Origin of the sequence: Psychrobacter sp. WY6 (assembly GCF_018448495.1) — a bacterium.
Lineage (GTDB): Bacteria > Pseudomonadota > Gammaproteobacteria > Pseudomonadales > Moraxellaceae > Psychrobacter.
Window position 1 is genome coordinate 1211102 of sequence record NZ_CP049902.1, and the last position, 115343, is coordinate 1326444.

Genomic DNA, 115343 nt, shown 5'->3' on the forward strand with positions numbered 1-115343 from the left:
AAATTGACACAGCGCTAGTAAAAAATTAAACATCAAAATACAAGGAATGGCTATGAGTTTACCTGGATTGAATTTTCAGCTTGGCGAAGATATCGATGCCTTACGTGACATGGTACAACAGTTTGCGACTAATGAAATTGCCCCACGTGCTGCCGAGATTGACAGTAGCGACGAGTTCCCCATGGATTTGTGGCAAAAAATGGGCGACATTGGTCTACATGGTATTACCGTTCCTGAAGAGTACGGCGGCTCTAACATGGGCTACGTCGCACATATGGTCGCGATGGAAGAGATTAGCCGCGCTTCGGCATCGGTAGCGCTGAGCTATGGTGCGCACTCAAACCTATGTATCAACCAAATAAAACGTAACGGCAGTGAAGCACAAAAACAAAAGTATTTGCCAAAATTAGTCAGCGGTGAGTTCATCGGTGCATTGGCTATGAGTGAGACAGGCGCTGGCTCAGACGTCGTCAGCATGAAGCTCAGAGCTGAAGAAAAAGACGGTAGCTATGTGTTGAATGGTAGCAAAATGTGGATTACCAATGGTCCCGATGCTGACGTGATGGTGGTTTATGCTAAGACCAATCCAGAGCTAGGCGCGAAAGGCATGACGGCCTTTATCGTTGAAAAAGGTATGGAAGGTTTTGGCACGGCACAAAAGCTGGATAAGCTCGGCATGCGTGGTAGTCATACGGGCGAGATGACCTTTAATAATGTTGAAGTACCTAAAGAGAACATCTTAGGCGGCCTCAATGAAGGCGTTAAGGTATTGATGAGCGGGCTAGATTACGAGCGTGCAGTATTAGCTGCAGGTCCTATCGGCATCATGCAAGCGGTGATGGATAATGTCGTGCCTTATATCCATGATCGTAAGCAGTTTGGTCAAGCCATCGGTGAGTTCCAGCTTATTCAAGGCAAAGTCGCAGACATGTATACGATATTGCAAGCAGGTCGCAGCTTGTACACTGTCGGCAAAAATCTCGATATGTTGGACGCGCGCGGTGCCGGTCATAGCCGAGAAGTACGTAAAGATTGCGCTAGTGTGATTTTATGGTGTGCCGAAAAAGCCACCTGGATGGCAGGCGAGGGCATTCAAATCTTTGGTGGTAATGGCTACACCAATGAGTATCCACTTGGTCGCTACTGGCGCGATGCCAAGTTGTATGAGATTGGCGCGGGTACCAGTGAAATCCGCCGTATGCTAGTTGGTCGTGAGCTATTTAATGAGACTAAATAGTATAAAAATATAATACTATCATCAGCGACTTTCTAAATTTGGCATAACCAGACTAGCTTAGGACAATGGCTGGTTAATAACGAACAATTGTGCTAAGGTATATTTTATTTTTTGATTGACAATAATCGATTAATAGAGTTGCTTCTTAGCCTTTTTTATTCGCCATATTTATAAGATATCGTCTATGCTGCTGACTATTACCACACCTAAAACACGCTTCAAGATAAATCTGCGATTAACTATTATTTCTGTGCTGACAAAAGCGCTATTTCTACTGAGTGTATTTGCGGTACACTCAGCAAATGCTGAGTTAGCAGACATGTCACCATCGCAACCCGTCATTCAGTTTTCAACTTCTGATGCGAAGTGGGTACATCAACCAAGGTTCGATAGTCGTCACATTCGCAACTTAGAGGGTAATTGTGATCCGGAAGAACCTTGCAAACTCAAACGTGCGGAAATGAAATTTTTATTAATTGTAAATCAGGAAGGTAAAGTTGCAAATATTACCGTATTGAAGAGTAGTGGCTCCGATAAAATTGATAGTGAGTTTATGAGAGAGTTACGCCGCAGTCTTTTGAAACCATTTAGAAAAGATAGTAAGACAGTAGTAGGCAAAGTAACCGTTCCAATAATATTTGAGTATTACTAAAGCTTAAACAATACTAAAAAGCAGTACGCCTTACACGTACTGCTTTTTTTATTTTCAATGTAAAAGTATCTATTGAGTATTACGACTGTTTGGTATGATCAAAATATCGTGCCAGACCGTTCAACAATAAATCATCACGCAAGCGTACTGGACGGTTGACGTGCTGCGAGATAATAGATGCATCACCCGTCATGATAACTTCAAAGTTGGGATGGCGATGGCTAATCTCATTGATGGCACCGACGATTGATAATAGTATGCCGCGATGTACCGCATCTTGTGTGGTCATGCCTTGACCCACACTATCAAAGGTGCCATTGGATATGGTGATTTGCTTAGTGCCTGAAAATAGTGATTCACGTTGCAGATAAATACTGGGGAAAATATAACCGCCCAAATGCTCAGCATGATCAATCAAGTCAATGGTCACTGCTGTGCCACAGCCAATCACGCATTGACGTTTTTTCTTATCTACGGCGCCCAGCATCTGTAGCCAACGATCACAGCCGAGCTGTTCGTCATTATAAGCACTCTTCATCAAAGCATGCGCTGCATCGACATGGACAAACTCAAACGGAATATTCAGACGACCTAACGTCTCTGACACTTTAACATTTAAATCGTCGCCCAGCACCGATGAGATACCAATGAAATCAGGCGCATAACGCTCGAAGCGATCGGTCAAACCCATCAGTAGTTCGGCAGGCGCTTGCAAATGTTGCTTGGCATCATGCGCGACTATTTGTCCGATATCATCGGTGAGCCAGTATTTTAGACGGGTGTTGCCAAGATCTAACCAGAGCATAAAAATCCCTTTATATCGTGCCCATTGGGTCTTTGATTTAAGCCTTATCAATAACGTCGATGCGTCCGGTAAAAAGCGCAGAAATCTTACCGCTATCTTGACGCAATTGCAAACATCCATGTGTATCAAGACCACAAGCATAACCTGTGATACTATCTGTTTTACCGTTATGCTCTTGAGTAACGTGCAAGCGTAATCCTGCCAGTGCATCCATCGACTCAAACTGTTTTAAAAAGCTGTCCAAATTATAGCTTTGACCAGTGGGCTTCTCTAATCCTAAGTGCTCAAAGCGTGTCATCGCGGCTAGCAGGGCTTTACTCATTTGTTGGTAAAGTATTTTTAGGCTTGGCAGACTCACAATATCTGTCTCTGGTTTTAGCTTCTCATAAATATCCTGTAGGCTAATCGCTTGATAACTCATGCCTTCGCAGGTTTTTGCAGTGAGATTGGGCGTTGCCTGTACATTAAGTCCTACGCCCATCACCACGCCGACCAATTTGCCCGTTTGGGTAACAGGTTCTATCAAAATACCCGCAAGTTTATTAAAAGGTAGGGTCTGTGCTGCCAGTTTAGGCTCATTTGACACTGAGTCAGATGGCGGTTGATAAAAGCCCAAATCATTCGCCCACTTCACGCCGATGGGCGTCAACCCTTGCGCGCGCAATTGCTCATTTAATATTTGAATAACGGGCATTTTTGCCAGTTCAACGCCGATGATTAGTGACAGTAAACCGCTAATCGGCAGATGAACAGGATGATATAACGACAGATAGACATTGCCGCGCGGTGATTGCCACGAGCGCCCGTGCTGCCCACGACCTGCGCTTTGGGTTTCAGCGGTCAGTAGATGCATCTGCGCAGCATTTAACGTGCCATGTTGTACATCTGTTATCAGCTCGCTATTGGTAGAGGCACTGCTGACAAGGTGGCGATGGTTCAGCTGTGGTAAATGATGAAGCTCTAATGAGTCGTCAGAAAAATTGGAAAATGGCGGCATAAGTTTCGTCGATGTGGTTAATATAGCGTGGATAATCTTTGTTATACTGGGCGGTTGTCACGATTAGACAATACCAAATAAACAGCATAAAGGTCGGATTATGATTTAGCAAATGCGATAGGCAAGTGATTATAAAACTAAAGAATTTTTATAAAAATAAGTGTGATAAAAGGCTAATTCGATGATGTTATATGTGTGGTTTGTGATTGCAGGCGCGTTTGCGGGTGTCAGTGCCGGTCTATTTGGCGTTGGCGGCGGCATGATTATCGTACCAGCATTGGTATGGATTTTTACCGCTTATGATTTTTCGCCAGAAGTGGTGACCCATTTGGCGATTGGTACATCACTGGCGACCATCGTTGTGACTTCGATTAGCTCAATGACTGCGCACAATAAGCGTGGCGGCGTACGTTGGGAGGTCTGGCGCAAAATGGCACTCGGCTTGGTCATCGGTAGTTTGGTCGGTGCTGGTATTGCCGATATGATTGACGGTAAAGTATTGCAAGCCATCATCGGTGTCGGCGCGTTATTGGTCGCTTTAAAAATGCTGTTTTTGTCCAATAAAGAGCAGCTGGGCAAACCGCTACCGTCAGCTGGCGTACAGTTTGGCGCGGGTACAGGGATTGGCATGGCGTCGTCTATTTTTGGGATTGGCGGTGGCAGCTTGACCGTACCCTTTTTAAATTGGGCGGGGTTACCGATGAAGCAGTCGGTTGGCACGTCTGCCGCTTGTGGATTGCCGATTGCATTGGCTGGTGCGGCAGGGTTTGCATGGTTCGGGCAAGATGTGGTCAATCTGCCTGAGGGTACGATAGGTTTTGTCCATATCACGGGATTTTTATGTATTTCTGTCGCTAGCTTTGCGATGGCAAAAGTCGGTGCCAAGCTTGCCCACCAATTGCCTGCGCTAACGCTTAAGCGTGCCTTTGGGGTGTTGTTATTGTTTGCAGGCGGGCAGCTGTTGTTAAGTGGGATTGGGGTGATTTAGAATACTAATCGTTCGACTACTTCGGATGATATTACTTTAGGGAATATGAGTGGACGCATTAATAGCTGGTGTTATCGGTGTGATAACTGGAGGAGGAGTTTCATTCGTAGCAAATTATTTTTTGAATGTTCAAAGGTATAAGCAGGATACTAAAAAACAGAACTCTGACCACGATCATGATCTTGTAAAACAAGACTCCGAACATAAACATGACCGTCAAGTTTTTCGAAGACAAAAGTACGAAGAGCTGACCTTCCGACTTATTGATTTTACCAATATTCTGAAGAATATTAGTTTACAACTATCTCAACTAGAAAGTGGAGCTCTTATAGATACTGCTGAGTTCGATGAAAAAGGTGCAAAAATTGAAATTCTTACTATTCTGTATTTTCCGGAATTGAGTACTGATTGTGAATATTTTTTGGCGATTTCACGTCAGTTTCTCTTGTCTCATAGCCCTAACAATAACTCTAGTAGTATAAACAATCGAGAATCAATGAAGATAAGGTTTGATAAAAGTTTTGATCAACTTTACGATAAGATTAAAGAACATATATCAGACTATACTTAATAATATATAAACTCTAAAACTGACCAAGATTTCAGATAAAACAGTTACCTGCTTTTATTTACCAATCATTTATGTATTTAAATTATTCGGAACTGACAAGCCAAATACTTTCACTGTTAATAGAATGCTATTTCCTATCAATCGAATCCAGCCCCAAACGCATCCATTTTCTTGCTAGCTCATCATGGTCGCTGAGCATACTCCACAGCGCATCTTCACTAAAGATAGAGTATTCATCACCTGAATGCTCAATTGGCAGATCCGCTTCACGATCTGCCATCCATTGCGGGTCTAGGTAGTAATTTTTCAACTCATTTTGCAATGCTTCAGCTTTTAAGAACTGCTGCTGCGCTTCGAGTTGCTGGCGATGCAGTTTGCACCATTCTTCATATTTTTGCTGTAGTTCTTGCGGATTATAGTTAGGCATTTTTATACTCTTATTTTTTGATAGTTATATGAATGATTATTATTTTAAGCCATATTATAGCATTCCTGACAAACCCTAAAAAATTAGCACAATTTGAGGTAGAATAGCCGCCTGTTTTCGCCATATTTACTGATCCTTCATGCGCCTAAAATCTCTCAAGCTGGCAGGCTTTAAATCCTTTGCCAATCCAACGACTTTTACTTTTCGTCATGGTATCACCGCCATTGTCGGGCCGAACGGCTGTGGCAAATCTAACGTCATTGATGCCATTCGTTGGGTGCTGGGTGAAACCTCTGCCAAGCAGTTACGTGGCGGCGCGATGAGTGATGTTATCTTTGCCGGTACGCAAGATAAATCCGCCAAAAGTGTCGCTAGCGTTGAGCTCACCTTCGAGCATACGCAAGATGAGCAAAACGGTATTCGCCATGAATTTAATCTGTATCAAGAACTGTCCGTTCGTCGTCAGGTAAATAAAGAGGGGCGCTCGGATTATTTTATCAATGGTACGCGCTGTCGTCGCCGTGATGTCGTCGATGTATTCTTGGGTACGGGACTTGGCGCACGTAGTTATGCGGTGATTGAACAAGGTATGATTGGGCGTATTGTTGAGTCTAGCCCCATGCAGCTGCGTGAGTTCATCGAAGAGGCAGCAGGAGTCTCACGCTATCAAGCTCGCCGTGAAGAAACCCAAAAGAAGCTCGAGAAAACGAAAGATAATTTGGCACGCCTGCATGATATGCAAAGCGAGCTGGTCAGCCAACAAAAGCGTCTGTCTAAACAAGCCGCTAGTGCTGAGCGTTACGAAGCGTTAGCGTTGTCGCTTGCTGATATCAAACAGCAACTTGCCATTCAGCAGCTCTATCAAGCCAAGCATACTCAGCAGCAGCAAAAAATAGCCCATGAGCGCAGCGCCACTGAAGTATCAACTTTACAAGCCAACTATGACACCCTAAAAGCCAAGCAAGATAAACTTGCTGCTCATATCAATCAAGAACAGTGGTTAAAAGATGACGCTCAAAGCAACCATTATCAACAGCAGCTAAGCTATCAACAAGCAGAGCATCAATTAGGTGATGCTAAATCACAATTAAACGTTATCGCACAGCAACTAGCCAGCTTGGATCAACAGCGTCAGCAAGCAGTCGATGAGATAAATCGCTTAAAGGCTGAGCAAGCCGAGCAGCACACTGTGCTAGAAGGATTGCGTCCTAAGCTCAATGAATTAACGAATAAACGTGAAGCGCATAAACGCAACGAGCAGCCATTACAGCGCGCCTACCATGACGCGCAAAATCAGCTATCACGCTTGCAAGATAATGCACGCATGCTTGAACAACAGCAAGCCATTAATAACCAAGCACAAAAACGTTATCAGCAAAATCATGATAAGTGGCAGCGTCGTCATACAAACTGGCAGCATTTATGGCAGCAACTCCAACAGTCGCTATCACCAGTTGAAAGTGCTGGTTTGCAAGATAATTCTAATGCAAATAATTTACAGCAGACGTTATCGGCGCAAGTTGCTGAGCTAAACAAAAAATTGCAGCAGATTGAACGCCAACAAGACAGTGTGGATGAGCGCTTGTCTGAGCTACAACCGCAAGCGCAGGATTTACAACAGCAATTGCACACGCAGCAGCGCGAGTTGAGCGAGAATGAGAAGCGCCACGCCGTATTGGCAGGTGAGTACGATACCCTGCATCAAATATTGCATCCTAAGCCGGCATCAAAATCGCAACAGTCTGCTGATGCAAAAACTGCTGATGTTAAAAGTGATTTAGAAAGCAAAATAGTCAGCGACTATAGCCAATTGACCATTACCACCTTGCGTGATCAGATTGAGTTAAGCGCGAAAGGTCAGCAGCATGCCAAGCTACTCGATAGTGTGTTGGCATTGTGGTTAGACAGCCATGTGCTAGTTTCTAACCAAACCTATCAACCAAATGTTAATAATGTGAGCGCTGACTCCGAGCAAACGCATAGCTTATGGCAAGTACTTGAGCATGAGTTAAAAGATTTATTTGTTTATCAAAATGCGCAAACCAATACAGTGGACAAGTCATCAATCAAAATAGAAACGGGCCATAGCTTGTGGCTATCTGCTAAACAAAACGGTGTAAACGCAAAGCCACTGGTTAGCGAATTGCCTGAGAGTTTGATTGATAAAGTATTGCCTTTATCACAGCTGATTAGCGCACCGAACTTAGCGCTTTGGCAGCACTGTTATTTATATATTGCACAGCCTGAGACAGATAATAAGCAAACGTTAGAAGCGCTTGCTGAGATTTTAAAAGTATTGCCATCGTCAGCTATTTTACTAACGACTGACGGCTGGCTTATCAGTCGTCAGGGTACGATGAATCTAAGTAAATTTGTTGGTGCGCAAGATGGACAAAATGGTAGCAATAACAGCAACAGTCAATTTTTAACCCAGCGTTTACAGCAGCGCAGCCGTTTACAAGCGTTAGAAGACTTGCTCGATGAGTTTGAGAACAAAATAGAAGCGCAGAAAAAAGCGATTACAAAAGACCAGCGTAACTATGATGCAATGACGGTCAGCTTAGAAGAAACACGCGCGCAAGCTGAGCAATTAACCCGCGATAAGCATCAGTATCAGCAAAAGCTCACTACTCAGCGTGCCAACGCTGAACGTTTGCAAGCGGACAGCCAACGCCTTAATGCTGACAAAGTTACCCTTGAGCAAGAGCAACAGGAGTTGGTGCAAGAACAACAATCGCTCAATCATGAGCAGCAGGATCTCCAAAGCAAAATCGCAGCGCTAACGCCACAAATCGCCGATGCTCGCGCGGCAACTCAGCAATTACAAGCGGAGCGCAGTGAGCTAAGTCGTACCCGTCAAGCAGATGATGACGCTTGGCAAGCTTTGCAGCTTCGTATTCAACAAAGTGAGATGCGTTTAGAACACAGTGTCAGCAGTCTTGCTCGGGCAAATGCGCAATTTGATAAGTCGCTACAAAGCGAGCAAAATCTAAAGACGCGTCATGAGCAGCAGCAAAATATGCTGCCAGCACTGCAAGCAGCATTACAAACAGTACAGACCGCGCGCGATGAGCAGCAGGCTGTATTAACAGGGCGAGAAACTGCATTAACGGTGCTCAAGCAAGAATACAATCAGCAGCAGGTTGAGCTAGATAGCTTACAAAACACACTGCAAACTCAGCAAAATGCGCTTGCCAATCACTCGACCGAGCTGGCACTAAGCGCTGCAAAATTACAGGATGCTAGTAGCCATACGCAAGAAGCGCTAGATGCTTATTATAAGGTGAGTCATAAATATAAAGCGCATTTGGATATAGCGCAGCACCCACAGCATCAGCAACAAGTGATGAGCGTTTCAAACTTATTGGCAGATTTTATTGCGCATGATCGCCGTGTGCGCCCAGATAAAATCGCTGAGCTTGAGGCTGAGCGCGTGCAGCTTGAGCAGCAGCTAGGCAAAATTGGCGCGGTCAATCTCGCTGCCGTGGCAGAGTTGGCAGAGGTTAATGAACGCTTAGAGCCACTCGCGCAGCAGACAACCGATATTGCTGCGAGTATGCAGACGTTAACGGAGGCGATTGCTTCGATTGATGAAACGACCAAGACGCTATTTATGCAGACGCTCGATGCCGTCAATATTGAGCTTGCCAATTTATTTGCCAAAGTGTTTGGTGGCGGGCAAGCCAGTTTAACGCTCAATACGGATGATATGCCCATTAATGCACCAAAATCAGAACAGTGGCGGGCAGGGCTAACCTTGATGGCACAGCCAAAAGGCAAACGTAACAGCCGTCTCGCTGTGCTTTCAGGCGGCGAAAAGACGCTTACTGCATTGAGCTTGATTTTTGCGATATTTAAGCAGCATCCCGCGCCATTTTGTGTGTTGGATGAAGTCGATGCACCACTTGATGACGCCAACGTCGCTCGCTTTACCAGTCTTATTCATGAATTAGCAGACGATTTGCAGTTTATCTTTATCAGCCATAATAAATTAACGATGCAGATTGCCGATGAGTTAAAAGGCGTGACCATGCCAAGCGCAGGGATTTCTACCTTGGTCAGTGTGTCACTCGATGAGGCAGCGCGTTACCTTTCTGATTAAGAGCAGCGTTGAATAGCAAAAATAATTGATAACTGGCAGCAGTTGTCGGTGGTATAGTTAGAAATGATGTGACAATATTACAACGTCACGCAAGTGTGTCAGCCTCACGGTAAACGATGACTATATGGTGACGATATTCATTAGCCATGCTAGACTATTGCCATTTATTCCCTCTTATGTATTCCCTTTTGTCATATATTAGGATGTATCTCTTATGACCGCTATTCAGTTTATATTGATTGCCATTGCCGCATTTATCATGCTTGCAGGGCTATTTATGGTCATTCGTAGCTTTAAGCGCCGCAATAATGCTGAAGCGGTAGCGGTCAATTATGATAAAAACGGTATTCCTATCATACCGCGTCATGAACGCAATATCGTCGATCAGCCAGACTTGGATGATACAGTCGCTGGCGAAACAAGTATCGGCCCTGATCGCAGTTATCTAAATGCGGTGGTCGAAGACGAACCTTTGACCCAACCTCATACCCATGTTGATACGCAGCTGACAGCTGGGCATGCGGATGTTAATGACAGCGATACTGGCACAATAGATGATGCTGACTATGTGCGCTGGCAAGCAGAGCAGCAGCGTGCTGACAATAGCGAGTTTGCAGAAGCCGCTGAGCAGATGCATATCGAGCAAGAGCCTGATGCATTTTCTAGCTTGATGTCGGCAACTGACAGCTTGATGCCCTCTATTGATACCGCAGACGAGCCAAGCTTCGATAATAACAGTCCGATACTCGATCAGCATCTCTCAGAGCCAGTGGATGAAGCGCAAAACGGTCCACTCATCAATGCCAAAGACAACATTAATATCACTATCTTGCCGCATCAATATCGCGACCGTCCAGCCGCAATTATCCGTGGTCGTGACTTATTGGCATTAATTGATAAGTATGGTCTGCGCTATGGCGCGATGAATATGTTCCATCGCTATGAGCAAAAAGACGGCACCGGTATGCTCTGGTTTAGCATGATGGGCATCACCGATAGTGGTATCGCGCCTTTTGATCCGCATAGCGTGGCGACCAATACTTATAATGGCGTGGTAGTATTCTTATCTTTGCCGCATCCACAAGCGCTGCGTAGCTTCGATAGTATGATGAGCATCGCTTATATGATGGCAAGTGATTTGGACGCCATTATGCTCGATGAAGAGAACGAACCAATCACCCCTGAATACAAGCAGCAATTGCGTAATCAAGTCCGCGATTATGAAGGTTAGTTTTAATGTATGAATACAGGTTGATCAATAAAAGCTGATTCATATTAGCAGTATTAAAAAAGGCAAATAGCGATTGACGTTATTTGCCTTTTTTAATGGGCTTTAGTTTCTGCAAAATGCTAGAGTCGGTTCAAGATAATTTAGATACAAGGAAGGTGAGTGAAAGTACTACACATAGTAGACTGAGCGAGCCTGACACAGTATCTAATTTATATAGGAACGACTATATCCGAGCATCCTACAAACTTGTTATCATATCGGCATCTTGAATTGCAAATAAAAGACGCCGACTATGACTGACCCTATCTCACCACTTACCTCTAAAGACATTAATAAAGACATCAATACTACTAACCCTATAAAAAATGATGATGCTATCGTCACCCAGATGCGCACGTTTATCGATGCGCTTAAGCAGCACAATTATGCCTACTATGTGCTTGATAATCCTATTTTAGAAGACAGCGAATACGATCAGTTGCGTCGCTCTTTATTGGCGCTTGAAGAACAATATCCGGATTTGGTGCAGCCAGATAGCCCGATTAACCAAGTTGGCGACATGCCGCTATCGGCTTTTACCCAAGTCACTCATGATATTCCCATGCTCTCGCTTGGCAATGTCTTTGATTATGATTACATGGCTTTATGCGCCGCGTGAATGATCGCCTCAACGATGCACAGCAAAACCCTGAATACGAGATGGAGCTAAAGCTCGATGGCTTGGCGGTGTCACTCAAATACGCTCATGGCAAGTTTGTCCAAGCGGTGACACGCGGTGATGGGCAAACGGGCGAGGACATCACTCAAAATGCCAAAACCATTCGCAATTTGCCACTTTGGCTCGCGGCTGCAAGCGAGATTCCATTATTGGAAGTGCGCGGTGAGGTGCTGATGCCGAAAGCGGGTTTTGAGCGTTTGAATCGCCTTGCTGAAGAAAAGGGCGACAAAACTTTTGCCAATCCACGCAATGCCGCTGCTGGAAGTTTGCGTCAGCTAGATCCCGCCATTGCTGCTAGCCGTCCGCTCGCATTTTACTGTTATTCAGTCAATCAAGGTTTACCTGAGCATATCAAAACCCAATCAGCAGCGCTTGCATGGCTAAAGACCATTGGCTTTACCATCAGTGCAGTCGAGGTGGTACAAAATCCACGCGAGGCTCAAGCCTATTATGAATCGGTAAAGGAAACACGCGGCGAGCTACCGTTTGAGATTGATGGCATGGTCATCAAGGTCAATAGCTTGGCATTGCAGCAGCAGCTTGGGTTTTTATCGCGTGAGCCGCGCTGGGCAACCGCTTATAAATTCCCTGCCGAAACTGTCATGACCCGCTTGCATGCTATCGAGTGGCAAGTCGGACGCACTGGCGCCATTACGCCCGTTGGTAAATTAGAACCCGTGAAAGTCGGCGGCGTCACGGTCAGCAATGTCACCTTGCATAACTTTGGCGAGATTCAGCGTCTAGATGTGCGCGCAGGTGATATGGTCAGCGTCCATCGTGCAGGTGATGTGATTCCTAAAGTGACTCGTGTTTGGACAGATCAGCGTCCAGAAAATTCTGAACCGGTACAGCTGCCATCGACCTGCCCAGTGTGTGACTCGCCTGTGGTATTGCCCAAAGATGAAGCGTTAGCGCGTTGCACTGGTGGGCTATTTTGTCCCGCGCAGCAGGTCGAGGCGCTCATCCACTTTGTCTCGCGTCGGGCAATGGATATCGATGGCTTAGGCGCAAGTTGGCTGATTAACTTTTTTGAGCATGGCTTGGTGAAGACAGTCGCTGATATCTATCAATTGCACAATCATCAAGACGAGCTGATTACGCTTGAGAAACTGGGCGAAAAATCAGTACAGAACATCCTCAGCGCTATCGAAGCCAGTAAGCATACAACACTCGCGCGCTTTATTTATGCGCTGGGTATTCGCGGCGTTGGTGAGACCACGGCGCAGAATTTGGCACAGCAATTTGGCGACCTTGATAGCCTAATGGCTGCTGATATCGATAAGCTCCTACAAACGCCTGATGTTGGCGCTATTACTGCCGAGCTTGCTTATAAATTTTTCCGCGCACCGCACAATATCGAAGTCATTACTGCATTACGTGAAGCAGGTGTGCATTGGGATAAAGTCGAGCAAGTAGCATCAGAAGGATTGCCGCTCGATGGGCAAACGTGGGTCATCACTGGCGCGCTCGATAGCATGGCGCGTGATGAAGCCAAAGCCAAGCTGCAAGCACTAGGGGCAAAAGTCTCAGGCAGTATCTCTGCAAAAACCACTGCGCTACTGGCAGGGGATAAAGCTGGCTCGAAGCTCACCAAAGCGGAAAAATTGGGCGTTAAGATAGTGGGTGAGGAAGAGTTTTTGGCGATGGTTGGGGAGTAGGGTATGGATGCTGATATAAGTAAATATAAGAAACTATATGCTAATTATGCCGAGGTTTCTTATCCAATAACTTATAGTGAGAGTAAGCACAAAGTTAGTGATAGACTGAGCCATAAAAGACTTTCTAAAAAAATTGCAGAAAATATGGAAGAGTATGTTTCCATATTTGACAATAGGGATTATCTTAGCCTAGATAGAGATACTTATATTTATCCTTTTGAAGGAAGTGTTAAAAAATGTGCATTTTGCTTAAAAAGTGAACCTGATGTCAGTTTTAAAAATAAACCACATGTAATCCCAGAGTTTTTAGGGAATAAGTATTTATTACATTACGATGAGTGTGATCAGTGCAACTCAGAATTTGGCAACACTATAGAGAGAGAGCTTAGTGAATATTTAAGACCTCGCAGAGTATTTAGTAAAATAAAAGGCAAAACGAGAAAGTATATTAGTTCTTACTCCAAGAATGGAAAAAAGGGGTTTGAGTTTTCAGAAGAAAAAGGTAGTTATATTATACCAATTAATGATAATTTAGATTTAAACTTTAAGAATAAAGAGTTTACTTACGTTTGTGAAATAGCAAAACATACTCCTATAAATGTTTATAAAGGGCTTATGAAGGTTTTATATGGCTTACTACCTAGAGAGCATAGAATGTACTTTGAGGTTGTTAGAAATTTTTAATAGATGATAAGTTGGATAAGATTTCAGATCAAATAACTATAAAAGTAGTTTCTACATTTATGCCTTACAATAACTTAAGCTCTCCTTATGTAAGTATTTTACATAGAAGTAAAGATACATCTGAAAATGAAAGTGTTAGAAGAAGATTTTTTGAATATGTAGGAACCATCTGTTTTGGAAATACTATTTTTGAAATACCTATGTATTGTGATAAGGATATTAAAAAAGCGATAAATAAAAAGGAGATATCTTTGAAGTTAACTCCTAAACCTTATGGGAGCTTTTGGAGGGAGATAGAAGACTTGAATGGAAGAGAGAAGGTTGTATCAGAGTATCCGTTAAATTTTGGATATCATTCAATTACTGTTTTTGATTAGTTAGCGTAGGGTGCGCCCAGCGCACCTAGAAAAAAACTACTCTAATTTATCTGAAAAACTCTCTGAAAAACCAATTGACTCATTACCCCAGTCTTCCGCATAAACACCTTGCTTCACATAACGATGAAAGCTCGAATATGGCCAGTCTACTACATTTTTAACTAACCCATGCTTAACAGGATTATAGTGCAAATAATCCATATGCCTTATGAAGTCTGCTTCGTCTTTTATTTCATGTTCATAAAATCGACGTTGCCAAATCCTCTTTCGCTTCTTTTAATTTTTGAACGGCTTAACACATCTATTGGTAAATGATATTGCGGACAGGCTTGGGTGGTTAATCGTTTTATCTGCGACCAACGCATACTATAATTAGCATCGTCAGTAGGCATTTTCCAAATACAGTGTAGATGGTTGACCCCTGCCGTCAATCCCGTAGACTTAAACTTGGGAGATTTTAGTTACGCAGCCTGACGATAATAATCAAACACACCTGTCTTGGCGATTTATAGGCCAAACCCTTTTGAATCCTCGTTTGGTTGTAGTACAGCTCAATATAGCCAATGATATCGCTGATGGCTGTAAACCTTGTTTTATAGTCTTCGTGATATACCAGCTCGTTCTTTAAAGTGCCCCAGAAGCTTTCTATGGGTGCATTGTCGAAGCAATTACCTTTAGCGCTCATTGAGCCTGTAAACTGATGCTGTTTGATAATCTTGTGGTAGGCATGGCTACAGTACTGACTGCCTCTGTCAGAGTGAACTATTAGCTCTTTGCTGGGCCGTTTGTTCTTGATGGCCATGTTCAATGCTTTGCATATTAGATCAGCGGTCATACGTTTGTTAATGGCATAGCCAACCAGCTCTTTAGTGTATAAGTCTTTAACCCCTGCTAAGTACAGCCAACCCTCATTCGTCCAGATATAGGTGATGTCACTGACCCAAGACTCATTAGGACGCTTAGCATCAAACTGCTGATCCAACACGTTTGGATAAACCATTTTATTATGGTTTGAGTCTGTAGTGACTTTAAAGCGTTTATGGCGACGGCATTTTATGCCATGTTCTTCTTTGATACGTCTGACCATGTACAAGCTAATATCATGGCCTTGCTCTATGAGCTTTGCATGCAGTCGCTCAACACCATAGCGCTCACGAGTTTCACTGTGAGCAGCCCTAACCAGTAGCTCAGACTGATTACGATGTATCTGTTGGTCACTGATATCACGACTCAGCCAGTCGTAATAACTTGATGGCTTAACACTTAGCACACGGCACATAGTGGTGATGCTAAAGAAGTGCTGATTATCTTTGATAAAGGCGTACCTGACTAACTGTGCTTTGCAAAGTACGCCGTGGCCTTTTTTAGGATCTCTCGCTCCTCTTCGGCAACTTTAAGTTGTCGCTTGAGCTGCTTTATTTCTTGAAGAGCCGTCATAAGATCAGGATCGTATTGAGCTGTTCCTACAAGCTTGCCTTGATTAGCTTTGTTGTTCCAGTTCGATAAGGTTTGCATGGCGATACCAAGCTGCTTTGCGGTCGTTGAAATATTGCCGTTGTTGTCTGCTATCTTTTTAACAGCTTCGGCTTTAAATTCGTTACTGTAGGTTCTTACTTTCTTGGTCATGATAAACTCCGATTAATACGCTTAGTTTACCAAGTTTACTTGTACGGTTTCTTCAGCATAGCTCAGGTCGGGTAGTTGTACCCATGCAATGATTTTAAAAGGATATTGTTGTTGAACTTGTTTGATGCTTTTTTTAAAGGCTTTTAAGAAGTCATCTTCACACAGTATTTTCTTCGATCGTATGACACCAAAGTAAAAAAGTAGGTAGCACCTTTCGTGTATGAACGAATGTATTGTGACATTTATATTTACCGTATGAATTTTAATACTCTATAGGTGCGCAGGGCGCACCCTACAAATTAAATTACTCCACTACCTCTCCATGTGCCTTCGCTTCACCTTTTTTACCATCTGGCTGTATCACGATAGGCAATACCAACCCTTTCGCAAAGTCATCAGACAGCACATAATCATAGCTACTGGCAGCGATATCAGGCGTGGTATGAATGACAAGTTTCATCTCATTGCCATCGGTTAGCTCATGCGAGACATAGCTTTCACTGAGCTGATCCAAGGCTTTGGATAGTGCCTCATTACTTGCCATACTGATAGTGAGGTTGTGTTGAGCAGTGGCATTATCTACCTTGAAATACTCTGCGTAGTCGAGCACATTTTGGCTATCAAGCGCAAACGGATATTGATAATTGGCAGGGTCAGCGGGCTTCTCACCGCTCGCCATGACAGCCCAGTCGATAGTCTTAGTGGCTGTCGTTGAGGAGTCTGCGGTCGCCACTGCTGGCTCAGAAGCTTGAGCGGCCGTTTCAGCATTGTTGTCGCAGCCAGCCAGTGCCCACATGCTGGCAGTAGCGATGATTATCATATTCATTAAGCGCTTAGCCATCGACGTATCCTTAGTATTATTAATCATAGACAATGTCCTATCAGTGCTATTTTGACAGGTTTCTTGATGCTTCTCTAGACAAAAGCAGCAAACCGTTCATTCTCACCAATGCTTGACCTGAATCTGTGGTTTTGATGTCAGTTTTTATACAGATATTCAATGCAATATTGTTCAATCAATACGCAAAAAAAACAGCCATCCTATGATGACTGTCTTGTATATGTCGCTGGTTTTTTAAAACTGGCAGGCTGTTTATAGCTAGCTAACTAGATTTGGCAGTTTACTTGATATTCTTTACCGTTTGCCCATTTGATGGCAAAAATACCTTTATCGCCTTTCATGTGCCATGCATAGACAGCTTCTGGATTTGACTCATTAACGTAGCTTGCAGTATCACCTTGTACATCACCATTTAAGATGATTGGTTGCTCAGCCCATTTTACTTTAGGCAAGGTCGCATTGAGCATCACTTGTTTTTTATTGATAGATTGTTTAGCCATGATGGTGCTGTCGTCAGTACAGGTATAAGGTGCTGGTGCCATACGATCATAAGCGGCATCGGTGACGCTTTCTGATGCAGGCGTGTTTGATGCATTTGGCGTAGTAGGAGCCGTGGTCGCACAAGCACTTAATAAGGCAAGGGTAGGTAGCGCAACAGCAAATTTAGTTAGGGTGTTCATGGCATTCTCCAAAGATATAAAAATCATAATGTATTTATTTTTAATAATGCGTTAAGCATATAGCGCATATGGTAACGAAAACAGCGCTCGAAGAATGTTAGAAATTGTTTGTTACGTGTTCATTAAGTTACTTAATCACTGACTAATGTAACGCATCATTTGGCGCGTTTTGATTGGTATTTAAACTTTGATTATGCATTTATTAAAAATAAGCTGCTTCAAATAAAAAAGCGCCTATCGATCTTTTGACCGATAGACGCTTGTTTGATGAGCTTAAATAAGTGTTCGTCACTCATTTAAGCATCTGCATTTAGCACTGAGATACAGAGCTTTAACTACTTGGTTTTACGCGGTGGCAGACCCGTATGCTGGGTTTGGAAATTGCCTTTGCTTACGCGCTTTTTGGTGTTTTTGCTGACCGTGTTTTGACCCGCAGTGCCTTTAGCCGATGCGCCATTGATTGACGAATTATTATTACGCTTCACCGAATCATTCCCGAGGCGGCTGTTCTTTTTACGCGCCGATTGATAGCTGTCTTGTGCCGCATCGCGCCCTTCTAAACTGGCGTTGAACGGCGGGATTAAGCAGCCACGGTTTTTACCAATCAAATCGCCACGACCCATATCTTGTAGCGCTTTACGCAGCAGTACCCAGTTTTTTGGATCATGATAGCGCAAGAACGCTTTATGCAATTTGCGCTGTTTACCAGATTTGACGATATCCATGTCACCTTCATCACGGCTGATCTTATGCAGTGGATCTTTATGCGTATGATACATGGTGGTCGCTGTCGCCATCGGGCTAGGATAAAACGCTTGTACTTGGTCAGCGCGGTAGCCATGGCTTTTTAGCCACAGCGCAAGGTTCATCATATCCTCATCTTTCGTGCCCGGATGCGCGGCGATAAAGTAAGGAATCAGATATTGCTCTTTACCGGCCTCGAAGCTGTACTGCTCAAACATGGCTTTGAATTTATCATAGCTGCCCATGCCCGGCTTCATCATTTTCGATAAGACGTTTTCTTCTGAATGTTCAGGTGCAATTTTTAGATAACCACCGACATGATGGCTGACCAATTCTTTGACGTATTCAGGGTCTTTCACCGCCAAGTCATAGCGCAAGCCAGAGGCGATAAGAATCTTTTTCACACCTTTGATATCACGGGCTTTGCGATACAGCTTGGTTAAATTACTATGATCGGTAATCAAGTTTTCGCAGACGTCAGGATAGACGCAAGACGGCTTACGGCAATTCTTTTCAATGGTCTCGTCTTTACAGCTCAGACGATACATATTGGCCGTTGGCCCGCCAAGGTCAGAGATAACGCCAGTGTAGTTAGGTGCGGTATCACGAATCGCTTCGACTTCTCGTAGGATAGATTCTTCCGAGCGGTTTTGGATAATGCGTCCTTCGTGCTCAGTGATCGAGCAGAAAGTACAACCACCAAAACAGCCGCGCATGATATTGACTGAGAATTTATGTCATAAGCAGGGATGCGTGCATCGCCATAGCTTGGATGCGGCAAACGTGCGTACGGCAAGTCAAACACATAATCCATCTCTTCGGTCGAGAGCGGAATCGGTGGCGGATTGAGCCAGACATCGATGGAGGTGTGTGAGTTACCAGCACCGCTACTATGACGTTGCACGAGGGCACGGGCATTACCCGGATTGGTCTCAAGATGTAAGATACGGCTGGCATGAGCGTACAACACAGGGTCAGATTTGACGTGCTCATAATCAGGCAGACGAATGACTGTCTTTTCACGTGGCGGCATTTTTATTTTATGCTTACGCGCCGTCATTGGCTTGTCAAAACCACGCATTTGCACCACTTGCGTTTCTTCGTCAACTTGCTCAGCATTTAGAATTTTATTGGCAACTGGTTCAGAAACAAAGCCCGGATACTGTGAAGCCATTCCTGAGAGCGCTTGCCCAACTGGTGAATCGCTGGGTTTGTCTTGCTCGATTGAGCATTGATCCACGTCTTCGGTCATCACATATGGATTGATAATCGGGTCAACACGGCCCACGGTATCGACGTCATTACTAGCAACTTCGGTCATATCGTCTTGCCAATGGCGGCGCGTTGGCGTCAATAGATATGAGGTACCGCGCAATTTGCTCATTTGCTCAAAGCTGTAGCCTTTTGACAGACCATGTACCACATCGACGATGGCGCGCTCAGCATTACCGTACAATAAAACATCGGCACGGGCATCCATCAAGATACTACGGCGGACTTTGTCCGACCAGTAATCATAATGAGCGATACGGCGTAGGCTGCCTTCGATACCACCCAAGATGATTGGCACATCAGGATAAGCTTCGCGGCAGCGCTGGCTATAGACGATAGCGGCGCGGTCAGGGCGTTTATTTGCCACGTTGCCCGGCGAGTACGCATCATCGCTACGAATCTTGCGATCGGCGGTATAGCGGTTGATCATGCTGTCCATGTTGCCTGCGGTCACGCCATAAGCATAGACAGGTTTGCCCAGTTCCATAAAGGCATCTTTGCTCTTCCAGTCTGGCTGGGCAATGATACCGACGCGGAAGCCTTGTGCTTCTAATAAGCGGCCGATAATCGCCATGCCAAAGCTTGGATGGTCGACATAGGCATCGCCTGAGATGATGATGACGTCACAAGCGTCCCAGCCCAAATCATCCATTTCTTTACGGCTCATCGGCAGATAAGGCGCAGGCTCGTAGCAGCTCGCCCAGTGTTTGTCGTAGTCGTAAAGTGGCTTGGTGCCTTGTTTAAAGGCGGTGCGGGCGATGGTATCGGCAGACATGAGCGGACCTGTTAATTAGAAAAATGGCACTAAAAAAAGCCGTTATTCATTAAAAATATTAACGGCTCATTTAAAAGCGCTCATTTTAACATGAATTGTCTTCATGATGTCATAAACGATGACAAAGGATTGACGATAAGTTATTGATAGTTTAAGTAATCTATGAATAAAAAGGCTTCTAGGAACTAAGCGCATCTTTATTTCAAATCATCGTTTATAGTAAGGATTTACTACTCTAATAACTGAAATGGGAAAGTGACAACGTCAAAAGCTAAGGCAAAAGGCAATAAAACCAGCTTCTGAGCTGTATTTGCGCCACTACGAGACACTTGATTTTGCTGACTTTGGGTATAAAAGCTCACCGTATAAGGCTTAGTTAAAGGGCGATAATTGGATTGGATTAAGCTGAGATTACTCACTTGCGGATAAATAGCGCCTTTGACAGGAACGCTAAAGCAAAAGCGCTGAGCATTGATACGCTGGTCACTGGCTGAGGTACATTCTTTGCCGTTGTTTTGCAAAAAGAACTGATAGTCAGAACGTTTAAATTCATCTCTTAGTTTGGCATAAGACAGCTTCATTTCACCCTGAAAGTAGCCATCGTTATTGGGCACATAAAAGTTCATCTCATTATCGACTTGGATATTTTTTGGTGTCAAATTGGTCAGTAAATTCACCATCTCTGTCCCACCTTGGGTCAGCACATAGCTGTTTTTTTCGCCAACGATAACCATCGTCGCATTTGGCATTTTTGGTAATGCTTGTGCAGGGCGACCAAAAGCCACGATTTGATCTTCAGACAAAACATGTTTAGTTGTCGTTGTGTTGACTCGATTGTCACTGTCTAATAATGAACTGGTTGCACAGCCAGAGCTGGCGAGCAATGCCGCAAGCGATGCACTGGCCATCACTGTTTTAAAGCTTAATCCTTTTAGTACTGGATTATTACTTTCTTCTTTTCTAATGGTACGGGTGTTTTTAGTCATGGTAAGGCTTCCTTGTCTACTAGGCGATGGACTACTGGTGCGGCATCTATTATTTACTGCCAAACTTTCGTTGATATCGTACCTTGTTTGACCGCGACTTATCTACTTTTAATTAAACAGCCAAGCAGTTTTCATAATCAAATTAATCGAGCAAAATCTTTGTCCCACTTTTAGTAAAGTTCATCACAAATTGGCTTTTAAAGTTGCGCACATTATTCTCATAGGTGAGCAAACCAGTCGTGAATCGATGGTAGTCGCTCATATTTTTGGCATTGACCATCAACATAAAATCCGCATCGCCTGATACCTCATAACAGCTCATCACCTGTGGCTGCGCATTCATCAAGCGCTCAAACCGATGTTGCATCGAGGTATTTGAGCGCGCCATCTCTATCATCACCACCGCGGTCAGTCCGTAACCAACCTTGTTTGGGTCAACGATAGCAACTTGCTTGGTAATGACGCCATTGCTGATTAATGCTTGGATACGGCGCTGAGCAGTAGCGATAGACACATGCACTTGTTCTGCCACGGTTTTTAATGGCAAGGTCGCATCGTCCTGTAGCAAGTTTAAAATCGCTTTATCGATATCATCTAAAACTTGGCTCATGGTGTTCTCTCTTTTAGAAAGCATTTCATTCACTGGATTTTTTATAATTATTATCACTATAAGTCAAAATTTAAGAAAATATTTATTTTTAAAGGTCATAAAAGCTAAATTTGTTCATAAATAGATTTTTATAGAAATAATATCTCACCGACACTCAGTAAAATGGACGCTATTAATCAAGGTTTAACAATCAAAACTTAGCAATTAAAGCCTAGCAACCAAAGCTTAACCATAACAAGTAAAAGCTCACAGCTGGTTTTCTAATATCTATTTAAACTTATGGTGCTTTTATGTCTACTTCAATGCTATCTAACGTCTTTGCAAATACGCTCGCAAGCTTGCCATTGCCAGCGATTTGGACGGCGGGTAGCGCACAGCAACGCACATTAATATTGGGCGTCATACTAGCCATCTTGTCGAATTTGTTATTTGGCGTACTTTATGCTTACAGCAGCTTTTTGGCGCCGCTATCAGGTACGCAAGTTTTTATCTGGCGGATGCTAGCGATGTGGGCGGCATTGGTGGGATATTTGCTGATCAGTGGGCGCTTAGGTTTTCACATCGATAAACTCAAAGCGCTAGGCACAGTTAAGCAGTGGGCGTGGTTGCTATTGCCCACACCGATATTCTTAAGCCAGTTTTGGTTATTTATGTGGGCACCCGTGAATGGGCAAGGTGTACAAACCGCGATGGGGTATTTCTTATTCCCACTGATGATGGTTATATTTGGCTGCGTCTTTTTTGGCGAAAAGTTAAGCCGTCTGCAATGGTTGGCGGTTGGCTTTGCCGCATTAGGGGTCGGCAGTGAAATTATCCGTACGCAAAGTGTCTCTTGGGCAACGCTTTGGGTCTGCGGCACGTACCCGCTATATTATATTTTACGCCGCATGCAAGGGATTGGCGCGGTGACTGGACTCTTGGTTGATTTGACGATATTCGCACCATTTTCTGTGGCTTACTTATTGCTGTTTGCGCCAAGTAGCTTAAGCTTAGTGAGTGGTTCTGGCTTTTTTATTCTGATGCTGGCGGGACTAGGCGTCATGAGCGTATTAGCCATGAAAACCAATGTCGATGCCAGTCAGATGCTACCAGTCAACGTCTATGGCATGATGAGCTATTTGGAGCCAGCATTATTGTTTATCTTAGCCGTGACAGTGCTAGGCAATCCTTTCGAGTCAGCGATGATTTATAGTTATGGCTTAATTTGGTTAGGCATCGCATTTTTAGTGGCTCATGGGGTGCGCAAATTACGTAGCGCTCATAAACAATCGCAAACAACAAAGATTGCGCCAGCTATTTGAAAATTAATAAGTAAGCTTGATTGAACAAATAAAAACGGACGATTCAACACTATGCTGAATCGTCCGTTTTTTTTAAGATTAAAACCAATCTGTTGAAAGATAGCTTTAATCTAAATCCTTCTTGAAACCACGCTGCTTATCACGTTCCCAGTCACGGTCTTTAAGCGTTTTACGTTTGTCGTGTTGTTTTTTACCCAGTGCCAAGCCAATTTGACATTTCACCAACGAGTTTTTCCAATAGCAGGATAACGGTACGCAGGCATAGCCTTTTTGGTTGACTGCACCCATTAACTTTTCGATTTCGCGGCGATTAAGCAGCAGTTTACGGGTACGGATACTATCAGGACTGACATGCGTCGAGCTTGACAGCGGTTGAATATGCGCGCCAAATAAGAATGCCTCATTATTACGAAAGATAATATAAGCTTCGTAATGTCATTTTGGCTGCGCGAATGGCTTTTACTTCCCAACCTTGTAACGACAGACCTGCTTCAAACGTTTCTTCAATAAAATACTCGTGTCGAGCTTTTTTATTGGCACAAATTTGATTCTCTGGTTTTTTTTTTGATTTTTTTGACATAATTTTCCATAAGGACTGCTACAATACAAAGTCCTTATCTGGACTAGTCCTACTGATTCCTCATCCTAACTCAATAAATGGTATTGTCCTTTATTTGGTTTATAAAACGGATGAGTCGAACCGCCTATTGTAGCAAAGCCTCTAATAAAAATGTAAGTCGGCTATTAGGACAAATGTAGCCAATATAGTCGAAGTCATTTAAGGTGGTCACACAGCAATCGAGCGCAAACAGAAGACTGAGTACATTAAGTGAGGTTAAGGCGGTAACTATTTACAAATGCATCGACGATAAGTATTAAGTTTGAGAAAAATTTGCTAGCATATAGCCTACTATTACTGACCCTATTAGCCACGCTATGAGCCACTCTACTTCTGCTAACCCCTCAAAGCTGCACACCAGAATTTTATATCCTGGTACCTTTGATCCTATTACCAATGGTCATGTAGACTTGGTCACACGCGCCACCAAACTGTTTGATGAGGTCTTTATTGCGGTGGCCTCAGGACATCACAAAAAGCCTTTATTTAACTTTGAGGAGCGCGTCGCCTTAGTCGAGACAGTATTTGCTGACTTACCACAAGTATCGGTGGTGGGTTTTGAAGGTCTACTCGTTGACTTTATGCGTGAAAAAAACGCCACCGCTGTCTTACGAGGTCTGCGTGCGATGTCAGATTTCGAATATGAGTTTCAGCTGGCCAATATGAACCGTGAGCTTGATGAAAACTTTGAAGCGGTGTTTTTGACGCCATCGCAGAATTACTCATTCATCTCTTCGACGATGATTCGAGAAATCGCCAAACTCGGTGGTGAAGTGACTAAATTTGTCCCGCCATGTGTCTCACAAGCTTTTGCTGAAAAACTCAATCTTAGATAGCAAAATACCTGCTGACAATGAAGATGTGTCGAACATTTAAACGCATCGAAATCGTCAAAGCCAACGATACAAGTGCTATAAGTAAATATAAGGAGCAGTCTATGGCGTTATTAATTACTGATGAATGCATCAACTGTGATGTGTGTGAGCCTGCCTGCCCAAACGAAGCCATCTCAGAAGGCGATGACATTTATGTGATTGACCCTGATTTATGCACCGAATGTGTCGGGCACTTCGACGAGCCGCAATGCGTAGTCATTTGCCCTGTGGATTGCATCCCTTATGATCCCAATCATGTCGAGACCGAAAGTGATTTGTTGTCAAAATATAAACGCATTACTGGTCAATAAAATATGACAACATCACTCTTATCTACGAAATCACGAACGACTTTGACCAGCAACATCTCTGGCATCCTTATGCTAGTCTACCGCCGACTTATCCTAATATTGTGATTGATCACGCTGATGGTATTTATATCGTCACGCAAGATGGTACGCGTCTGATCGATGGTATGTCATCGTGGTGGGCGAGCGTCCATGGCTATAATCATCCCAAGCTGAATGCAGCGATGATTGAACAATTGGGTAAAATGGCGCATGTCATGTTTGGTGGTTTGACCCATCAACCCGCAATAGATTTGGGCAAAAAACTGCTGTCAATTGTGCCTGCTGGACTGGATGCCATATTTTATGCCGATAGCGGCAGCATTGCGGTAGAGGTGGCTTTAAAAATGGCATTGCAATATCAAATTGCCGCTAAGCGTCCGCAAAAGTGCCAATTTGCCTCGACCCATTCTGGCTATTATGGTGATACGTGGCATGCGATGAGTGTCTGCGACCCTATCAATGGCATGCACAGCTTGTATGGTAAACAGTTACCTATGCAGCATTTTGTGCCAGCTCCGCCACTAGGCTTTGAGCGTGATATTAGCCAGTCTGAATATGATGAATTAACGGATTTCTTTGATAAAAATAGCGATAAGTTGGCTGGATTTATTATCGAGCCGATTATTCAAGGCGCAGGCGGCATGCGCTTTTATAGTCCTCAATATTTACAATTGCTTCGCAAATTGTGTGATAAATACAAAGTGGTACTAATTACCGATGAAATTGCGACTGGTTTTGGGCGTAGTGGCAAGCTATTCGCTTGTGAGCATGCAGGTATCAGCCCTGATATCATGACGATTGGTAAAGCATTAACTGGCGGTTATATGACTTTTGCGGCGACTTTGTGCACTCGCAAAATTGCCGATACCATTAGCCAAAGTGATTATCCATCCCTTATGCATGGTCCGACCTTTATGGGCAATCCGCTAGCTTGTGCCGTCGCTTGTGCCTCAATTGATTTAATACTCTCCTATGATATTGAAGCACGTACAGCAAATATCCAAACAATAATGAAACAACAACTTGCGCCAGTTGCGAGTTTAAATGGCGTTGCAGAAGTACGTTGTTTGGGTGCAGTCGCCGTCATTGAGCTAAATGAAGCGGTTGATATGTCGACCTTTCAGTCTTTATTGATTGAAAACGGTATTTGGGTCAGACCCTTTGGCAAATTGGTGTATATCATGCCGCCATATGTGATTAGCGAATACGAACTTGTCACTCTTTGCGAAGCGTTATTAAAAGTGGTGAGCACGTATTTAAGCCAAGCTTATTTAACGTAAAAAGGTCAAGAATGAGCGTTCTCTTTATCTCCGGTATCGATACCGACATTGGCAAAACCTACGCCACTGGTATGATTGCAAAGGCACTCATGCAGCAAGGCGTCAACGTCATCACTCAAAAGCTGGTGCAAACGGGCGTGGCGATTAATCCACTCAATGGCGAGATGGGCATTGCTGACGATATCATAGCGCATCGTCAACTCATGGCTATTCCTCTACAGCCATGTGATCTTGATTTTACCACTTGCGTTCATCGCTATGAAAAGCCTGCATCACCGCACTTAGCGACTCGATTATCAGGAGAAGTGCTAGATCCTAAACTGATCACTAGTGCCACCAAACGATTGCAAGCTACGTATGACTTGGTATTACTAGAAGGTGCTGGTGGATTGCTCGTACCAATAACGGAGCAATTATTAATTTTAGATTATATTGCTGCTCAAGGTTATCCGATTGTTTTGGTCACTTCTGGTCGTTTAGGCAGTATCAATCACACATTACTGAGTTTGGAAGCAATAAAAGCCCGTGGATTATCTGTACATAGCGTTATTTATAATCATATCCATGACGATGCTGCTCAGACAGATGCTGAGATTGCAAATAGTACCATGGATTTTTTACAAAATTATTTAGCTGCAAATTACCCCAAAGCGCATTGGTTACAGATACCGTATATAGATGGCAGTCATCAAGCCAATTATGAGGCGTTATCAAAAAGCTATTCATTGTCTTTACCAGTCGATTTCGTCTAAAAGCTTTATGAGTGTGGTTTCTTTTCTATCGCAAAATAGGCTTTTATCTCAAGTCTGCAAATAAATAGAAAACTCATTCCCAATTAGTCGATATGTTTGCTATACTAGCGCGCTTGGTAGACTAGGCAATCGCCGCTGCACACTGGCAACAGACATGCAGGGGAGGAAAGTCCGGGCTACATAGGGCAGCGTGCCAGCTAACGGCTGGGCAGGGTAACTTGACGACCAGTGCAGCAGAGAGTAGACCGCCTTTGGCTTATATGAGTATCGCAAGATGTTCATGTCATCGGTAAGGGTGAAAGGGTGCGGTAAGAGCGCACCGCGTGGCTGGCAACAGTTCACGGCATGGTAAACTCCACGCGTAGCAAGACCAAATAGGCATCGGCATGGCGCGGCCCGCGTTCGATGCGGGTAGGTTGCTTGAGCGTACGAGCGATTGTGCGCCTAGAGGAATGATTGTCCACGACAGAACCCGGCTTATCGGTTTACCAAACCTTTTTTATTGTTCGTGATAAAAATGCAGAAAATATGAATAAATTTCATATTTTCTGCAAAAAATGCCCTTATAGGGGTTGACGACAGTCAACAGCTTGGGTAAAATGTGCATCCTAAAATGGCGATGTAGCTCAGCTGGTTAGAGCGCATGACTCATAATCGTGAGGTCAAGAGTTCAAGTCTCTTCATCGCCACCATTTTTAGTAATACCTGCAATATTAAAAATGCCAATCATTATTTGATTGGTTTTTTTTTGCCTGAAATAAATTATTCCAGAATATGGTGAATGGCTCAAGCCGCCCCATAAAACATAATAATTACCTACTGATTTCTTGCTAAATCATAGCTTTATCTGTTTAGGTACAGATTAATTGTTGTAACTTATGTCCCGCTTACTTATCATAGGGGCTGTTTTCGGTAAAGTCCTGTAACGCCATGTCTGTACAACTACCTCCTTATCGTCCTATTAAGCACCGCAGTGGTCTAAAAGTCATGGGTGCCGCATTTCATGCTTTGCTGATGCGTGAGCTGCAAACGCGCTTTGGTGGTTATCGCTTGGGCTATCTATGGGCGCCATTAGAGATAATGTTTCAAGTTGCTATTTATTTGATAGTATTTGGCGCTATTATGACCCGTGTGCTGCCAGGAATGGACTACATGTTATTTCTGGTGGCAGGCCTAGTGCCTTTTCGTATGATGAGTACCATAGCAACACGAGCGTTAGGAGCAGTTGAGGCCAATCAAGGGCTTTTAATGTATCGATCAGTACGTCACATTGACGTCATTATTGCCCGCTCATTTTTAGAACTAGTGATTTACTTTTTTACCTTTGTACTGCTGTTAGTCATACTTGCTTTTATTGGTATTCCTATCAGTCTTGCACATTTGAATGTGGTTTTGTTTTGCTGGTTAACTTTATTCTTATTTGGCTTTGGATTAGCTATGATAATGATGGTTGTTGGCTATTATGGGGGTGAAATCAGCAAAATTATTGGTTTGATTTTTACTATTTTATATTTGTATCTGGAATTATGTATTCTATTCATATATTCCTGAACCATATCTGAGTTATTTATTATATATTCCATTTGTCCATAATATTGAACTAATGAGAAATGCACTATCTCCTACTTATCCTGCATATCATATTGACATAACGTATTTTTTAAAATGGATGGTCGCAGTCAATTTCTTAGGTTTATTGATGTATAAAGCGGTCGAAAAAGACCTTATCCGTTCAAAGTAGTGACAGGTAAATGAATGATTGAGATTAAAAATGTTTCTAAGTCATTTATGACCAAGCAAGGTCGGCATTATCTATTTAAAGATCTAAATCTGACTATTGGTGATAAAAAAAGTGTGGGTTTACTCGGTCGTAACGGGGCGGGTAAATCGACTTTGCTGCGTATTATTTGCGGACTAGATAAGCCTGATCACGGAGAGATTATTACCGACTCGACGATTTCTTGGCCAGTAGGGGTAGCCGGCGGTTTCCAAGGTAGTTTGACGGGTCGTCAAAACGTCCGCTTTGTTTGCCGTCTTTATTCAAGCGGTCCCTATATTGACGAAAAAATTCGTTTTGTGGAAGAGTTTGCAGATATCGGAAACTATTTCGATATGCCGGTAAAAAGCTACTCTTCAGGGATGAAAGCACGCTTAACGTTTGGCTTAAGCTTGGCCTTCGATTTTGATTATTATATGCTTGATGAAGCAGGCGCTGTGGGTGATGCGGCTTTTCGTAAGCGTAGTGAAGAGATATTGGCCGCGCGCCGTGAACAAGCAGGGTTTTTGATCGTATCGCATAACATCGGTGATATTAAGCGTAATTGTGATATTGGTATTGTGCTAATGGATCAAACAGCACACGTCTTTGAAGACACAACAGAAGCGATTGAGGTATATGAAGAGCATGTCCACAAAGCGAAAAAATAAGATAATTGACTTCTCGCTGTTTATTGGCTTGGTGGTCCTCCCTTGGGTATTGGTGATATTTTATGTCATGACCATTGCTCATCCGCGGTTTATTTCGACGGCTGATGTGGTGGTCAAACAAGTCAGTGATACCAGTGTGCCTTCTGGCGGTGGACTGTCGGCCTTGTTGGGTGTGAACAGTACCAGTAAAGAAGATGCGACTTATCTGACCGAGTATATTCTATCCAATGATATGGTGAAGCGCCTTGATAATAAGTTCAAGTTCCGCGAAGCGTATCATGTCGATGGCTCAGATCCGCTTAATGAGATTGAGCCTGATGCCACACAAGAAGAGTTACTTGAGTACTTCAAAAGCGTGTACACATCAATCTGGACGAGCAAAGCTATGTGCTGTCAGTATCGACGGAAGCCTTTGATCCAAAGTATGCTTTTGAGCTGAATAAAACGATCCTCAATGAGTCTGAGCAGTTCGTCAACCGTATTTCACAAGAGGTGGCTCGTGATCAGCTGGTATTTGCTGAGACACAGTTAGATGAATCACAAGATCGCCTAAATGATGCCAAAGAGCAGCTATTAAAGTATCAAAACGAAAATGAGATTTACGATCCACAATCCAATGCTCAAATTGTGAATCAGCTGATTGGTAGTTTGCAAGCGCAATTAAGTTCATTACGTACCGAAGAGCGTCAATTACTCAGCTATCTGAACCCAGACGCACCGCAAGTAGTGTCATTAAGAAGTCAGATTAAAGCAGTCGAAGAGCAAATCAACCAAGAGCAAACCAAGCTGACATCACCGAATACCACCAAGTTAAACCGTCAAGCGGTACAGTTTGAGACTATCAAGGCAGATGTTGATTTCGCTACTGAGCTCTATAAATTGTCGTTATCTTCACTTGAGAAGGCACGTTTAGAAGCCTTTAAAAAGATGAAAAATTTGATTGTCATCTCAACACCATATCAAGCTGAAGAAGCAACTTATCCACGCCGTGCTTATATTATTTGGACGTCGCTAGCATTACTTTTGATGCTTTATGGATTTGTGCGCCTAGTGATGGCGGTTGTCCGTGATCATCGTAGCTAGTTTTAACACACCAGATATCAGTAATGATCGATAGATCAGCAAAGGAATACCACTCATGAATATGAAACCACGTCCTCTTGTGACCGTGATAAAAGTGTTAAGTTTGGCCATGGCAGCCAGTAGTGTGCCCGCGCTAGCAGCAGGCAGTTATGCGGATCAAATCTCAGGATCTAGCTTGGCCCAGCAATAACAGCATGAGTCAAGACCAAAACCGCAATAACATCAATGTCTCAACACAGGCATTTGCAGGTGGTGTATCAGGACAAGCGACCCCGCAAGAAGCGGTTAATGCCTCAAGTTTGCCAAGTCAGTCAGTCATCAATACCACGCGCCCCTATCAAGAAATCAACACGCAAGACATGATGTTTGGTGAGCAGCTCTTCCGTGGAGCATTTTCGACCACCTCTGGCTCTACCTTTAATGACAGTTACGTGATCAACCCGGGTGATAACGTCCAAGTACGGATGTGGGGCGCTTATCAATATGCTGCTACCATGACCGTCGACCCACAAGGCAATATTTTCTTGCCAAATATCGGTCCAGTACGTGTCTCAGGTGTGCAAAATGGCAGTCTGCAAAATGTGGTAAAAAGTGCTGTCAGTCGTATTTATCGCTCGAACGTTGGCGTTTATGCCTCATTAGAGCAAGCACAGCCAGTAAAAGTATTTGTAACAGGTTTCGTTAAACAACCTGGTTATTACGGCGGTTTAGCAGCAGATTCCGTATTGTCTTATTTGGATAGAGCGGGCGGTGTTGATCCGACTCGTGGTAGTTATATTGATATTCAAATCAAACGTAATGGGCAAATGCTACAGCAAGTCAACCTGTATGATTTTTTACTGGCGGGTAAATTACAAGCATTCTCTTTTCGTGATGGTGATGTGATTACGGTCGCGCCGCAGAAAAAAACCTTTGAAGTAGGCGGTCAAGTCCAAAACGAATATACTTTTGAATTTGACGTGAACGATCTGACCATTGGTGATGTATTGCAAGTGGCCAATCCAGCAGCAAATGCGACCAACGTTAGTATCACTCGTAGTGCAGGACGCGCGCAGACGGCAGAATATTACTCGTTAGCAGAAGCTCAAAACGTGCCTGTTTATAATGGTGATCAGATGGTAGTTACTTCCGATCGCTATGCGGGCACAATTGCGGTGCAAGTAAAAGGTGCGCATACGGGTAATGGTGCCATGGTTGTACCATATGGTGCTCGCTTAAAGGACATCGTGCCACAGCTACAGCCAAGCCCACTCGCTAAACTGACTCATCTGACCATTTATCGTGAGTCTGTTGCTGAGCAACAAAAAGCATGATTAATGAGTCGCTCGATCGTTTAGAAGAGCTGACGCTTGCCACGCAGTCAACCACTCGTGAAGAAGCAGCACTGCGTCAAGACGATGCAGCGTTGGTTAAGCAGTTTGTTGCCAAAGCGCGTAATGTTAAAACGACGGGTCAAATTGTTGTCGTCCCGAATTCGTGGCAGGATATTATCTTACAGCAAGGTGATATCATTGAGATACCTGCGCAAACGTCTGTCATTACCGTTAATGGTCAAGTACGAGCACAAGGCGCGCTGACCTTCAACCCAGATTATACCGTTGGTGATTATGTTGCCAATTCAGGCGGTTTCTCTGACAATGCTGATGTTAAAGAAATCTTGATTATCCATCAAAATGGCGCCAGTGAGGTGGTCAATACCGCTTACCGTATCCAGCAAGGCGATGAGATTATGGTATTACCAAAAGTCAAAACCAAGCGCGTAGAAATTGCTCGTGGCTTATCGCAAATTGTTTATCAGTTGGCCATTGCTGCTAAAGTGGTTCTCGATTTATAACCATTATTGAAAAGTTGTATAACAAGAGAAAAAGTCATCTGCATAGATAGATGCAAAAGTAATGAATAAGGGTGTTAAAAATGGCAAAAAGTGCGGCAGATGATGTCAATGTGGCAGTGACCTCTCACTCTGATAATGCCCTGCTTTTGCCATCATCCCAATACCAATTGCCACAGCATTTGGCAGTCATTGGTAAGGGTATGCGTCAAAACAATGTACTTTTGTCCCAGGTATTGCAAGCAGATATTCAGCGCTGGTATCCGTGGTCAGGTATACCGCAACGTATCAATGCAGGTAAAACGCTTTTACTGTCTGCATTACCATTACCAAATATGATAAAAAATCAGATAACTCATTTGTCCAGTTCCTCTCTCTCTTTTCAGCAACCCGATGCCTTTATCGGTTGGGGTCGTAAAAAAAGTTATCAACGAGCTAATAAAGTGGCTAAGCGGCAAAAGCTTGAGACATTGAGTGTTGAAGATGGCTTTTTGCGCTCATTAGATTCTGGTATTGGTAGCCGTCATGGCCTGAGTGTCGTCGTTGATGACCTTGTATTTATTTTGATATGACGCATGACTCACGCCTTGAGCGGCTGATTATTGAGCGTACTAAAAATGCTACTACGCCTAATAATCACGAAATAGATGACGCGCACGCGAGGCAATTGATTGCACGTATTTGTAATGAGCAGCTCAGTAAATATAACACAGTGATCGATTGTCCGTCCTTGAATAAATTGATAAATGAAGACGGCGTTAATACAACAGCAGATCCATTGAAATCGCATGTTTTATTGATTGACCAAGTGGTTGGTGATGCTTCTATCACCGGTGCGGGCGCGGATAAACGTCAGTTTAAGAAGATGTTAACATCTGCGTGTCGTAATCATCCTCATGCCCATATTTGGATAAAGGCACATCCTGCATCAAAATCGGGATACCTGACTCGTTTAAAACTACCTAAGCAGGTTCGGTTATTAACTCAAGCGCTCAATCCTATCGAGCTATTAGAGCAAGTTGACCATGTTTATACGGTCAGCTCCCATATGGGCTTTGAAGGGTTGATGTTAGGTAAAACAGTACATTGCTTCGGGGTCAACTGGTATAGTGGCTGGGGTCTAACTGATGACAGCGGCGCACCCAAAAATCTGCTTAAAGCGGTCGAAAAACGTCGTCAAAAACTTGTCAGCAAACAGCTAGAGTCTAGGGGACACTCAAATCCTGCGTTGTTTCCTACATCATTTGCTAAAAAAACATCTGCAACGTTAGAAACGTTATTTTATAGCGCCTATATAGATTATAGTCGTTATGTAGATCCAGCCACCAAGCAAGCCTGTGATATTGATACAGCGATAGAATGGCTAGTGACTAATCGATATTGGCAAGCGCGCCTTGAAGGGGATCTCACGATATATGAATTTAGTCGCTGGAAATTACCATTTGTAAAAGCTTTTACGAATCTACCGCGTACGACATTATTTATCAAACCCAAGCCACGTCTCAAGAATTTATTGCATCCTGATCATTTTCGTGTTGATTATCAGCAGCCTCTACTAGCGTGGGGTTTGGCTAAACGCCAGCAAGTACAAAATAAATTACAGCGTAAGCTTGAGAGACAGCCACATTTGTCCATACCGTCTATATACTGTATGGAAGATGGATTTATCCGCTCAAATGGTTTGGGCGCGACGTTGTTAGCACCGTTGTCGGTCGTCATAGACAAGCAAGGTATTTATTATGATGCGACCCAGCCTTCAGATTTAGAGACGTTGCTACGCCATTGTCAAGCACTGAACCCACAGCAAAGTGTCCGTGTACAACAGCTGCAAGATAAATTGCTGAATCAGCGGGTGAGTAAATACAATGTTGGAGCTGATGTCGCCAGTGCCAATAACCAGCATACTTCTTGGATGCATGAGGCTAGAGTATCTGGCAAGCGCCGTCTGCTTATCATCGGTCAAGTCGAAGATGATTTATCGGTGCAGTACTGCGGCTCGACGATCAAAACCAACAGCGGCTTGATTGAGCGTGTATGCCAAGATAATCCTGAGGCTTATCTTATTTATAAGCCGCATCCTGACGTTGAAGCAGGACTAAGGGCTGGTAAGGTTAGCGCAGAGTTTTTACAGCAGGTCAGTGCCGTCGCCTATGATACCGCGATGCCTGATTGCTTAGAGTGTGTTGATGAAGTACATACGATTAGCTCATTGACTGGCTTTGAGGCGTTGCTGCGCGGTTTAGACGTTACTTGCTACGGCTTACCGTTTTATGCTGGTTGGGGGTTAACGGCAGATATTGATGCCCAGTTTTCACCGAAAGCTGACTATTTAGAGAGACGAAAACGCGACACTGCATTAACGCTTGAGCAATTATTATATTGTGCGCTTATTCACTATCCCTTATATCGTTTACCTAATGGCTATGGGCTTGCACAAGTAGAGCAAGTGATTGACTATTTATACCCTCCTAAAAGCGCTCCTTTGCTTAAAGATATTCATAATGCAGAATCTCAAGCTCAAATATCCAGCCCTATAAATAGCTCGATTAACCATGCGACTTCAGTTTTATCAACGCTACCTGAAAATTTTAAACGCCAAATGACTACTCGTTTTATGCAGCAGCGTCATCAATGGCAGCAGCGCCTGCGTAAATTATCTCGTTAGTTTATTCTAAACTTGTGACGCAAATCCATTGCGACAAGTAGGGGCTTTTTCGGTATAATCAGTGATGATTAGTGTGTATTTACACGGCTTAATATTCAAGTTATTTAATAAATACTCTCGATTTTATTCTTCATCTTCTCATTAATGGTAATTCAATACTATGGCAGCTTCGATGTCTCACTTGCTTACTCATCGACACGTCTTGCTGTTACAAGGAAAGATGGGCGGATTCTTCAACCGTTTTTCGACATTTCTGCAAACTCAAAATATTAAGGTTAGTAAGATTAACTTTAATGCAGGTGATGCATTTTTTTATCATCATGATAATACCTATGAATATACCGATACGTTAGCGCAGTTCTCTTCTTGGTTGCAGGCTTTCATTGAAGAAAATAGCATTGATGCGATTGTCTGTTTTGGTGATTGTCGTCCGCATCACACCCAAGCTGCTTATATCAGTGAGCAGTTGGGCACCTCTTTTTTGTATTTGAAGAAGGCTACTTGCGTCCCGATTACATTACATTGCAAGAATATGGCATTAATGGCTATTCGCGCTTAAATACGGCAGATATTAAAGCGCTCAAAAAAGCCAATGATAAACCACTGTATACTCATAATCGTTTTTATCGTTTGAGTATCGCTGCGATTGTCTACTATATTATCGTTTGGGTGTACAAAAGTCGCTATCCGCATTATTCGCACTATCGCGGTATGACAGCGTGGCAAGAAGCAATCGCTTGGCTCAAAGCACCATGGCGTAAATTGCGAGGGTATTTACCTGATAAGCAATTGCAAAATAAGCTGACCAAAGAACAAAGTGATAATTATTTTTTGATTAGTTTACAAGTGCATAATGACTCGCAGATTACCCATCATAGTGACTATCATGATGTGGTGCAGTTTATTGATGAGTCTATTGCCAGCTTTGCAGAGTATGCTGATAAGCCGCAATTACTGGTATTTAAGCATCATCCGTTAGATCGTGGTCATCGAGATTATCGCGAGCTGGTATCTAGCTTGGCTAGACGCTATCAAGTGGCGGATCGTGTGTTTTATGGTTGCGACATGCACCTGCCAACCTTGATGAAACACAGTATTGGGATGGTGACCATCAATAGCACGACAGGGTTGCAATCGGTATATCATAAAAAACCTACCAAGATCATGGGTCGCGCGATTTATGATACGCCGAAACTGATAGACCAAAAACCACTGAATGAGTTTTGGCAACGACCTAACCGCCCAGATAATGAGTTTTATCTTAGATTCCGTGAATACTTGATAGAGCAAACTCAAATCAACGGGGCTTTTTACGGTAAGTCACCATGGATGCATAAATATCTGCATAGCGCAGGATGTGAACCCATAGAGAGGGATCTGTCCAAAACCAATACCCCTCAGTAGATTATTGATTGTTCATATCCAGTTAGCATGAGTCTTGTTGAAGTAAGTAAGGTGCTATCAAGCGGCTCGCTTTCTATCTGTACAGTTATCCGCTCGTAACTTCACTTGTAAATCCTCCCTCTGCTAATAAAATCGCCTTACTTTATGGTAGAAAACTGCTAGAATACTCTTTCATGCCTGCGCGTAAGAGTTGACGTCCTGAGCGGTTGATTGGAGATGATAATATTGGCAAATAAGCTGATTCTAATTATTTTCTCTTGTTATTGCTCCCTTAATGATGGACAGCTATTTTAGCGGTTGCGCCTGACAGCATTTATTTCTTAATTTTATTATTCTATCACCCTTAATTTAGTAGGCGCTTTGTGACTGCATTAGCAAATATTCGTAACTTTTCAATCATTGCCCACATTGATCATGGCAAGTCGACGCTTGCTGATCGTTTTATTCAAATGTGCGGTGCCTTGCAAGATCGCGAGATGCAGGCGCAAGTACTTGACTCCATGGATATTGAGCGTGAGCGCGGTATCACCATTAAAGCGCAGTCGGTAACCTTATTCTACGATCATCCTAATGGTGAGCGCTATCAGCTCAACTTTATCGATACTCCAGGACACGTTGACTTCTCATATGAGGTGTCGCGTTCACTAGCCGCTTGTGAAGCGCGCTATTGGTTGTTGATGCCGCGCAAGGGGTGGAAGCTCAGTCAGTGGCCAACTGCTATACTGCCGTTGATCAGGGTCTAGAAGTCATGGCGGTATTAAATAAAATTGATTTGCCACAAGTCGAGCCAGAACGCGTTATTCAAGAGATTGAAGACATCATTGGTATTGACGCAGTTGATGCGCCACGAGTTTCTGCTAAATCGGGTTTGGGCGTTGATAAATTACTAGAAGCATTGGTTGAATTTATCCCTGCACCGACTGGTGATCGTGAGGCGCCACTACAAGCATTGATTATTGACTCTTGGTTTGATAACTATCTAGGCGTTGTGTCTTTAGTTCGGGTACGTGAAGGTACTATCCGAAAAGGTGATAAACTTTATATCAAATCAACCAAAGAGTCGCATTTAGTCGGCTCGATCGGTGTCTTTACGCCCAAGCCTGTCGATACGGGTATCTTGGAGGCGGGTGAAGTCGGTTTTTTATTGCTGGTATCAAAGATATCGCTGGCGCGCCAGTGGGTGATACGATTACCCACGCCAAAACGCCAGACGTTGAGCGTATTCCAGGTTTTAAACAGATTACTCCGCAAGTCTATGCCGGTATGTTCCCTGTTGATTCTACTGATTTTGAAAAATTCCGTGAAGCGCTGCAAAAGCTACAAATCAACGATGCGTCATTGTTCTTCGAGCCTGATACCTCAGATGCACTAGGCTTTGGTTTCCGTTGTGGTTTCCTTGGTATGCTGCACATGGAGATTATCCAAGAGCGTTTAGAGCGTGAATATGACTTGGATTTGATTACTACTGCGCCATCCGTTATCTACGAGATCGTCAAGAAAAATGGCGATATCATGTATGTTGATAATCCATCAAGACTCCCTGAGCCGAATAATATTGAAGAGTTCCGTGAGCCCATTGCCCGCTGTCAGATTTTAGTACCGCAAGATTACTTAGGTAATGTCATGACGCTTTGTATCGAGCGCCGCGGCGTACAGGTAGATATGCGTTTTATGGGTCGTCAAGTACAGCTGATCTTTGATATTCCGATGGGAGAGGTGGTCATGGACTTCTTTGACCGTCTAAAATCCGTTTCGCGCGGTTTTGCCTCACTTGACTATAATTTTGAGCGTTATCAAGTCGATAAATTGGTTAATAGATGTATTAATCAATGGCGAAAAAGTCGATGCGCTGGCCATGATTGTGCATGAAACCCAATCGCGCTATCGTGGTAATGCGTTGGTGACTAAGATGAAAGAGTTGATTCCGCGTCAGATGTTTGATGTGGCAATTCAGGCCGCGATTGGTAGCCAAATTATTGGGCGTAGTACGGTGAAAGCCATGCGTAAAGACGTCTTGGCTAAGTGTTATGGCGGTGATGTGTCGCGTAAGAAAAAGCTATTGTCTAAGCAAAAAGCGGGTAAGAAACGTATGAAGCAAGTCGGTAATGTGGAGATTCCACAAGAAGCCTTCTTAGCGGTATTGCAGGTTGAGTAAGTCATTACTAATTGACTGGTCAACGATAGTTTTGTTGGTGTAATTAGTGGCGCAGTTGATAGTATAGATAGCCAGATAAGTCGCTCGTTAATAGGCAATTGAGTATGGATTTTGATTTTAATTTAATTTTAGTACCATTAACCATTGGTTTGGGTATTATTTGGCTATTAGATAAGCTGACCCTGAAACAGCGTAAAACTCGCGGGCGTGGTCAAGAAAGTCTCTTGGTACGCTGGGCTTACGATTTTTTCCCCGTATTGGCAGTGGTGTTAATAGTACGCTCGTTTTTGATTGAGCCTTTTAATATCCCTTCATCTTCTATGGTGCCGACATTATATACGGGCGATTTTATTGCGGTTAATAAGTATGCCTACGGGGTGCGCCTACCGCTGACGTATAACAAAGTGCTGGATACGGGCGCGCCTGAGCATGGTGATGTGGCGGTATTCCGCTATCCTGAAAACCCAAGTATTTATTATATTAAGCGTGTCATTGGTTTGCCTGGTGATACTGTTAGTTATGATCAAGGGACACTTTCTATCAATGAGTCCCAGTTGACACTAAGCCTATCGATTTTGCGGCGAACCCTGAGTTGACCTCACAGCTTTATTTACCAGGACAAATCGGTCCAGGGCAAGTACTGACCGAAGACAGTGCGGCAGTGATGGGTGAGCAAGAAGAGGGTGAGGCGCAATACTTTCAGGAAACACAAGGTGAAAACAAGCATCTTGTTCGTTACTTGAATGGTATGAATAGCTCTCAATATGCACCATTTTTGCAGCAGCAATCGCCAGAAGTGGTTAGCTCAGCAGGTACTAAATGGCGTATTAGCGTTCCAGAAGGTCAGTATTTTGTGATGGGCGATAACCGCGATCGTAGTGCTGATGGTCGGTTCTGGGGTTTTGTTCCTGATGAGAATTTAGCGGGTAAAGCGGTTTATATCTGGATGCATAAGCCACCCGGACTTAATTTACCAACCTTTGAACGCAATGGTACTATTGATTAAGATTATGTAATTAAGATTATGAGACGCTCTATTGGTTGATTTATCGATAATAGTTTTATGCTAATATTGTTGCTATCTAATAAACGGCTACCTAGTATTTCGGTAGCTCCTAAAAATAGTTGTTTACCAGTAGAGGGATATCATAGTGCAGCAATTATCTGGAATCGCCACACAGCGTGGTGCTAGCGTAACGAGTATCGTTTTAATTATTCTTGTGTTAGGAGTTGCTGCCAAATTGATGGTTGCTATCGTACCTGCTCAGATCGGTGATTATCAATTGACCAAGACCTTAAGCGCACAGCTTAAGGAAGCAAATAATAATGAGACGGCCAAGCAGTTTGTCGAGCGTGTTAATAGACAGCTATCTATTAATGCTGATTATGATACTCAGGCGGAAGACGTATTTACTTTTATTGATAAAAACGGGACAATTGGCTATTCGTAAAGAATATGCAGTCACCAACAATTTCTTTGGTAATGTTGATATCGTCAATCGCTTCGAAGGTGATATCGATATGACAACAGCAGAGTAACTAAAAAGAATGTTAGATCACTCTTAAACTTTTAATCTCTGAATGTCTTTATAATATTCATTAATCCATACTATTACTAACCAAATCAGTAAAACAGAAGGGATAACCACAAGCCACGCATGAAACCAACTTTGCAGCATTCCCAAGCGATTACTACTCCTCAACAAAATAGCACGTCTGTCGACACGCTGATTGTTAGCTCAGAATTTATTCAGCAGTTAGCCGTATTAACACGCAAGTTAGGCTATGTGTTTAAGGACTTGAGTCTCCCCAAACTTGCGTTGACACACCGCTCATTTGATAGCAAAAAAAATTATGAGCGTTTAGAGTTTTTAGGAGACGCTCTGTTAGGAATGATTGTGGGTGAGGCTTTATATCATCGCTATCCTAGCCAAAATGAGGGTCGCTTGACTCGTATGCGTGCCACCTTGGTACGTCAAGAATCATTGGTCATTATTGCGCAAAACTTAGAGCTCTCTAACCATCTGATATTAGGGATAGGTGAGCGTAAAGGTGGTGGGCGCAATCGCGCTTCTATATTGGCTGATGCCGTGGAGTCTTTGATTGGTGCTATTTATTTAGACAGCCAAGATTTGGATATTACTCGCGATTGTGTTCTCTCATGGTATGGTGATTTGATTGACAACGTTAATGACCAAAAAGCCTTAAAAGATGCCAAGAGTCGATTGCAAGAGTGGCTACAATCTAAGCAATTTGATCTGCCACATTATGAGCTAATGGAAACACGTGGTAACGCGCCGCATCAAATTTTTGTTGTACGTTGCCATGTTAATATCAATAACTGTGCTGATATTACTGAATCTGGTGAGAGCCGCCGTATCGCTGAACAAAAAGCAGCAGAACTAATGATTAACCAATTGCATAAGCTGCCGAGCTCAGCTAAAAAGCGATCCTAACTAGGATTAACCTATGGATCGCACATACCACTTTTTTTGACAATATATGTTAAGTGACGTTTTAAGAATCGTTTATTTGAATTAGCGTAAACGTCACACATTTCAAAACCTTAAATACTTCCCAGCCGATGATGGTTTTGCTTTTTTAGTGCTGATACAGCCAATACATCATTAACCATTTGACTGGATATAAATTCTATAGGATTAACCTATGAGCAATCGTACTGACTTGCCATCCAATGATGAAGATAATGCCAAAAATATGACCGAAAACACAGAATTGAATCAAAACCAATAATATCGATACTACTAACGATGGCATCAATCAAGCAGAAGATACTACTGTAGACAACGATATGGCAATTGAAGAATTCTTTGCCCCTACTAGTAGTCATGCAGGTATTGCTGATGATTTTAAAGCGGGTTATGTCGCGATCGTTGGACGTCCAAACGTTGGTAAATCGACTTTGATGAATCACTTATTGGGTCAAAAGCTGTCTATTACATCACGTAAGCCGCAAACGACTCGTCACCGTATCCACGGTATTTTGTCAAATCATGAGATGCAGGCAGTATTCGTTGACACGCCGGGTATTCATCGCAATGAAGTACGTGCTATTAATGAGCGTATGAATAAAGCCGCGGTATCTGCATTAGTAGATGTTGATTTAGTGTTATTCGTTGTTGATTCAGATCAATGGCGTGATGATGATTTGTTGGTTTTACAAAAGCTTGGCGATACCAATTTAAATGTAGTATTAGTTATTAATAAATCTGATACCTTAAAAGATAAAGGCAGCGTGTTGCCGCTGATTGAGACGTTTAATGACAGTTTTGATTTTGCCGATATCGTACCAGTATCTGCCTTAAAAAACAAAAACCTAGATCGTCTACAAGAAGTGATTGCTTCGCATCTTCCTATTGCTGCCCCTATCTATGATACCGAGCAAATTACTGACCGCTCAGAACGTTTCTTAGCCAGTGAAATCATCCGCGAAAAAATCATGCGTAGCGCTGGTGACGAAGTGCCATATGACCTAACTGTACAGATTGATGGGTTCAAAGATGAGCCTGCGCACACTGATCCAAAAACAGGGCGTCCACGTAAGGCTTGTACTTTCATCGATGCGACTATTTATGTTGAACGTAGTGGTCAAAAAGCCATTGTGATTGGTGATAAAGGTCAGCGTATTAAGCAAGTGGGTATGGATGCTCGTGAAGATATGGAGCAGCTGTTTGATAAAAAGATTATGCTGACACTGTGGGTGAAAGTGAAACGTGGCTGGTCTGATGACGAACGTGCATTGACTAGCTTAGGATATTGATTGAAGAATAGCGCTTTAATCACTTTTCTATATGCTCGATGCTGAGGTGATAAAAAATGCGTAACGAAGCGTTAATCGGTTATTTATTGCATCAGCGTCCTTATCAAGAAAAGCGCGCCTTATATTATCTGTTTTCTCAGCAACATGGCGTGATTCATGGTATTGGGAAAAAAGGCGCGCCATTGTTCATGCCATTGCAGCTCTTTTCCACTGGTAAACGGGATTTAAAAACGTTTAGTCAGATCAATATTGCATCGCAACACGCAACTCAAACAGGCATAGCAAAAGATGATGGCATTGCCACTGTTTTAGAAGCACTGCCCTACGAAAATATTACAGGTCAACATCATATGCGGCGTTGTATTTAACGAAATACTATGGCGGTTGTTGTCGACTGAAGATCCAATGCCAGTATTATGGCTACATTATCAGGACAGTCTGTCTCAGCTTAGGCGACCTCTGAGCGCCAACGAATTACGGTTGTGCTTGCGCCAATTTGAGCAGCATTTATTCAATGAGTTGGGTTTTAGCTTAATGTTGACTCACGATAGTGTTGAAAACATCATTCAGCTGACGATTCTTATCGTTTTTTACCTGATGTTGGTTTAGTGCCTGTCTTGCAGAATGATATACAGACTGAGCATTTAGATAATACTATGGGGCAAATTTTTTTCAAAGGTACTGATATCATTGCGATGACGCAGTTAGGTATTACTGACAAAACCTTAAATAATTGGTCAAAAATGCATCGACAGCTTATTGACCATTTACTGGATTATCAACCATTGCAAAGCCGCCTACTGTGGCAGCAGCAACAGCGTTACCAATAAATAATAGTACCATCCTCAAAGTGCTATAACCAATCCGATTGCTACTGAGACTGTCTAAAGTTTCATATTCTTATACCGTTTATCAGTCAATTGGTTTTCGTTATCAAAAAAATTCTTATGACCACTGCTTCGCTACCTTTATCCAGCAACCCTTTGCAAAAACTTTTATTAAGTGTAAACATTGATTACGTAGCAACTTTACGTCAAGCGCGTGGGGTTAGTTATCCAAGCCCTTTAGCCGAAGCTCTTTGATGTGAGAAGGCGGGAGCAAATGGTATTACTATCCATCTACGCGAAGATCGTTGTCATATTAAAGACGCAGATGTTTATGAGATAGCAGGGTAGTTGATGACTAGAATGAATTTAGAGATCGCCGCTACCAATGAGATGCTGGCGATTGCTTGTGAACGTCAGACAATTTTGGGTATGTTTAGTATCTGAAAAACGAGCAGAGTTGACAATAGAAGGCAGTCTTGATGTCGGAGGGCAGATCACTTGGTTGACAGACTATATTCGCAAGTTACAAGCGGTAGGTATAAAGGTTTCTTTATTCATTGACCCAGAAGAAAAGCAAATCGCTGCTGCTATAGAATGTGGCGCTGATGCTGTTGAGTTACATCAGGCGCTTATGCTGAGGCAAGCTTGGTAGCCGATATGAACATGCAAAATGCTGAGCTGAAACGAATTAAGCAAGCTGTTGCTACTGCTCGACGCAGTGATAATAAGCTCTTAATTAACGCAGATCATGGTCTGACATGTGATAATGTGAATGCTATCGCAAAAATTGAGGGTATTTATAAGTTGAATATTAACCATGCATTCATTGCAGGCGCTGTATTTGTAGGACTCGAGCAAGCCGTCATTATGATGAAAGAAGCAATATATACAGATCTACAAAGCTATTAAAAAATATCATTGGTAATTTATGTGAGTGGTAACTTATGCCATTAGTAATTTCTTATTCGTCACATTCGGTGGGATGATCTTCATTAAATTTTTGTTTAATAATACCTCCTTGGTTAATGATATTAGATACATTGCTTCATTATAAGCAACGATGGGACAGTATTTTATATGGCCAAAATGTCCTCGTGGTTTGCCACTATCACCCCAAAATTTGGTGTAGTGGCGTCGACTTCCAACTCGTAAACTTAGCTTACTGTATTTAGGATTTAAAGACTGCTGAACGACTAATGAATCTACATGAGCATCAAAGTGATTATTGTCATTTTTATCTATGAATAACAAAAGCGTCTTATCGCTGTCTCTATGGCAGCGGCCTCCAGTATCAGACAAGCAAACAATGATATTCTGTCTTCTGATATAACTCTCAGCCTTGGCTAAGGCAAGAGAATTCTCTAACTGACTTTGAATCCGTTTGGCTTCCATACGTGCTAATTGCGTTCGTATGACTGGGGCTGCGATCGTCACTATAATTGCTAATACACATACAGTGACGATAAGTTCAACCAGCGTAAAACCCTTGTTATGTCTATTAACAGTGCTTGAGTCTGTTATATTGTTTGTATTAGGTGCTCTTTTATAGAGAGATACTATATATCTTTGATACACATAAAGAATCAATCGGCTTTGAGCTAGCCTGTGCTTATTTGAAGTAAAAACCCATAACATAAATGCTGAGAGCTTTTTATAACTTGATAATGTTTTATGCAGCAATGCCATGAGGCTTGTTACCTATAATAAGTAGTTTAGTTCAATAAAACAGTCTCGCTTCTTTAAATGTTATTCAATCCAATCATTGCCTAAAATCGAGCCAATATGCTCGTGAAATTTTGCAGTAATGATCGGATTTATGATGTATGAAATAATGTTGAGTGATATAATATAAACAGAATATGTGTCTACTGTCAAAAATGTTTCAATTAGTGAATGACTGGTTTTAATAATAGAGAAAAAATACTAACTGTACTAAAATACGCCCAGACAATAGATACTGTTAGGTTTACTATCTATTGTGAACTGACATACAAAAGATAAAAAGCGTAAGGTGTGTTAGTTCTAGGTAACTTAAGCTGGTTATTGTGTTTTAGTTACGACATTATCGTGTAATAATGTGTAGCTCGTTAACGAAAAAAGTTGTAAACTGAATTGATAATCGCTAAGCTACTCCTTAATTGGTTTTGCTTTGTCACTTAAAATTCGTAAAAGATGTCTATTTTAGAGCATCTTGAGAAGCGGTTTTGCTTAATGCATCACTCAAATTATCCTTTGGAGGAAGTCCATGAAATTGAATAAAATTGCTCTAGCTCTGGTTGCTGTAGCAGCTGCACCTTTAGCAGCTAATGCTGGTGTAACTATTAGCCCATTGTTACTAGGTTATCATTACACTGGCGAAGCTCATGACGAGCAACGCGAAGTCCTTAAGACTGGTAAAGACCTTTATATGAATGGTCAGAATCCATCACAACCAATTGATGGTCGTAACGGAAATCTAAACGGTGGCGTAGCTAAAGAAAGCAGTCTATATACTGGTGCTGCACTAGGTATTGAACTAACTCCTTCTACTCAGTTCCAGGTAGAGTATGGTGTATCAAATGCAAACGGCGAAGCTTCAGAAAGATCAGCAGACGCTGGTGTTAACCGTTTTGACGTAGAACAAACCATGCTTTCTGGTAACTTCTTAATCGGTACTGAAGAATTTACTGGTTATACTGATAGCGCATTCAAACCATATGTATTGGTTGGTGCTGGTCAATCTAAGATTAAAGTAGAGAACCAAGAGCAATATGTTGCGACGGGTAATGCGCAAGGTACTACAGCAGGTCAACCTGTATCAGCTGGTACTGAAGTTGCAGAGTCTAAAGATACCATTGGTAACCTAGGTCTAGGTGCTATGTATCGTATCAACGACGCTTTAAGCCTACGTGGTGAAGCTCGTGCGATTCATAACTTTGATAACAACTGGTGGGAAGGCATGGCTTTGGCCGGTCTAGAAGTTGTACTTGGTGGCCATTTAGCACCTACAGTAGCAGTACCACCAATGCAAGAGCCAGTTATCGATACTACTCCAGTAGTCGTAGTTGAATCTGATCTTGATTCTGATGGCGATGGCGTACCTGATAGCATCGATGCATGCCCAGGCACTCCTATGAATGTAGTAGATGAGCGCGGTTGCCCAGTACCAGTAGATATTACTGATGAGCTGAAAATGGAACTACGTGTATTCTTTGATAACGATAAATCAACGATCAAATCACAGTATCAACCTGAAATCGCTAAAGTAGCAGAGAAGATGCGCGAGTATCCTAACTCTACAGCACGTATCGAAGGTCATGCTTCTAAAACTGGTCCTTCAGCACGTTATAACCAACGTTTATCTGAAGCCCGTGCCGTTGCTGTTAAATCTATGTTGACTAACGAATTCGGTATTGCTCCAAACCGTATATCAACAGTTGGCTATGGTTATGACCAACCAATCGCTCCAAACGACACTGAAGAAGGACGTGCTATGAACCGTCGTGTTTATGCCATCATCACTGGTGACAAAACAATGACTGTTGAACAAACTAAAGATATGGTTGTTCAGTAAATATTATTGGACCGATTGTTTTACTAAATATATAGTTACAAAAAAGTCACCTAATGGGTGGCTTTTTTTATTTATGGATTGAGAAAAGCAAGTTATTACATAAATTTGTGAAGCAATAATGTTATACTAGCTGCCCAAACATTCTGTAAATTGACAGAATGTACATTAGCATAGCTATCTGTATGATGAATTTATCAGTGTAGATACTTGATTATATTGAAATTATTTGATTAACCGCATCTATTGTGCAGTCTTCTAAAAGTAAGTACTCAATATCTATCTGGTTGATGATAAAAGTTTATCCAGCGGCGCTTATTGCTACTGCATTTTTTTAAGACGAAACGAGCATTTTATATGGCGAACGATATCAAACACCTGCGTAACATTGCAATTATTGCCCACGTTGACCACGGTAAAACAACTTTGGTTGATAAGTTATTACATCAGTCTGGTACTTTTGGCGACCGTGCAAACATTGCTGAACGTGCAATGGATTCAGGCGATATTGAGCAAGAACGTGGTATTACCATTTTGGCTAAAAATACAGCCATCCGCTGGACAGATAAGACTGATGATACTGAATATCGTATCAACATTGTTGACACCCCAGGTCACGCCGACTTTGGTGGTGAAGTTGAGCGTGTAATGTCTATGGTTGACTGCGTGCTTCTAGTCGTTGATGCGGTCGATGGCCCAATGCCACAGACCCGTTTTGTGACGCAAAAAGCGTTCGAGCAAGGTCTAAAACCTATCGTTGTCATCAATAAAATTGACCGTCCTGGCTCACGCCCTGACTGGGTAATGGATCAAATCTTTGATCTTTTTGATAACTTGGGTGCAACTGATGAACAGCTTGATTTCCCAGTTGTTTATGCCTCAGCATTGAATGGTATTGCAGGTTTGGAAGCTGACGATTTGGCTGATGACATGACACCGCTTTTCAAAACAATTGTTGATGTGGTTCAGCCTCCTCAAGTTGATGCTGACGCACCGTTCCGTATGCAAATCTCAAGCCTTGATTACAACAGTTTTGTTGGCGTTATCGGCATTGGTCGTATTCAGCGTGGTAAAGTTAAAACCAATACAACTCAAGTGACTGTAATCGACAAAAACGGCAATACCCGTAATGGCCGTATTTTGAAAATTATGGGTTATCATGGTCTTGATCGTATTGATGTTGAAGATGCACAAGCTGGTGACATCGTTTGTATTACTGGTATTGATTCGCTTAATATCTCAGATACGATTTGTGATCCTAGTGCTGTCGAAGCGTTACCAGCATTAACGGTTGATGAACCTACCGTTTCAATGAACTTCCAAGTAAATAACTCACCTTTTGCTGGTCGTGATGGCAAGTTTGTGACCTCGCGTAATATCCGTGAGCGTCTTGAGCGTGAATTGATTCATAACGTAGCATTACGTGTAGAAGATACAGAATCTCCTGATAAATTCAAAGTATCAGGTCGCGGTGAACTTCATCTATCTGTATTGATCGAAAACATGCGCCGTGAAGGTTTTGAGATGGGTGTTTCAGGCCCAGAAGTTATCGTCAAAGAAGTGGATGGTAAGTTACAAGAGCCGTATGAAAACGTTGTTTTTGATATTGAAGATGAGCATCAAGGTTCTATCATGGAGCAGGTTGGCTTGCGTAAAGGCGAGATGACCAATATGGAACTTGATGGTAAAGGTCGTATGCGTATCGAAGCGACGATGCCTGCCCGTGGTTTGATTGGTTTCCGTTCTGAATTCTTAACCTTGACTTCAGGTACAGGTATCATGACGTCAAGCTTCTCACATTACGGCCCACAAAAGATCGGTGATGTTGGTGGTCGCTCGAATGGTGTCTTGGTTTCTATGGCAAAAGGTGTTTGCTTAGGTTTCGCGCGCTATTTAACCTGCAAAAACGTGGTAAATTGTTTGCTGAGCCACAGCTTGAAGTTTACGAAGGTATGATCGTTGGTCTTAACTCACGTAACGATGATATGGCTGTTAACCCAACGACTGCTAAGCAGTTAACCAACGTTCGTGCGAGTGGTACTGATGAAGCATTGACGTTGACTCCAGCAGTCAAGTTCACACTTGAGCAAGCGCTCGAATTCATTCAAGATGATGAATTGGTTGAAGTAACACCTAAGGCGATTCGTCTGCGTAAGCGCTATTTGACTGAAAGTGAGCGTAAGCGTCACGGCCGTGGTAAAAAAGGTGCTTAATATTGAGCCATGAATTACTGAGTAATTTATTGGATTGATATTTTGTAGAAGCATTTGATGCCATTATTATTTAATAATGGGCATCAAGATAACTAAAAAATTAGCAGTATAGAGTGAACTGAATATGGTTCATTTTATGCTGCTTTTTTTTGTTGTAATTTCCATAGAATATAGACAGAATAACTGACAGTAGTAGTGTTTCTTACTATTACTCTTAAGGCTCAAGATTGGGTCGACTGTTGAGATACTTATTCGATTATAGATTGGTATTTTGAGGAGAAAATAATGAGTATGGTTTCTGAGTTTAAAGAATTCGCTCTAAAAGGTAATGTGATGGACTTAGCGGTCGGTGTCATTATCGGTGGAGCATTTGCTACTATCACAACGTCCTTAGTTGAAGACATTATTATGCCAATAGTGGCCTTCATAGCAGGTGGCGAAATCAATTTCAAAAACATGTTCTTAGTGTTGGGTGATGCGCCTGAAGGTGTTGCCATGACCTATGATGCTCTCAAAGCAGCTGGCGTTCCTGTATTAGCCTATGGCAGTTTCATTACTGTACTGATTAATTTCTTAATTTTAGCATTTATTATTTTTATGATGGTTAGAATGGTTAACAAAATGCGTCGTAAAGAAGAAGTGCAAGAGCTGGTAAAACAACCTTCAGAAGAGGTGCAATTGCTTCGTGAAATTAGTGCTAAGTTAAGTAATACCACTGTTTCAAAATAAAATATGATGATTTGATTAAAAACACAAAAAAGGCTAACGTCGTGTTAGCCTTTTTTATGGATAATTTATAAATGCATTGTCTTTAGCGCAGTTGTATCATTTAACCAGCTGTTAATATAAAGACTATGGCGTAACTACGACATAATCGTTGGTATTAATCAAAATCTCAGATGGTTGATCAACGACAATACGGACAACATTATCATTAGTCACTTGTGATTTGTAATAGTTGTCTTCAGCCACAGTACAACCTAAGCAGCGTCCCATCGCATCCCAAGGTTCAACAAAAAGTTTCTGCTGCGCCTGATCCGCATTACCACCGATAAGCGAGAAGGGTAGACTAACTAGGTAGGCGGCAGTACCAGCAACGGCACTGACCAGTTGTAGAGGTTTACCCACTACAGTATCAACCACCATTGTCTCATAAGAGGGCCCAAAGTCTGTCTCATCAATTTCTATGGCTGCCAAGGCAGGCTGCATAGTAGCAGCCATTAAACTTAAGCTTGCGGCTATAGTAATGGCTTTTTGCTTAACTGTGCGTTGGTTTTTGGCTTTAACAGTCATAACGATGTCCTAAAATTCATAATTGGTATGATTATTAGCTGCTGCTATTTCCACACAGAGACAATTTCCCTATATAAACAATGCGCAACGATAAGTAAGCTAAATATATTACAGATGTATAAACATTATGCACTATTTATGTAAGTGCTCATACTATTAAAGCAAGATGTGTGTCAATAAGCAACAAAATGGCGCGCGATATAATAATCTTAGTGCAAAATAATAAGACACTTAGTCAAGAGTATTGTGCTGCCATATTCTACGACTTGATACCTAAGTTATTCTGGTACTTAAGGCGAAACAGATAGTGATAGTTTCAGATAATATTTAAAGGATTGGCTGACAGTTGGGGCAGAATACACTGGCGCGACCATTAATTTTGATATTCTCAAGCACCGCATCACAATGCGGACAAGTTTCCCCTTGTCTACCATAGACATTTAATGTCTGCTGGAAGTAACCGGTTTGGCCATCTGCTACGGTGAAGTCTCGTAGTGTGGAGCCACCAAGCGCTATCGCCTTTTTTAGAATAACTTTAATATGATCGACCAAAATAATCATCTGAGCATAGGACAGTTGGTGAGCGGGGGTGGCTGGATGAATAGCTGATAAATATAGGCTTTCAGTCGCATAGATATTACCGACACCCACGACGACCTGTTGTTCCATGATGACTGATTTTATAGCGCGAGCAATGGGCTGCTTCTTTGATTTGGCGTTGCCAATTGCTACGGTATCAGCACTGTGATCAAGCAGGTTTGTCCGTTGAATCAATTGATACAGGTAGTCTGCAGTAAATTCATCTGATAATGGTTCAGGACCTAAATGATCTAATAGCTTAGCACTATAATCCTTGTGCCATAACACTGACCCAAAACGTCTTGGGTCGTAGTAATGTAGCTGGACTTTTGTATTATTAACGCCCTTAAAAACAATGATGAGATGATCATGCTTGCGCTTTTCAGTACCGTAGCTCTGCTGTTGCAGGCTGCCCGACATGCCTAAATGAACCAAAATTTGACGCGGTACTAACGTAGCAGTTTGAGCCGCAGCGCTATCGTCATTGGGTAATAAAGGTAAAAAGTTAAGAATTAAATATTTTGCGCGGCGCTCAACGCTATCTAGTGTGTAATCAATCAAGCTATCTAAATCATCTGGCATCGCCCAGCGCAGCTTTGGCTGAAAAACTTTTATATCGATAATGCGTTGCCCTAATAACGGTGCAAGGCTGGTTTTGGTTGTTTCTACTTCAGGCAATTCAGGCATGATATTTTTATAATAACCTTATGATTCAGTGGATGTACTTTGTGAGTTTATATCTAAGCGACGGCGCGGCGAGCATGCAAGATACCATGCTGTTGCTCTAGTTTCGCCAAAAGCTTAGATAGGTGCGCCAATCCTGAGACTTCAATATGAAATTTTAAAAAGGCAATGTTATCATCATTACTAAGCGTTTCAACTTGACGAATATTGACATTTTCTTTATCAATAATTTGCGTCAAGTCACGCAACAGTCCGCGTCTATCATAGGCTTCTACGTGAATATCAACGGGTTGATAACGACCAGCTTGTACCCGCCACGAAGCTTCTATTTCGCGCTCAGGATCGCGTTCAATCAAGCGTGAATATTCAGGGCAACCACGATTATGGACACTGACACCTCGTGATAAGGTAATGTAACCAGCAATTGGCTCGCCATGCACAGGGTGGCAACAGCCTGCTAGATTGATTTCTATATTATCCAGCCCATCGATACGAATTTTATAAGCATCGATTTTGCCTGCCTCTCTAGCATATACTTGGCGCAAAATTTTCTGGCGGTCTTTCAGGTTCTAGGTGTAGCTGACGAGAGATGTGGCTGGTGAGTTGGTTGAGACCAATGTCGCCTGTGACCAATCCAACGATAATATCAGTCGTATTGACATGGAAATGCTGAATATAGTCGTTTAAATCGATGCTATTGGGATGTACCGATAATCGTTCAAGCTCTTTACTGAGCATTTGACGACCAATTTCAATGTTTTTATCACGGTCTTGCTTATTGAACCATTGACGCAATTTTGAACGTGCACGGTTGGTATGAATGTATCCAAGTGAAGCAACTAGCCAATCACGGTTGGGCTCACGTGATGCTTTGGTGATAATTTCAACTTGTTCACCCGTTTTGAGTTGATAGGTTAATGGTACATAGCGCTGATTGACTCGCGCAGCTTGGGCACGATTACCGACTTGTGTATGTACATAATAAGCAAAATCAAGAACGGTCGCCCCTTTTGGCAGTTCAGTAATGTCACCATCACGGCTAAAGATATAGATGCGTTCGAGCTCGTCAAAGTCAACGAGTTGCTCTTCTTCGTCAAACTCCATGCCCTCTATTTCTTCACCAGTTAGTAAAGGTGAGCGCGGTTGGTTACGAGTTTCATTATTGATAGATAACAGTTGGCGCAGCGAGCTGATTCTTTGATTAAGATAATTGTCTTTTTTATTCTTTAGACCTTCTTTGTAGTTAACATGAGCACACATGCCAAGCTCAGCTTCGAAATGCATTTCATGAGTACGAATTTGCACTTCCAGTGACTTGTTTTCAGCATGACTGCCGTATGTAGTGAGCGATAACCATTGGACTTGGGGTTGGTAATATAGTCATCGAATTGTTCTGGAATATATCGCCACAAGCCATGTACCAATCCAAGCACGTGGTAACAGTCTGATGGATTGGTGACCAATACTCGCAGCGCGCGAATGTCATAAAGCTGATCAAACGATAAGCCTTTGAGCTTCATTTTTCGGTAGATAGAGTAGATATGCTTAACACGTCCAGAGACTTCACCTTCGATATTAGCCTCTGCTAGTGCCTCATTGAGCTTATCTTGTACGCGCTGAATATAGGACTCGCGTTCGCTGCGTTTTTCGGAGAGCAGTTTGGCAATCTCTTTATAGCGTTCAGGCGCAAGGTAGCGAAAGGCTAAGTCTTCTAGCTCCCATTTAAGTTGCGCGATGCCCAAGCGATGCGCCAGTGGTGCATAAATGGTCATGACTTCACGCGCCACCCGATTCTGACGCTCTTCATTAGAAAAGGTCAATTCGCGCATGGCGAAAGTACGCTCAGCCAATTTGATAAGGACGACACGTACATCATTGGTGACGGAGATTAGCATGCTATAAATATTAGATAGCTGGTCGCGCTGATTGTTTACGAAGTGATCTTCTAGACGCTTATTGCTTTCAATAATCTCAGACAGCTTACCCATTGCCAAGGTATCTTTGACGAGGGTCGATATGTCTACACCGAATTTTTTCTCGATATCAGCGAGGCTTATGATTGATTTTCGCGCACTACGATAGAGCATTGCAGCCACAAGAGCGTCTTCGTCTTGGTAGAGATAGGTCAATATGTCTGTCATGCCAATACCCGTGACATAAGCGCCTGAACGCTCAGACTCGCTGGTATTCATATGACTGCGAATAAATTCACAAGCAGCATTCAAGTGAGGTACAGACTCTTGTCCGATACGTTTGGCGACATTGTCTAACCAAGTGGGAACATCAATATTGACTTGATCTAAATCAATCGCTTCCAGCTCTTTATCTGAGAGAGCATTATTTTTATCTAAAAGCGGGTTATCAGAATATTCGTTTTCAAGCTTTGGATCATGACTATGAAAAGCATGTAGTGCTGAGCGATCAAAAGTGGTGTGTAGTTTATGAGTGGACAGCTGGTATTTGATATCGAGGGGGATTTGGGCATAGCTATTGGCAGACTGGTGCGAGCGTTGGCTCGCGACCAGTTGAGCGGCAAGTGCTGCACTATCGGCTTGGGTGGTCTGTCCATCCACCAGCGGTAATCCTTCACGAATTTTTACCATAGCCGACTCCTCTTAGCTATTTTGAATTGATTATAACCTCATCTACTATGCACACACGTTGAACTTACGATTCATAAAGTGTCAGCTATAAACCAATATAACTGCTAAAAAATCTGTTTTTTAGCAGTCATAAAATGCGCGTAAAATATATAAAGCTATGAGTGCAAACGTTCACAAGAATGGAAAAAACCAGTCTAGGAATATTGTTTACTATTATCTCACTTTAAAGAGACAAATCAAGCGAGGCTATGTAATGTCTGCGGTTAATCAGGATAAAAACCATCATTTTTTGCCACCGCTTGACTCAAATTTTGAATCAAGCTCAGTGACCTTTAGCATGGCTATTTAATGCTCTGAACCGCTCACTTAACCGTAAATTGAATTACACCGCTACTTTTTCAAAACGAGCGATGGACTCAACATGACCGGTATGACAGAACATGTCCATTACGCCAGCATGAGTCAGACGATAGCCTTGCTCTAATAATGCTTTTGTATCACGGGCGAGGGTTGCAGGGTTGCAAGAGACATAAACGATTCTCTCAGCGTTAAATTTCGGCAAGTACTGCATAATTTCCCAAGCACCAGAACGCGGCGGGTCGATCAATAGCGCATCAAAGCCCTGATTTGCCCAAGGTTTATCAGTACAGTCTTGCGTCAAATCTTGGCTATAAAATTCTGTATTATTGATGCCATTACGACGTGCGTTATCGGCTGCACGTGCGGTCATCGCTTCGCTGCCTTCAACACCAACCACAGAACCTGTCTCACCAACGAGGCGCGCGAGTGGCAAGCTAAAGTTGCCTAGACCACTGAATAAATCAAGTACGCGTTCACCTGCTTTTAAGTCTAACAAATCGCAAGCAAGCTTGGTCATTTGACGATTAACGGACAGGTTCACTTGGGTAAAATCTGTCGGGATAAACTCGAAAGTCAAATCGTATTCTGGCAATTGGTAATATAAACGACCAAATTGCTGGCTCATGTCATCATCTGCAGTCAATGCAATACGCTGGATACTGTCCGCACCTTTAGACTGCAAATATAGCTGCCAGTTGCGTGCGGCAAAAAATACTTTTAGCTTTTCTATATCCGCGTCTGATAATGGCTCCAAGTTGCGTACGATAAGGGCAACGGGCTGATTGCCATCTGGCAGCTCAGGCATCTCCTCACCCATGGCCAACTCAAGCTGAGCAATCTTGTTACGGCTCTCTAGCGTACTAATCAGTGTTTTTAAGTTTTCAATCTCAAAACCAATTCTTGGATCTAAAATATGACACTCATTTAATTCTGCCAAAAAGTTACTTGAGCGCTCACGAAAGCCGACAAGCGCGGTTTCTTTTTTGGTGACATAACGCACACCCAATCGTGCTTTGGTACGATAACCAAGACGATCACCAACTATTGGAGCAAGCCAGTTATCAGGCGTGACATTGGCTTGGTGTATCAGCATTTCAGCCAATACAGATTGCTTAAAGTTGATTTGACCGTCTGGCTGCCAGTGTTGCAAATTACAGCCGCCGCAGACGCCAAAATGTGGGCAGGGCGGTACGGCACGTTCAGAATTTGGGTTGGCAGTAATACTGACAGCCTCGCCTTCTTCAAAGCTGGCACGGCTATTGGTTATTTTGACCAAGGCACTTTCACCCGGCAATGCAAAGCTTACAAAGATTTTTTTGCCATGTTTGTCTTCGACATGACCATCGTCTATACCAAAACCATTACCATAAACGGCAACGCCGCGACCATCATGCGACAAACCATCAATGGTGAAGGGCAGAGGTTCTGCATCCTTTAGGCGGCGGCGTGTCTTTGATGAGGGTTTAGATTTTTTCTTATTAGGCGGAATAGTAATCGTTTGGGTCTCGCTCGTTGCTGGCGTAACATCAGAGGTTGTAGACGTTTTTGAATCGGTGGGTTGCATAAACCTGCCTTAATAATAAATGATAAATAACTAAAAAAATGAGGATAAACGCGATGTCTTATAACGCGCCTTCATATAACTTCATTTGTTATGATGTGGGCGCAGATGACCAATCAGCGATGAAGTCTTGATGGCGAGCATGACCATCCGCTTGGGTATATTTTACTAAATAGTCATAGCTCTGCTGCTGCCAAGCGTCAAAATCTTGTGAGGATAGTTGCCCAGTTAAACGCAACCAGCGCAAATAGATTAGCCATGTATTCATGACGTCAGACTCGCAATAAATAGACAGCGTTTGCCAGTCATTAGTGCTGACAAGCTCACCAACCATACTACCGTCGACAGCTGTTTTACCCGGTAGACCATATAAGCTTGCGACAATATCCATGGCTTCGCGGCGGCTGGCACCGTACTGGCTAAATCTGTCCATCAAATCAAGGTGACGGGTGTGGAAGCGATTGACATAATTATCAAAGCGCATGTTTTTGATGCGCTCGCCTTCTTCAAATAACCATGGCGCTGATAAATCGTATTGCATAGCCCGATATATCAGTACAGGAATATCAAAACCTGAGCCATTCCAACTAATAAGCTGTGGCAGTTTTTCAAGGTCACTAAATGCCCGAAAAAATTTGGCAAGAATATCTTTTTCACTAAATTTATCAGCGGTCAATGAGAACAACGACAACTTGCCATCTTTGATATATAACGCTGAGATACAGACGATACGCTGCAGTGGCAAGCGCATAAAATCATGCCCAGCTTCTTGTATTCGAAGCGCTGTGAGTGCGCTCAATGCATCTGCATCATTCAACTCTGCCAATTGCGGATAGATACGGCGCGCCGCATCGGTATTAGCGACAGTTTCGATATCAAAGACCAGTATAGGGTCGGATGGTAGAGCTTGTGACATAAGAAATCCTGATTGAATCAACTAAACTGAGCAGGGTTGTCTGTGCGTTAGGTAATTTATGTGCGGTTATCGATCGACATTGCTGGCGTCAATATTGTCGTCGTTAATATTGTATAAACCCGTCGACAAATAACGATCGCCGCGATCACAGACAATAAAGGCGATGACGGCATCAGGGTTTTCTTTAGCGACTTGTACGGCAGCCCATGCTGCAGCACCTGATGAAACGCCCGCGAAAACACCTTCAGTTTTCGCCAGTTTGCGCATATAAATTTCTGCGATACGCTGATCCACATCCATGATTTCATCAACCAAATCTGCGTTAAAGATACCCGGCATGTAAGCTGCAGGCCAGCGGCGAATACCAGCAATCGAAGCTTCTTCATCAGGCTGTAGTCCGATGATTTTGATATCTGGATTTTGTTCTTTGAGGTATTGCGATACACCGGTAATAGTACCAGTGGTGCCCATTGAGCTAATAAAATGAGTGATTTTACCTTCGGTTTGCGCCCATAGTTCAGGCCCTGTGGTCAGGTAATGGGCTTGACTGTTATCAGGGTTATTAAACTGATCCAATACGATGCCTTTGCCATCTGCTTGCATTTGCAGCGCTAAATCGCGTGCGGCTTCCATGCCTTCATCCACCTCGATTAACGTCGCACCATACGCAATCATAGCATCTTTGCGCTCTTGAGTTGAATTGGTTGGCATCAGTAGCGTTATCGGATAGCCACGCATCGCCGCGACCATGGCTAAAGCGATACCCGTATTGCCACTCGTGGCTTCAATCAGCATGTCGCCCGCTTTGATATCACCGCGCTGTTCTGCCTGATAAATCATATTAAAAGCAGGACGATCTTTAACAGACCCCGCTGGATTGTTACCTTCAAGCTTGGCCAGTAACGCAGCACCATTGGTCAGCTGCTCTTGCTCAGGTAAGCGCTGCAATTTAACCAATGGCGTCTGACCGACGCAATCAGCAAGTTTGGTAACTTGAGTAATGAAATTAGAGTTGGAGATAGCCGTTGCGGACATAAAGTATCCTTGCGAATTTTTAAAATTGATTTTTAATTACCGTTTATTTTTTAATTGTCATTTTGATTTTTGAATAAATATCTTGATACGGCTGCTATTGAGTGAAGTGAGTAATTTGATCGTTAATGATATTTCTACCGCTTTAACCAAATAGCAATAAATGAAAAGTTGCGTCATTATATCATTTTGTTTTTGGCTACGCTGAAGGCATCAAGAGATTTTGGTAAATGAGTGGTGTTTAAAAAGGGCTGGACAGTTAAAATGCCTTTGCATCATAGCCACTCACCATGATCGATGAAATGCGTTATAGTTATGGCAATATATAGGTACGGCAAGAACAAGAATCACTAAATTTATCATGGGTATGCAGTTATCATTTTTGAAATGACGATAGCTTTGAAATGAGGAGAGCTTTGAAATGAGCACAGCCCCTAAAAAAATTATGATTGGCTAACACCGCTTACCGCCGCTATTGATTCATAGTGTGCAATTTTCTGTAGAGAGTAAAGCTAGCATGGCATACAAAAAACGTTTTGATACTAGCAGTGCGTATGGCCAGTTGATTATATTGGTGTTCCTACCCATTTGTATCTTGGCAGCGGTGGGCGGTATTTTGGTCTTTTATGAGACCATGCGTGCCAGCAATTCCGAACAAGAAGTATTGGCGGAGGCGGTGCTGATTCGTTATACCCCAGCGATTGCAGAGCTAATCCCTGAGCTGTTGGCGCAAGAGCGCCAGCAAGCAGACGGCGAACCCAATGTGGATGGCGAAATCAGAGCAAATGATGCCACTCAAACGACCATCACGAAGCTTGAGGAAATTCAAGATAAGCTGGGTCGTATGCAGTCCGAGCAACATGTACAGCGTATTGCGATCATCAATGAAAGCAATCAAGTGCTCGCCGCAGTCGGTTATGGACTGAACGAAGCATGGCCTGCAATAGACACAAAAGAATTTTTTATCGCAGCAACCAACGCCTATTGGAACCGCTTATGGCAGTGTGTTAGGGGAGTTTGAAGGAAAAAACTGTGGCTACTCGTCGATATGGACAATGAACCACTCTACATCGCCCGCTACCGTATCGCCATGGCGTTAGTGATTACCGGCTTGTTCACCATTTTGATTTTATTGCTGAGTTTAAATATTTATTCAAGCGCTGGATAGCACCAATTTATGAGCTACGTTTGCAGTTGCAGCGTACCCATGTCGACAATCTGTATCAGCCTATTCCTGTTGAGTCAGATGGTGAGCTGAACTTATTGCAGCAAGACTTGGTCAAAACGCTACGCCGCCTGCATAGAAGCTTTCAGGAGTTAAAAGACCATGCCGAGCAAACCGAGGATGATTTGCGCCTTGCGTTTGATGAGATGGAAATGCAAAACATCTCTATTCGTAATGCACGTGATGCGGCAATTTCAACCAGCCAAGCCAAATCGGCGTTTTTGGCCAATATTAGCCACGAGCTGCGCACGCCATTAAACAGTATCGATGGCTTTATCAATTTGCTGGCAAGGCATGGCGAATTGAATCCTGAACAAGATTTGTACGTGCAAACCATACGTAAGTCATCAGCACACTTGCTTGCCTTGGTTAACGATGTTTTGGATTTCTCTAAGATCGAGGCGGGCAAGCTGGTACTTGACCGTCATGAGTTTGACCTTTATGACACTATTTATGATGTGGTCGATATGCTTTTCCGCAGAAAAAGGTCTGCGCATGGCGGTGTGTTTTATAATGATGTGCCGATGCGCATCAATGGCGACGCCCTACGCCTCAAGCAAGTATTGACCAATATCGTCGGCAATGCGATTAAATTTACCGATAGTGGCGATGTGGTAGTGCGTGTCAGCTTGGATGATCATCGTGATAATTATCTCATGATCAGTGTGCAAGACAGCGGTAAGGGCATCTTTTAGCGATCAAAAAATGCTGTTCAAAGCTTTAGCCAAGGCGACCCTTCAATCACTCGTCAGTATGGCGGCACAGGGTTGGGGCTCGTTATCTCCAAGCAATTAACGCGGCTAATGGGCGGTGATATTGGCTTTCATGATAACGCTCAAGAGAATATTGCCAATCAGGGCGCAACGTTTTGGTTTCGGATGCCAGCACATGTCGATGTGTTAGAAGCCGCTACTGGCCAGACAATTGAGCTTCCAGTCTTGGCTCCATTGGCGAGTGAGACCGATGAGTTTAATGTATTGGTATGGATCAATCATACCGCCTCTATCCAAGTGCTCAAAGCCAGCTTGCAATATTTGCCGATTAAATTGACCCAAGCCAATTCCTTACCAGGCGTACTTGAGTCATTAAAAGAGTATGGTAATTATTGGGATTGGGTCATCGTCGATGATGATACCCAAGACGATATGATGGCATTACTCAAACAAATTCGTCTGCATTATCAAGGCAAGCTTGCGGTATTTGGTTATCAAGTTGCTGCCGATCAAGCATTATTAAATCGTTATCATGCCAATATTTTGTATGAGCCTTTAGACAAAAGACAGCTTTATGCCATGCTCGACACCCAAAATCGCAGTACCAAAAAAAGCGTGCAAGAACCGCGCTGGACAGGGGTGACGGTACTGGCAGTCGACGATCATCTGCCCAATTTGTTGGTGCTCGATGCATTACTTAGTGAGCTTGGCATCCAAGTCATCACAGCGAGTAGTGGTTTTGACGCCATAGAAATTATCAGCAAACAACAAACCAAAAATCTTAAAACCACAAAGAATGATAAGCAAAGTCTGTCGAATAAAACGCAAATCTCTAAAGCTGAAACGCGCGATGAGGTAAACAAGAAATCAAATAGTACGCTTCATGAAGAGATGAATACCGACGATAAAGTTGCTACTCAGGATAAAGGTCATATTGATCTAATATTCATGGACATCCAAATGCCGCGTATGTCAGGGCATGAAGCCGCAAGACAAATTCGCAACATTGAAAATGATGATAGCCGTATCCCGATTATTGCGTTGACTGCCCATGGTTTGGCTGATGAGCGAGACAAAACTGATCGCCAGTGGCATTAATGACTATGTGGGTAAGCCCATTAGCCCAGCCTCAGTTATACAAGTACTGCAAAAATGGCTTGGACGCACAACGACAATGCCGCAGTTAACAACGTTGCCTGATACCAATCTGCACAGTACGGATGTGCACAATACTGATGTGCAGGTTATCGATTTGTCAAAAGATAACTCACACTCTACTGATTTACAGAATAGGGAGGCTGAAACGTATTCAACGTGGCCATCAGACTCTACAACCATTGCCTATCCTATGGTGAAAGGGGATGAAAATAACCGTCATAGCGATTCTAATACAATCAATCAGCCAAAAATAACGCGTCCTTTATCATTGAAGAAAATTCGTGATAATTACTTGCGAGACAGCCAACCTCGTGAGGATTATAGACGCGAAACACCGCGTGACACCCAGCCACGCTATGAGAACTTGCGCTTACATAAACAAGGACAGTCGCCACTATTAAAGCCATCGGAAACACCGATAAATGTGCTCGCGATGGAGTGGTAACGCCTACAAATTCCCACACATATGCGCAAGAAACGAAGAATTGGGACAGCAGTCACCACCATTTAAGCCATCACTCTTTGGGGGCTAACGAAAGTGATGGGTTTGCTATTTTAGATTGGCAAGACGCGTTGACCCGCTCAGCGAATAAGCCCGACTTGGCAGCCAAGCTTATCATTATGATGCTTGATACGATCAATGATGAAAAGCAGGCGCTGACGCAAGCGTGGGACGCCCGTGATCGCAGTATGCTAGCGCAAATTGCTCATCGCATCTTAGGCGGCAGTCGTTATACTGGTGTGCCGCAATTACGTCAGGCCAGTCAAGACCTAGAAGATAAATGCTTGCTGAATGTCCAACACACCCACCCCTGCGCAGTTGCTATGCTTGAGCCATATTATGCCGCATTAATAACAGCGTTAAATAATTTGCAGGCGCTAGATTTGTCAGCCTATCCTCAGCTCAATTATCATCGTTTGAGTGAAATGATATGACGTGGAAAATGATTAGAGATGATGGTTTTATGACATAAATGGTGAATCGAATCGTTGCAGTCAGTTATTGATGAGGCGTCGTAACAAGGCTGTTAATATTGTTGCCATCAGCTTTAGACGTATCGGCATCATATTTAGATGCCATTTCTATTTATTCATGAAAGGATTGTTATGAACGCGATGCCATGCCACTTACCAATATGAAACCTTACAATTAGTATGACTGACAATATACTTACGGTAACCTTAAATCGCCCACACAAAAAATGCCATGAGCTTTAAAGTGGGAAGAATGATTGCTGTCGCAGAAAGCATTGTAAAGACAAAACGATACGTGCGGTGATTCTCAATGGTGAAGGCACGTTTTTGTGCGGCAATCGATTGGGTGATTTAAATCACCGAAAAATCAAGCGTTCGCCGTTTGGGAGCTGGTAAAGCCATGCATAGCTCGTTCCAGCGAGTTTGTCTGGTATGGCGCGATGTGCCTGTACCGGTCATGCTGTATTAGAAGGCTATTGTATCGGTGCAGGGCTTCAGCTAGCGCTGGCTTGCGATGTGCGCATCAGTCATCCAGATTGCAAACTGTCTATTATGGAAGCTAAGTGGGGGCTGGTACCAGACATGGGTTTGACGCAATCGGCGTTTGGCGTGGTACGTGAAGATGTGCTAAAAGAGCTTGCCATGAGTGCGCGTATCGTGACTGCCAGTGAGGGCAAAGCATTGGGTCTTGTCAGCCATTGCAATGAAGCGCCACTTGATCAGGCGCAAAAGCTCGCTGCTGAATTTGCAGAGCGCTCTCCTGATGCGGTGTTGGCGAGTAAGCGTGTGGTCAATGCTATGTTCCAGCAGCCAGCCACTACTTTATACAAAGAAAAAGTATGGCAGCTTAAAATGATGCTCGGTCGTAATCGCAAGCTTGCGTTAAGAAAGGCCAAGCAAGCCAGTACGGCATTTGGCAAGCGCCAGTTCCGCTAAATATCTTTTACTAATTATGCCGCTACGCTGACGCTCAGACCTATTTTTACAAATTATTATGATTGTTTTTAGTTGTTATTGTTTGTTTTATTAACGTCATATCTCTATTGAAATGTGAGCGGATAGTACGATATAACACTGTCCACTTGCGCCGCTGCATGCAAATGTGCACTAATGGTGGCAATGACCCTTGTTTTCAGTATTGAGTAAAGACTAAATATTAAAGACAATGGAAGCCTGAATAATACAATAACAATCACTAGGGTGTATTGAACCTTTATAAAAATTCAATACACTCTATATAAAATGGTCTGAATATGTCTGCTCCAAAATCCTCTCTACCCAATCGACCCATTGCTTCTGAGCGCGTACGCTCTGCTGATTTGCCTGTTGCATGGATTATGATGCTTGGACTTATCGTGGCAGTGGGGCCATTGTCTATTGATATGTATCTGCCTGCATTACCATCGATGGCAGATGACTTTGGCGTATCCACAGCCTTTATGGCCAACTCTGTTCCTGCCTATTTTTTAGGCTTGGTATTTGGTCAGTTATTTTATGGACCATTTAGTGATCGTGTTGGTCGCGTTAAGCCTTTATATATCGGTATGACGCTATATGTCATCGCCTCCATTGTTTGTGCGACTACTAATAACGAGTATGTATTGTTTGTTGGGCGGACGATGCAAGCGCTTGGTGCCTGTGTCGGCGCGGTGGTTACTCGTGCTGCGATTCGCGATCGATTGACTGCCAAACAAACCGCAAAAGCCTTTTCTATTATGATTTTGGTGATGGGTTTAGCGCCGATATTAGCCCCATCGCTTGGTGCGCTATTTCTACAGTTTTTTAGCTGGCACTCTATTTTTGGTTTTTGGCTGCTTTTGGCACGTTGAATTTATTACTCACAAAGTTTTTCTTCTTTGAAACGTTGACGGAAGAAAATCGTAATGTACGTCCTGCAAGAGAAGTACTGAGTCAGTACTGGGACTTATTAAAAGACCCGACGTTCAATTATCCAGCGATTGGTGGTGGCCTGCTGATGGGGGCGATGTTTGTTTATATCAGTTCAGCCTCTGAGCTGATTATGGATACCTATGGGGTATCCGCCACCCACTTTGCTTGGTTATTTGGGATGAATGCTGCTGGTTTTGTGGGTTTGACTCAGCTGAATCAGTGGCTCACCAATCGCTTTCGTATTTTGAGTATTTTGCGCTTTGGTGCGATGATGCAGGTTATTTCTGCAGGCGTGCTATTTGTAATAGGTCTATTTTTGGGTACTGATGCTTGGCTTCCACTGGTGCTGGCTTGTATTTTCTTCTGTATCGCAGGCTTAGGTCTGACTCAGCCAAATGCTTCTGCTATTGCGCTGGCCTTTCAAAAACGCCGAGCGGGCATGGCAAGTGCGCTACAAGGCTCGCTCATGTTTTCAGTCGGTATCTTTGGTGGATTTTATTAACCTATTTCCAGTTAATCCTGTACTCAAAATTGGTATTGCGATGTTCGCTTTAATGAGTCTTGGCTGTTTTTTGATTTGGCAGATAGATCGTAATTTAAATCTGGACGATGCGGAATAAGCCAGAGACTTTATAATTCTTGCACTAGCATCTTAAAAGGCATTCTTACATTGATTATGTAGGGATGCTTTTTTTTGTACTTTTTATTTTATTTTTTGCATAAAACTGATCATGAAACAAGGCCATATTAAAAGTTTTCAGGCATATAAATAGACTTAAGTACGCCCTTAATATCCTTTATTTGCCATATATAACAAATTGTACGTAATAACTAAACATAATTATTGCAATCATAAAGTTAGGCAAGTATTATCAAACGTAACTTTCTGTAAGTAAGTATTGTGAAGATATTACCTAACCTTGCTAGATTGTCATTAATTAATATGTACAACCACGTGAAGCTTTAAGGGTAAATTATGATGCAGTTATATCGAGTGTTACCAATTGTATTGAGTGTTGGCCTGTTTGGCTGCGGTAACTCTTCCACTCAAGAAAATGCCAATTCGACTGGTACGCCAGTAACAGAAAATAAAGATATTTTGTCAGTAATTTGCCTGATACGGCACCAACATTAAAGGTCGCTATGACGGGTGATTTACCGCCTTTCTCATTTCAAGATGACTATGGCAACATGCAGGGTACGGACGTTGATTCCATTAGAGCTATCGGCGAGGAGCAAGGCTTTAAAGTCGAGTTTTATAAAGAGACTTGGCAAGATATGTTCGATAGTGTGGAGTCAGGAAAACGTGATTTAGCTATTTCTGGTATCTCTTATAAAGATGATCGCGCGGTAAGATATGGTCTATCAACGCCTTACTTTTTTAACCCAGCTACCATCATGTACTTGGAAGGTAAGTTTGATATCAAAGGCTTAAACGATATAAAGGGTCTAAAAACTGGTACGTTGGCAGGTTCTAAAGAAGAAGATACTCTGAAACAGATGGGTAGCTCGGTTGAGTTGGTTTCAAGATCTACTGCATTTTTGGCTTATCAGGACTTAGTACAAGGTAAGACTGATGTTTTCTTATACGACATGCCAGTGCTGCAGTACATCATAAAAGGTTATCCAGAACATAAAGTGAAGATTGTACCTTATGAAGCGGCAGACGCACCTTCAGCGCAACAAGTTGTATTAATGGCGAAAGAAAATACTCAGTTGATTAATACGGTTAATGAGGGTATTGCTAAACTGAAAGAAAAAGGGACATTTAAGGAAATTGAAGAGCGCTGGTTAGGTGAGGCTGTACCTGCATCTGCTGATAAGAGCAATTCTGATACTAATACTACGCAATTGAACTAAGGAATTCTGAAGATGGCAACCACTCCCAATGTTGACAATAAGCGCTATCAAGGTCTGATCATTTCAATTGCACTATTTTTATCGCTCATCGGTGCTTTGTTAGCCTTTACGTTCTATACCTCAAACTTATTAGAAAGAAATACTGCGTTAATTGACCAAACCAACCAAGTCGCTAATAGCGCGCAGGCGGTAATTAAAGATTTATTTGACTTAGATAATAGCTATGGCGAAGATACTAACTCTCCGCATATTCAGCGCGTTTTGGAGCGTTTGGAGGAAAATACGGCGTTGATTACCAGCTCTATTGCTGCTATTGAGCAAGGTGCAACGATCACTGACGTTGATGGCAAAACTTATGATCTGCCAAAGATTGACAGTAACGCACAAGTAAACATTACCGCGGCTAATGAGCAGTGGAAAGCGTTAGAGCCTAAGATTCAAGCATATCTCAAAGATGCTGATAATATTATGGTTTCCTCTGAAGATGATCTGACCCAAGCCGTTGAACAAGCCAAGACGTCAAGTCTATTGATTAACGATTCGTTAGACAATTTGACCAAAGATGTTTTTAATAGTGCCGAACGCCAAGCGACGACCATTCGTCTTATTCAGGTACTTGGTGTTGCCGCCATCTTTACCTACTTTCTAATCTTTGTATTCTTCTTTGTACGTCGTTTACGTGAAACCGATGCTGAAGCGTTCGCTGCTCGTCGCGAGACGCAAGAAATTATGGAAACGGTAAATACGGGTCTATTCTTACTTGATAAAGACTTGAATATTGGTCAGCAGCATTCTCGCGCACTGAATGATATTATCGGTGAGGACAGATTGTCAGGAGAGAACTTTACCAACGTTTTACGTGGGCGTATTTCTGATAAAGATCTAAAAACCACACAGCAATTTATTGAGCAGCTTTACAATCCACGCGTTAAAGAAAAATTGGTAGATTCTCTCAATCCACTGCACAAAGTCATGCTACACAACAATGCTGGTGATAAAGCACAGAATAATCGCTTCTTAGACTTCAAGTTCTCACGTGTTTATGACAACAAAGACATTGCCCGTATTTTGGTCAACGTCAACGATGTATCAGATGCCGTATATTTAGAGCAGCGTCTAGAAAAAGAGCGCTCGCAAAATGATATGCAGATTGAGATGCTCACCACTATTCTGAATGTGAATCCAAAAATCATTAATGAATTTATTGATAATACTCAGATGCACATTGAGAAGATGAACAATATCTTGAAAAATCCTGGTAGCTCACAATACGAGCTTGAGGGCAAACTAAAAGCCATCTATCGCGAAATGCATAGCTTAAAAGGTGAAGCTTCTGCGCTAAAACTGCACAGCTTTACTAAAATTGCCTCAGATGCGGAAGACAAGCTGCACGCATTGCAAAACCAAGGTCAATTATCTGGTAACGATTTCTTGCCATTGGCCGTACATTTGGATGACTTATTAAGCCTATCAAATACCATCGCGACCTTGGGCGAGCGTATTAACCGTTCAGCACCAGAGACTGCACCAACTGCAAATGGGTTAGATGACAATAGTGCTCAAAACAGTATGTCAAAAACGGTGGCGACTGACAGTCAGACATCAAATCCTTCAACCAGTATCATAGATACTGATATTGGTCAGGATATTGACCTAGATAATGACGCAACTGATGATCATCTGTCTTTTTATAAAGCATTTGCAAAAGATATTGCCGCAAGACAAGGTAAGCAAGTAGAGCTAAAGAGTAATACGCTGATGCAAGCGGACATACCAGCGCATCTGGTAAAGCCGATTAAAGAGATTAGCATTCAGCTACTACGTAATGCTGTGGTACATGGCATTGAAGCGCCAAGTGTTCGTCATTCGATTGGTAAGACTGCGGTTGGGACGATTGATTTAGAACTAAAAGACAACGGCTCAGATTTCATGCTGATGGTGCAAGATGATGGTCAAGGTATTGATTATGACAGCATTCGTGCCAAGTTAAGCAGTGACGGTCGTTTTAGTCTAGAAGAAGCCAGTCAGCTCAGTCAAAGCGAGCTGCTCAAACAACTGTTTTCTTCTGGTTTCTCTACCAAAGAACATGCAGATGAAGATGGCGGACGTGGTGTCGGTCTCGATATCATTAAAGCAAAAGTAAAAGATTATGATGGCAAGCTTAACGTAAACAGCGAATTTGGTCAGATGACACGGTTTGTTATTACTTTACCAAAAGCTTAATTAGAAACAGCAGGTATATTGTCAAGGATGACAAGCACTTCATTAAAGGTAATAGATCAGTTATATAAGTTAATGATTGTTGATGATTCAAATATTAGAAATCGTATTCAACGCGCGTACGATTCAGGGCAGTTTATGCTGGTTGCGACGGCAACCAGTGGCGTCCAAGCCATTGAAAAGTTCAATGTCCATCGTCCTGATGTAATCACCATGGACTTGACCATGCCGCAAATGGACGGACTTGAATGCATTGAGAAAATCATTGCGATTGACCCTGAAGTACGTATTTTAGTGGTGTCAGCACTGTCTGATAAAGCCACTGGCATTGAAGCATTGTCGTTGGGTGCCAGCGGATTTTTGTGCAAGCCTTTTTCAGAAGAAGAGCTTGTAGAGTCTTTGTATGAGCTAATGCAAGACTAAACCATTCAACGACTTAAGTAGATGTCATTATGAAAGAACAAAAGCTACAGATTTTTTTAAGTATTATTAGTAATTATTTTAATCAGTTTGGGGGCGAGGAGCTTGTCGCTGACACCCCATATCTGTTAGAGAATAAACAGCCAAAAGTCCATGATTATACGGGTGTGATCGGTATATCGGGTGGACAAAAAGGCGTGGTGTATTTTTCGGCAACCCGTCAGTTATTGTCCGCTATACTAGATAGCATGGGTGAAACGGATAAAAGCGATGAAAACTACATCGATTTGGCTGGTGAAGTGGCCAATACAATCGCTGGTAACGCGCGTAAAGAGTTTGGCTCAGAGTTCCATATTTCTGTGCCGTTTGTATTTAAAGGCTCTCCACAAAGTATTGTGTTGCCGAATGATGAGCGTTCTTTTATCATTCCCATCACTTGGAACTCGCAGATAGGCGAGATTGTGGTCTGTTTGCAGGATTAACGTTGCTGCCACGCGCGTCATAAAGATGGATATTATATTATGGTTAAATTAGAAAAATTGGGTGTGTTTCTGAGCTCGATCAATGCATTTTTTGCACAAATTGATGGCTCGGAAGTGTCCATTGATACCCCTTATTTAAATCATAACAAGAGTGCTGTTGGTTATGATTATAGCGGCGTTATCGAGATATCAGGGCCTCTGGAAGGCTGTGTGTATGTGAGTGCACCAAGCGTGATGCTGCGAGAGGTCATAAAAGTGATGGGCGAGCCTGACTCATCGATCACGATGATGAAGGATCTGCTCGGTGAGATGGCCAACACTATCTCTGGTAATGCTCGTACTGAGTTTGGCTCAGAGTTTATTATCTCGCCGCCGCATATTGTTGAGAGCGCACCAAGCGTGTCTTATTTGCCAAAAGATCGCCAAAGTTACGTCACACCATTTACGTGGCGTGGGTATAAAGCGGTCATTGGTATCTGTATCGCTTAATCTACAGCTGCTCATTTATTCAGTATAAAGAACGACGTTAATGCGTCGTTTTTTTATGCGTTATCATCTACTTAAACAGCATAATAGCGCTAGCAGTCGCTAAGCATTATATGATAAAATACAGCCCAGCTATTTTTTATCACATCGTATTTTTACGTTCAAATGATAGCTCAATTTTTTAAACCAACCCATCAACCAATGACACACACATCATGGCAAAAAATTGCTGGGTGTTTGGCGACTTGATTAATTTGCAAAAAGTTAGTGCTGCCACAATAAGCATTAACCGTTAGCAGATGCGTGTCGCTAGATAGGCAGTTTTTTGATGTGGAGGCATAACCCAACCAATAGGAATTTCACATGTCTACAAAGAATCCAACCAAAATCGAAATGCGCGACTTACTACAAGCCGGCGCTCACTTTGGTCACCAAACACGTTTTTGGAATCCAAAAATGGGACCATACATTTTTGGTGCTCGTAATAAGATTCATATCATCAACCTTGAGCACACAGTAAAAGCGTTTAACGAAGCATTGACTTACGTTAACGGCTTAGCTGCTAAGAAAAACAAAGTATTGTTTGTTGGTACTAAACGCGCAGCAAGCGGTATCATCGCTGAGCAAGCAGCACGCGCTGGCATGCCATACGTTGACCATCGCTGGTTAGGTGGTATGTTGACTAACTGGAAAACACTTCGCCAGTCAATCAACCGTCTAAAAGAGCTAGAAAAACAAGCAGAAGACGGTACTTTCGCCAAGCTTACTAAGCGTGAAGCGTTAGAGCGTACTCGCGATATGGAAAAACTTGAGCGTTCACTAGGCGGTATTAAAGATATGGGCGGCCTACCTGACGCAATCTTCGTTGTAGACGTAGATCATGAAGCGATTGCTATCAAAGAAGCTAAAAATCTAGGTATCCCAGTTATCGGTATCGTTGATACTAACTCTAGCCCAGATAACGTTGATTACATCATCCCAGCAAACGATGATGCTATCCGTGCTGTGACCTTGTATGTGACTTCTATGGCTGATGCGATTATCGCTGGTAAAGAATACGCACAGACTCAAGCGGGCGGCAAAGCTGAGCAAGAAGCACCTGCTACTGAAGAAGCACCAGTTGAAGCCAAAGCAGAAGAAGCAGCGACTCCAGCAGAATAATTGGCTGACCCCAAAGGTTTAACTTTGTAAGGATAGCTTGATAGTCACACTATCTGCATCCATATAACGTTATTAACAGCGTATAAGCTCACACGTATAAGCTCACAATAGGCATGATGTAGTTTTACTCGTCATGCCTTATTGTTGATGGAACACTCGTTAATAAGCGAGTATTATCGCTTATATATGCCCTCGTGATGCACAATATCTGTCATTACAATGATGTCTGTTATCACGATCAACCATGAGTGCTTCCGTTACTATAAGAGCGATATAGTACCAATAGATAGCAAAGATATATCTCATAGAAATTAAGCACTCCCATACATAATAAAAGGTAACTCTTATGTCAGAAGTAAAAGTATCTGCCAAAATGGTAAAAGAATTGCGTGACCGTACTGGTCTTGGCATGATGGAATGTAAAAAAGCGTTAGAAGAGTCAAACGGCGATGTAGAAACTGCCATTGATAACCTACGTAAATCTGGTCAAGCCAAAGCAGCTAAAAAAGCGGGTAACATTGCAGCTGATGGCGCTATCATCATCGCTCAAGGCGACAACAAAGCATTCTTGTTAGAAGTAAACTGCCAAACTGACTTCGTTGCAAAAGACGAAAACTTACGGCATTTGCAGAAGCAGTAGCGAACATTGCATTAGAAAACAATGTGACTGACGTAGCTGCTATCGCTGAATTGCCATATGGCAATGGTCAGACTGTTGAAGAAGCTCGTGTATCTTTGGTACAAAAAATCGGCGAAAATATCCAAGTACGCCGCGTTGAAGTATTAGAAGGTAGCAACCTTGCTTCATACCGTCATGGTCTACGTATCGGTGTTGTGGTATCTTTTGAAGGCGGCAACGCAGATACTGGCAAAAACCTTGCCATGCATATCGCTGCGTTTAACCCAGTTGCGGTTGATGACGAAAGTGTAGATGCTGATTTATTAGCACGCGAAAAAGACATCATCGAAGCAAAAGCTCGTGAGTCTGGCAAGCCTGATAACATCGTTGAAAAAATGATCGAAGGTGGCCTACGTAAGTATTTAGAAGAAGTGACTTTATTACGTCAGCCATATGTTATGGACAACGAGAAGAAAGTTGGTGATGTACTAAAAGCTGAAGGCGTAAAAGTACTTGCTTTCAAACGTCTAGAAGTTGGTGAAGGCATCGAGAAAAAGCAAGAAGATTTCGCTGCTGAAGTTGCTGCAACACAAGCACTGGCTAACAAGTAATTTTTAAATTTTGCTAAGAAGAATGGTGAGTGCTAAACTTTTTGGTTTGGTACTCGCCGATCAGCTTTATTATTAATCTTGTATCGAACTCAAAAAATATGACAAGATAGATTATGAATGAATAGATAAAGCCTCTTATCACAAAAAAGCCCGTTAATTATATTAACGGGCTTTTTTACGTTTGGATTCAACGGTTCATATAGTCTTCATTTTAGCGTAGCGCATCATATGCTGAGTTGGCATAGCTGGCACTATTGCTATTACTGCTGGTACCATAGCTGACGTTTTGTAAGCCGCTACTGAGACTAGGATTGGCGATTTGATTGCTAGCGTTCATGGTACTGCCTGATAGCCCTGAGTCGTTTTTATACAAGCTATGGTAACGGCTCATGACATTTTTGACATAGTTACGGGTTTCTTTAAAAGGCGGGATGCCGTTATATTTATCAACGTTACCTTCACCCGCATTGTAGCCCGCAACCGCAAATTCTACGTTGTTATTAAAACGCTTCATCAGCCATGCAATGTATTTAGCAGAGCCTTCGATATTATCTGCAGGGTTCCAAGGGTTGCTGACTTTAAAGCGTCGCGCAGTCGCTGGCATTAGCTGCATCAAACCTTGTGCGCCAACAGGTGAGCGTGCATTTGGGTTAAATGCGGATTCGCTATGCATCATTGCTTTTATAAGCCCAGGATCTACGCCATGACGCTGAGCTGAGGCGCGAATATAACTGTCGTATGAGTTGCGGCTTCCGCTACTGCTGGCAGAGCTACTACCATAGCTATCGCCACTGCCATCATACATTTTGGATTTTTTATAATGGGTAACTTTGACTGTTTTAGTAAACTTATTAAAGTTACCACTAGGTTCACTGCGATTGGTAAGTAGTATCTGACCGTCGTTACTTTTTTTAATATACATACTCTCCGCGTGAGCAGTAACAGAAAAGGCAAGTGAGCTAGTAATGACAATTAATAGAAGAGGAGACAAGCAGCGAGTCACTAAGGTTGTAACATTTATCATAGGGTTATCACTTTTCATCGAGTAATAGCAAATTGCTTTGCCTATAGGCGCGTCGTTCTGCGCATTTAAGCGGTTATCGTGCTGGTAGGATTTTATCGCTGTAAACGATATAGCACCCTAGCAAAAACCACGTCTAACTAGAAACCACTCGCATTGGATACAAAAAATAATAGTTGCTTACTATAACATATAATAACTTTTCGACGCATACGATTATCAGTACAAAGTATAAATGTCATTTTTAATTTGTAAAAAAATCAACACACTACCGTTTTTGAGTACGTTGATTGAGTATCGGTTTTATTATTTTTAGGCGTATGTGGTACGTGAATATTCTGGCTGTGGCAATGAATGAATCATGAGAAATAAAAGCTGTTCAAAGCACTGAAAACTGCTTTGAACAGGGTTATATAGAAAGTGCACTGATAAAAATAGGCACCCAAACGGCGGTGACCAGCCCGTTTACTGCCAATCCAAATGCCGCATAACGCCCAGCAGTGTGGCTAATTTGCCATGCTTCGACGGTACCAAAAGCATGCGCTGCCAATCCAAGTGCTAAGCCCTTGGCACGGTCATCATCGATACCGCGAAATAAAAAGCGCGCCAAAGTACCACCGATAAGCCCTGAGACAATAATAATTAAGTTCGCCATGGCTAGTGGTGCTTTAATTAAATCTGCGACACTCAGACCGATGGGTGTGGTCACTGAACGCGTTGCGAAAGCGAGTATGGTGTCGTGACTTAATGAAAAAAATAAGCCAATGACATCGGTAGCAATGCACCAACCACGCTTGCAAGGATAACTATGAGAGTAAGCTTTTTGACTGGCAGACCTTTAAAGTTCATTGCTGCTAATGGTACTGCCAACAGTACGGTGACATATCCCAATAAGTGATCAAATACAGGCTTGGCAACATCGTAATAATCGTTGTAATCCCATTGTAGGATAAACAAAAATAAGAGAACAAGCGCCAACGCCGTAATCACCATCGGCAGCCATGAGAGCTTACGTGCCAGTACACGAGCAGTCACATGGGCGATTAGCGTTAATAATATCGCCGCAAAGGTTGCCACAAACACGTTATCAAAAATCATTGCATTTCCTTGTTCATGCAGCTCATAGCTGTCCTTTGTGCTCTTCAACGGTGGTGCTATCGATGCTAACATCGTGATTGAGCGAACGGTTGGCAAGTATGGCAAGTCCCCAAAGCGGTATGAGTGTGCTAATAATCATCGTCAGCATAACGCCCCAAAGCTCATCACCTAAAGCAAATAGCAGTAAGCCTGCACCTGCAGACACGGGCAAAAAAGCAAAACCGCTATCCACCAATAAAGTGTTACTGGCTTGGGTGAGCCAACTGGGCAGCCCTTTAAGTAATCGCCATGCCATCAAAATAAAGAACATGGCGACCAATCCAACGATGTTGGCAGCCTTTTCTATTCCTGCTAATTGACAGATGATAACGGCTGATTCACGAACCACGATGACCATCGTGAGTGTCAGGATTAAGGCAAGCCATAGCGGCAAATGGGCGGAATGAGTAGATTTCATAAGAAATACTGGCCGATTTAGAAATAGATAGGATGGGAGCCACAAAATAGGTAACCGCACTCTAATGAGTGTGTTCTATCTATCAATGATATGAATATTGGTTGAACCTATAGCCGATGATTATATAGAGAGTAGGCAAACTAATAAAGCTTATAGCATATCGTCAGTGCGATTATAAATAGCAACAGTGTTAAGCTCGCTTACTATAATGAATGTATCATTTGCGCCAGGCTACCTTGTGCTCACTTTGAACGACATAGGCTATGGTAGCGCGTTTTGGTGATCGGAAAGCCCCAAATTTAATGCTATGTGCCAAAAAAAAGGATGATATCAATGGATATCATCCTTTTGTCTTTTATAAAGTTATTTTACAGATTCAGTCATTTATATCTTTAAGTCAGGAGTTTCCGCTTCTACTGCTAATTCCTCTGACTTAGCGGCTTCAGAATTCAGCGCATCAAACTCATCAAACGCTTTTTCTTCTGCCTCGGTCATCGTCGGCTCTTCAACCTCATCAGGCCTTTCGAAGTCTTCAAGTACTGGCATCAATAATGTGGCTTGTGCTAATGGCAGTACATCTAAAGGCTCTAAATTGGCCTGACCCAGTAGCTGTCTTAGCGTATCGCTTGGCAAGCGAATTGTTAAGCACTCATGACCACTGTCATCGTAGCTCTCTTCCTGAATAACACCCAGCTCATATAAGGCGTTTTTTAACTGACCTGCATGATAAGGTAAGGTCAACTCAAAGGTGGTGAGTGTACCAGTAAGTAACTGCTGGACGGCTAACGACAACTCTTCCATACCTAGGTTTTCTCTAGAAGAAACATAGACGCGATTGGGTTGTCCTTCGCTAGCATAACCAATATGTGCAGGCTCATCTGTCAAATCAATCTTGTTGTAGACATTGAGCACTGGTACATCATTATCAATCTCTGCTAATACGTCTTTGACCGCTTGAATTTGCTCATGCATATCTTCACTAGAAGAATCGATAACGTGTAGCAATAAATCTGCTTCCAAGGTTTCTTCTAATGTCGCATGAAAGGATTCGACCAACTCATGCGGCAGATGACGGACAAAACCTACCGTATCGACTAAAACAACACGACCAACGCCCTGCCAGTCTAACGGCGTAAAGTAGGATCTAGCGTGGCAAATAGTTTATCCGCTGCATAGATATTCTCGTCGACCAAGCGGTTAAATAGTGTCGATTTACCAGCGTTGGTATAACCGACAAGCGAAATCGTCGGCACATCTGATTTTTGGCGACGGGCTCGACCTTGCGCACGTGTCTGTCTGACTTTCTCGATTCTGCTTTTAAGCTGATTCACGCGCACTTGTAGCAATCGACGATCGGTTTCAAGCTGGGTTTCGCCGGGACCACGTAGACCAATACCGCCTTTTTGACGCTCCAAATGCGTCCAACCTCGTACCAAACGCGTCGATAAATGGTTGAGCTGCGCCAGCTCTACTTGTAGCTTACCTTCATAAGTACGGGCACGCTGCGCGAAAATATCCAATATCAAACCCGTACGATCCAGTACGCGACATTTAACCAAGGCTTCAATATTACGCTCTTGTGATGGCGATAAGCTATGGTTGAATAAGACGATATCCGCATCATGTTCGCGTACCAATTCTGCTATTTCTTCTGCTTTACCGCTACCAACGAAGTATCTGGCGTCGGGTCTTTGGCGTGAGCCTGTGACTAAAGCCAAACGATCAGCCCCTGCTGAGTCTGCTAACAGCTCAAATTCACCTAAATCATCAGGATCTTGAATTTGACGGATGTCTAAATGTACTATAATGGCGCGCTCGCCACCTTCGTGTCTTTCAAAATAATCCAAAGAGTATCACCTATTTAATAAAGTAAATATATCGCTATTATCCATTCAGTAAACGTCGATATAGCGTTCATATGACCATATATATGTGGTCTCATCAGTTAATATTAAAGCGTTATAGCACAATTAACGATGGTTTTATGTTACAGCGTAAATGAAAGCAATAGGCAAATCAGTGAACGCAGCAGAACTGGTTAAATAAACAGCAACTCAGTGAACAAATCGTCACTGACTGAATTTTTGTTATACTCATGGCGCTTGTTTACGATATATAATCATAAGTTTTTAACCACGAGGGACACAGATGAGCCAATCTAAGTCAGGCTTCTCACTCAGACAACAGTTGGGGCGCGGCAAACAAATTGCTGGCATGACCACCACTATCGCTGGTGGATTGCGCGCCGCCCAACGTATTGGCGCATTTAAGCAGCCCCCACGCGAAAAATTGCCACGCTATATTCAAGCCTTTTGCCGCAAAATGGCAGGCTCTTTTGGCGTCAAGGTTGTGGCAGTCGAGCGGGTAGAGCAGCACCACGGATTATGGGTATCCAATCATGTGTCATGGATGGATATCCCTGTGGTGGGAACACTGAGTCCTGCTTTTTCTTATCCAAAGCTGAAATCGGTGAATGGCCTGTATTTGGTAAGCTGGCTCATGCAGCAGGCACGGTATTTATTGAGCGTGGTTCTGGTGATGCAGGGTCGGTCGCCGCCCAAATTGCCAGTTTTTTGACCAAAGGTTTCTCGGTCATATTCTTCCCTGAGGCGACCACCACCGATGGCAAAAAAATCAAACGTATTCATGGTACTTTGCTACAAGCTGCCATAGATGCTGACGTGCCCGTACGCCCGCTGGTAATTGCTTACGTCAATAAAGACGGCACGTTAAGTGAAGAGTTGCCTTACTATGGCAAGCTTACGATGAAAGAGAGCATAAAAAAGGTGCTCGATACGAAAGATGTGACCGCCTATGTATTGCCACTGGAGCCAATAGATCCTAAAGGGTTGAGCAAAAGTGAATTGACGGATTTGTTACAAGCCCGTATGCAAGAAGGTTTGGCGGAACTGCATTCGCGAGTCTTAACGAAAGTCGCTAAAGTTTAAGCGCTGACAGCTTAATAGTTTCGAATATTTAACACGCTCTAATAAAAAAGGCGCAAATCGCTCAGTTTATAACTGCGATTTGCGCCTTTTTTGTTTACTAAATACTCAAACATTAATTTATAAATGCTTTACCTATATCAAACTAAGGTGATGGATTGGGATGCTGTGTATGCACGGCTTCAATCGCTTCTAATATTTCTGAGCTTAAGGTTAAATGGATACTATCGATGTTGGATTTTAGCTGCTCGATTGTAGTAGCGCCAATAATGTTACTGGTAACAAATGAGCGTGAGTTAACGAAAGCTAGTGCCATCTGTGCCATATCTAAATCTGCATCTGCCGCTATTTTGGCGTATTGAGCGCAGGCTGATAGCGCTTCTTCATTGGTATAGCGCGCAAAGCGATCATACATCGTCAGACGCGCACCCGCTGGACGTTTGCCATCGAGATATTTACCAGATAAGACACCAAAGCCAAGCGGTGAATAAGCCAATAGACCTACATTTTCACGGTGCGTAATCTCGGCCATAGCGACTTCATATAAGCGATTTAGCAAACTATAAGGATTTTGCACCGTGATAGGAGCGATCAAACCATTTTTATCAGCCTCCCATAGATAGCGCATCAGTCCCCAAGCGGTGTCGTTCGATAGTCCATAAGCGCGAATACGCCCTTTTTTAATCTCATCATTTAACGCTTGAATGGTCTCTAGAAATGGTGTCAAATCATCTAATGGTTGCGATGCCATCTCTTCGGTATAGCCAAGTTGACTAAAAAAATTTGTTTGGCGTTCAGGCCAATGGAGCTGATAAATATCAATATAATCGGTCTGCAAACGCTGAAGATTGCCATCGATGGCGCTGCTAATATGTTCGGCATTAAAACGCGTTTGCCCATCACGCAAAAAATCCATCGGCGATTTTTGCTAGCAAGGATAACTTTATCGCGCTGTTTGGTTTTATTAAACCATGTGCCCATGAAGCGTTCAGTATCGCCTTGCTTGTCTTTATCTGGCGGCGATGGATACATTTCCGCCGTGTCCCAAAAATTCACCCCTTCGCTTAGCGCCATGTCCATTTGTTCATGTGCTTGGATCTAGGTATTTTTGTCCCCATGTCATCGTGCCTAAACAAATCTTAGAAACTTTTTCATTGAGTTGTGGCAACATTTGATATTGATATGAATGTCCTTTGTAAATGTATTTTTATAGCTGACAGTTTTTCAAGCGATTACATGAGCTTTATACCAGTGACACCAGGCGGGGTAACTTTAAAGATTTTTACTTTAAATAACAGGGATTGTCCGGCAAGGGGATGGTTAAAATCCACTTCGACTTGATCGTCATCGAGTGCACTAATCGTACCCGGCAGCGTGTTTTTGCCTTTGTCTTCGAACTCTACCATCATGCCGATTTCTGGATTATCAGCGATTAACGCAAACTGAGTACGGCTGAAATGTTGGATGTTGTCAGGATTCCAATCGCCAAATGCCTGCTCCGGCTCAAGGTGGGCAGAGCGCGTGTCACCTGCGCGCAGGTTCATTAATACCTGCTCAAAGCCAGGTAACAAACTTTCATCACCAATGGTGAGCGTCACAGGCGCATCACGGCTAAAGGTAGAATCAATCATCGTACCGTTCTCTAGTGATACTTCAAAGTGCAGCTTTACAAGGCTGCCAAAACTGATACGGGTGTCTTCATTGGGATTGATAAATTGTGAGTCGGTCATAGTCAACAGCCATTTATTACGGGATTAGGAATTGGTTTGGCAAATAATATAAGAAATGATAAGCCATCTTGGAGAGTATGTAAGCGTAAATAGTGTAACGCAAATAGTGTAATATATTTGGCAATTCTAAGAGCAGGCAAGGGTTTTTATGGTAAATAAACAACAAGGTCACATTAAAAAGTGGCAAGACGACAAAGGCTTTGGTTTTATCGAAACACAGAATGGTGATTCAATATTCTTTCATATCAATGAGTTTAAAGCGCGCCGTCGCCCTGAGGTCGGTGAGCCAGTTGTTTTTACGTTTGGGCAAGACAATCAAGGGCGTATGCAAGCAAAAGATGTACAAGAACTGAGCTTTGTGCAGCAAAAAATGGCGCAAAAGAATCAGAAAATCCGTCAGCGTAATCACAAACGTAGCATGCAAGCAGACTTTGAAGCAGGACAAAAGAAACGTTTGTTCCTTGGTGTGGGCTTTTATGGCGTATTAATCTTGTTGGCTGCCATGAACAAGCTCAGCTGGCTGGTCGTGGGTTGGTATGTGGCCTTGGGTCTCATTACTTATATGATGTATGCCAAGGACAAAGCCGCTGCTCAGAATAATGATTGGCGCACACCTGAATCAACCTTGCATCTGCTAAGTGCGCTGGGAGGTTGGGTGGGCGCGATAGTTGCGCAAACGTATCTACGCCACAAGTCGCAAAAGCCTGAATTTCGAGTGGCGTATTATTTAACTGTCGTAATTAATATGGCGGGGTTATTGTTTATATTGACAGGGGGAGGCTTAGCATTTTTGCAAGGATTACTTGATTCTTTGGTATAAAAGCACTTGTTTATTTATCATAGTGAGCGGTGTAGTTTTGATGTTTAATGCTTAAGTCTAAAATAAACGGCTGATGAAACATCAAAGTTTATATCTTGAGTGGCTGGTTGCCGTGCATTGGTATTTTGTGCGAGTATGACGAATCGTACGCAATGAGCACGATTTTTCAGAATAAACCTTAAATGGATTTCATTAATAATAAAAGGCGAACGTAAGTGATTACTTTATACAAATATAGCCATCCAAGTCGCGCTGAAACGGTCATTTGGGCATTACAGGAGCTGGGCTTAGAATATGAGACCAAAGAAATAGATGGCAAAAAAGGGGAGCAGCGAAGTCCTGAGTTTTTAGCCGTTAACCCCTTTGGTAAAATCCCTACCATCACACATGAAGGCAAACACTTTACTGAGTCGTTAGCTATTATTGAATATCTCAATGAGTTACACCCTGACAAACCTTTGACACCAAACACAGCAGATGAGAACTTCGCTGAGAAAAACTATAAACTTCGCCAAGTAATTTCATTTGGCATGATCGAGATTGAGAGTTATCTATGGATACTCACCAAAATCAAGGTATTAGACAATTATGAAAACTGGCCTGAGGGCACCGCTAACAACTGCCTGAAGTGTATCCAAAAAGCCCTGCCGATTGCTTATGCTTGGGTAGATGAGCAGGAGTATATAGCGGGGGACAGCTTTACGCTGGCAGACATTTATTATCAGCATTTGTTTTCATGGTTGAAGATGCTGGGTGTTGAGTTGCCTGAGCAGGTTCAAGATTATCTTGGAAAACTATCGAAGCGTGAGAAGTTTCCTAAGAGATAATCAATCATGAATGTAAGCTGTTGAGAGTGGCGTATAGGCACAATACTCTATGCTAACTAATAGCCTTTATCAGAAAAAATGATGAATAAAAAAGGTGGGTTACGACTGAGTAACCCACCTTTTTATTTATAAATTGAATTAATATCTCTAGCTGTAGACGGTTACGACCGTGGCATTTCACGCTTTTTTTCTAAAAACAGCATGTCAATGACAATCAACGCCACACCGATACTAATGCCCATATCCGCAATATTAAAGATAGGGTAATGCCAGACATCAGCGTTGTGTACATGGATAAAGTCGATGACGTGACCATGTAGCAAGCGGTCAATGAGATTGCCAATCGCACCGCCGAGCACTAGCGCTAGACCTGTCGATAGTAGCTTGGCTTGGCGCGGGGCTTTTATCAGGTAGCCAATTAAAAATAGCGACATTATCAATGCCAATCCCGAAAAAAACCACTTCTGCCAACCACCAGCATCTGCCAAAAAGCTAAATGCCGCGCCATAGTTGTATGCCAATGTCCAATTCAGAAAAGGCTCAATCACAGGCACTGGCTCATGAAAAGTCAGCTTAGTTTCAGCCAGCCACTTCGTCCATTGATCGATGATTAGCACGACCAACGATAGGAGATACCACGTAAACGCACGACGGCCATTCGCAATCATTTTTGGCGTCTTATTCAGACGACTTTTCGGTGTCGTTGAGCTGCCTGTGGTTGCATGAGCTGGCTCAGGTGATTTATCGACTTCACCATATGGCGGCTTGTTGTCTGATGATTCTGTTGAGTTAGGCGTATGGTTAGGCATAGTGGCGCACCTCACCATCACCGCTGACGTTAGTCACGCAGCGTGCGCATAATTCTGGATGTGCACTATCGGTACCGATATCATCACGGATATGCCAGCAGCGTACGCACTTGGTGCCAGCTGCGGCGCTCACATTGACCACTAAGTCTACTGATTCATCCGTGCTGGCGTCAGTTTGCTCATCTGTGCTTGTTTTATCGGCAGGAGCGTCGCTCATAGGTTTCAAAGTTGCGCTACTAGTGATTAGTACAAAGCGCAGCTCTTCACCCAGCTTGGCCAAGCTTTCGTGCATTGCACCGTCAGCATATAGATTAACATCGGCAGACAAGTTAGCGTTGATGATTTTTTCACACGTGCCGTTTCGATATGTTTATTGACCATATCCTTTGCCAACATGATACGTTGCCAGTCATCGTTGCTGATCGCGCTTAGCTCAAATTCTGGAAATGTATACCATTCTTCAGTAAATACATAATTGTCAGCGCCATGCAATACTTCCCACGCTTCTTGTGCCGTGAATGACAAAATCGGCGTAATCCAGCGAATGAGCGCCTGAACGATATGATAAATAGCCGTTTGCGCAGAGCGGCGTGGCTGTCCATCAGTCTGAGTCGTATACTGACGATCTTTGATAATATCTAAATAGAAGCTGCCCAAATCTTGCGAGCAGAACGCAGTAATATGCTGGGTGACTTGGTGAAAATCCATGGCATCATAAGCACTGATGATTTGTGCTTGCACGGTTTGCGCGCGCTCAATGATGAATTTATCAAGGCTGACCAGCTCATTGATATCGACGCTGTTGGTCGCAGGATCAAAGTCATCGGTATTGGCAAGTAAGAAACGCAGGGTGTTACGGATACGGCGATACATATCGATTGCACCTTTAAAGACCGTTTTACCTGCGCTCATCTCATAGCGATAGTCGCTTGAGGCAATCCACAAACGCAGCATGTCCGCGCCTGTTTTGTTGATCTCTTCCTGCGGCGTGATGATATTGCCCAGTGATTTACTCATCTTGCGACCGTTTTCATCAACCACAAAACCATGCGTCAGTACTTGCTTAAATGGTGGGCGACCGTATATGGCTTCGGTCAATAATGAAGTCTGGAACCAACCGCGATGTTGGTCAGAGCCTTCCAAGTAGATATCTGCTGGATTGGTCAATTCATCGCGCTGCTCAAGGACCGCAAAATGCGTCGTGCCAGAGTCAAACCAAACGTCTAAGGTATCGGTTGCTTTATCATAGTCAGCAGCCTCGTTGCCTAAGAAGTCTTCACAGCTGGCATCAAACCAAGCTTCCACACCGCCCGCATCGATTTTTTGTGCAGCGACTTCCATCAGCTCAAGCGTGTTTGGATGCAGCTCGCCTGTTTCTTTATGGGTAAAGAAAGTAATCGGCACGCCCCATGTACGCTGACGTGAGATACACCAATCTGGTCGACCCGTCATCATGGCTTCGATACGGTTTTGTCCCCATGCTGGTGTCCAGCTTACTGCTGGGATATCTGCAAGCGCACGCTCACGCAGACCTTTGGTTTCCATATTGATAAACCACTGCGGCGTTGCGCGGAAAATAATCGGTGACTTATGACGCCAGCAATGCGGATAGCTGTGCTCAATCTTGGTATGACTGATTAGATGTCCATTGTCATGCAGTGCGGCGATGATTTTTGGATTGGCCTTATAAATGTGCTCGCCCGCAAATACCGCTGCGCTGTCCAGATAAACGCCCGTACCACTGACTGGGTTTTCAACGGGTAAGTTATATTTAAGACCGACGATATAATCGTCAAGACCGTGACCGGGTGCTGTATGGACGAGGCCAGTACCACTATCTGTGGTTACGTGATCTCCTAGGATAAGCGGTACTTGACGGTCTGCAATCAGTGGATGCTGGGCACGCAAGCCTTCAAGCTCGCGCCCAGATACGGTCGCTAGCACGCCTTGATTGCTAAGTTTGAGTTCCGTTAATGCTGTTTCAACCAAGTCCGCGGCTAATAGCAAATTACCTTTTTCAGTCGCCACCACGCTATAGTTGTGTTCAGGATGTACAGAGATGGCTTGGTTAGCAGGTAGCGTCCAAGGGGTCGTCGTCCAAATAACAGCGGCGATATTGCCTGCTACATCAGCCAACGAGGCAACCTTATCCGTATCTAAAACATCGAAGCTCACATAGATAGCATCAGACACTTTATCTTGGTATTCCACTTCCGCCTCAGCCAGCGCAGAGCTACAGTCTAAGCACCAGTTGACCGGCTTCATACCGCGAGTCACATGACCATTGTCATAAATTTTGGCCAATGCGCGCACGATGTTGGCTTCTTGATGGAAGTTCATCGTTAGATAAGGATTGTCCCAATCACCAAACACGCCTAGACGTTTAAAATCCGCCTTTTGCAATTCAATCTGGGTACTCGCATACTCGCGGCACAGGCCACGGAATTCAGTGGCGGAGACTTTTTGACCAACCTTGCCGACTTTGGCTTCGACCTTTTGCTCGATAGGCAGACCATGACAGTCCCAACCAGGGACATAAGGCGCATCAAAGCCGGATAGCGTTTTTGACTTCACGATAATGTCTTTGAGTACTTTATTAACCGCGTGACCCAAGTGAATCTGACCGTTGGCGTAAGGAGGGCCATCGTGCAAAATGTATTTGGTCGCCCCAGCACGTGCCTGACGAATTTTGCCGTACACATCATCCGCTTCCCAAGCAGCAAGCCAATCTGGCTCACGCTTGGCAAGGTTGGCACGCATCGCAAATGGCGTATCGGCAAGGTTTAGCGTGTCTTTATAATCTTGGCTTGGCGTATCAGTACTTTTATCAGTCATAGAAGGTGTCTTTTTAGAAAATGGATTAAAAATCGATGTAAAGTCAGATGTGACATTTAGGGTAATGCTTAGCTGGCTGCTTAACCGTTGATGATCGCTTTCTCACTTATAATATATCGCTGTGCATCAACGTCATAAATATGCTTACGTCAATAATAAATGCTATCGAGACGAATGCAACATAAAATATGCTTATGGATAATAAAATACCGTGATAGCAATAAACTAAAAAGAGGCAATGAGATTGCCAGCTATTATATGACAAAAAGGCTAGGGTAAAAAGAGCTGGTCAGTATTGTCCTTATTTTAGCCAAAACCAATCATTTATATGAGTGATGCATCACCTATTGAATCATACGGATGGCAAGTGCCATTGTCTATCGATTGGGCTCTAAATAATTGGACTCTAAATAGCAGGCTAAGCGTTAAAAAACGGATGATAACCATAAGCGCAATTTAAGCGACCATAAGGGTTGAATGCCCGTCAAACCTTGAGTCATCTCGCCATTCTTTAAGATGACATACGAAGGTGTCACTTGTCCTTGCCAATCAGCGAAGATGCTGCCTTCTTGATCATTTATCGTCGTAAAGCGATAGCTGTTTTATTAAGGTAGCGGTGCAGCTCTTGGTCAGTGCTTGATTTAATGGCAATCGTAACGACTGGATAATCATTTGCGGCGGCAAGTTTGTCTATGGTCGGCGAGGTGATACTACAAATGGGACACCACGTGCCCCAAAAATACACCAGCGTTGGTTGTTCATTGCTCAGCGCCGCTAAGTCAACGACTTGCCCTTGATAATCGGTCAGTTGCAATTGCGGGTTGGCGGGCATGATAGGCTGTCGCCACCAATTGATAGCGGTATAAATAACAGCAAATACCAAGCCATATATGAGTAGGTTTTTAGCGATAGACAACCCCTTTTGCTTGGGTGTTTTCTTTGGCTTTTTAATGGATTTTTCAGTATCAGTATCAGTATCAGTCGTCATAATGGCTGCTTTTTTGCTATAGGTTTTGTATAAACGGCTTTGATAAGTAGTTGTTGATAGATAAAAATAAACGGCTGAAATGTCAGCCGTATTACTCATAAATTTTATTAAACCGTGTTCAGTGTTGGTTTTAAAGTGACTGATTAAGGTTTTTGCGCACGGTTTTGTAATGGGTCACCGAGCAGGACACTACCAGAGTTTTCGAGGCGCTCATCATCGCTTAGCTTACTGGCTGATACTTTAGATTTTCTCTTCCACTTCAAACTATACAAGTCGTCACGGCGATCAAGCAGATTATGTACCGAGCCTTCGTTACGGACATGAATAAGCTTGTCTAAGTTCACATCTGAGAAAAATACCATCTCAGTGTTGGCGGTGGTTTCTGCCATAATCGCATCATGCGGGAAAGCAAAATCTGATGGCGAGAAGATAGAAGACTGTGCGTATTGAATATCGAGACTTTCAACCTGTGGTAAGTTACCAACCGAACCACAAATCATCACATAGCATTCGTTTTCAATCGCACGTGCTTGGGCGCAGTGGCGCACGCGTAGATAGCCGTTTTGCGTATCTGTCCAAAAAGGCACGAACAAGATATCCATATCATCAAGTGCCATGAGGCGGGCAAGCTCAGGGAATTCAACGTCATAGCAGACCAAAATACCGATACGACCGGCATCGGTATCAAACACCTTGACCTCGTCACCGCCTTCGATGACCCAAGCGCTACGCTCATGCGGGGTAATATGGATTTTGCGCTGCTCTTCGACCGTACCATCGCGGCGGCACAAGTAGCTGACATTATATAACGTATCGTCCTCGTCCAAGTACGGCATCGAGCCTGTAATGACGTTGACGTTGTAGCTGACCGCTAAATGCGATATCTCATTTTTAAACCATTCGGTATAACCGGCCAAAAATCGAATAGCGACGTTTTGATCCGTCGATTCACACAGACCCATCAGCGGTGCGTTAAAGAACTCTGGTAAACAAGCAAAGTCAGAATTGTAATCAGCCATAATATCGACAAAGAATTCGACTTGCTGCAGCAGCTCTTCAGGTGACTCGACTTCACGCATTTGCCATTGGATACCACCAATACGCACCTCAGACTTACGAGTGTTTGGCTTATAGTCCTGCGGCTCGTAATAAATATTTGCCCACTCAAGTAAAGTAGCAAAACCTTTAGATTGTTTATCGTCAGGCAAATAAGCCGTTAAGATGCGCTTGACGATAAAGCCATTTGAGAGTTGGAAAGACAATGCAGAATCATGAATTTCACGAGCCGCGACGGCTTCAATATATCGCCAGGTGTGAGATCTTGATGGTTATGATAGTTCGGGATACGACCACCAGCCAAAATAGCTCGGAAGTTTAACTGGCGACACAGCTCTTTACGGGCATCGTATAATCGACGTCCTAGGCGATAACCACGGTATTCAGGGTCGATCAGCGCATCTAAACCGTAAATAGCATCGCCTTCAGGGTTGTCTCTGATAATCTCTTTATGACCAATCAAGTCGTCGTAGGTGTGCGGGTTAGAAAACGTGGCATAATCAACACGCATAGATAACACGATACCAATCAATTGATCATGATCAAATAAAGCGATCTGACCTTCAGGGAAGGCATCGATTAAGGTATTAATAGTGTTCTTTGACCATGCACCGCCCAAGTTGACATAGACGCGATCCATCAGTGCTTTTAATTGTGGATAGTCTTTCTTCTTGATTTCAGCGATGGTTAGATGAAAGTCGTCTAGTTTTTCTATTTTGCTCATAATGTTCCTGCTTTGGATCTTTATTAATTTTAGTGATATCAAATAGCATGCGTTGCCACAATTTGGTTGGCAATTTTTTGTGTAAAAAAAGTGATAAAAATATTCCAATCATAAAATATTACCGTTACAATAAATTATCATTGTATTTACAATAAGTTATGAAGATAGTTTATCTTATAACTTCTGTCAGCTTTGGCGTTACTGATGTGTTTTTTGAACCTCATATCATTTTAAAGTAGCTATAAATTTAAATTAAAGTGACTATAAATTGAAGTAACTATAAAATTTTTCATAATGTTCACAAACAGTCGTTGGGGTTAATACAAGCCAAGTGTTTGGTACAGATTTTAACCTGAGGGTGTCAGTACAGATATTCTGTTAGCTTAACATTATTTTTAAATATCATATCTTAGAGCGCTTGGTTTTGATCTATTTGTTTTGCTGGTTATCATAACAAGCTACTCAAGTAATGACAGTTTAACGTGGTAACTATTTGCTACGTTTTTGTGAGTCGCTGTCTTTTTTCATTGGGGCATCGTTTTGTTTAGCCGTATTTAATCGGCTTTTTAGGATTGTTTTATTATGCCCTCAAGTCACAACAATAGAGTCAGTAGCTGGGATGAGATAGAAGACTCAGCGCTGGTTCAATTGGTGTATGTTAGTAGTTTGACACTTGTCTCACGTTTAAGCGCCTCTATATTTGATGAAGTAGAATGTCATGCGCGTAACTATAATCAACAGCATGGCATTACAGGTACTCTATGTTATGGTAGTGGTCATTTTTTGCAATGCATCGAAGGTGAGAAAGCGCACGTATTTGCCTTAAAGCAACGCATATTTGCGGATAATCGTCATAAGAATACTGAAATATTGCTGTTGCAGACGATAGAACATCGCCGTTTTGCGGATTGGCGTATGCGCTTATTATTTTTAGAGCGTTGGTTATGGTCACCAGCGAGCAAAAAGCAAGCTGCACAGTTATCGCCATATTTGCCATTTGCGCCGCATAATTGGTCACCTGATCGTACCGAGAATTTTTTACAAATCATCAAAACCTTTGATACGCCGCCACATATCAAAGCGGCTGGTATTACCTATAATGCACTGGGCAATATGTTTCGTCATATCGCCGCCCCGCACCAAGCATTTTTAATCGTTCAAGGTTTTTTAAGTGTGTTATTAGTGGTAGCGCTAGTGTTGTTATTTTTATAAATAATCGCTTTGATAAGCCAAAAAAGACGCTAAACCATCACGTTTAGCGTCATTTTTTATGCCATTTTAATTATGAGCTTAATCATTGAATAAGCACTTACATATCAAAAATCTTGCCACGGTTCATAATATTATTTGGATCAAAGACTTTTTTCACCTCTCGTAAGTACTCAATCTCAGTCTCACTGCGGCTATAATGTAGATACGGCTTTTTAGTCATACCGACGCCATGTTCAGCCGAAACCGAACCGCCATACTTCTGTACCGTCTCAAAAACGTGTTGTTGACGATTTGACACTCTGCAAAGAAATCATCTTTACTCATGTTTTCAGGCTTTAGAATATTAAGATGCAAGTTACCATCACCGATATGACCGAACCAGCAAACCTCAAAGTCAGGGTAGTTACTGCTGACGATGTGATCAATCTCGGTGATAAACTCAGGGACATAGCTTATCAGTACAGATACATCGTTTTTATAAGGCGTAAATACTGAGATGGTCTCAGAAATGTATTCGCGCAATTTCCACAGCTCTTCAGCCTGTGCCAAGCTCTGGCTCATGACACCATCGACGACCCAGCCTTGCTCCATACAATGCTCAAATATCGCCATGGCTTTATCCATGATAGGCTCGTATGGTGCTTCAAACTCTAATAGCGTATAGAACTTGGTGCGCGACTCAAATGGCTCTTGTACTTGACCATGTGCCATCAACTTATCAATCGCCACATCATCAAAGAATTCAAACGCGGTCAAGTCAATCTTCGCTTGGAAGGCTGATAGCACATTCATGACATCATTAAAGCTGTCCATGCCCAGTACCATGACATTTAAGTCTTGCGGCTGACGCTCAAGCTTAACTTGTGCATGGGTCACAAGCCCAAGTGTGCCTTCGCTACCGATAAACAATTGACGCAAGTCATAACCAGTGGCGTTTTTGACCATACCGCGGTTGAGCTGCAAGATATCGCCTTTACCAGTGACCACTGTCAGCCCCATAATCCATTGACGAGTCATGCCATAGCGTATGACTTTGATACCGCCTGCATTGGTGCCAATATTGCCACCGATTTGACTTGAGCCAGCTGAGGCAAAGTCGACAGGGTAGTACAAGTCTTTAGACTCTGCGAATGATTGCAACTGCTGAGTAATGACGCCTGCTTCGACTTCAACTATTCGATCGGCTGGATAAAACTGTCCGATACGGTTCATTTTATCCATACTGACGACAATCTCGCCATTGGCGGCGACGGCACCAGCTGACAAACCGGTACGACCGCCACTTGGCGTTAGTACCACATTGTGCTCATTGGCAAGCAGTACAATCGCTTGTACTTGCTCAGTAGTCTTCGGAAAGACGATGGCAGCAGCAGCAGGCGCAAAATGCTTAGTCCAGTCTTTGCCCCAATGCTCTAAGCTCTCAGGGTCGGTTTTGATTTGGATGGCGTCAAACTGATGAACATCCATCAAAGTGCTCAAAATAGTTTGAACAGCAGCTGTTGTATGGGTTGCAGAGGTGCTTTGGCTAGATAAAGAAGTCATGGTCAAATCTCGGTATAAACGTAAGCGCTATGCCTAAAGGGGATTATTATATCGCTAAATGGATATAAACATAGCCACATAGGTATGTTTATATAGTACGTTTATATGATTATAAGTGAGCCAGTAAAGCAATGATAGAAAGATGTCATGTTGCGTGCTTATATGGCGGTAAATGGTAAAAAATAGTTTAATAAACGTCGAACAGCGTGATTTACTATAGCATAAAAATTTTTCAGGCTTGATAACCAATAATTCATCTAATCTGCTAACATCGCCGCCCAATTTTGTGTAAGATATCCAGACTGTTTTCGTTTCACCCACCCTATAGTTAAAGCATTGGTAAGTGGTTACGACGTTAACCTCATTTAATGTACTCAGTGTATGGTTTGCGCTTGGTTACTTTGTACCTACTTTAAACGGCTTCGACTACAGATTATCCCTCAGATAATTTTACAAGACAATTATAGGACAGTTCTCATATGGCGTTATCACTACAAAAAGAAAAATCCGGTTTTTATGCTTGAAGGTCTACATGACAATGCTTTAAAAGTATTGGAAGGAGCTGGTTATCATAACATCGAGAATATCAGTCACGCATTAGATCAAGATGAGCTGATCGAAAAGATTAAAGACGCTCACTTTATCGGTATCCGTTCGCGTACGCAATTGACACGTGAAGTACTTGAGCACGCGCACAAGCTCATCGGTATTGGCTGCTTTTGTATCGGTACTAACCAAGTAGACTTAGACGCCGCTCGTGATTTGGGTATTCCCGTCTTTAACGCGCCATACTCAAATACCCGTTCGGTGGCTGAATTGGTATTGGCCGAAGCCATCATGCTATATCGCGGCATTCCTGAAAAGAACGCGACCGTACATCGTGGCGGTTGGGGCAAGTCTGCGACCAACTCACATGAAGTACGTGGTAAGACGATCGGTATCGTCGGTTATGGTTCTATCGGCTCGCAACTGTCTGTCTTGGCAGAAAGCTTTGGTATGAAAGTCATTATCATGATGCTGTGACCAAATTGCCACTAGGTAATGCGGTACAAGTAGGTAGCTTAGAAGAGCTACTATCAACGGCTGACATCGTGACTTTGCATGTACCTGATGTACCAAGCACCCGCTATATGATGAAAGCTGAGCAGTTCGCCCATATGAAAGACGGCAGCTACTTCATCAATGCCGCTCGTGGTACTTGCGTAGAGATTGATGATTTAGCCGCTGTGCTTGAATCTGGTAAAATACTGGGCGCGGCGATTGACGTGTTCCCGAAAGAGCCAAAATCAGCTGATGAAGAGTTTGAATCTCCACTACGTAAGTTTGATAACGTTATCTTGACGCCGATATGGTTCAACGCAAGAAGCGCAGGCCAATATCGGACTTGAAGTCGCTGATAAGTTCGTTAGATACTCTGACCAAGGTGATACGGCAACCGCAGTCAACTTCCCAGAAGTTTCTGTTCCGTTCAAAGAAAACTCACACCGTCTGCTACATATTCATAGAAACGTACCAGGCGTGCTGTCACAGATTAACCGTCTGTTTGCAGAAGCAGGGATTAACATCCTCGCGCAAAGCCTGATGACAGAGGGCGATGTCGGTTATCTAGTGATGGATGTTGATTATAACGATTCAGATGCCGCACTAGATCAACTAAAAGACGTAGAAGAAACGATTCGTGTGCGTATTTTTTTTAAGTTATAGTGATAACTTATTCATAAAAAAGAGGCTAATAAGCCTCTTTTTATTTTTAAACTATTATTCAGTAAATGCTTACGATATCATTACTACTCAATTGTTGATTAATTATTCATGGACTACTACAGGAACATATTATGTCAATGGTTTGGCTTCTGCACAGCATCTGATGACCAACTAGAAAATATAATTAATGGTAATATCGACCTTCATGAAATGCGTTGGAATACTGACAATCAGTATGAAAATTTCATTCAAGAATCATTCGAGTTTTATTCCATGGAAGTGCTAGAAATTTGGGAAGTGGTGATTACCCGTTATCCAACTTATTTTTTAGCAAAGGAAGATAAAGAGTTTTATGAGGCACAGGAAGGTTTTATACGATTCTGATGCAGTGACGCAAATTGTATCAGACTTTCAAGAGACAGACTTAAATGAAGTGGTATCAGATAGGGTTATGCAGAAGATCAAGATGTAATTAACCTGTTCCAAAAAGTTCAAAAACTATTTGAGTTCGCAAATGAGAAAGATATTAATGTGATAGGTTTCATAATTTAAAGTAATGTGGCAAGTTTTCTTACAATAAATCTGCCACATTTTTTAATAGACAATATTTACTTGCAATTATTTTTTAGCTTGATTAGCGTCTTCCGCTTGACGACGTGCTTCAATTTTAGCGGCTTTGCGTTTCTCAATCACATCAATCACATCACTACCAATATGCGCTTCGCCACGTTTCTTCGCCAGCTGCATTTGATGCTCGCGCTCACGAAAGCGTGCTTTTTGCTCGTCGGTCGCTTTATCAATGCAGTGTGGGCATGACTCGCCTTTGATGTAAGCAAGGCTTTGCATGTCATCGACAGTAATGGGCATACGGCAGGCGAAGCATTGCTCATAGTTGCCTTTTTCTAAGTTATGATTGACCGACACGCGGTTATCAAAAACGAAGCAATCGCCTTGCCACATAGAGTCGCTGGCTGGGATTTCTTCTAGATACTTCAAGATGCCGCCCTCTAAATGATACACCTCTTCAAAGCCTTGCTCACGCATATAAGCAGTCGACTTCTCACAGCGTATACCACCAGTACAGAACATCGCGACTTTTTTATGTTTGGCTGGATCCATCTCTTTTGCGACGTATTCTGGGAACTCGCGGAACGTTTCGGTATTTGGATTGACGGCATTTGGAACGTACCGATTTTAACTTCATAATCATTACGGGTGTCGATAAGAATGACGTCAGGGTCTGAGATTAACGCATTCCATTCGCTTGGTTTTACATAGCGTCCAACTGATTGCAATGGATCAATATTCTCTACGCCCATTGTAACGATTTCTTTTTTGAGCTTCACTTTGGTACGATAAAAAGGCTGAGCATCGGTATAAGATTCTTTAAAGGTAAAGCTACCAATCGCTTCGATACTGCGCAGATACTCAAGGACGTTATCGATACCTTGGCGTGTGCCAGAAATCGTACCATTAATGCCTTCATTGGCAATCAATAACGTGCCTTTGACATCATTATCGAGCATATTATTTAAAATTGGCTCGCGGTATTGCTCAAATCAGCAAAACGCGTGAACTTATATAGAGCGGCAACGACGATGTTATTGGTGACGCTATCGTAGGCTGGGGCTGATTTGTTGTCGGTGACAGTGCTGTTTTGGATATTGCTAGCTGTATTATGGTCTTGAATGGTACTCATTTTTTTCTCCTGCTGGCTAGGTCGCAAACCTAGTGCGTTGGGTTTAAGGTGCTTTTTAAAATTAACGGTTGAAACTAATTGGTAAGATTCATAACACTAGCGCAATTGTGGAATTGGCTAATGGGGGCGTAGTGTAGCAAATTTTGCAGAGTTTTTGAACATAACTCATACCCATAATGTTCGCAATATGAAGATATAGTGTACGAAAAACCTCTCATGGATTGAAATCTCTACAGTTGAAACAAAAAATAGGTAATTGTAGTCATCACAGTTCTTTCACAAAAGTAGCTTGTACTCGCTTCGAAATAAGAATGTAGGGTATCCATATAAGACAAGCGACAAGCGTTCGAACCAGCTCTTTAGTCGTATCAGGATCGAAAATAGGATCATTAGGGAAAATAATTTTAACCGCCATCGCATCGATAATGATGAATACGAGAGTAAACAGTAGAATGCCGATATAGAACTTTGGAAAGACAGCCTTCTTCAAGAAGAATAAGAATCCAACAAATATCCATGTGAGCACTAATGCACCATTAATAGTCATTTCTGCTAATATGATTGGCGCCCACATAGGATGATACGCTTCGGTTCCTGATGAGGTCAATATATCCCAAGAACCATCTTTGAATATTTCAGAATAAAGTGGAAAAATAAGAAAGATGATTCGTAAAGGTGAAGCTACTATCCCAAGAGCAACCAACCACAGCCAACCGCCTATCCCTTCTAACGGTTCTTCGCCTATCCCTTTTAAGTGTTCTGCCACCAAATTCTCCTTTAGTCATTGATTTAAAATTAAGCTGTAACTAGTAAACGTTGTCTCATGATAAGTCAACCTAAGCTGATATTATAGATAATAAAAAACCCAGCAGTTACGCTGGGTCTTTATTGTCTCAAATTTTATTAACTGGTTTACTTACTCTGGAACCAAGTATCCGCTTTGCTACGAGCGCTAGCGATATCTGAGCTTGATAAGTTCAATGCCAATTGTCCGATTTTACCGCGTGCTTTATTACGTACTTTTTCATCAAGCATACCATCACGGGCAGCCAAATCGTACCATTTATAAGCATCGACGAGATTTTTTTGCTTTTCATCGAGCAATGCAAGGGTATAGCTGGCACGGTTATCGCCACGCATAGCGGCTTTTTCTAACCAAACTTTCGCTTGTTGCAAGTTAGGCTGCACACCTTCACCACGCAAATACATGATGGCAAGATTCAACTGAGCAGGGGCAACGCCTTGCTGAGCCGCTTTGGTATACCACTGGATAGCTTGTTGGGTATTCTTTGCAATGCCTTCGCCTTTCTGTAAGCGCTTGGCTAAATAAAACTGAGCGTGATCGTTACCTTGGGCAGCGCGGTTAGACAGTTCACTAACTGGCATTAGCTCAAAACGTGACGTATCAAGTGGCACGTTTGATATTAACTCAGCGTTTGCTAGACCTGCACAAGAAAATAAGGCAGTAAACAACGCAGCTTTTAATAATTTCATAGCAGCTCCAAAATTAGGCAGTTAATAAGCAAAAAAAGTTGCACCGCTAAAAGGGTTTAGACGGCGATAACAATTAGGTGAAATCTTGCGATACCAACTTACCTAATCATTAGCAATATAATTAATCGATGTGTTGTGGCAAATTCCTTTAATCGAACCGATAAACGGTCAGAATCAGGGTGCGATTGACACTATTTTGCTAGCTTAACACCCAAACTTACGAAACTCAAATACTAATTACATGATTTAATGCTTATTCATACCTCATTGTCCTCAATAAAATCATAGAGTTACTTAAGCGTAAGAATAAATTAATAAGTCATTAAGGTTAAAATTTGTATTTATGAGTCGTGCTACCGCTTTGAACCAATGCTAGGGCGTGTCTTCAATTCAATCGATTATCTTCTAAATGGGCAAAAATGATTAAATTTTGCCAAACATCGTCAAATAGCTTAGCAATATCTCGATATTATTTGCGCTACTATCCTTATTTGACAGCAATTTATCTCATTTTATCACCATTTTTAAAATGAAGACACGCCCCAGGTAGATAAACCTATTATTCAGGTTTTTGTTTGGTGACACGATAGATATAGCGACGTCTGCCAATAGGTTGGGTGCTTGGCGTATCAATGCTTTCATAAGTGACGTATGACCTTTTTCAGAATCGCTGACGGCAAAGCGGTTGACGATATGAATATCATGCTGGGCGCAAAGCTGCTCAAAATCCTTAAACGTACACAGATGAATGTTTGGGGTGTTATACCACTCATAAGGCAATGCCTCTGAGACAGGCATCATGCCTTTAAGCCCTAAATGAATGCGGTTTTGCCAATGAGCAAAATTGGGGAAGGTGATGACGGCTTCGCGGGCAATACGTAGCATGTCAAGCAAGAGCACATCAGGCGATTTCACCGCTTGCAGCGCCCGTGCCATGACGACGGTGTCGAAACTGTTATCAGCAAAACGTGCCAGACCATCATTCAGGTCTTGCTCGATGATAGATAAGCCTTTGGCGATACCATCATTGATTTTTTCTTCGTCAATCTCAAGTCCGTAGCCAGTGACGCCGCGATTTTGTTGTAAATGCGCGAGTAGCTCACCATTGCCGCAGCCCAAGTCCAGTACATGTGAGTGCGGCGCAATCCAGCGCTCAGCCAATTGATGATCCATTCTCATGAGCGTGCTCCTGCTTTTTGCTGGCTATTTTGATTTGTGCCTTTTGCTGGCTGTTTTGATTTGCTGTCGGAGATAAATGGCGCAGTCAAAAATCCTCGGACGGAACCCATATAACGAGGAATATCAAATAAGAAAGAATCATGACCATGCGGCGCATCGACATTGATGTAGCTAACTGGTTTGCCAGTGGCCATCAGTGCATCGACAATCTCTTGTGAGCGCTCGGGTGCAAAACGCCAATCCGTGGTAAATGAGACCACCAAGTATTGGCATTGTGTATGGGCAAAGGCCGCTTTGAGCGCAGACAGCTCTTGCTGACGATTCTGTTCACTCTCATCTATTGTTGCCACCGTATCTTCTAACGCAGGTTGCGTGCTTTGTTTACTAGATTCGACTGATGTGGTGATTGAGTCCTTAAGCTGCGCTGCTGTTTGTCGAATCTGTTGCCATGGCTGATGGATAATCACGTGTTGGATCAAAATAATCCAAAGCTTTGGTCATGAGCAAATAAGTATTGGCATCGAAGTTTTCGCTAAAGCGCTCACCTTGATAGCGTAAATAGCTCTCCACTTGGAACTCAACATCGTAGCCATACATAAATTTGCCAGACTTTAAATCACGACCAAATTTCGCCTTCATCGCGTCATCGGTTAAGTAAGTGATATGCCCAACCATCCGAGCCAATATCAGTCCGCGACGAGGGTAGGTGCCTGCTTGTAAATAACGTCCCTCTTTGAAATCAGGGTCGGATAAAATGGACTGCCGCGCCACTTCGTTAAAGGCGATATTCTGTGCTGAGAGCTTTGGCGTGCTGGCAATGACCACGCAGCGTTTTAACCGATTTGGATAATCAACTGACCATTGCAGCGCCTGCATACCACCCATTGAGCCACCAACAATGGCATGCCAAACGTCAATACCGAGACGATCTGACAGCATCGCTTGGGTTTTTACCCAGTCCTTAATAGTGACGAGCGGAAAGTCAGGACCATAAACTTGCGGCTCACTGGCTGGATTGTTTTTGTTTAAACTGTCTTTGTCTAAACTGTTTTTGTTTACATTATTCTGGTCTGAATCGATACTGTCAGGATTAATCGTTGTTGGACCGGTAGAGCCGAAACAGCTGCCGATGTTGTTGACACATACGACATAAAAATGATTGGTATCGATGGCTTTATTAGGGCCAATCATATTGTCCCACCAGCCAGCCTTTTTATCATCAGCACTATGAAAACCTGCCGCGTGATGACTGCCGGATAGGGCGTGGCAAATGAGTACCGCGTTTGATTTATCACTATTTAGCGTGCCATAAGTTTCGATGATTAAATCAAACGATGGCAAAGTACGATTACATTCTAACGTCAACGGCTCAGCGAAATGAAAAATCTGAGGCGTGACAATGCCGACTGAACCGACTGAGTCAACGGGATTAACTAAGCTGGCCGAATGAAGCGTATCTGTCGGGGACTGGTCACTGGTATTATTAGGGCGTGCGTTCAAAGCTACCTCGCAAGACAACAATCATCAATAAAATAAAAAGGGCAAACTGTCGATAGGCAGTGTTGCCAATACTGCTTTGCCGACACTGTTTTCTAAATGTTTTTCTTACAATGTGCTTGCCTATTGTATGGTGATGCGCGTAGGAGTACAACCGTCGAGCGAGTCTTTTGGGCATAGTCTTTTAAGCATGGTTCTTATGGACGATGGGTGGTAGGCAGAGAAGGGTTGGGGTGAATGGATGATTGATGACTATCCATAAATAGCAATAAATAGCAACTAAGTATCAAATTGTATAAGGGTGCTTTTACCATGCGTTATTAATGGATAAAATGCTACACTAATAAAGCATTTAATCAATCATGACTTAATAATCTTTTATCGCATATTCTTCTTTAATTAACCTAATAATAAAATAGTGCTGCTATGAAACCTGAACTGCCTCCCCGTATTGCCGTCCTATTAGTGAACCTAGGTACGCCAGATGAGCCAACAGCGCCTGCCGTACGTCGTTACTTAAAACAGTTTTTGTCTGACCCCCGAGTAATTGAGATTCCGAAATTCTTGTGGGCGATTATTCTCAATTGTTTGTATTGCCAAGCCGCCCTAAACGTGTGGCAAAAGCCTATGCCAGTATTTGGGAAGGCGACTCACCGATTCGTAAGATACTAAAGAGCCAAGTGGAGCTATTGGAACCACGGCTTGCAAATAGTGCCGCACCATTTCGGGTTTCTGTCCATCCGGCGATGAGCTATGGCAATCCTGGTTTGCCTGATGTGATGGATACCTTGCGCGGTGAAGGCGTTGATCACTTTGTTATCTTGCCATTATTTCCACAGTATTCCGCTTCCTCTGGTGGCGCTGTTTATGATGCACTGACAAAGTGGACGCTCAAGCAGCGCAATTTGCCGAACTATACTATTGTCAAAGATTACTTTGCGCATCCGCTGTATATTCAAGCATTGGCTGATTCGATTAGCCGCTTTCAAGCAGAGCATGGCAAGCCTGACAAGCTGATGTTTAGCTTCCACGGCATCCCGCAGCCTTATGCTGATAAAGGCGATCCCTATCCTAAGCGTTGTAAATGTACCGCCGCACAAGTGGCTCACGCGCTTGGTCTAAAAGATGACGAATGGATTATCAGTTTTCAATCACGCTTTGGCAAGCAAGAATGGGTCAAGCCCTATACCGATGTGGTACTAGAAGATTGGGGCAAGTCAGGTGTGCGCTCGGTACAAGTCATTAGTCCGGCTTTTTCTGCTGATTGTCTGGAAACGCTAGAAGAGCTGGCCATCGAAAATCGTGAAAACTTTCTCCACGCGGGTGGACAAGAATATCACTATATTCCCGCATTGAACTTGGATGAGGCGCACATTGATTTGCTCGAAGCGCTTAGTGCGCCATTGGTCAAAGGCTGGGCGGGAACGCTAGATGGTTGGGCTTGATTAATTGAATTTGTAAGTTATAAAAAAATACCGGACATCATGTTCGGTATTTTTTTGACTAAATGATTTGAATGAATTTGATTAAAATAGAATAAAGTTGGGATTTTTGGTGACTGATATGTAAAACTATGCCAAATAAACCTTTGTTTCATTGTCATTGTTAGTTTCACGTTTGCTTAACTTTTTTTTTGAGGATAAAAATGTCCAGCTCCAATTATTCACAACCTTCTGTGTCTCTACAAAAACCCGATAGTCAACCACCGAATTTACCGCCCACTGACGAGTATGGCGGCCTATTACCGCAGTTATTGGTAGAACCTCGAATGTGCCAAGCAGGGTGGGGTATAAGTTGGATTACCAAAGCATTTGCAATATTTAAAGATCAATTTTTATTATGGTTAGCTATTGGTGTTGTTTATTTAATCATTGCTATGATTGGTAGTAGCGTACCCGTGGTAAATTTCATCTTCCCTTTTCTTTCCTTTGTGTTTGTTGGTGGAATAATAAAAGGTTGTGCCGATCAAGCTGTAGGTAACGAGCTGAGATTTGACCATCTTTTTTCAGCCTTTTATACGCATCTCAAGCCATTAGTTATTTTATTCGTCTTGTATTTAGTGGCTGTTATTGTTGCAATGATACCTATGCTGATTATATTCGGTGGTATGGCTTTGTCTTTAGCTCAGGAGTCAAGTGACGTTGCGATTGCAGGTATGGTATTGAGTGTTTTATTGGTTTTTGTACTATTATTTCCTGTACTTATGGCTATCTGGTTTGCACCTGCTTTAATTGTGCTTCACAACATTGAGCCTGTTCAGGCAATGAAAATGAGTTTTAAAGGGTGTTTAAAAAATATCTTACCATTTTTCGTTTTTTGGTTGATTGCTCCTATAATAATGATATTGATGGTAGTTTTTACACTAGGGCTAGGTATGCTAGCACTGCTTCCAATAGGTATGATTACCTACTACACCAGTTACCGAGATGTTTGGACAGATCAGCCATTGTCAGCGCTATAGTTGGTTGCTCAACAGACCCTGATATCAGAAGTACGGTAAGCACAATAAAAAAGCACGCTCGATATAACGGGCGTGCTTTTTTGTTATGAGAGAGCTTTTTTATCATGAAAGAGCGTGGTTAAAAATCGTCATCATTACTACGTTCCGCCGCGTCTCTATCAGCGATATCGACAATATCTGGATAATCGCTGTCATCCAAATTATCGTCCACTAGTACTTCATCGATTCGCGATTCGTCTATATTTTGATGATGCATGGGTGTCAGCCCTTGAATCGCATCACTGCCGGCTTGCGAGTTGTCAAATCCTGCGCTATTGTCAATGACATCATCATTATCAATGGTATGCAACATAGGGTCAGCCAAATCAATTTCTTGGCTGTTATTATTGACGTCCGTATCACCTTCAATGTGATCCATTGCTTCTGGTAATGGGCTTTTTGAATTGTCCATCATAGTTTTCCTCATTATTGATAGTTATTATTAATGGATGTGACTGATTTATTTATTAAGATTTATTTATTAAAAGCATTGTGATTTTATTAAAAACATTGTGACGTGTTATGACGCTTGCTAATAGTAGTAAGGTGTCACAGGATGTTCAAAAAATGTAAGACGGTCAGTAAAATTAGTACCCCTCCTAATAAAATAATAAGACTTTATAAAATGAGAAGACTCTATATGTTATCTCCTAATAAATTACTACTGACTGCAACCTTGATAAGCAGTGCGCTAGGTCTTATCGCATGTGAACGTTTAACGTTTGCCAGCAATGATGTAGGACTGGATGAAGGCATAGCAAAGCCGCCGCTTGTGATTGATGCCAAACTGCCAAAAGCCACGACAGCCATAGACTGCGCACAATTAACGCCGAAGCAAATAGTTAAGGTAAAAGGTCACAGCGTACTCAGTGCAAGCTGTGATTTGACAGCCAAGTCGATACGCTTTGAGTTGAATGATTCGCACAGCTCTCTCGACTGTCAGGGCGCACTACTCAGTACTCGCGCTGATGATGCGTCAACGGCCAGCGCAATTATGATTAAGCCCAAAACAGATAGCGCTATCGAAGATATTACCGTTGCCAATTGTCATGTGGATGGCTATGGTCATGCGCTACATATTCGCCAATATAGCCAGCCCAACCAGCGTTATGCGCGCGGCTTGATAGACCCTGCTGCCAATCGTGCGCTTGCACCAAGCGATATTCGTGTGATTAATGTGAGTAGTCAAAACAGTATCAATAGTGGCATATTCGTCGGCGATCATGTGCATGGAGTGAGCTTTGATAAAATACGTATTCAAAACGCAGGCACCGTTGGGTTATATCTGGAATTTGGTAGCCGCGATAATGTGATTCAAAATTCGGTGTTTGTCGGTAATGGTTTCCGTACCTTTAAGCCCAATCGTGAGGCCATTGCCGTGGATTCGTCGAGCAATAACCGTATCGAGAATAACCAGTTTATCCATAATGGGGCAGGCAGTATTTTGCTGTATCGCAATTGCTTTGAGCATGCCGATGATCAGGCGCGTGGTAATCATTTTAAGCGTACCGAGTCAAGCCGTGACAATATGATTCGTGGCAATACTTTTAACGATGAGCCAGTCGGGGTTTGGGTGGCGTCAAGGCAGTCGCGCAATCTCAAAGGTTTTGAATGCGGTGCTTATTTGCTGAAGCAAACGCCATTTGCCAGCTATCATTTAGACAGTGCTAAGGACAATCAGATCATTGATAATCGTTTTGAGCAAGTAGCGCAGGGCATTGTCGTGGAGGGTGACGGCACGCTAATAGCTGACAATAAGTTTGCAGCGAACGTGCGTTTGCCCATTCATGTCGGTTCTGAGATTCGGGAGGACAGCGCAGCAGGGGCAATAAAAAACACCATTATTAAAAACAATATTTTTACTGGCAAAACTGCCGAGCAAGCTATAAAAATTCGTGAGGCAAGCAAAACGGCTACTCATATTGAGCAGCCGTAAGTGTGGTTTTATATTAAAAAAGCGTTATCGGTAAACAACAGTATAACGAATAGGCGATGTTGTTATTAAGCACCAACCTTGGTATTGACCCAGCGGATTACAGAATCTGGCGTGACTTGCGAGACTGCTTGAAAGATTTTTGCTGGCATGCCCACAGAGTAATGCGTACTTTTGAGTTTACGATTGGGACTGGTCGTCAATTTACACAATGTTTTGGCGACATCGTTGACCGTTAGATGGATGCCCAAGCGATCCATACTGGTCACTTCGATATCGGCAGTCATGTCAGATTTGACCCACAGCGGCATCACATCGATCACCTTGATACCCAATTTTTCGTACTCAATATTAAGGCCTTCTGTGAGACCTCGCACAAAAAACTTACTGGCCGCATAAGTCGCAACTTCGGGTTGACCATAGATAGCAGAAGCAGAGGACACATTGATAATTTTGCCGTCTTTGCTATCAGCTAGATAAGGTGCCAGTTTATGACAGCCAATCAAAACACCTTTACAGTTGACGTCAATTAAAGCCAATTGCTCATCTAGATTGGTCGTTGGCAATGCGCCACTGACCAGCACCCCAGCATTATTAATGAGTGCATCAATACCACCGAAATGTTCAATCATTTGCTTGATCGCATTGTCCCACGAATCAGGCTGGTTGACATCCAGCTGACCTGTGATAACACGCTGTTGTTTGACGGCTTTCTTAAAAGATTTGTCTTTAATGGCGCTTTCAAGTGTGGCAGTATTGGTCGCAAATAACCCAATATGATGACCTTTTTCCGCCAGCCTTTTGGCGGTGGCCAAGCCGATACCACGTGATGCGCCTGTAATCAATATATTCATAATAAGTGACTTAATCGTTATTAATCATGAGTAAATCGAGGTCGTATATTAGGATGCTTATCCCTCGGACTTATTATTATAGTCATTCCACTATAATAATATTACTGCGTTAGCCTCGCTTGAAGTATTAAATATACATCTACACTCGGTTGCTTTGTACTGTTTTTAAATTGAACCGACTATAGTATAACAAATTCGTCTAAATGTATTTTGCTAGAGAGTATAACTATTGATGTAGAGCGCATGGTGATTAATATAACGAGTAGTTATCACTGTTAGCAGAGACACTCTGCGTTAGTGTGAAGCCGTTTGACAATGCAGCTCGCTCGTCTCTTCTGCTTGACAGTCGTACTCGTTTAAGTTTAAGCGCCACAAATAAATCAAGGCAATGCCATAAATAGCAGTCTCTGATAGCTCTTCTGTAATGACGCCAAAAGCTTCGGGAATCATAATGGCGTTTTCGCCCATATATTCTAATAATGCCAAGGCAGCGACGCTAAAATACAAAGAAACGGGTACTTTTTTTAATATTGCCCAAAGATAACGCCATGAATAAGCCAATAAACCAACGATCAGCACATAAACGATGGTCAGGATGAGGTCTTCCCACCAGTCATAAGAATGGCTGAACAACACAAAATCAGCGGGAACCAATAAGTCTGGTAGATAATTTAACTCACGGCGTATCACAGCAAAGAATACCAGCACCGCTGCCAACCAAAAAGCTCGAATCTGTTTAAACGTATTTGTGGCAGAGCGCTGTAGTAAACACTGCACGCAACGTAGCAGACAGGCGAATAAAAAATAATGCCAGGGATTTCGATGATGCCATCTGAACTCAAAATAAAAACCTCCTGATTTTTTAAAATAAAAAAAGTGAGCACAAAGGCTCACTTTAGACCGAACATTATCCAATGACATATAACGCAATAAGCCGCTATTATAACGCCAATGTCAGCGCTATAACGTTATTTAATATAACTAATGAGTCATATGTCATTGTTAATACAAGCAAACAAATGCTCTTTGTTGTGCACATTGCTATCGGCTATGTATACCTATGATGATACAACCAATTCAATAGATAGTAGGGTTAAAATAACGCTTCCATCCGTAATAATGCTGACGGGTAATGGTCCTTATCCGCTGTTTTATCATTGTAATAATTTAGCTCTGTTTGTACATAAAGCCACTCTCGCCAGACAGGTTGGCGGTAGCTTATAGCAGGGCCATAGCTGTTTAATGTTGATTTAGCATGGTCAAAGTAACCGCCAGTAGAGACACCATAAGCCAACTGTTTTTCATTGCCCAAGTAGTGTACTTGTCTGAGGTCGTTGCTCCAGTCTGTGCTTTCTTCATTGTCTTGATTGCGATAACGGATGGCGGTGCGATTATTGATGAACTGGTCAGCATTTGTACCATATTGCAGATTTAGCCCGCCTTTTGCATAGTGCTCACTATCGAGTCCATAACGATAGTAACTATCACTAGTGACAGTCCATTTTTTGCTGTCATACCAGTCTTTATCGACGCTCACTTTTACGTATAAGTCATCGAGCGAGCGAACCCCGACATCGATATCTGTTTTGACCCCTAACTGCTGCTCAACCTCATGACTAAAACGTGACCAACGAAGGGCGATAGAACCATTGTCTTCTCGCGTTTTTCTTCTGTTGACGAGTCCGTCTTGGTTACTGGTATTTGCTTGGTAAGTATCGCCCGTCACATTCTGTTTTAAGAAAGTATCTTCATCCAAATCCTCATCACCGATAATCAGGCTCAATCTTTTTTCTAATACTGGCAATCGTAAGCGGCCGCGAATCCTAGGTTCAACGCTCACGTCACTGCCTGATTGTGGATCGTTGACCCAGCGGGTATCTAGTACAACTCGTAAACTGGCTTTGGCAGGTTTTTTGGGATCTGGTTCGCCGAACCAACCGTCCATTTTTTGTGCCCATTCATGCAGCTGTTCTTGGACCTCTTCACGGCGCTCGTCCGTCCAGTTTTGTGCTCCTTGTACTGATCGAGCAGACTGCTCGGCAGATGTTTCGGTAGGTTGAGGTCGATAGCCAAATTGATTGAGGTTTTCATCTCGATTAGAGTTAGCATCATGAGATAACGAAGCCGTGTCAGATTTTAGCGGTTCGACTTTCGGCTCTGTGGTAGACGTAGTATCCGCCCATGCTTGCGTGCATAAACTTAAGCTGGCAAGTGTGTAAAGGGTAATGGTGTTGAAATTTGCTGGTTTAATCATGGAGAGCTTCAATTACTTTGGGTAGCTAAAAAGGACAAACAAAAGTATTATGCCATAAGTCGTTAAGCACACATATAGAGGCGCTATTATATGAAAGTTTTAATCATTGTAAGCTTGTTTCTGATGGTCTTGCCTTCAGCACATGCTGAAATATCTCTTGATGCTAGGCAAGCTGTTGAAAAAATTATGAGTGTTTATTACAGTTCAAGCTATGATAAGTTGCGTGGTTGTACCTTATATGATGACGGCTCAGAAATCTATTGCCTTGCTCCTAAGCATTATGAATTTAAAAACATCGAGGGAGTAGATACTTTATATGTATTGGTTTCTGGTGATACGGTGGAAGATGGTGCACGAGTGACACCAGGACTTGGCGGATTATTCATACTTTATAAATTAGGCAATTCTTGGGTCGTCTCTGCAAGCAGTCCTTATAAAAAATGGCGGAGCGGGTAGAAGTCAGCTCAAAGATTTTGATTTAAGAGAAGTGGGTGCTGATAGGTACGGTTGGGTAGGTAAGTTTTGTGGCTCCGGTGCAGGTGGTCAAACCAATTGTTCTTGGAGTATGTACGCTGCTATGACAAGTGGTAAAGTCGAAGAAGTGGCAAGATTGGATTTAGATTATTCGTATGAGCTTATGAGTAAACCGTCATATGGTGAAGCTGAAAGTGATGTTAGTATCAATACAGGTGGGGTTATGACTCAAGGCTTTTATCCCTTAAAAGTCACTGTCAATTACGAACACGGTCTTTATGATAACAACTACGAGCCAATACCCTCTAGTCTGGATAAAGGTACAGATAGCTTTATTGTAGAGTTCAACGAGCAGACACAGATGTTTAACTTGCCAGATGATAAAAGTTAAGATGAAAAATTCTTATTATCTTTAGCGGTTACTGTATTTATCTTTGTCTATCGAGTATCACTTCAGGCATCGTGTCAAGATAGCTGCTAACAGCTAAGCGATCACCATTTGAATCAAAATAATAAAAATTATTGCCTTTCAAAAACTTAAAAGTATCTATGTAATAATTATCAATGAAAATAGGCATGTCATACTCCGTAGGGACGATTATTTTATTATCTTTATTTATCATGCCATAACCATTCTCTTTTGCCACGACTGCCAAGCCATTATGAAATGAATCAGCATTCAGATAGTTTAAGGGTACAACAGTCTTTCCACTGCTATTAATATAACCCCACAGTTCATCCTTTCTTACAGGTGCTAGTCCTTCTGAGAAATACCTGATTTCGTCAAACTGATATGGAATAGTAAGTTCGCCAGTATCATTAATAACACCCCATTTACCCTCGTATTCAACAGCCGCCTTACCTTCAGAAAAAGGTCTGACATCATCATATATTATCGGAATAATGACTTGGTTTTTTTTGTTGATGTATCCATGATGTTCATTTTTTTTAACGATGGCGAGTCCATCAGAAAACTCAGCAGTAAAGTTATAACTGAATGGAACGATGATATTGGCTTGTTTATCAATAAAACCATATTTCCCATCTTTCTGAGCACTTGCTAAACCTTCATTGAAGTCACATAGCTCACCCCAACTTACTCCCTTCGACAACTTATATCCTGGCAATAATCCGCATGCTATTACGTAATTGCTTAAAGACAAGCTAAAAGCTAGGATGAGTGTGGTCGATAATTGTTTGATAACGGAATCCTTAGTCATCAACGTCAGCTCCTACGAATTAGATACTATCGATTGGGTATGATATGGGCAATCTAAAGAACAGCCCATATCCTATAAAATAAAAACGTTAGGTCTTGAGCTGTTTTATTCTAAAAAACGCTTAATGCGCCTCATCCCAGTTCTCGCCCGCACCCGTCTCAACCAATAATGGCACAGCAAAGTCCACATTCCAGCCTTTTTCAACGGCAGTGGTCGTTAAGACGTCTTGCATTGCATTGGTAATGAGTTGGCTAATCTCATCTACCTTGTCACTATCCACTTCAAACACCAGTTCATCATGGACTTGTAGCAGCATTTTGGCGTGCGCTTTTGGCAGTACTTTATCGACGGCAATCATAGCCAGCTTAATTAAATCAGCCGCTGAGCCTTGTAGTGGCGCGTTAATCGCAGCACGTTCAGCGCCTTGTTTGACCATGCGGTTGCTATGAGTGATATCAGGCGTGTAAAGCTTACGACCCAATATCGTCTCGACATAGCCTTGCTCATGAGCACTGGCGCGAGTATTGATCATATAGTTTTTGACACCCGGATAGCGATCAAAATACATATCGATATAATCTTGTGCCTCATTGCGGCTCATTTGTAGTTGCTTGGCAAGTCCAAAGGCGCTCATGCCGTATAGCAAACCAAAATTAATGGCTTTGGCATTACGGCGCTCGGTCGAGGTTACGTCGGCAACATCCTTGCCAAGTACTTCAGCAGCAGTCGCAGCGTGAATATCTAACCCTTCGTTAAAGGCATTCGTGAGGGTTTTGTCTCCTGAAAAGTGTGCCATGAGACGCAATTCAATTTGTGAATAATCCGCCGCCAAAATAACGCGACCTTCTGGTGCGATAAAGGCTTGGCGAATCAAGCGACCAGTCGCGGTACGAATCGGAATGTTTTGTAAATTGGGATCAGTCGAAGACAAACGCCCAGTACTGGTCAATGCTTGATGATAGCTGGTATGTACGCGGTCAGTCTCAGAATCTGCGACATTATCAAGCGCATCGGTATAAGTGCTTTTGAGCTTAGATAGACCGCGATATTCTAAGGTGATATCGACCAATGGGTGATCTATTTTTGATAATACCGCTTCACCAGTAGAGTATTGACCGGATTTGGTTTTTTTGCCGCCCGGAACGCCGAGTTTCTCAAATAACATTTCGCCGAGCTGCTTAGGTGAGCCTAAGTTAAATTCTTCACCAGAGATTTCATAAGCCTGTTTTTCAAGCGCGATAACTTCTTCGTCGAAGCGCTTTGATAGCTCATTTAAAAATGGACGTTTGATTAAGATACCGTTTGCTTCCATCTGGCAGAGTATCTCCGCCGTTGGAATCTCTAGCTCGTGTAGCAATTTGGCATTATTGGCATCGTTCGCCAGCTCAACGCTGAATACCTCAAATAGCTGATAAGTAATGTCAGCATCTTCACAAGCATAGTCGCTAGCGATATCGATGGCGACTTGGTCAAAGGTGACTTGCTTAGCGCCTTTACCAGCAACGTCTTCATAGCTGATGGTTTGCGTTTGTAGATAATGGCGTGCCAAATCATCCATGCCATGACGAGTGATAGCGGCATTAATCACGTAGCTGGCAAGCATGGTATCCATTGCCCAGTTATTGGGACGAGAATGAATGCTACCCAATAAATCGATATCATAATGGCTGAGAATATGCGCATCGTATTTTAAATGCTGACCGATTTTACCGATATTTGGGTTTTCTAAAATAGGTTTTAGACGTGTTAAAACGGTATCACGGTCGAGCTGTTTAGCCGTCAGCTCGTCACCCTCTAGCGCATGTGTCAGTGGTATGTAATAGGCTTCATGCGCTTGTACCGCAAAAGACAAACCGACGATTTGTGCTTGACGCCAATGGACGCTAGTGGTTTCGGTATCAATGACAAAGTGCGGCGCAGACTCTAATAATTCAATCAAACTGTCAAACGCATGCTCATCTAAAACGGTGTGCCACGCTCTATCATGCTGTTTGCCGTTTTGGACATTCTCAATACTGCTTGATTGTAGCGACTTAGCGATTTGTGCTTGTGATTCTGCATCTGCTTGGCTACTTGCAACACTTTGTGCGCCGTTCCCATTAGCATTGGCTGGATGGTTTGGGTGGTCAAGAGAAGCAAGCTCATTTCTAAACTCAAGCTCGCTATATAGCTCGCGCAATTCATCTATATGGGCACAAGGATTGGTATCGATTTTCAAATCATTCCAGTCTTGACCGATATCTAAGTCTGTGACGATAGTGGCCAGTTTGGCATTGAATGGAATTTCCTCTGCATGCTCAATCAAGCCTTTAGCGCCGCGTCCTTTAATAAAGCCAATATGCTTTAACATATTGTCGATATCACCGTACTCAACGAGTAAGTCTTTCGCCGTCTTTTTACCGATGCCGGGCACGCCTTTGATGCCATCAGAGGTGTCGCCCATCAAGGTTAAAAAATCAATCATTTGGTTTGGATTAATACCGAATTTTTCGATGACCGCTTGGGTGTCTGTTACTTTGCCCGTGAAGCTGTCTTCCAATATGACGCAGTCATTGACCAGTTGCATCATGTCTTTATCGCCGGTTGAGATAACCACATGATGACCTTGCTCGACCGCACGGTGCGCCAGTGTGCCTATAATGTCATCTGCTTCTGCACCTTCGATGCGTAATAAAGGGATACCTAGCGCGGTCACCAAACGATGGATATAAGGAATTTGCTCCACCAGCTCTATGTCGATGGGCGGACGCGCCGCCTTATAATCAGCAGACATATGATGGCGAAAAGTGGGTGACTTGGTATCAAAACAGACCGCCATGTGAGTAGGATGATATCGACGCATCAGTTTTAGTAGCGCATTGAGCGTGCCACGGATGGCATTCGTTATCAGCCCTTGCGAGTTTTGCATGGTTTTTGGCAAGGCGTGATACGTGCGAAACAGATAGTAAGAGCCATCAACCAAAATAAAAGGTGGCTGATTTTTGTCCACGTGACTGGTGTCCATAGTCGCTACGTTGGGCATGGTATCAAAATTTGGTAAGGCTTTAGGGTCAAGCGCTTGATGCGAGTTGTGGTTATTGTCTACGGAGGAGTCGGTCATATGGTCAGTCATAAAGGTCACTTATTATTAGGTATCAGATAGAGTCAATATCAGATAAAACGATGCTTCCATTATAACGATAAAATCAGACCTTGCCGAACTTCTCGATAGTTATGATATTTATACTGCTGACAGACGCTCATAAAAAAAGAACCCAGTATTCACTGAGTTCTCTTATAGATAAAGCCGACATTGTTATTGTTAAAAATCTATCTCACTTCTGAAGTCACTTCACTATCGATATTACCGTGAGTCGCTTTAGAATATGGGCAAACTTTATTGGCTTTTTCGACCAACTTTTGGAACTCATCCGCTGATAGCTCTGTGTTTTCAGCAGTAACATGAATTTTCACGGCTAATTGAAAATCTAAGCCTTCACCTTTCATTAAATCTACGGATACTTCAGTGGTAGAGTCAAACTTTGCTTTTTCTGCCCCTTTGACCGCAGCAAGTGCGCCATCAAAGCAAGCTGCATAGCCCATCGCAAATAACTGCTCTGGATTATTACCGTCCTTACTGGAACCCGGCGCGACCATATTAATCGTCAAATCACTGTCTTGCAGACTGGCATTACCTGTACGGCCGCCAGTAACTGTTGCTTTGGTGGAATATAGTGTTTTCATAACATATCCTTTGTTGTGAGTTTTTATGTTTAAGCAATAAATTTTGATAGGAGATTCAGCATAACAAACCAGTGCATGGGCAATATAGGTCAGTCGTAAGTATATACTGTGGATTTGTAAGTGAACTGTTAGTAGAATCTTTAGCTGCATTTAACTATCGCAAGAAAAGCTTAATCGCTATAAGTGACAGAAGTATTAATGTAATATAGGAATATAGCTGTAAAAAATAAAGTTATCAAATAGATGATAAAAAATCTAACCAATAAAGGTCTTATTCGATGAATAAATCAATAGTGTTACCTATTGCACTTTCTTTGCTAACATTTACCCTTGCTGACCAGCTTTGACAATAGCTGATAAGCAAGCGAAAGATAGCGCTATTGCACGCATCGATGAGACCTACCGTACTGGTGAGCGTGAAATCAAGATAAAAGATATCGTTAATAATTATAGTAATCAAGGTTTGAATACTTTGGACAGAACGGTATTATCAGACAATTTTGAAGGGCGACTGGATAATAAGAATATTGAAGTTGATAACCGCACTGTCAAACGTCTGTCTATGAAAAAGACAGTAATAACAAGCTAGACTACGAAACCAATTATAAGACGCTTAACTTATCAGGCTTGCAGGCAAACAGTTATAGCGCTGGTACAAACATAAATAACAGTCGCGGTATTCTCACCGACTTAAATAATTATCCTAAGATTCCGGCTAATGCAGAGTTTCCGATAGGCTCTGTTTGTTATATTCCAGTAGTTGAGAGCGAACGCTCGTTTTTAGCTTTTAACGACAAAAACGACGGGATATACATCGCTCGATAAGTGGATTGATGCAGCTGAAAACCGTTTTAGCGATGATAGAGGCTACAGAACCTCTGAGTTTGGTGTAGGCATAGGCAATAAGCAAAAAGCGGCACAAGTGACGTTCTTTGAATACCGGAATCAGCCTGCTTATCAGTACAATGGTGTCGAATATAACGATAGCACGGATGATAAAAATGCTATTTATGAAGCAAATTATGTTGCCAAAGGTGTGATAAATCCGAATACCAACAGTATTCGCGGTGTGGTGGATTGTACGATAGTCAATGAAGTCGCAGGAGATTTCTTGGCCGCACAAATCAAACGTTACTATTAATCATAAAAACTTATCATGTTAAAAAACTGACCAACACTCTCTATTTGACTATCTAGGGAGTGTTTTTTTATGCGCTAATTCTGCACCTTGACGCTAAATCCGCTACAATACGCTCATTATTTATTCTATTTAGTTAGATTACTGTCTAAAAGACAGCCTTTTTGAAGTTAAGGTTGAAGCCAAAAATTATGAGCGTAGATCCAAAGAAATTAAACAAAGAAGTGGCTAAACGCCGTACTTTCGCCATTATCTCGCATCCCGATGCAGGTAAGACCACCATGACTGAAAAGTTACTGTTATGGGGTCAGGCAATTCAGGTAGTAGGCGAGGTCAAAGGCCGCAAAACTGATCGCCATGCGACTCAGATTGGATGAGTATGGAGCAAGAGCGTGGTATCTCGATCACCACTTCTGTCATGCAGTTTCCTTATCAAGACCATGTGGTCAACCTATTGGATACACCGGGTCACGCCGATTTTAGTGAAGATACCTATCGTACCTTGACCGCTGTCGATAGCGCGCTGATGATGGTCGATGGGGCTAAAGGGGTCGAAGAGCGAACCATCAAGCTGATGGAAGTCTGCCGCATGCGCGACACGCCAATCATCTCATTTGTCAACAAGCTGGATCGTCAAATTCGTGAGCCGCTTGAGTTGCTTAGCGAGATTGAGGCAGTGTTAAAAATTAAATGTATTCCAGTGACTTGGCCTATCGGTATGGGACAAGATTTCGTTGGTGTCTACCATCTGACCGAAAACAAAACCTACCTTTATGAAAAAGGTAATGGCGGCAAGATGACAGTCTCTGAGACTCGCGAAGGCTACGATTATCCGGACATTCGTGAGCGTTTGGGTCAATTGATGTTTGATGCTTTCGAAGAGTCACTTGAGTTGGTACAAATGGCGTTAGAAGAATTTAGCGTTGAGGCGTTCTTAGCGGGCGAGATGACGCCAGTATTGTTCGGTACAGCATTGGGCAACTTTGGCGTAAACATGGTACTTGATACCTTGATCAAATATGCACCGCCACCCAAGTCGCATCCGACCAATGAGCGTGAAGTAGCGGCAACAGAAACAGATTTTAGTGGTTTTGTCTTTAAAATTCAGGCCAAATGGACCCACGCCATCGTGATCGCATTGCCTTCTTACGCGTGTGTTCAGGCAAGTATGAAAAAGGCATGAAGCTAAAGCATGTACGTTTGGGTAAAGACGTACGTATTGCCGATGCACTGACCTTTTTGGCAGGGGACCGCGAAGCGTTAGAAGAAGCGTATCCGGGTGATATCATCGGTTTGCATAATCACGGCACCATCTCTATCGGTGACAGTTTACGGAAGGCGAGGAGCTGAACTTTACGGGTATTCCGCATTTCGCGCCTGAATTGTTTCGCCGCGTCATTCTAAAAGATCCGCTCAAATCGAAAGCCTTGCAAAAAGGGCTACAGCAGCTAAGCGAAGAGGGCGCGACACAGGTCTTTATGCCGCAGATTAATAACGATTTAATCTTGGGTGCGGTTGGTGTACTACAGTTTGAAGTGGTCGCGCATCGTCTCAAAGAAGAGTACAAAGTACAGTGTATCTTTGAGCCGATATCGATTGCCACCGTACGCTGGATTCATTGTGATGATGAAGTGGCATTAGCGAAATTTAAACGCAAAGCTCATGACCAATTGTCGCTAGATGGCGGTGGTTATTTAACGTATCTTGCCCCATCACGGGTCAACTTGCAGCTGATGCAAGATCGCTATCCAGAAGTCACTTTTAGCAATACTCGTGAGCATTAAAATTCAATTTCATGAGTTAGTTTATCTTTTAAGACACGCCAGCCGTGTCTTTTTTATTAGCTTAGATTTAGGCATTAAACGAGAGAGGGTAGGTAGCTATTCGTTAGCAGGAGACAGCAAAACCCTAAAAACACAAACAGTGTTCCTACAATACATCGTCATTGTTACGGTAGAATATCAAGTAACATCTTATGTTTATGAAAGAGGATATATGAACGCTGCGAATCAAATTGATATCAATAAGCCAACAATGAATCCGCATTTATCGATGACAGCAAGTCGTAGTCGTCTGCTGAGACTGCTTGCCGGCAGTTTACTGCTAGGTAGCATCGCGATGCCTGCAAATGCAGGTAATCTCATCAGTAGCACGGATTATCTAGAATATGAGCTGCCTAAAAAAGTGCAAGCACAGTGTGTTGAGCGCGATAATTGTCCAGAAATTGACATCAAATATCTGAAGACCAATCACGGTTGGATCAATGATATCGCCAATGCGCGTATTAATAATCGCCAATAGTAAACCGACTGAATCTGCGCCTATCAAAACGAACGTCAATCAGACAATGGTGAAAGCCGCCATTGATGACTTTGCCAGCTCACAGTTTATAGATATGCCAGAGGGCGGTTCATGGGCTTATAGCCTAATGGTAACGCCTGAGTATTTGGGTCATGTCAGTGATTTTGAACTGTTTGAAATCAATACTTATGTCTTTACTGGTGGCGCTCATGGCATGCCTTATAGCGAATACTTGATATTTGACCTTGGCACCAAAAAACAAATCAAGCTTGAGGATATGCTTCAATCAGGCAAGGAATCACGTTTTAAAGCGCTTGCTTATGATGCTTATAAAACTTGGGTTAAAACGGTTGACGACGATGTCAGCAGTTATGAGAAAAACTGGCCATTTACCTTAAGTGACAATGCGACACTGACGGACAAAGGCATCGATATTCGTTATCAGCATTATGCTATCGGCCCATATGCTTATGGTATGCCTGTACTTAGTATTCCGTACAGTAAGCTCGACGGTGTCATAAAGCCGCACTTTATACCTAAATAGTTCGGATGGTCATTGCATAACTTATTACGGTTTATATTAAAAAAATCGTAAAATCTCTTAAAAAATTGGCAATGATTTATCTAAAACCATTTGAAATTTAATAAAAGAATAAGGAGTTACCGCATGACGAACAATACAGATAGTATGAAGGCGACAGTCGACACAGAGACTTGGCAACTTAATGCATTAACAGAAGCGCTTGGTGACCTAACGTTGACGGTCAATGACAGCCTGTCTGTTGGTCGTGGCAGCGACAATGACGTGGTACTTGGTAGCAAGCAAGTATCGCGTAATCATGCGGTGTTAAGCATCTTAGATGGTCGATTGTATGTCAAAGATTTAAACTCATCGAACGGCACATTTATCAACGAGCAGCGTATCGAAGGTAATACATCGAGCCTTTTACAGGTAGATGATACCATTGGCTTTGCCAGTTTCAGCTTTCAGGTGAACGCGCCACTTGCTGCTACAGATACTGATGTATTAGCGCCCGTAGCAGTAGAGGGTTCAGTGGCTGAGACTGAGACAGTGGCTGCTGAAACGACTGCCGAAATACAGGCTGTCGAAAACTCGACGGTGAGTGAACCTGTTGTGCATGAATCAGTAGTAAAAGAGCCGATTGTTAAGCAAACGGGCGTCGAAGCTATTCTGCCTGTGACAGCTGATGTGAAGACAGTACCTGTTGATAGCGCCTCGGATAGAGTAGCAGACTCAGTAGGGGTAACTGAGACCAGTGTTAATGAAACGGTTGAACCAGTCTTACAGGAGCCGATTGTGAAACAAACGGGCATCGATGAAGTTTTAACGGCTATAGATAATACCG

General features: G+C 42.8%; 79 protein-coding genes, 1 tRNA gene, 1 other RNA gene and 26 pseudogenes (1 of these 107 cut by a window edge). 65 read left to right on the forward strand and 42 right to left on the reverse strand.

The annotated features are described in order from the left end of the window. The first annotated feature begins 52 nt into the window (after positions 1-52). The gene (locus tag G7Y90_RS06055) at positions 53-1237 is read left to right on the forward strand and encodes an isovaleryl-CoA dehydrogenase (protein ID WP_250163668.1); all 1185 of its coding nucleotides are present in this window, start codon (positions 53-55) and stop codon (positions 1235-1237) included. Between the two features lie 184 nt (positions 1238-1421). Then, the gene (locus G7Y90_RS06060; RefSeq protein WP_238048842.1) at positions 1422-1889 is read left to right on the forward strand and encodes an energy transducer TonB; all 468 of its coding nucleotides are present in this window, start codon (positions 1422-1424) and stop codon (positions 1887-1889) included. Positions 1890-1968: 79 nt separating this feature from the next. On the opposite strand, the gene G7Y90_RS06065 is transcribed toward G7Y90_RS06060, so the two are convergent. Together G7Y90_RS06065 and G7Y90_RS06070 are read right to left on the reverse strand one after the other, a co-directional pair. Continuing rightward, complete coding sequence (locus G7Y90_RS06065) at positions 1969-2694, reverse strand: pantothenate kinase (protein ID WP_250163669.1); 726 nt, start codon at positions 2692-2694, stop codon at positions 1969-1971. Between the two features lie 37 nt (positions 2695-2731). Continuing rightward, the gene (locus tag G7Y90_RS06070) at positions 2732-3691 is read right to left on the reverse strand and encodes a biotin--[acetyl-CoA-carboxylase] ligase (protein ID WP_238048843.1); all 960 of its coding nucleotides are present in this window, start codon (positions 3689-3691) and stop codon (positions 2732-2734) included. A 184-nt stretch (positions 3692-3875) separates the two neighbouring features. Between G7Y90_RS06070 and G7Y90_RS06075 the strand changes: the two genes are divergently transcribed. Together G7Y90_RS06075 and G7Y90_RS06080 are read left to right on the forward strand one after the other, a co-directional pair. After that, on the forward strand, positions 3876-4679 hold the full coding sequence (locus G7Y90_RS06075; protein ID WP_201502082.1) for a sulfite exporter TauE/SafE family protein: 804 nt from the start codon (positions 3876-3878) through the stop codon (positions 4677-4679). A gap of 49 nt (positions 4680-4728) precedes the next feature. Then, the gene (locus tag G7Y90_RS06080; protein WP_045443571.1) at positions 4729-5250 is read left to right on the forward strand and encodes a hypothetical protein; all 522 of its coding nucleotides are present in this window, start codon (positions 4729-4731) and stop codon (positions 5248-5250) included. 127 nt (positions 5251-5377) lie between these two features. On the opposite strand, the gene G7Y90_RS06085 is transcribed toward G7Y90_RS06080, so the two are convergent. Then, a complete protein-coding gene (locus tag G7Y90_RS06085) occupies positions 5378-5677 on the reverse strand; it encodes a DUF4298 domain-containing protein (RefSeq protein WP_250163670.1) in 300 nt (99 codons plus the stop codon). 139 nt (positions 5678-5816) lie between these two features. On the opposite strand from G7Y90_RS06085, the gene G7Y90_RS06090 reads away from it, so the two are divergent. From G7Y90_RS06090 to G7Y90_RS06110, 5 genes and pseudogenes are all read left to right on the forward strand, one after another. After that, positions 5817-9779 carry an AAA family ATPase gene (locus tag G7Y90_RS06090; protein ID WP_250163671.1) on the forward strand — a complete coding sequence of 1321 codons (3963 nt, stop codon included), beginning with the start codon at positions 5817-5819 and terminating at the stop codon, positions 9777-9779. Positions 9780-9993: 214 nt separating this feature from the next. Further along, complete coding sequence (locus G7Y90_RS06095; protein ID WP_250163672.1) at positions 9994-11010, forward strand: cell division protein ZipA; 1017 nt, start codon at positions 9994-9996, stop codon at positions 11008-11010. A 292-nt stretch (positions 11011-11302) separates the two neighbouring features. Then, positions 11303-13386, forward strand: a pseudogene (ligA, locus tag G7Y90_RS06100) (NAD-dependent DNA ligase LigA). A gap of 3 nt (positions 13387-13389) precedes the next feature. Beyond that, complete coding sequence (locus G7Y90_RS06105) at positions 13390-14070, forward strand: HNH endonuclease (protein WP_250163673.1); 681 nt, start codon at positions 13390-13392, stop codon at positions 14068-14070. 11 nt (positions 14071-14081) lie between these two features. Next, positions 14082-14447, forward strand: a complete 366-nt coding sequence (locus G7Y90_RS06110) for a hypothetical protein (protein ID WP_250163674.1) — start codon at positions 14082-14084, stop codon at positions 14445-14447. Between the two features lie 461 nt (positions 14448-14908). Here G7Y90_RS06110 and G7Y90_RS06115 read toward each other — a convergent pair. From G7Y90_RS06115 to G7Y90_RS06140, 6 genes and pseudogenes are all read right to left on the reverse strand, one after another. Then, a pseudogene (locus G7Y90_RS06115) lies at positions 14909-16073 on the reverse strand (IS3 family transposase). 304 nt (positions 16074-16377) lie between these two features. Further along, positions 16378-16941 carry a hypothetical protein gene (locus G7Y90_RS06120; RefSeq protein WP_238048849.1) on the reverse strand — a complete coding sequence of 188 codons (564 nt, stop codon included), beginning with the start codon at positions 16939-16941 and terminating at the stop codon, positions 16378-16380. Between the two features lie 239 nt (positions 16942-17180). Further along, on the reverse strand, positions 17181-17594 hold the full coding sequence (locus tag G7Y90_RS06125) for a hypothetical protein (RefSeq protein WP_045443583.1): 414 nt from the start codon (positions 17592-17594) through the stop codon (positions 17181-17183). 335 nt (positions 17595-17929) lie between these two features. Beyond that, positions 17930-20385 (reverse strand): annotated as a pseudogene (locus G7Y90_RS06130) (YgiQ family radical SAM protein). Between the two features lie 230 nt (positions 20386-20615). After that, positions 20616-21371: a YidX family protein gene (locus G7Y90_RS06135; protein WP_414707427.1), complete on the reverse strand. Its 756-nt coding sequence runs from the start codon at positions 21369-21371 to the stop codon at positions 20616-20618. A gap of 142 nt (positions 21372-21513) precedes the next feature. Further along, positions 21514-21981 (reverse strand): Lrp/AsnC family transcriptional regulator, encoded by a 468-nt coding sequence (locus tag G7Y90_RS06140; RefSeq protein ID WP_250163675.1) that lies wholly within the window; start codon positions 21979-21981, stop codon positions 21514-21516. Positions 21982-22271: 290 nt separating this feature from the next. On the opposite strand from G7Y90_RS06140, the gene rarD reads away from it, so the two are divergent. Next, a complete protein-coding gene (gene rarD, locus G7Y90_RS06145; RefSeq protein WP_250163676.1) occupies positions 22272-23282 on the forward strand; it encodes an EamA family transporter RarD in 1011 nt (336 codons plus the stop codon). A 105-nt stretch (positions 23283-23387) separates the two neighbouring features. Here rarD and smpB read toward each other — a convergent pair. Continuing rightward, a pseudogene (gene smpB, locus G7Y90_RS06150) lies at positions 23388-23862 on the reverse strand (SsrA-binding protein SmpB). Positions 23863-24218: 356 nt separating this feature from the next. Between smpB and coaD the strand changes: the two are divergent. The 24 genes and pseudogenes from coaD (at position 24219) to G7Y90_RS06265 (ending at position 44240) form a co-directional block, all read left to right on the forward strand. Further along, positions 24219-24737, forward strand: a complete 519-nt coding sequence (gene coaD / locus G7Y90_RS06155; RefSeq protein ID WP_238048852.1) for a pantetheine-phosphate adenylyltransferase — start codon at positions 24219-24221, stop codon at positions 24735-24737. A gap of 101 nt (positions 24738-24838) precedes the next feature. Further along, on the forward strand, positions 24839-25087 hold the full coding sequence (locus G7Y90_RS06160) for a YfhL family 4Fe-4S dicluster ferredoxin (RefSeq protein WP_238048853.1): 249 nt from the start codon (positions 24839-24841) through the stop codon (positions 25085-25087). Positions 25088-25116: 29 nt separating this feature from the next. Further along, positions 25117-26406, forward strand: coding sequence for an adenosylmethionine--8-amino-7-oxononanoate transaminase (bioA, locus tag G7Y90_RS06165; protein ID WP_502937419.1), 1290 nt, complete (start codon positions 25117-25119; stop codon positions 26404-26406). 11 nt (positions 26407-26417) lie between these two features. After that, the gene (gene bioD, locus G7Y90_RS06170; protein ID WP_238048855.1) at positions 26418-27158 is read left to right on the forward strand and encodes a dethiobiotin synthase; all 741 of its coding nucleotides are present in this window, start codon (positions 26418-26420) and stop codon (positions 27156-27158) included. 113 nt (positions 27159-27271) lie between these two features. After that, positions 27272-27654: RNase P RNA component class A (gene rnpB / locus G7Y90_RS06175), an RNA gene on the forward strand. A 119-nt stretch (positions 27655-27773) separates the two neighbouring features. Then, positions 27774-27850 (forward strand) — tRNA-Met (locus G7Y90_RS06180). Between the two features lie 295 nt (positions 27851-28145). Then, entirely contained in the window at positions 28146-28709 is a 564-nt protein-coding gene (locus G7Y90_RS06185) for an ABC transporter permease (protein WP_250163677.1), read from the forward strand. 204 nt (positions 28710-28913) lie between these two features. Beyond that, complete coding sequence (locus G7Y90_RS06190; protein WP_045453663.1) at positions 28914-29585, forward strand: ABC transporter ATP-binding protein; 672 nt, start codon at positions 28914-28916, stop codon at positions 29583-29585. Next, positions 29563-30024, forward strand: coding sequence for a hypothetical protein (locus tag G7Y90_RS06195; RefSeq protein ID WP_250163678.1), 462 nt, complete (start codon positions 29563-29565; stop codon positions 30022-30024). The genes G7Y90_RS06190 and G7Y90_RS06195 overlap by 23 nt, the downstream gene beginning before the upstream one ends. After that, positions 29973-30668: a KpsE/RkpR family capsule polysaccharide export protein gene (locus G7Y90_RS06200; RefSeq protein WP_250163679.1), complete on the forward strand. Its 696-nt coding sequence runs from the start codon at positions 29973-29975 to the stop codon at positions 30666-30668. Before G7Y90_RS06195 ends, G7Y90_RS06200 begins: the two co-directional genes overlap by 52 nt. A gap of 55 nt (positions 30669-30723) precedes the next feature. Further along, the gene (locus G7Y90_RS17765) at positions 30724-30858 is read left to right on the forward strand and encodes a hypothetical protein (protein WP_284143839.1); all 135 of its coding nucleotides are present in this window, start codon (positions 30724-30726) and stop codon (positions 30856-30858) included. 4 nt (positions 30859-30862) lie between these two features. Next, positions 30863-31981 (forward strand): polysaccharide biosynthesis/export family protein, encoded by a 1119-nt coding sequence (locus G7Y90_RS06205; RefSeq protein ID WP_250163680.1) that lies wholly within the window; start codon positions 30863-30865, stop codon positions 31979-31981. Beyond that, a complete protein-coding gene (locus tag G7Y90_RS06210) occupies positions 31978-32502 on the forward strand; it encodes an SLBB domain-containing protein (protein WP_250163681.1) in 525 nt (174 codons plus the stop codon). The genes G7Y90_RS06205 and G7Y90_RS06210 overlap by 4 nt, the downstream gene beginning before the upstream one ends. Before the next feature lie 80 nt (positions 32503-32582). Then, the gene (locus G7Y90_RS17770; protein WP_284143840.1) at positions 32583-33071 is read left to right on the forward strand and encodes a capsular polysaccharide export protein, LipB/KpsS family; all 489 of its coding nucleotides are present in this window, start codon (positions 32583-32585) and stop codon (positions 33069-33071) included. Further along, positions 33068-35164: a capsule polysaccharide biogenesis protein gene (locus tag G7Y90_RS17775; RefSeq protein WP_284143841.1), complete on the forward strand. Its 2097-nt coding sequence runs from the start codon at positions 33068-33070 to the stop codon at positions 35162-35164. Before G7Y90_RS17770 ends, G7Y90_RS17775 begins: the two co-directional genes overlap by 4 nt. Before the next feature lie 172 nt (positions 35165-35336). After that, on the forward strand, positions 35337-35723 hold the full coding sequence (locus G7Y90_RS06225; protein WP_250163682.1) for a hypothetical protein: 387 nt from the start codon (positions 35337-35339) through the stop codon (positions 35721-35723). Then, the gene (locus G7Y90_RS06230; protein ID WP_250163683.1) at positions 35666-36568 is read left to right on the forward strand and encodes a capsular biosynthesis protein; all 903 of its coding nucleotides are present in this window, start codon (positions 35666-35668) and stop codon (positions 36566-36568) included. Before G7Y90_RS06225 ends, G7Y90_RS06230 begins: the two co-directional genes overlap by 58 nt. 362 nt (positions 36569-36930) lie before the next feature. Next, positions 36931-38723 (forward strand): annotated as a pseudogene (gene lepA / locus G7Y90_RS06235) (translation elongation factor 4). 104 nt (positions 38724-38827) lie between these two features. Continuing rightward, positions 38828-39729: pseudogene (gene lepB / locus G7Y90_RS06240) on the forward strand (signal peptidase I). Between the two features lie 145 nt (positions 39730-39874). Then, complete coding sequence (locus G7Y90_RS06245) at positions 39875-40174, forward strand: DUF4845 domain-containing protein (protein ID WP_250163684.1); 300 nt, start codon at positions 39875-39877, stop codon at positions 40172-40174. Between the two features lie 207 nt (positions 40175-40381). Next, positions 40382-41179: a ribonuclease III gene (gene rnc / locus G7Y90_RS06250; protein WP_045443615.1), complete on the forward strand. Its 798-nt coding sequence runs from the start codon at positions 40382-40384 to the stop codon at positions 41177-41179. A 356-nt stretch (positions 41180-41535) separates the two neighbouring features. Beyond that, the gene (gene era / locus G7Y90_RS06255; protein WP_250163685.1) at positions 41536-42504 is read left to right on the forward strand and encodes a GTPase Era; all 969 of its coding nucleotides are present in this window, start codon (positions 41536-41538) and stop codon (positions 42502-42504) included. A gap of 56 nt (positions 42505-42560) precedes the next feature. Then, positions 42561-43334 (forward strand): annotated as a pseudogene (recO, locus tag G7Y90_RS06260) (DNA repair protein RecO). Between the two features lie 117 nt (positions 43335-43451). Further along, positions 43452-44240, forward strand: a pseudogene (locus G7Y90_RS06265) (pyridoxine 5'-phosphate synthase). Between the two features lie 33 nt (positions 44241-44273). On the opposite strand, the gene G7Y90_RS06270 reads toward G7Y90_RS06265, so the two are convergent. Then, positions 44274-45017 (reverse strand): pilus assembly FimT family protein, encoded by a 744-nt coding sequence (locus G7Y90_RS06270; RefSeq protein ID WP_250163686.1) that lies wholly within the window; start codon positions 45015-45017, stop codon positions 44274-44276. Positions 45018-45576: 559 nt separating this feature from the next. Here G7Y90_RS06270 and G7Y90_RS06275 point away from each other — a divergent pair. From G7Y90_RS06275 to mscL, 3 genes and pseudogenes are all read left to right on the forward strand, one after another. Beyond that, positions 45577-46884 carry an OmpA family protein gene (locus G7Y90_RS06275; RefSeq protein WP_250163687.1) on the forward strand — a complete coding sequence of 436 codons (1308 nt, stop codon included), beginning with the start codon at positions 45577-45579 and terminating at the stop codon, positions 46882-46884. Positions 46885-47238: 354 nt separating this feature from the next. Next, a pseudogene (gene typA, locus G7Y90_RS06280) lies at positions 47239-49094 on the forward strand (translational GTPase TypA). Positions 49095-49379: 285 nt separating this feature from the next. Then, complete coding sequence (mscL, locus tag G7Y90_RS06285) at positions 49380-49823, forward strand: large conductance mechanosensitive channel protein MscL (RefSeq protein ID WP_055125730.1); 444 nt, start codon at positions 49380-49382, stop codon at positions 49821-49823. Positions 49824-49946: 123 nt separating this feature from the next. Here mscL and G7Y90_RS06290 read toward each other — a convergent pair whose 3' ends face one another. From G7Y90_RS06290 to cysM, 6 genes and pseudogenes are all read right to left on the reverse strand, one after another. Continuing rightward, positions 49947-50387: a hypothetical protein gene (locus G7Y90_RS06290; RefSeq protein WP_060490428.1), complete on the reverse strand. Its 441-nt coding sequence runs from the start codon at positions 50385-50387 to the stop codon at positions 49947-49949. 327 nt (positions 50388-50714) lie between these two features. Further along, complete coding sequence (gene mutM, locus G7Y90_RS06295) at positions 50715-51653, reverse strand: bifunctional DNA-formamidopyrimidine glycosylase/DNA-(apurinic or apyrimidinic site) lyase (RefSeq protein WP_250163688.1); 939 nt, start codon at positions 51651-51653, stop codon at positions 50715-50717. A gap of 53 nt (positions 51654-51706) precedes the next feature. Beyond that, positions 51707-54253: pseudogene (locus G7Y90_RS06300) on the reverse strand (RelA/SpoT family protein). A gap of 382 nt (positions 54254-54635) precedes the next feature. Next, positions 54636-56177, reverse strand: a complete 1542-nt coding sequence (rlmD, locus tag G7Y90_RS06305; protein WP_250163689.1) for a 23S rRNA (uracil(1939)-C(5))-methyltransferase RlmD — start codon at positions 56175-56177, stop codon at positions 54636-54638. Between the two features lie 88 nt (positions 56178-56265). Further along, on the reverse strand, positions 56266-57090 hold the full coding sequence (locus G7Y90_RS06310) for a 3'-5' exonuclease (RefSeq protein WP_250163690.1): 825 nt from the start codon (positions 57088-57090) through the stop codon (positions 56266-56268). A 66-nt stretch (positions 57091-57156) separates the two neighbouring features. Further along, on the reverse strand, positions 57157-58125 hold the full coding sequence (gene cysM / locus G7Y90_RS06315; protein WP_250163691.1) for a cysteine synthase CysM: 969 nt from the start codon (positions 58123-58125) through the stop codon (positions 57157-57159). Between the two features lie 514 nt (positions 58126-58639). Here cysM and G7Y90_RS18900 point away from each other — a divergent pair. The 11 genes and pseudogenes from G7Y90_RS18900 to tsf all read left to right on the forward strand — a co-directional run. Beyond that, positions 58640-61240: pseudogene (locus G7Y90_RS18900) on the forward strand (hybrid sensor histidine kinase/response regulator); the annotation flags it as partial. A 500-nt stretch (positions 61241-61740) separates the two neighbouring features. After that, positions 61741-62154 carry an Hpt domain-containing protein gene (locus G7Y90_RS18905; RefSeq protein WP_502937405.1) on the forward strand — a complete coding sequence of 138 codons (414 nt, stop codon included), beginning with the start codon at positions 61741-61743 and terminating at the stop codon, positions 62152-62154. A 471-nt stretch (positions 62155-62625) separates the two neighbouring features. Continuing rightward, positions 62626-63129 carry an enoyl-CoA hydratase-related protein gene (locus tag G7Y90_RS06335; protein WP_250163693.1) on the forward strand — a complete coding sequence of 168 codons (504 nt, stop codon included), beginning with the start codon at positions 62626-62628 and terminating at the stop codon, positions 63127-63129. Positions 63130-63446: 317 nt separating this feature from the next. Continuing rightward, positions 63447-64703: pseudogene (locus G7Y90_RS06340) on the forward strand (multidrug effflux MFS transporter). Positions 64704-65193: 490 nt separating this feature from the next. Continuing rightward, positions 65194-65943 (forward strand): transporter substrate-binding domain-containing protein, encoded by a 750-nt coding sequence (locus G7Y90_RS06345; RefSeq protein WP_250163694.1) that lies wholly within the window; start codon positions 65194-65196, stop codon positions 65941-65943. 12 nt (positions 65944-65955) lie between these two features. After that, positions 65956-68166 carry an ATP-binding protein gene (locus G7Y90_RS06350; protein WP_250163695.1) on the forward strand — a complete coding sequence of 737 codons (2211 nt, stop codon included), beginning with the start codon at positions 65956-65958 and terminating at the stop codon, positions 68164-68166. Between the two features lie 27 nt (positions 68167-68193). Further along, complete coding sequence (locus tag G7Y90_RS06355; RefSeq protein ID WP_250163696.1) at positions 68194-68586, forward strand: response regulator; 393 nt, start codon at positions 68194-68196, stop codon at positions 68584-68586. 29 nt (positions 68587-68615) lie between these two features. Continuing rightward, the gene (locus G7Y90_RS06360) at positions 68616-69065 is read left to right on the forward strand and encodes a chemotaxis protein CheX (protein WP_045443636.1); all 450 of its coding nucleotides are present in this window, start codon (positions 68616-68618) and stop codon (positions 69063-69065) included. A 39-nt stretch (positions 69066-69104) separates the two neighbouring features. Further along, the gene (locus G7Y90_RS06365; RefSeq protein ID WP_250163697.1) at positions 69105-69554 is read left to right on the forward strand and encodes a chemotaxis protein CheX; all 450 of its coding nucleotides are present in this window, start codon (positions 69105-69107) and stop codon (positions 69552-69554) included. A gap of 360 nt (positions 69555-69914) precedes the next feature. Then, the gene (gene rpsB, locus G7Y90_RS06370; RefSeq protein ID WP_045443642.1) at positions 69915-70712 is read left to right on the forward strand and encodes a 30S ribosomal protein S2; all 798 of its coding nucleotides are present in this window, start codon (positions 69915-69917) and stop codon (positions 70710-70712) included. A 346-nt stretch (positions 70713-71058) separates the two neighbouring features. After that, a pseudogene (gene tsf, locus G7Y90_RS06375) lies at positions 71059-71942 on the forward strand (translation elongation factor Ts). A 211-nt stretch (positions 71943-72153) separates the two neighbouring features. Here tsf and G7Y90_RS06380 read toward each other — a convergent pair. The 4 genes and pseudogenes from G7Y90_RS06380 to hflX all read right to left on the reverse strand — a co-directional run bounded on the left by G7Y90_RS06380 (position 72154) and on the right by hflX (position 76365). Continuing rightward, complete coding sequence (locus G7Y90_RS06380; RefSeq protein WP_250163698.1) at positions 72154-72966, reverse strand: lytic transglycosylase domain-containing protein; 813 nt, start codon at positions 72964-72966, stop codon at positions 72154-72156. A 406-nt stretch (positions 72967-73372) separates the two neighbouring features. Beyond that, a pseudogene (locus G7Y90_RS06385) lies at positions 73373-74061 on the reverse strand (LrgB family protein). Between the two features lie 22 nt (positions 74062-74083). Continuing rightward, on the reverse strand, positions 74084-74518 hold the full coding sequence (locus tag G7Y90_RS06390) for a CidA/LrgA family protein (protein WP_250163699.1): 435 nt from the start codon (positions 74516-74518) through the stop codon (positions 74084-74086). Between the two features lie 384 nt (positions 74519-74902). Further along, positions 74903-76365: pseudogene (gene hflX / locus G7Y90_RS06395) on the reverse strand (ribosome rescue GTPase HflX). A 301-nt stretch (positions 76366-76666) separates the two neighbouring features. On the opposite strand from hflX, the pseudogene G7Y90_RS06400 reads away from it, so the two are divergent. Further along, a pseudogene (locus G7Y90_RS06400) lies at positions 76667-77466 on the forward strand (lysophospholipid acyltransferase family protein). Positions 77467-77608: 142 nt separating this feature from the next. Here the strand turns inward: G7Y90_RS06400 and G7Y90_RS06405 are convergent. Then, positions 77609-78634 (reverse strand): annotated as a pseudogene (locus tag G7Y90_RS06405) (aldo/keto reductase). 61 nt (positions 78635-78695) lie between these two features. Continuing rightward, positions 78696-79193: an FKBP-type peptidyl-prolyl cis-trans isomerase gene (locus G7Y90_RS06410; RefSeq protein WP_250163700.1), complete on the reverse strand. Its 498-nt coding sequence runs from the start codon at positions 79191-79193 to the stop codon at positions 78696-78698. Positions 79194-79341: 148 nt separating this feature from the next. Between G7Y90_RS06410 and G7Y90_RS06415 the strand changes: the two genes are divergently transcribed. Together G7Y90_RS06415 and G7Y90_RS06420 are read left to right on the forward strand one after the other, a co-directional pair. Beyond that, positions 79342-80013, forward strand: a complete 672-nt coding sequence (locus G7Y90_RS06415) for a DUF1294 domain-containing protein (RefSeq protein WP_250163701.1) — start codon at positions 79342-79344, stop codon at positions 80011-80013. A 215-nt stretch (positions 80014-80228) separates the two neighbouring features. Next, a complete protein-coding gene (locus G7Y90_RS06420) occupies positions 80229-80840 on the forward strand; it encodes a glutathione S-transferase family protein (RefSeq protein WP_250163702.1) in 612 nt (203 codons plus the stop codon). Between the two features lie 161 nt (positions 80841-81001). On the opposite strand, the gene lspA is transcribed toward G7Y90_RS06420, so the two are convergent. The 5 genes and pseudogenes from lspA to G7Y90_RS06445 all read right to left on the reverse strand — a co-directional run bounded on the left by lspA (position 81002) and on the right by G7Y90_RS06445 (position 87252). Beyond that, positions 81002-81649 carry a signal peptidase II gene (lspA, locus tag G7Y90_RS06425; protein WP_250163703.1) on the reverse strand — a complete coding sequence of 216 codons (648 nt, stop codon included), beginning with the start codon at positions 81647-81649 and terminating at the stop codon, positions 81002-81004. Further along, positions 81642-84484: pseudogene (ileS, locus tag G7Y90_RS06430) on the reverse strand (isoleucine--tRNA ligase). Before ileS ends, lspA begins: the two are co-directional and overlap by 8 nt. A 425-nt stretch (positions 84485-84909) precedes the next feature. Further along, a pseudogene (locus tag G7Y90_RS06435) lies at positions 84910-85472 on the reverse strand (protein disulfide oxidoreductase). 143 nt (positions 85473-85615) lie between these two features. Next, positions 85616-86734: a carbon-nitrogen hydrolase family protein gene (locus tag G7Y90_RS06440; RefSeq protein ID WP_250163704.1), complete on the reverse strand. Its 1119-nt coding sequence runs from the start codon at positions 86732-86734 to the stop codon at positions 85616-85618. After that, positions 86689-87252, reverse strand: a complete 564-nt coding sequence (locus tag G7Y90_RS06445) for a GNAT family N-acetyltransferase (protein WP_250163705.1) — start codon at positions 87250-87252, stop codon at positions 86689-86691. The genes G7Y90_RS06440 and G7Y90_RS06445 overlap by 46 nt, the downstream gene beginning before the upstream one ends. Before the next feature lie 582 nt (positions 87253-87834). On the opposite strand from G7Y90_RS06445, the gene G7Y90_RS06450 reads away from it, so the two are divergent. Continuing rightward, positions 87835-88464 (forward strand): BLUF domain-containing protein, encoded by a 630-nt coding sequence (locus G7Y90_RS06450; protein ID WP_201602099.1) that lies wholly within the window; start codon positions 87835-87837, stop codon positions 88462-88464. Positions 88465-88561: 97 nt separating this feature from the next. Here the strand turns inward: G7Y90_RS06450 and G7Y90_RS06455 are convergent. After that, positions 88562-89931 (reverse strand): annotated as a pseudogene (locus G7Y90_RS06455) (D-2-hydroxyglutarate dehydrogenase). A 562-nt stretch (positions 89932-90493) separates the two neighbouring features. On the opposite strand from G7Y90_RS06455, the pseudogene serA reads away from it, so the two are divergent. After that, a pseudogene (gene serA, locus G7Y90_RS06460) lies at positions 90494-91710 on the forward strand (phosphoglycerate dehydrogenase). A 210-nt stretch (positions 91711-91920) separates the two neighbouring features. Beyond that, a complete protein-coding gene (locus G7Y90_RS06470) occupies positions 91921-92094 on the forward strand; it encodes a hypothetical protein (RefSeq protein ID WP_250163707.1) in 174 nt (57 codons plus the stop codon). Positions 92095-92328: 234 nt separating this feature from the next. Here G7Y90_RS06470 and trhO read toward each other — a convergent pair. From trhO to G7Y90_RS06495, 6 genes and pseudogenes are all read right to left on the reverse strand, one after another. Further along, positions 92329-93409 (reverse strand): annotated as a pseudogene (gene trhO, locus G7Y90_RS06475) (oxygen-dependent tRNA uridine(34) hydroxylase TrhO). Between the two features lie 265 nt (positions 93410-93674). Next, positions 93675-94175 (reverse strand): DUF2569 domain-containing protein, encoded by a 501-nt coding sequence (locus tag G7Y90_RS06480; protein WP_198329678.1) that lies wholly within the window; start codon positions 94173-94175, stop codon positions 93675-93677. A 146-nt stretch (positions 94176-94321) separates the two neighbouring features. Continuing rightward, positions 94322-94903 (reverse strand): tetratricopeptide repeat protein, encoded by a 582-nt coding sequence (locus tag G7Y90_RS06485; RefSeq protein ID WP_045443681.1) that lies wholly within the window; start codon positions 94901-94903, stop codon positions 94322-94324. Between the two features lie 507 nt (positions 94904-95410). Continuing rightward, a complete protein-coding gene (gene metW / locus G7Y90_RS06490) occupies positions 95411-96082 on the reverse strand; it encodes a methionine biosynthesis protein MetW (RefSeq protein WP_250163708.1) in 672 nt (223 codons plus the stop codon). Further along, positions 96079-96384 (reverse strand): annotated as a pseudogene (locus tag G7Y90_RS18910) (homoserine O-acetyltransferase); the annotation flags it as partial. The pseudogene G7Y90_RS18910 and the gene metW, both read right to left, overlap by 4 nt. Before the next feature lie 153 nt (positions 96385-96537). Then, positions 96538-97483: pseudogene (locus tag G7Y90_RS06495) on the reverse strand (homoserine O-acetyltransferase); the annotation flags it as partial. Between the two features lie 522 nt (positions 97484-98005). Between G7Y90_RS06495 and hemH the strand changes: the two are divergent. Next, positions 98006-99024 (forward strand): annotated as a pseudogene (gene hemH, locus G7Y90_RS06500) (ferrochelatase). Between the two features lie 200 nt (positions 99025-99224). Continuing rightward, complete coding sequence (locus tag G7Y90_RS06505) at positions 99225-100040, forward strand: BPSS1780 family membrane protein (RefSeq protein ID WP_250163709.1); 816 nt, start codon at positions 99225-99227, stop codon at positions 100038-100040. 118 nt (positions 100041-100158) lie between these two features. Here G7Y90_RS06505 and G7Y90_RS06510 read toward each other — a convergent pair whose 3' ends face one another. Further along, a complete protein-coding gene (locus G7Y90_RS06510; protein WP_250163710.1) occupies positions 100159-100494 on the reverse strand; it encodes a hypothetical protein in 336 nt (111 codons plus the stop codon). Between the two features lie 225 nt (positions 100495-100719). Here G7Y90_RS06510 and G7Y90_RS06515 point away from each other — a divergent pair, with 225 nt between their 5' ends. Next, the gene (locus tag G7Y90_RS06515; RefSeq protein ID WP_250163711.1) at positions 100720-102015 is read left to right on the forward strand and encodes a right-handed parallel beta-helix repeat-containing protein; all 1296 of its coding nucleotides are present in this window, start codon (positions 100720-100722) and stop codon (positions 102013-102015) included. Positions 102016-102080: 65 nt separating this feature from the next. On the opposite strand, the gene G7Y90_RS06520 is transcribed toward G7Y90_RS06515, so the two are convergent. The 3 genes from G7Y90_RS06520 to G7Y90_RS06530 all read right to left on the reverse strand — a co-directional run bounded on the left by G7Y90_RS06520 (position 102081) and on the right by G7Y90_RS06530 (position 105120). Next, positions 102081-102866, reverse strand: coding sequence for an SDR family NAD(P)-dependent oxidoreductase (locus G7Y90_RS06520; RefSeq protein ID WP_198329684.1), 786 nt, complete (start codon positions 102864-102866; stop codon positions 102081-102083). A gap of 294 nt (positions 102867-103160) precedes the next feature. Beyond that, positions 103161-103643 (reverse strand): hypothetical protein, encoded by a 483-nt coding sequence (locus G7Y90_RS06525; RefSeq protein ID WP_250163712.1) that lies wholly within the window; start codon positions 103641-103643, stop codon positions 103161-103163. A 316-nt stretch (positions 103644-103959) separates the two neighbouring features. Further along, positions 103960-105120, reverse strand: a complete 1161-nt coding sequence (locus G7Y90_RS06530; RefSeq protein WP_250163713.1) for a hypothetical protein — start codon at positions 105118-105120, stop codon at positions 103960-103962. 90 nt (positions 105121-105210) lie between these two features. Here G7Y90_RS06530 and G7Y90_RS06535 point away from each other — a divergent pair, with 90 nt between their 5' ends. Both G7Y90_RS06535 and G7Y90_RS06540 read left to right on the forward strand, forming a co-directional pair. Then, positions 105211-105576: a hypothetical protein gene (locus G7Y90_RS06535; RefSeq protein WP_250163714.1), complete on the forward strand. Its 366-nt coding sequence runs from the start codon at positions 105211-105213 to the stop codon at positions 105574-105576. 31 nt (positions 105577-105607) lie between these two features. Beyond that, positions 105608-105985: a hypothetical protein gene (locus tag G7Y90_RS06540; protein WP_250163715.1), complete on the forward strand. Its 378-nt coding sequence runs from the start codon at positions 105608-105610 to the stop codon at positions 105983-105985. Between the two features lie 37 nt (positions 105986-106022). On the opposite strand, the gene G7Y90_RS06545 is transcribed toward G7Y90_RS06540, so the two are convergent. From G7Y90_RS06545 to G7Y90_RS06555, 3 genes are all read right to left on the reverse strand, one after another. Then, entirely contained in the window at positions 106023-106814 is a 792-nt protein-coding gene (locus G7Y90_RS06545; protein ID WP_250163716.1) for a WG repeat-containing protein, read from the reverse strand. 121 nt (positions 106815-106935) lie between these two features. Next, positions 106936-109926 carry a DNA polymerase I gene (polA, locus tag G7Y90_RS06550; protein WP_414707428.1) on the reverse strand — a complete coding sequence of 997 codons (2991 nt, stop codon included), beginning with the start codon at positions 109924-109926 and terminating at the stop codon, positions 106936-106938. A 197-nt stretch (positions 109927-110123) separates the two neighbouring features. After that, positions 110124-110537 carry an organic hydroperoxide resistance protein gene (locus G7Y90_RS06555; protein ID WP_060490459.1) on the reverse strand — a complete coding sequence of 138 codons (414 nt, stop codon included), beginning with the start codon at positions 110535-110537 and terminating at the stop codon, positions 110124-110126. Positions 110538-110880: 343 nt separating this feature from the next. Here G7Y90_RS06555 and G7Y90_RS06560 point away from each other — a divergent pair, with 343 nt between their 5' ends. From G7Y90_RS06560 to G7Y90_RS06595, 6 genes and pseudogenes are all read left to right on the forward strand, one after another. Beyond that, a complete protein-coding gene (locus G7Y90_RS06560) occupies positions 110881-111126 on the forward strand; it encodes a hypothetical protein (RefSeq protein WP_250163717.1) in 246 nt (81 codons plus the stop codon). A 333-nt stretch (positions 111127-111459) separates the two neighbouring features. After that, the gene (locus G7Y90_RS06565; RefSeq protein WP_250163718.1) at positions 111460-111678 is read left to right on the forward strand and encodes a hypothetical protein; all 219 of its coding nucleotides are present in this window, start codon (positions 111460-111462) and stop codon (positions 111676-111678) included. A gap of 188 nt (positions 111679-111866) precedes the next feature. Continuing rightward, positions 111867-113459, forward strand: a pseudogene (locus G7Y90_RS17780) (peptide chain release factor 3). 211 nt (positions 113460-113670) lie between these two features. Continuing rightward, the gene (locus G7Y90_RS06585; protein ID WP_250163721.1) at positions 113671-113976 is read left to right on the forward strand and encodes a hypothetical protein; all 306 of its coding nucleotides are present in this window, start codon (positions 113671-113673) and stop codon (positions 113974-113976) included. Beyond that, positions 113951-114520, forward strand: a complete 570-nt coding sequence (locus tag G7Y90_RS06590; protein ID WP_250163722.1) for an RsiV family protein — start codon at positions 113951-113953, stop codon at positions 114518-114520. The genes G7Y90_RS06585 and G7Y90_RS06590 overlap by 26 nt, the downstream gene beginning before the upstream one ends. A gap of 123 nt (positions 114521-114643) precedes the next feature. Next, a protein-coding gene (locus G7Y90_RS06595) for an FHA domain-containing protein (protein WP_250163723.1) crosses the window boundary here: on the forward strand, positions 114644-115343 show its 5' portion. 455 nt of this gene lie beyond the right edge of the window; the window shows 700 of its 1155 coding nt (coding positions 1-700); it begins with the start codon at positions 114644-114646; the stop codon falls past the right edge of the window.

Coding starts and splice junctions, on each gene's coding strand:
- G7Y90_RS06210 (WP_250163681.1), top strand. CDS start 31,978: ATGATTAATGAGTCGCTCGATCGTTTAGAAGAGCTGACGCTTGCCACG.
- metW (WP_250163708.1), bottom strand. CDS start 96,082: ATGAGAATGGATCATCAATTGGCTGAGCGCTGGATTGCGCCGCACTCA.
- G7Y90_RS06105 (WP_250163673.1), top strand. CDS start 13,390: ATGGATGCTGATATAAGTAAATATAAGAAACTATATGCTAATTATGCC.
- G7Y90_RS06225 (WP_250163682.1), top strand. CDS start 35,337: ATGTCTCACTTGCTTACTCATCGACACGTCTTGCTGTTACAAGGAAAG.
- G7Y90_RS06485 (WP_045443681.1), bottom strand. CDS start 94,903: ATGAAATTATTAAAAGCTGCGTTGTTTACTGCCTTATTTTCTTGTGCA.
- G7Y90_RS17770 (WP_284143840.1), top strand. CDS start 32,583: ATGGCAAAAAGTGCGGCAGATGATGTCAATGTGGCAGTGACCTCTCAC.
- G7Y90_RS06075 (WP_201502082.1), top strand. CDS start 3,876: ATGTTATATGTGTGGTTTGTGATTGCAGGCGCGTTTGCGGGTGTCAGT.
- G7Y90_RS06140 (WP_250163675.1), bottom strand. CDS start 21,981: ATGAGCCAAGTTTTAGATGATATCGATAAAGCGATTTTAAACTTGCTA.
- cysM (WP_250163691.1), bottom strand. CDS start 58,125: ATGTCCGCAACGGCTATCTCCAACTCTAATTTCATTACTCAAGTTACC.
- lspA (WP_250163703.1), bottom strand. CDS start 81,649: ATGCCTAACCATACGCCTAACTCAACAGAATCATCAGACAACAAGCCG.
- G7Y90_RS06535 (WP_250163714.1), top strand. CDS start 105,211: ATGAAAGTTTTAATCATTGTAAGCTTGTTTCTGATGGTCTTGCCTTCA.
- G7Y90_RS06065 (WP_250163669.1), bottom strand. CDS start 2,694: ATGCTCTGGTTAGATCTTGGCAACACCCGTCTAAAATACTGGCTCACC.
- mscL (WP_055125730.1), top strand. CDS start 49,380: ATGAGTATGGTTTCTGAGTTTAAAGAATTCGCTCTAAAAGGTAATGTG.
- G7Y90_RS06060 (WP_238048842.1), top strand. CDS start 1,422: ATGCTGCTGACTATTACCACACCTAAAACACGCTTCAAGATAAATCTG.
- G7Y90_RS06310 (WP_250163690.1), bottom strand. CDS start 57,090: ATGTCACAAGCTCTACCATCCGACCCTATACTGGTCTTTGATATCGAA.
- G7Y90_RS06160 (WP_238048853.1), top strand. CDS start 24,839: ATGGCGTTATTAATTACTGATGAATGCATCAACTGTGATGTGTGTGAG.
- G7Y90_RS06125 (WP_045443583.1), bottom strand. CDS start 17,594: ATGAACACCCTAACTAAATTTGCTGTTGCGCTACCTACCCTTGCCTTA.
- G7Y90_RS06585 (WP_250163721.1), top strand. CDS start 113,671: ATGAACGCTGCGAATCAAATTGATATCAATAAGCCAACAATGAATCCG.
- G7Y90_RS06390 (WP_250163699.1), bottom strand. CDS start 74,518: ATGAAATCTACTCATTCCGCCCATTTGCCGCTATGGCTTGCCTTAATC.
- G7Y90_RS06415 (WP_250163701.1), top strand. CDS start 79,342: ATGGTAAATAAACAACAAGGTCACATTAAAAAGTGGCAAGACGACAAA.
- G7Y90_RS06085 (WP_250163670.1), bottom strand. CDS start 5,677: ATGCCTAACTATAATCCGCAAGAACTACAGCAAAAATATGAAGAATGG.
- G7Y90_RS06290 (WP_060490428.1), bottom strand. CDS start 50,387: ATGACTGTTAAAGCCAAAAACCAACGCACAGTTAAGCAAAAAGCCATT.
- G7Y90_RS06190 (WP_045453663.1), top strand. CDS start 28,914: ATGATTGAGATTAAAAATGTTTCTAAGTCATTTATGACCAAGCAAGGT.
- G7Y90_RS06515 (WP_250163711.1), top strand. CDS start 100,720: ATGTTATCTCCTAATAAATTACTACTGACTGCAACCTTGATAAGCAGT.
- era (WP_250163685.1), top strand. CDS start 41,536: ATGGCAATTGAAGAATTCTTTGCCCCTACTAGTAGTCATGCAGGTATT.
- G7Y90_RS06545 (WP_250163716.1), bottom strand. CDS start 106,814: ATGACTAAGGATTCCGTTATCAAACAATTATCGACCACACTCATCCTA.
- G7Y90_RS06055 (WP_250163668.1), top strand. CDS start 53: ATGAGTTTACCTGGATTGAATTTTCAGCTTGGCGAAGATATCGATGCC.
- G7Y90_RS06355 (WP_250163696.1), top strand. CDS start 68,194: ATGACAAGCACTTCATTAAAGGTAATAGATCAGTTATATAAGTTAATG.
- G7Y90_RS06135 (WP_414707427.1), bottom strand. CDS start 21,371: ATGACTAAAAACACCCGTACCATTAGAAAAGAAGAAAGTAATAATCCA.
- G7Y90_RS06090 (WP_250163671.1), top strand. CDS start 5,817: ATGCGCCTAAAATCTCTCAAGCTGGCAGGCTTTAAATCCTTTGCCAAT.
- G7Y90_RS06335 (WP_250163693.1), top strand. CDS start 62,626: ATGGCGCGATGTGCCTGTACCGGTCATGCTGTATTAGAAGGCTATTGT.
- G7Y90_RS06530 (WP_250163713.1), bottom strand. CDS start 105,120: ATGATTAAACCAGCAAATTTCAACACCATTACCCTTTACACACTTGCC.
- G7Y90_RS17765 (WP_284143839.1), top strand. CDS start 30,724: ATGAATATGAAACCACGTCCTCTTGTGACCGTGATAAAAGTGTTAAGT.
- G7Y90_RS06185 (WP_250163677.1), top strand. CDS start 28,146: ATGGGTGCCGCATTTCATGCTTTGCTGATGCGTGAGCTGCAAACGCGC.
- G7Y90_RS06450 (WP_201602099.1), top strand. CDS start 87,835: ATGCCCTCAAGTCACAACAATAGAGTCAGTAGCTGGGATGAGATAGAA.
- mutM (WP_250163688.1), bottom strand. CDS start 51,653: ATGCCTGAATTGCCTGAAGTAGAAACAACCAAAACCAGCCTTGCACCG.
- rlmD (WP_250163689.1), bottom strand. CDS start 56,177: ATGCAACCCACCGATTCAAAAACGTCTACAACCTCTGATGTTACGCCA.
- G7Y90_RS17775 (WP_284143841.1), top strand. CDS start 33,068: ATGACGCATGACTCACGCCTTGAGCGGCTGATTATTGAGCGTACTAAA.
- polA (WP_414707428.1), bottom strand. CDS start 109,926: ATGACTGACCATATGACCGACTCCTCCGTAGACAATAACCACAACTCG.
- G7Y90_RS06120 (WP_238048849.1), bottom strand. CDS start 16,941: ATGATTAATAATACTAAGGATACGTCGATGGCTAAGCGCTTAATGAAT.
- G7Y90_RS06470 (WP_250163707.1), top strand. CDS start 91,921: ATGCGTTGGAATACTGACAATCAGTATGAAAATTTCATTCAAGAATCA.
- rpsB (WP_045443642.1), top strand. CDS start 69,915: ATGTCTACAAAGAATCCAACCAAAATCGAAATGCGCGACTTACTACAA.
- G7Y90_RS06350 (WP_250163695.1), top strand. CDS start 65,956: ATGGCAACCACTCCCAATGTTGACAATAAGCGCTATCAAGGTCTGATC.
- coaD (WP_238048852.1), top strand. CDS start 24,219: ATGAGCCACTCTACTTCTGCTAACCCCTCAAAGCTGCACACCAGAATT.
- G7Y90_RS06445 (WP_250163705.1), bottom strand. CDS start 87,252: ATGAGCAAAATAGAAAAACTAGACGACTTTCATCTAACCATCGCTGAA.
- G7Y90_RS06520 (WP_198329684.1), bottom strand. CDS start 102,866: ATGAATATATTGATTACAGGCGCATCACGTGGTATCGGCTTGGCCACC.
- G7Y90_RS06590 (WP_250163722.1), top strand. CDS start 113,951: ATGCGCGTATTAATAATCGCCAATAGTAAACCGACTGAATCTGCGCCT.
- rarD (WP_250163676.1), top strand. CDS start 22,272: ATGTCTACTTCAATGCTATCTAACGTCTTTGCAAATACGCTCGCAAGC.
- G7Y90_RS06205 (WP_250163680.1), top strand. CDS start 30,863: ATGAGTCAAGACCAAAACCGCAATAACATCAATGTCTCAACACAGGCA.
- G7Y90_RS06095 (WP_250163672.1), top strand. CDS start 9,994: ATGACCGCTATTCAGTTTATATTGATTGCCATTGCCGCATTTATCATG.
- bioD (WP_238048855.1), top strand. CDS start 26,418: ATGAGCGTTCTCTTTATCTCCGGTATCGATACCGACATTGGCAAAACC.
- G7Y90_RS06380 (WP_250163698.1), bottom strand. CDS start 72,966: ATGATAAATGTTACAACCTTAGTGACTCGCTGCTTGTCTCCTCTTCTA.
- G7Y90_RS06510 (WP_250163710.1), bottom strand. CDS start 100,494: ATGATGGACAATTCAAAAAGCCCATTACCAGAAGCAATGGATCACATT.
- G7Y90_RS06070 (WP_238048843.1), bottom strand. CDS start 3,691: ATGCCGCCATTTTCCAATTTTTCTGACGACTCATTAGAGCTTCATCAT.
- G7Y90_RS06270 (WP_250163686.1), bottom strand. CDS start 45,017: ATGGCATTGCTGCATAAAACATTATCAAGTTATAAAAAGCTCTCAGCA.
- G7Y90_RS06360 (WP_045443636.1), top strand. CDS start 68,616: ATGAAAGAACAAAAGCTACAGATTTTTTTAAGTATTATTAGTAATTAT.
- G7Y90_RS06365 (WP_250163697.1), top strand. CDS start 69,105: ATGGTTAAATTAGAAAAATTGGGTGTGTTTCTGAGCTCGATCAATGCA.
- G7Y90_RS06505 (WP_250163709.1), top strand. CDS start 99,225: ATGTCCAGCTCCAATTATTCACAACCTTCTGTGTCTCTACAAAAACCC.
- G7Y90_RS06555 (WP_060490459.1), bottom strand. CDS start 110,537: ATGAAAACACTATATTCCACCAAAGCAACAGTTACTGGCGGCCGTACA.
- G7Y90_RS06410 (WP_250163700.1), bottom strand. CDS start 79,193: ATGACCGACTCACAATTTATCAATCCCAATGAAGACACCCGTATCAGT.
- G7Y90_RS06275 (WP_250163687.1), top strand. CDS start 45,577: ATGAAATTGAATAAAATTGCTCTAGCTCTGGTTGCTGTAGCAGCTGCA.
- rnc (WP_045443615.1), top strand. CDS start 40,382: ATGAAACCAACTTTGCAGCATTCCCAAGCGATTACTACTCCTCAACAA.
- G7Y90_RS06195 (WP_250163678.1), top strand. CDS start 29,563: ATGTCCACAAAGCGAAAAAATAAGATAATTGACTTCTCGCTGTTTATT.